The 110208-nt window shown below is 58.7% G+C and carries 125 protein-coding genes and 1 tRNA gene (1 of these 126 running past the window's edge); 91 read left to right on the plus strand and 35 right to left on the minus strand.

From position 1 onward, the window contains the following. The 29 genes from BJF91_RS25590 to BJF91_RS19025 all read left to right on the plus strand — a co-directional run. Positions 1-120: EF-Tu C-terminal domain-related protein (locus BJF91_RS25590; RefSeq protein WP_139310797.1), on the plus strand; the 120-nt coding region annotated here is incomplete at its 5' end. Between the two features lie 401 nt (positions 121-521). Then, complete coding sequence (gene rpsJ, locus BJF91_RS18890) at positions 522-830, plus strand: 30S ribosomal protein S10 (RefSeq protein WP_009109911.1); 309 nt, start codon at positions 522-524, stop codon at positions 828-830. Between the two features lie 171 nt (positions 831-1001). Further along, entirely contained in the window at positions 1002-1643 is a 642-nt protein-coding gene (gene rplC, locus BJF91_RS18895; protein WP_075616111.1) for a 50S ribosomal protein L3, read from the plus strand. Between the two features lie 12 nt (positions 1644-1655). Continuing rightward, positions 1656-2276: a 50S ribosomal protein L4 gene (rplD, locus tag BJF91_RS18900; RefSeq protein WP_075616112.1), complete on the plus strand. Its 621-nt coding sequence runs from the start codon at positions 1656-1658 to the stop codon at positions 2274-2276. After that, the gene (locus tag BJF91_RS18905; protein WP_015915740.1) at positions 2273-2566 is read left to right on the plus strand and encodes a 50S ribosomal protein L23; all 294 of its coding nucleotides are present in this window, start codon (positions 2273-2275) and stop codon (positions 2564-2566) included. The genes rplD and BJF91_RS18905 overlap by 4 nt, the downstream gene beginning before the upstream one ends. A gap of 11 nt (positions 2567-2577) precedes the next feature. Next, positions 2578-3414, plus strand: a complete 837-nt coding sequence (gene rplB / locus BJF91_RS18910) for a 50S ribosomal protein L2 (protein WP_075616113.1) — start codon at positions 2578-2580, stop codon at positions 3412-3414. A 15-nt stretch (positions 3415-3429) separates the two neighbouring features. Beyond that, positions 3430-3708 carry a 30S ribosomal protein S19 gene (gene rpsS / locus BJF91_RS18915; RefSeq protein ID WP_015915742.1) on the plus strand — a complete coding sequence of 93 codons (279 nt, stop codon included), beginning with the start codon at positions 3430-3432 and terminating at the stop codon, positions 3706-3708. A gap of 2 nt (positions 3709-3710) precedes the next feature. Further along, positions 3711-4100 (plus strand): 50S ribosomal protein L22, encoded by a 390-nt coding sequence (gene rplV, locus BJF91_RS18920; RefSeq protein WP_075616114.1) that lies wholly within the window; start codon positions 3711-3713, stop codon positions 4098-4100. Beyond that, a complete protein-coding gene (gene rpsC, locus BJF91_RS18925) occupies positions 4100-4813 on the plus strand; it encodes a 30S ribosomal protein S3 (RefSeq protein WP_075616115.1) in 714 nt (237 codons plus the stop codon). The genes rplV and rpsC overlap by 1 nt, the downstream gene beginning before the upstream one ends. Positions 4814-4850: 37 nt before the next feature. Further along, positions 4851-5264 carry a 50S ribosomal protein L16 gene (rplP, locus tag BJF91_RS18930; protein WP_015915745.1) on the plus strand — a complete coding sequence of 138 codons (414 nt, stop codon included), beginning with the start codon at positions 4851-4853 and terminating at the stop codon, positions 5262-5264. Positions 5265-5274: 10 nt separating this feature from the next. Next, positions 5275-5475 carry a 50S ribosomal protein L29 gene (gene rpmC, locus BJF91_RS18935; RefSeq protein WP_075616116.1) on the plus strand — a complete coding sequence of 67 codons (201 nt, stop codon included), beginning with the start codon at positions 5275-5277 and terminating at the stop codon, positions 5473-5475. 15 nt (positions 5476-5490) lie between these two features. After that, the gene (gene rpsQ, locus BJF91_RS18940; RefSeq protein ID WP_075616117.1) at positions 5491-5727 is read left to right on the plus strand and encodes a 30S ribosomal protein S17; all 237 of its coding nucleotides are present in this window, start codon (positions 5491-5493) and stop codon (positions 5725-5727) included. Positions 5728-5958: 231 nt separating this feature from the next. Continuing rightward, positions 5959-6327, plus strand: coding sequence for a 50S ribosomal protein L14 (rplN, locus tag BJF91_RS18945; RefSeq protein ID WP_015915748.1), 369 nt, complete (start codon positions 5959-5961; stop codon positions 6325-6327). A gap of 15 nt (positions 6328-6342) precedes the next feature. Beyond that, entirely contained in the window at positions 6343-6651 is a 309-nt protein-coding gene (rplX, locus tag BJF91_RS18950; protein WP_075616118.1) for a 50S ribosomal protein L24, read from the plus strand. After that, complete coding sequence (rplE, locus tag BJF91_RS18955; RefSeq protein ID WP_075616119.1) at positions 6644-7201, plus strand: 50S ribosomal protein L5; 558 nt, start codon at positions 6644-6646, stop codon at positions 7199-7201. Before rplX ends, rplE begins: the two co-directional genes overlap by 8 nt. Before the next feature lie 33 nt (positions 7202-7234). After that, positions 7235-7540, plus strand: coding sequence for a 30S ribosomal protein S14 (gene rpsN / locus BJF91_RS18960; protein ID WP_075616120.1), 306 nt, complete (start codon positions 7235-7237; stop codon positions 7538-7540). Positions 7541-7552: 12 nt separating this feature from the next. Then, a complete protein-coding gene (gene rpsH, locus BJF91_RS18965; RefSeq protein WP_015915752.1) occupies positions 7553-7951 on the plus strand; it encodes a 30S ribosomal protein S8 in 399 nt (132 codons plus the stop codon). Between the two features lie 42 nt (positions 7952-7993). Then, positions 7994-8527: a 50S ribosomal protein L6 gene (gene rplF / locus BJF91_RS18970; RefSeq protein ID WP_075616121.1), complete on the plus strand. Its 534-nt coding sequence runs from the start codon at positions 7994-7996 to the stop codon at positions 8525-8527. A 12-nt stretch (positions 8528-8539) separates the two neighbouring features. Next, positions 8540-8902, plus strand: a complete 363-nt coding sequence (rplR, locus tag BJF91_RS18975; RefSeq protein ID WP_015915754.1) for a 50S ribosomal protein L18 — start codon at positions 8540-8542, stop codon at positions 8900-8902. A 161-nt stretch (positions 8903-9063) separates the two neighbouring features. Next, positions 9064-9633 carry a 30S ribosomal protein S5 gene (gene rpsE / locus BJF91_RS18980; RefSeq protein WP_075616122.1) on the plus strand — a complete coding sequence of 190 codons (570 nt, stop codon included), beginning with the start codon at positions 9064-9066 and terminating at the stop codon, positions 9631-9633. Positions 9634-9644: 11 nt separating this feature from the next. Further along, complete coding sequence (gene rpmD / locus BJF91_RS18985) at positions 9645-9848, plus strand: 50S ribosomal protein L30 (RefSeq protein WP_075616123.1); 204 nt, start codon at positions 9645-9647, stop codon at positions 9846-9848. 16 nt (positions 9849-9864) lie between these two features. Then, positions 9865-10344 (plus strand): 50S ribosomal protein L15, encoded by a 480-nt coding sequence (gene rplO / locus BJF91_RS18990; RefSeq protein ID WP_075616124.1) that lies wholly within the window; start codon positions 9865-9867, stop codon positions 10342-10344. A gap of 232 nt (positions 10345-10576) precedes the next feature. After that, complete coding sequence (secY, locus tag BJF91_RS18995; RefSeq protein ID WP_075616125.1) at positions 10577-11917, plus strand: preprotein translocase subunit SecY; 1341 nt, start codon at positions 10577-10579, stop codon at positions 11915-11917. Beyond that, positions 11914-12498 carry an adenylate kinase gene (locus BJF91_RS19000; RefSeq protein WP_075616126.1) on the plus strand — a complete coding sequence of 195 codons (585 nt, stop codon included), beginning with the start codon at positions 11914-11916 and terminating at the stop codon, positions 12496-12498. The genes secY and BJF91_RS19000 overlap by 4 nt, the downstream gene beginning before the upstream one ends. A gap of 243 nt (positions 12499-12741) precedes the next feature. After that, the gene (rpsM, locus tag BJF91_RS19005) at positions 12742-13110 is read left to right on the plus strand and encodes a 30S ribosomal protein S13 (RefSeq protein ID WP_060715700.1); all 369 of its coding nucleotides are present in this window, start codon (positions 12742-12744) and stop codon (positions 13108-13110) included. Positions 13111-13243: 133 nt separating this feature from the next. Further along, entirely contained in the window at positions 13244-13633 is a 390-nt protein-coding gene (gene rpsK, locus BJF91_RS19010) for a 30S ribosomal protein S11 (protein WP_015915761.1), read from the plus strand. Positions 13634-13730: 97 nt separating this feature from the next. Beyond that, a complete protein-coding gene (locus BJF91_RS19015) occupies positions 13731-14741 on the plus strand; it encodes a DNA-directed RNA polymerase subunit alpha (RefSeq protein ID WP_075616127.1) in 1011 nt (336 codons plus the stop codon). Between the two features lie 116 nt (positions 14742-14857). Beyond that, on the plus strand, positions 14858-15283 hold the full coding sequence (gene rplQ / locus BJF91_RS19020; RefSeq protein ID WP_075616128.1) for a 50S ribosomal protein L17: 426 nt from the start codon (positions 14858-14860) through the stop codon (positions 15281-15283). A gap of 228 nt (positions 15284-15511) precedes the next feature. Further along, entirely contained in the window at positions 15512-16576 is a 1065-nt protein-coding gene (locus tag BJF91_RS19025; protein WP_083943386.1) for a purine-nucleoside phosphorylase, read from the plus strand. A gap of 41 nt (positions 16577-16617) precedes the next feature. Here BJF91_RS19025 and BJF91_RS19030 read toward each other — a convergent pair whose 3' ends face one another. Beyond that, a complete protein-coding gene (locus BJF91_RS19030) occupies positions 16618-17031 on the minus strand; it encodes a ribosomal maturation YjgA family protein (protein WP_139310772.1) in 414 nt (137 codons plus the stop codon). 72 nt (positions 17032-17103) lie between these two features. Here BJF91_RS19030 and BJF91_RS19035 point away from each other — a divergent pair, with 72 nt between their 5' ends. Beyond that, positions 17104-18015 carry a DUF817 domain-containing protein gene (locus BJF91_RS19035; protein ID WP_083943387.1) on the plus strand — a complete coding sequence of 304 codons (912 nt, stop codon included), beginning with the start codon at positions 17104-17106 and terminating at the stop codon, positions 18013-18015. A 77-nt stretch (positions 18016-18092) separates the two neighbouring features. Here the strand turns inward: BJF91_RS19035 and sseA are convergent, their stop codons facing one another. The 9 genes from sseA to bcp all read right to left on the minus strand — a co-directional run bounded on the left by sseA (position 18093) and on the right by bcp (position 26701). After that, positions 18093-19529 carry a 3-mercaptopyruvate sulfurtransferase gene (sseA, locus tag BJF91_RS19040; RefSeq protein WP_075616129.1) on the minus strand — a complete coding sequence of 479 codons (1437 nt, stop codon included), beginning with the start codon at positions 19527-19529 and terminating at the stop codon, positions 18093-18095. A 17-nt stretch (positions 19530-19546) separates the two neighbouring features. Next, positions 19547-20296 carry an alanyl-tRNA editing protein gene (locus BJF91_RS19045; protein WP_075616130.1) on the minus strand — a complete coding sequence of 250 codons (750 nt, stop codon included), beginning with the start codon at positions 20294-20296 and terminating at the stop codon, positions 19547-19549. Positions 20297-20316: 20 nt separating this feature from the next. Beyond that, on the minus strand, positions 20317-21354 hold the full coding sequence (locus BJF91_RS19050; protein WP_075616131.1) for a cysteine synthase A: 1038 nt from the start codon (positions 21352-21354) through the stop codon (positions 20317-20319). A 137-nt stretch (positions 21355-21491) separates the two neighbouring features. Beyond that, positions 21492-22943: a cryptochrome/photolyase family protein gene (locus BJF91_RS19055; protein WP_075616132.1), complete on the minus strand. Its 1452-nt coding sequence runs from the start codon at positions 22941-22943 to the stop codon at positions 21492-21494. A 59-nt stretch (positions 22944-23002) separates the two neighbouring features. Continuing rightward, positions 23003-23506 carry an MgtC/SapB family protein gene (locus BJF91_RS19060; RefSeq protein WP_083943410.1) on the minus strand — a complete coding sequence of 168 codons (504 nt, stop codon included), beginning with the start codon at positions 23504-23506 and terminating at the stop codon, positions 23003-23005. Between the two features lie 60 nt (positions 23507-23566). Next, entirely contained in the window at positions 23567-23791 is a 225-nt protein-coding gene (locus tag BJF91_RS19065) for a hypothetical protein (protein ID WP_075616134.1), read from the minus strand. Positions 23792-23934: 143 nt separating this feature from the next. Continuing rightward, positions 23935-25221 carry a M23 family metallopeptidase gene (locus BJF91_RS19070; protein ID WP_075616135.1) on the minus strand — a complete coding sequence of 429 codons (1287 nt, stop codon included), beginning with the start codon at positions 25219-25221 and terminating at the stop codon, positions 23935-23937. Positions 25222-25347: 126 nt separating this feature from the next. Then, a complete protein-coding gene (locus BJF91_RS19075) occupies positions 25348-26172 on the minus strand; it encodes a ferritin-like domain-containing protein (RefSeq protein WP_075616136.1) in 825 nt (274 codons plus the stop codon). A 46-nt stretch (positions 26173-26218) separates the two neighbouring features. Next, entirely contained in the window at positions 26219-26701 is a 483-nt protein-coding gene (bcp, locus tag BJF91_RS19080) for a thioredoxin-dependent thiol peroxidase (RefSeq protein ID WP_075616137.1), read from the minus strand. 340 nt (positions 26702-27041) lie between these two features. Here bcp and BJF91_RS19085 point away from each other — a divergent pair, with 340 nt between their 5' ends. Further along, positions 27042-30344 (plus strand): DUF3971 domain-containing protein, encoded by a 3303-nt coding sequence (locus BJF91_RS19085; RefSeq protein WP_162843887.1) that lies wholly within the window; start codon positions 27042-27044, stop codon positions 30342-30344. Between the two features lie 77 nt (positions 30345-30421). Here the strand turns inward: BJF91_RS19085 and BJF91_RS19090 are convergent, their stop codons facing one another. Then, positions 30422-31558, minus strand: a complete 1137-nt coding sequence (locus tag BJF91_RS19090) for a DUF2865 domain-containing protein (RefSeq protein ID WP_075616139.1) — start codon at positions 31556-31558, stop codon at positions 30422-30424. Between the two features lie 207 nt (positions 31559-31765). Continuing rightward, positions 31766-34072, minus strand: coding sequence for an NADP-dependent malic enzyme (locus BJF91_RS19095; RefSeq protein ID WP_075616414.1), 2307 nt, complete (start codon positions 34070-34072; stop codon positions 31766-31768). Positions 34073-34254: 182 nt separating this feature from the next. Between BJF91_RS19095 and BJF91_RS19100 the strand changes: the two genes are divergently transcribed. The 5 genes from BJF91_RS19100 to BJF91_RS19120 all read left to right on the plus strand — a co-directional run bounded on the left by BJF91_RS19100 (position 34255) and on the right by BJF91_RS19120 (position 39340). Beyond that, positions 34255-35112 carry a UDP-2,3-diacylglucosamine diphosphatase gene (locus tag BJF91_RS19100; protein WP_075616140.1) on the plus strand — a complete coding sequence of 286 codons (858 nt, stop codon included), beginning with the start codon at positions 34255-34257 and terminating at the stop codon, positions 35110-35112. A gap of 173 nt (positions 35113-35285) precedes the next feature. After that, positions 35286-36449, plus strand: a complete 1164-nt coding sequence (locus tag BJF91_RS19105) for an ABC transporter permease (RefSeq protein ID WP_075616141.1) — start codon at positions 35286-35288, stop codon at positions 36447-36449. A 9-nt stretch (positions 36450-36458) separates the two neighbouring features. After that, entirely contained in the window at positions 36459-37322 is an 864-nt protein-coding gene (locus tag BJF91_RS19110; RefSeq protein WP_234801673.1) for an ABC transporter ATP-binding protein, read from the plus strand. Positions 37323-37328: 6 nt separating this feature from the next. Continuing rightward, positions 37329-38696 (plus strand): MlaD family protein, encoded by a 1368-nt coding sequence (locus BJF91_RS19115; protein ID WP_075616142.1) that lies wholly within the window; start codon positions 37329-37331, stop codon positions 38694-38696. Positions 38697-38725: 29 nt separating this feature from the next. After that, a complete protein-coding gene (locus BJF91_RS19120) occupies positions 38726-39340 on the plus strand; it encodes an ABC-type transport auxiliary lipoprotein family protein (RefSeq protein ID WP_083943411.1) in 615 nt (204 codons plus the stop codon). Between the two features lie 21 nt (positions 39341-39361). Here the strand turns inward: BJF91_RS19120 and BJF91_RS19125 are convergent, their stop codons facing one another. Beyond that, positions 39362-40786 (minus strand): aminotransferase-like domain-containing protein, encoded by a 1425-nt coding sequence (locus BJF91_RS19125; protein ID WP_075616143.1) that lies wholly within the window; start codon positions 40784-40786, stop codon positions 39362-39364. A 229-nt stretch (positions 40787-41015) separates the two neighbouring features. Between BJF91_RS19125 and BJF91_RS25060 the strand changes: the two genes are divergently transcribed. Next, the gene (locus tag BJF91_RS25060; RefSeq protein WP_162843888.1) at positions 41016-41156 is read left to right on the plus strand and encodes a DUF1127 domain-containing protein; all 141 of its coding nucleotides are present in this window, start codon (positions 41016-41018) and stop codon (positions 41154-41156) included. Positions 41157-41239: 83 nt separating this feature from the next. Here BJF91_RS25060 and BJF91_RS19135 read toward each other — a convergent pair whose 3' ends face one another. From BJF91_RS19135 to BJF91_RS19160, 6 genes are all read right to left on the minus strand, one after another. After that, positions 41240-41803 (minus strand): acyloxyacyl hydrolase, encoded by a 564-nt coding sequence (locus BJF91_RS19135; protein ID WP_075616144.1) that lies wholly within the window; start codon positions 41801-41803, stop codon positions 41240-41242. Positions 41804-41926: 123 nt separating this feature from the next. Further along, positions 41927-42313: a hypothetical protein gene (locus BJF91_RS19140; protein ID WP_075616145.1), complete on the minus strand. Its 387-nt coding sequence runs from the start codon at positions 42311-42313 to the stop codon at positions 41927-41929. Between the two features lie 46 nt (positions 42314-42359). Further along, a complete protein-coding gene (purQ, locus tag BJF91_RS19145) occupies positions 42360-43034 on the minus strand; it encodes a phosphoribosylformylglycinamidine synthase subunit PurQ (RefSeq protein ID WP_075616146.1) in 675 nt (224 codons plus the stop codon). A 26-nt stretch (positions 43035-43060) separates the two neighbouring features. Then, complete coding sequence (gene purS, locus BJF91_RS19150) at positions 43061-43303, minus strand: phosphoribosylformylglycinamidine synthase subunit PurS (RefSeq protein ID WP_075616147.1); 243 nt, start codon at positions 43301-43303, stop codon at positions 43061-43063. 15 nt (positions 43304-43318) lie between these two features. Next, entirely contained in the window at positions 43319-44083 is a 765-nt protein-coding gene (purC, locus tag BJF91_RS19155) for a phosphoribosylaminoimidazolesuccinocarboxamide synthase (RefSeq protein ID WP_075616148.1), read from the minus strand. Positions 44084-44390: 307 nt separating this feature from the next. Then, entirely contained in the window at positions 44391-44972 is a 582-nt protein-coding gene (locus tag BJF91_RS19160; protein ID WP_075616149.1) for an RBBP9/YdeN family alpha/beta hydrolase, read from the minus strand. A 156-nt stretch (positions 44973-45128) separates the two neighbouring features. Between BJF91_RS19160 and BJF91_RS19165 the strand changes: the two genes are divergently transcribed. Then, positions 45129-46790: a tannase/feruloyl esterase family alpha/beta hydrolase gene (locus tag BJF91_RS19165; protein WP_075616150.1), complete on the plus strand. Its 1662-nt coding sequence runs from the start codon at positions 45129-45131 to the stop codon at positions 46788-46790. Positions 46791-47332: 542 nt separating this feature from the next. After that, on the plus strand, positions 47333-48508 hold the full coding sequence (locus BJF91_RS19170) for a GGDEF domain-containing protein (RefSeq protein WP_162843889.1): 1176 nt from the start codon (positions 47333-47335) through the stop codon (positions 48506-48508). 75 nt (positions 48509-48583) lie between these two features. On the opposite strand, the gene BJF91_RS19175 is transcribed toward BJF91_RS19170, so the two are convergent. Together BJF91_RS19175 and BJF91_RS19180 are read right to left on the minus strand one after the other, a co-directional pair. Beyond that, positions 48584-49213, minus strand: a complete 630-nt coding sequence (locus tag BJF91_RS19175) for a glutathione S-transferase family protein (protein ID WP_075616152.1) — start codon at positions 49211-49213, stop codon at positions 48584-48586. Between the two features lie 150 nt (positions 49214-49363). Continuing rightward, positions 49364-50005 (minus strand): TetR/AcrR family transcriptional regulator, encoded by a 642-nt coding sequence (locus BJF91_RS19180; protein ID WP_139310775.1) that lies wholly within the window; start codon positions 50003-50005, stop codon positions 49364-49366. A gap of 98 nt (positions 50006-50103) precedes the next feature. Between BJF91_RS19180 and BJF91_RS19185 the strand changes: the two genes are divergently transcribed. Beyond that, the gene (locus tag BJF91_RS19185; protein WP_075616154.1) at positions 50104-51345 is read left to right on the plus strand and encodes an FAD-dependent oxidoreductase; all 1242 of its coding nucleotides are present in this window, start codon (positions 50104-50106) and stop codon (positions 51343-51345) included. Between the two features lie 73 nt (positions 51346-51418). Here the strand turns inward: BJF91_RS19185 and BJF91_RS19190 are convergent, their stop codons facing one another. Beyond that, positions 51419-52633: an NADP-dependent isocitrate dehydrogenase gene (locus tag BJF91_RS19190; RefSeq protein WP_075616155.1), complete on the minus strand. Its 1215-nt coding sequence runs from the start codon at positions 52631-52633 to the stop codon at positions 51419-51421. Positions 52634-52835: 202 nt separating this feature from the next. Here BJF91_RS19190 and BJF91_RS19195 point away from each other — a divergent pair, with 202 nt between their 5' ends. Together BJF91_RS19195 and murI are read left to right on the plus strand one after the other, a co-directional pair. Continuing rightward, positions 52836-53690: an RNA methyltransferase gene (locus tag BJF91_RS19195; protein ID WP_075616156.1), complete on the plus strand. Its 855-nt coding sequence runs from the start codon at positions 52836-52838 to the stop codon at positions 53688-53690. Beyond that, positions 53671-54498 (plus strand): glutamate racemase, encoded by an 828-nt coding sequence (gene murI / locus BJF91_RS19200; protein WP_075616157.1) that lies wholly within the window; start codon positions 53671-53673, stop codon positions 54496-54498. Before BJF91_RS19195 ends, murI begins: the two co-directional genes overlap by 20 nt. Positions 54499-54517: 19 nt before the next feature. Here the strand turns inward: murI and BJF91_RS19205 are convergent, their stop codons facing one another. Continuing rightward, the gene (locus tag BJF91_RS19205) at positions 54518-54979 is read right to left on the minus strand and encodes an SRPBCC domain-containing protein (RefSeq protein ID WP_075616158.1); all 462 of its coding nucleotides are present in this window, start codon (positions 54977-54979) and stop codon (positions 54518-54520) included. Between the two features lie 592 nt (positions 54980-55571). On the opposite strand from BJF91_RS19205, the gene BJF91_RS19210 reads away from it, so the two are divergent. From BJF91_RS19210 to BJF91_RS19225, 5 genes are all read left to right on the plus strand, one after another. Next, positions 55572-56864, plus strand: coding sequence for a hemolysin family protein (locus BJF91_RS19210; RefSeq protein WP_075616159.1), 1293 nt, complete (start codon positions 55572-55574; stop codon positions 56862-56864). A 43-nt stretch (positions 56865-56907) separates the two neighbouring features. Continuing rightward, complete coding sequence (locus tag BJF91_RS19215) at positions 56908-57135, plus strand: hypothetical protein (RefSeq protein ID WP_075616160.1); 228 nt, start codon at positions 56908-56910, stop codon at positions 57133-57135. After that, positions 57132-57257 carry a hypothetical protein gene (locus BJF91_RS25445; protein ID WP_267890172.1) on the plus strand — a complete coding sequence of 42 codons (126 nt, stop codon included), beginning with the start codon at positions 57132-57134 and terminating at the stop codon, positions 57255-57257. Before BJF91_RS19215 ends, BJF91_RS25445 begins: the two co-directional genes overlap by 4 nt. A 176-nt stretch (positions 57258-57433) precedes the next feature. Then, positions 57434-58951: an ATP-binding protein gene (locus tag BJF91_RS19220; RefSeq protein ID WP_075616161.1), complete on the plus strand. Its 1518-nt coding sequence runs from the start codon at positions 57434-57436 to the stop codon at positions 58949-58951. Between the two features lie 118 nt (positions 58952-59069). After that, positions 59070-59981: an alpha/beta hydrolase gene (locus BJF91_RS19225; protein ID WP_234801674.1), complete on the plus strand. Its 912-nt coding sequence runs from the start codon at positions 59070-59072 to the stop codon at positions 59979-59981. Positions 59982-60009: 28 nt separating this feature from the next. On the opposite strand, the gene BJF91_RS19230 is transcribed toward BJF91_RS19225, so the two are convergent. Then, positions 60010-60978, minus strand: coding sequence for an alpha/beta hydrolase family protein (locus BJF91_RS19230; RefSeq protein ID WP_075616163.1), 969 nt, complete (start codon positions 60976-60978; stop codon positions 60010-60012). Between the two features lie 133 nt (positions 60979-61111). Here BJF91_RS19230 and BJF91_RS19235 point away from each other — a divergent pair, with 133 nt between their 5' ends. Next, entirely contained in the window at positions 61112-61759 is a 648-nt protein-coding gene (locus BJF91_RS19235; RefSeq protein WP_083943391.1) for a TetR/AcrR family transcriptional regulator, read from the plus strand. Positions 61760-61803: 44 nt separating this feature from the next. On the opposite strand, the gene pepT is transcribed toward BJF91_RS19235, so the two are convergent. Beyond that, the gene (gene pepT, locus BJF91_RS19240) at positions 61804-63036 is read right to left on the minus strand and encodes a peptidase T (protein ID WP_075616164.1); all 1233 of its coding nucleotides are present in this window, start codon (positions 63034-63036) and stop codon (positions 61804-61806) included. 785 nt (positions 63037-63821) lie between these two features. Between pepT and BJF91_RS19245 the strand changes: the two genes are divergently transcribed. Both BJF91_RS19245 and BJF91_RS19250 read left to right on the plus strand, forming a co-directional pair. Beyond that, positions 63822-64526: a carbonic anhydrase gene (locus BJF91_RS19245; protein WP_075616418.1), complete on the plus strand. Its 705-nt coding sequence runs from the start codon at positions 63822-63824 to the stop codon at positions 64524-64526. A 4-nt stretch (positions 64527-64530) separates the two neighbouring features. Further along, on the plus strand, positions 64531-66057 hold the full coding sequence (locus tag BJF91_RS19250; protein WP_075616165.1) for a SulP family inorganic anion transporter: 1527 nt from the start codon (positions 64531-64533) through the stop codon (positions 66055-66057). 70 nt (positions 66058-66127) lie between these two features. On the opposite strand, the gene BJF91_RS19255 is transcribed toward BJF91_RS19250, so the two are convergent. Then, entirely contained in the window at positions 66128-67117 is a 990-nt protein-coding gene (locus tag BJF91_RS19255) for a TerC family protein (RefSeq protein ID WP_075616166.1), read from the minus strand. A 335-nt stretch (positions 67118-67452) separates the two neighbouring features. Between BJF91_RS19255 and rpsD the strand changes: the two genes are divergently transcribed. From rpsD to BJF91_RS19290, 6 genes are all read left to right on the plus strand, one after another. Further along, positions 67453-68070, plus strand: a complete 618-nt coding sequence (rpsD, locus tag BJF91_RS19260; RefSeq protein WP_075616167.1) for a 30S ribosomal protein S4 — start codon at positions 67453-67455, stop codon at positions 68068-68070. 213 nt (positions 68071-68283) lie between these two features. Next, entirely contained in the window at positions 68284-69210 is a 927-nt protein-coding gene (locus tag BJF91_RS19265; protein ID WP_075616168.1) for a glutaminase, read from the plus strand. 275 nt (positions 69211-69485) lie between these two features. Next, the gene (locus BJF91_RS19275; protein ID WP_162843891.1) at positions 69486-70262 is read left to right on the plus strand and encodes a ChbG/HpnK family deacetylase; all 777 of its coding nucleotides are present in this window, start codon (positions 69486-69488) and stop codon (positions 70260-70262) included. Positions 70263-70358: 96 nt separating this feature from the next. Beyond that, a complete protein-coding gene (gene ttcA, locus BJF91_RS19280) occupies positions 70359-71273 on the plus strand; it encodes a tRNA 2-thiocytidine(32) synthetase TtcA (protein ID WP_075616171.1) in 915 nt (304 codons plus the stop codon). A 30-nt stretch (positions 71274-71303) separates the two neighbouring features. Next, positions 71304-72128 carry an inositol monophosphatase family protein gene (locus tag BJF91_RS19285; RefSeq protein WP_075616172.1) on the plus strand — a complete coding sequence of 275 codons (825 nt, stop codon included), beginning with the start codon at positions 71304-71306 and terminating at the stop codon, positions 72126-72128. Between the two features lie 29 nt (positions 72129-72157). Beyond that, the gene (locus tag BJF91_RS19290; protein WP_075616173.1) at positions 72158-72979 is read left to right on the plus strand and encodes an inositol monophosphatase family protein; all 822 of its coding nucleotides are present in this window, start codon (positions 72158-72160) and stop codon (positions 72977-72979) included. Positions 72980-73054: 75 nt separating this feature from the next. Here BJF91_RS19290 and BJF91_RS19295 read toward each other — a convergent pair whose 3' ends face one another. The 5 genes from BJF91_RS19295 to purL all read right to left on the minus strand — a co-directional run bounded on the left by BJF91_RS19295 (position 73055) and on the right by purL (position 77696). After that, entirely contained in the window at positions 73055-74260 is a 1206-nt protein-coding gene (locus BJF91_RS19295; protein ID WP_075616174.1) for a multidrug effflux MFS transporter, read from the minus strand. A gap of 253 nt (positions 74261-74513) precedes the next feature. Beyond that, positions 74514-74849 carry a Grx4 family monothiol glutaredoxin gene (gene grxD / locus BJF91_RS19300; protein ID WP_075616175.1) on the minus strand — a complete coding sequence of 112 codons (336 nt, stop codon included), beginning with the start codon at positions 74847-74849 and terminating at the stop codon, positions 74514-74516. A gap of 134 nt (positions 74850-74983) precedes the next feature. Continuing rightward, a complete protein-coding gene (locus BJF91_RS19305) occupies positions 74984-75184 on the minus strand; it encodes a hypothetical protein (protein WP_075616176.1) in 201 nt (66 codons plus the stop codon). A gap of 15 nt (positions 75185-75199) precedes the next feature. Next, the gene (locus tag BJF91_RS19310) at positions 75200-75436 is read right to left on the minus strand and encodes a BolA/IbaG family iron-sulfur metabolism protein (RefSeq protein WP_015915812.1); all 237 of its coding nucleotides are present in this window, start codon (positions 75434-75436) and stop codon (positions 75200-75202) included. A gap of 22 nt (positions 75437-75458) precedes the next feature. Beyond that, the gene (gene purL / locus BJF91_RS19315) at positions 75459-77696 is read right to left on the minus strand and encodes a phosphoribosylformylglycinamidine synthase subunit PurL (RefSeq protein WP_075616177.1); all 2238 of its coding nucleotides are present in this window, start codon (positions 77694-77696) and stop codon (positions 75459-75461) included. Between the two features lie 270 nt (positions 77697-77966). On the opposite strand from purL, the gene BJF91_RS19320 reads away from it, so the two are divergent. Further along, positions 77967-78626, plus strand: a complete 660-nt coding sequence (locus BJF91_RS19320; protein WP_139310776.1) for a J domain-containing protein — start codon at positions 77967-77969, stop codon at positions 78624-78626. Between the two features lie 730 nt (positions 78627-79356). Then, a complete protein-coding gene (locus tag BJF91_RS19325; RefSeq protein WP_139310777.1) occupies positions 79357-79800 on the plus strand; it encodes a helix-turn-helix domain-containing protein in 444 nt (147 codons plus the stop codon). 91 nt (positions 79801-79891) lie between these two features. Here BJF91_RS19325 and lipB read toward each other — a convergent pair whose 3' ends face one another. After that, positions 79892-80620 (minus strand): lipoyl(octanoyl) transferase LipB, encoded by a 729-nt coding sequence (gene lipB / locus BJF91_RS19330; protein ID WP_075616179.1) that lies wholly within the window; start codon positions 80618-80620, stop codon positions 79892-79894. A gap of 246 nt (positions 80621-80866) precedes the next feature. Between lipB and BJF91_RS19335 the strand changes: the two genes are divergently transcribed. Both BJF91_RS19335 and BJF91_RS19340 read left to right on the plus strand, forming a co-directional pair. Continuing rightward, a tRNA-Leu gene (locus tag BJF91_RS19335) sits at positions 80867-80951 on the plus strand. A gap of 259 nt (positions 80952-81210) precedes the next feature. Further along, the gene (locus BJF91_RS19340; protein ID WP_083943393.1) at positions 81211-82044 is read left to right on the plus strand and encodes an ABC transporter permease; all 834 of its coding nucleotides are present in this window, start codon (positions 81211-81213) and stop codon (positions 82042-82044) included. Between the two features lie 18 nt (positions 82045-82062). Here BJF91_RS19340 and BJF91_RS19345 read toward each other — a convergent pair whose 3' ends face one another. Further along, a complete protein-coding gene (locus BJF91_RS19345; RefSeq protein ID WP_075616180.1) occupies positions 82063-83130 on the minus strand; it encodes a tyrosine-type recombinase/integrase in 1068 nt (355 codons plus the stop codon). 109 nt (positions 83131-83239) lie between these two features. Here BJF91_RS19345 and BJF91_RS24845 point away from each other — a divergent pair, with 109 nt between their 5' ends. After that, complete coding sequence (locus BJF91_RS24845; protein WP_139310778.1) at positions 83240-83695, plus strand: hypothetical protein; 456 nt, start codon at positions 83240-83242, stop codon at positions 83693-83695. Positions 83696-83873: 178 nt separating this feature from the next. On the opposite strand, the gene BJF91_RS19355 is transcribed toward BJF91_RS24845, so the two are convergent. Further along, complete coding sequence (locus BJF91_RS19355) at positions 83874-84674, minus strand: S24 family peptidase (RefSeq protein WP_075616182.1); 801 nt, start codon at positions 84672-84674, stop codon at positions 83874-83876. A gap of 83 nt (positions 84675-84757) precedes the next feature. Here BJF91_RS19355 and BJF91_RS19360 point away from each other — a divergent pair, with 83 nt between their 5' ends. The 7 genes from BJF91_RS19360 (at position 84758) to BJF91_RS24850 (ending at position 90079) form a co-directional block, all read left to right on the plus strand. Beyond that, the gene (locus BJF91_RS19360; protein ID WP_075616183.1) at positions 84758-85006 is read left to right on the plus strand and encodes a transcriptional regulator; all 249 of its coding nucleotides are present in this window, start codon (positions 84758-84760) and stop codon (positions 85004-85006) included. Between the two features lie 174 nt (positions 85007-85180). Then, positions 85181-86776 carry an MT-A70 family methyltransferase gene (locus BJF91_RS19365; protein WP_075616184.1) on the plus strand — a complete coding sequence of 532 codons (1596 nt, stop codon included), beginning with the start codon at positions 85181-85183 and terminating at the stop codon, positions 86774-86776. Then, positions 86773-87330, plus strand: a complete 558-nt coding sequence (locus BJF91_RS19370) for a hypothetical protein (protein WP_075616185.1) — start codon at positions 86773-86775, stop codon at positions 87328-87330. Before BJF91_RS19365 ends, BJF91_RS19370 begins: the two co-directional genes overlap by 4 nt. Then, the gene (locus tag BJF91_RS19375) at positions 87327-87620 is read left to right on the plus strand and encodes a hypothetical protein (protein ID WP_075616186.1); all 294 of its coding nucleotides are present in this window, start codon (positions 87327-87329) and stop codon (positions 87618-87620) included. Before BJF91_RS19370 ends, BJF91_RS19375 begins: the two co-directional genes overlap by 4 nt. After that, positions 87617-88900: a helix-turn-helix domain-containing protein gene (locus tag BJF91_RS19380; protein WP_083943394.1), complete on the plus strand. Its 1284-nt coding sequence runs from the start codon at positions 87617-87619 to the stop codon at positions 88898-88900. The genes BJF91_RS19375 and BJF91_RS19380 overlap by 4 nt, the downstream gene beginning before the upstream one ends. Next, positions 88887-89543 (plus strand): transcription termination/antitermination NusG family protein, encoded by a 657-nt coding sequence (locus BJF91_RS19385; protein WP_075616187.1) that lies wholly within the window; start codon positions 88887-88889, stop codon positions 89541-89543. The genes BJF91_RS19380 and BJF91_RS19385 overlap by 14 nt, the downstream gene beginning before the upstream one ends. 206 nt (positions 89544-89749) lie before the next feature. Then, entirely contained in the window at positions 89750-90079 is a 330-nt protein-coding gene (locus BJF91_RS24850; RefSeq protein WP_075616188.1) for a hypothetical protein, read from the plus strand. A 155-nt stretch (positions 90080-90234) separates the two neighbouring features. Here the strand turns inward: BJF91_RS24850 and BJF91_RS19395 are convergent, their stop codons facing one another. After that, on the minus strand, positions 90235-91203 hold the full coding sequence (locus BJF91_RS19395; protein ID WP_075616189.1) for an HWE histidine kinase domain-containing protein: 969 nt from the start codon (positions 91201-91203) through the stop codon (positions 90235-90237). Positions 91204-91400: 197 nt separating this feature from the next. Between BJF91_RS19395 and BJF91_RS19400 the strand changes: the two genes are divergently transcribed. The 23 genes in view from BJF91_RS19400 to BJF91_RS19510 are tightly spaced (at most 60 nt apart) and all read left to right on the plus strand, a layout consistent with a single transcriptional unit that may run on beyond the window. Next, complete coding sequence (locus BJF91_RS19400; RefSeq protein ID WP_075616190.1) at positions 91401-91868, plus strand: P27 family phage terminase small subunit; 468 nt, start codon at positions 91401-91403, stop codon at positions 91866-91868. Further along, positions 91852-93663, plus strand: a complete 1812-nt coding sequence (locus BJF91_RS19405; RefSeq protein ID WP_075616191.1) for a terminase large subunit — start codon at positions 91852-91854, stop codon at positions 93661-93663. Before BJF91_RS19400 ends, BJF91_RS19405 begins: the two co-directional genes overlap by 17 nt. 15 nt (positions 93664-93678) lie before the next feature. After that, positions 93679-94974, plus strand: a complete 1296-nt coding sequence (locus tag BJF91_RS19410; protein WP_075616192.1) for a phage portal protein — start codon at positions 93679-93681, stop codon at positions 94972-94974. Beyond that, positions 94937-95545 carry an HK97 family phage prohead protease gene (locus BJF91_RS19415; RefSeq protein WP_075616193.1) on the plus strand — a complete coding sequence of 203 codons (609 nt, stop codon included), beginning with the start codon at positions 94937-94939 and terminating at the stop codon, positions 95543-95545. The genes BJF91_RS19410 and BJF91_RS19415 overlap by 38 nt, the downstream gene beginning before the upstream one ends. A gap of 40 nt (positions 95546-95585) precedes the next feature. Next, a complete protein-coding gene (locus tag BJF91_RS19420; RefSeq protein ID WP_075616194.1) occupies positions 95586-96857 on the plus strand; it encodes a phage major capsid protein in 1272 nt (423 codons plus the stop codon). A 60-nt stretch (positions 96858-96917) separates the two neighbouring features. Next, a complete protein-coding gene (locus BJF91_RS19425) occupies positions 96918-97169 on the plus strand; it encodes a hypothetical protein (RefSeq protein WP_075616195.1) in 252 nt (83 codons plus the stop codon). Continuing rightward, on the plus strand, positions 97166-97714 hold the full coding sequence (locus BJF91_RS19430; RefSeq protein ID WP_075616196.1) for a head-tail connector protein: 549 nt from the start codon (positions 97166-97168) through the stop codon (positions 97712-97714). The genes BJF91_RS19425 and BJF91_RS19430 overlap by 4 nt, the downstream gene beginning before the upstream one ends. A gap of 14 nt (positions 97715-97728) precedes the next feature. Then, positions 97729-97911, plus strand: coding sequence for a hypothetical protein (locus BJF91_RS19435; RefSeq protein ID WP_139310779.1), 183 nt, complete (start codon positions 97729-97731; stop codon positions 97909-97911). Further along, on the plus strand, positions 97886-98248 hold the full coding sequence (locus BJF91_RS19440) for a head-tail adaptor protein (RefSeq protein ID WP_075616198.1): 363 nt from the start codon (positions 97886-97888) through the stop codon (positions 98246-98248). Before BJF91_RS19435 ends, BJF91_RS19440 begins: the two co-directional genes overlap by 26 nt. Then, positions 98245-98706, plus strand: a complete 462-nt coding sequence (locus BJF91_RS19445) for an HK97 gp10 family phage protein (RefSeq protein WP_075616199.1) — start codon at positions 98245-98247, stop codon at positions 98704-98706. The genes BJF91_RS19440 and BJF91_RS19445 overlap by 4 nt, the downstream gene beginning before the upstream one ends. Further along, a complete protein-coding gene (locus BJF91_RS19450; RefSeq protein WP_075616200.1) occupies positions 98703-99110 on the plus strand; it encodes a DUF3168 domain-containing protein in 408 nt (135 codons plus the stop codon). Before BJF91_RS19445 ends, BJF91_RS19450 begins: the two co-directional genes overlap by 4 nt. Positions 99111-99136: 26 nt before the next feature. Continuing rightward, the gene (locus tag BJF91_RS19455) at positions 99137-99580 is read left to right on the plus strand and encodes a phage tail tube protein (RefSeq protein ID WP_075616201.1); all 444 of its coding nucleotides are present in this window, start codon (positions 99137-99139) and stop codon (positions 99578-99580) included. Positions 99581-99594: 14 nt separating this feature from the next. Next, entirely contained in the window at positions 99595-99960 is a 366-nt protein-coding gene (locus tag BJF91_RS19460) for a gene transfer agent family protein (protein ID WP_234801675.1), read from the plus strand. Beyond that, entirely contained in the window at positions 99957-100142 is a 186-nt protein-coding gene (locus BJF91_RS19465) for a hypothetical protein (RefSeq protein WP_075616203.1), read from the plus strand. The genes BJF91_RS19460 and BJF91_RS19465 overlap by 4 nt, the downstream gene beginning before the upstream one ends. Before the next feature lie 23 nt (positions 100143-100165). Then, on the plus strand, positions 100166-102904 hold the full coding sequence (locus tag BJF91_RS19470; RefSeq protein ID WP_075616204.1) for a tape measure protein: 2739 nt from the start codon (positions 100166-100168) through the stop codon (positions 102902-102904). Beyond that, the gene (locus tag BJF91_RS19475; protein WP_075616205.1) at positions 102901-103527 is read left to right on the plus strand and encodes a hypothetical protein; all 627 of its coding nucleotides are present in this window, start codon (positions 102901-102903) and stop codon (positions 103525-103527) included. Before BJF91_RS19470 ends, BJF91_RS19475 begins: the two co-directional genes overlap by 4 nt. Then, on the plus strand, positions 103527-104213 hold the full coding sequence (locus BJF91_RS19480) for a hypothetical protein (protein ID WP_075616206.1): 687 nt from the start codon (positions 103527-103529) through the stop codon (positions 104211-104213). Before BJF91_RS19475 ends, BJF91_RS19480 begins: the two co-directional genes overlap by 1 nt. Continuing rightward, positions 104206-104637 carry a GNAT family N-acetyltransferase gene (locus BJF91_RS19485; RefSeq protein ID WP_075616207.1) on the plus strand — a complete coding sequence of 144 codons (432 nt, stop codon included), beginning with the start codon at positions 104206-104208 and terminating at the stop codon, positions 104635-104637. Before BJF91_RS19480 ends, BJF91_RS19485 begins: the two co-directional genes overlap by 8 nt. Before the next feature lie 13 nt (positions 104638-104650). After that, positions 104651-107422, plus strand: a complete 2772-nt coding sequence (locus tag BJF91_RS19490) for a phage tail protein (RefSeq protein ID WP_075616208.1) — start codon at positions 104651-104653, stop codon at positions 107420-107422. Next, complete coding sequence (locus BJF91_RS19495) at positions 107419-108915, plus strand: hypothetical protein (protein WP_075616209.1); 1497 nt, start codon at positions 107419-107421, stop codon at positions 108913-108915. The genes BJF91_RS19490 and BJF91_RS19495 overlap by 4 nt, the downstream gene beginning before the upstream one ends. Before the next feature lie 47 nt (positions 108916-108962). Next, positions 108963-109154 (plus strand): hypothetical protein, encoded by a 192-nt coding sequence (locus BJF91_RS19500; RefSeq protein ID WP_139310780.1) that lies wholly within the window; start codon positions 108963-108965, stop codon positions 109152-109154. Continuing rightward, on the plus strand, positions 109138-110205 hold the full coding sequence (locus tag BJF91_RS19505) for a gp53-like domain-containing protein (RefSeq protein WP_075616211.1): 1068 nt from the start codon (positions 109138-109140) through the stop codon (positions 110203-110205). Before BJF91_RS19500 ends, BJF91_RS19505 begins: the two co-directional genes overlap by 17 nt. A gap of 1 nt (position 110206) precedes the next feature. Next, a protein-coding gene (locus BJF91_RS19510) for a hypothetical protein (RefSeq protein WP_075616212.1) crosses the window boundary here: on the plus strand, positions 110207-110208 show a 2-nt sliver of it. 502 nt of this gene lie beyond the right edge of the window; just 2 of its 504 coding nucleotides fall inside the window; its start codon straddles the right edge of the window (only 2 of its three bases are visible, at positions 110207-110208); the stop codon falls past the right edge of the window.

The following is a 110208-nucleotide window of genomic DNA, read 5'->3' on the forward strand; positions in this document are numbered from 1 at the left end:
AACGTCACGGTTCAGGTTGAGCTGATCGTTCCGATCGCGATGGAAGAAAAGCTGCGCTTCGCTATCCGCGAAGGCGGCCGTACCGTCGGCGCCGGCATCGTAGCGTCGATCATCGAGTAATGATCGATGCGTCGGTAGCGAAAGCTGCCGACGCTCGCTGAGAGGTCCGGACGGTGCCAAGGTACGGTTCGGACATGGCGACTTTGACGTCCTGCACAGATAAAGGGCGCGGCACAACTGCCGCGCCTCTTTATTTTCGGGAATCAGTTGACGAAAAGACGGGGACGTTGTATGCCCCCGCCACGAACAAGGAAGCGCGGCGCATCGCCACCCTTTCCTTTGGCTCTGCTGAATATGCCGGTCCTGTCTGGGCCGCGCTGGTAGGGCCCCTGATGCAGTAAGGTGACAGAGACAGACCATTGGTCTCTGTGATTTTTGACAATACGGGGCCGGCCAGAAATTGGTAATTCACTGTCTTTGCGCGAGCAAGACGTTAAGAAAAACGAATAAGGACAAGTCGAATGAACGGCCAGAATATCCGTATCCGCCTGAAGGCGTTTGATCACCGGGTTCTCGATGCCTCCACGCGCGAAATCGTGCAGACGGCAAAGCGTACCGGTGCAAGCGTCCGCGGCCCGGTTCCGCTCCCGACCCGTATTGAAAAATTCACCGTCAACCGTTCGCCTCACGTCGACAAGAAGAGCCGCGAACAGTTTGAAATGCGCACCCACAAGCGTCTGCTGGACATCGTTGATCCGACCCCGCAGACCGTCGACGCTCTTATGAAGCTCGACCTGGCTGCCGGCGTAGACGTCGAAATCAAGCTTTAAAAACCAATTCCGGCGAGAGCCGAAATAACAAGGAAGGTACGTGGCAAGACCTGCCAACGACTTCTCGAAACGGGAAACCTAAAGGTCCGGAAGGGCTGGAATGGAATCCTTAAACAAAGAGGCGGGCAAGTGCTGCAAAGCACTTGTTTTACTCTCAAGAGGAATGAACCGATGCGTTCAGGTGTGATTGCACAGAAAGTGGGAATGACCCGGGTCTATAATGACGCCGGCGAGCATGTCCCGGTAACAGTACTACGCTTGGATAACTGCCAGGTCCTGGCTCAGCGGACTGTCGACAAGCACGGCTACACTGCCGTTCAGCTCGGCGCCGGCCAGGCCAAGGTCAAGAACACGTCCAAGGCTATGCGCGGCAATTTCGCCGCTGCAAACGTCGAGCCCAAGGCTAAGCTCGTCGAATTTCGCGTTTCCGAAGATCAGCTGATGGATGTCGGCTCCGAGCTGAAGGCTGGCCATTTTGCTGCCGGCCAGCTGGTCGACGTTACCGGTACCACGATCGGTAAGGGTTTCGCCGGTGCCATGAAGCGTCATAACTTCGGTGGTCTGCGTGCAACCCACGGCGTGTCCGTTTCGCACCGTTCGCACGGTTCGACCGGCTCCAACCAGGATCCTGGTAAGGTCTGGAAGGGCAAGCGCATGGCTGGTCACATGGGCCAGACCCGCGTCACCACCCAGAATCTGGAAGTCGTTTCGACCGATGAAGATCGCGGTCTGATCCTTGTGAAGGGCGCTGTGCCCGGTTCCAAGGGTTCCTGGATCATCGTGCGCGACGCCGTCAAGTCGGCAGCGAAGTAAGGGAGCCAAACCATGGAACTCAACGTCAAGACCCTCGAGGGGAAGGATGCCGGTAAGGTTTCCCTGTCCGACGCCATCTTCGGCCTCGAACCCCGTGAAGATATCATTGCTCGCATGATTCGTTGGCAGCTCGCCAAGAAGCAGCAGGGCACCCACAAGACCAAGACCCGTGCCGAAGTATCGCGCACCGGTGCCAAGATGTACAAGCAGAAGGGTACGGGCCGCGCTCGTCACCATTCGGCTCGCGCTCCGCAGTTCCGCGGCGGCGGCAAGGCCCACGGCCCAGTCGTTCGCAGCCATGAGCATGACCTTCCCAAGAAGGTTCGCGCGCTGGCTCTGCGTCACGCTCTCTCGGCAAAGTTCAAGGCTGACGAACTGATCATCGTCGATCAGCTGGTCGCTTCCGAAGCCAAGACCAAGGGCGCCATCGGCGTGTTCGAAGCTCTCGGGCTGGTGAATGCGCTGGTTATCGGTGGTGCCGAACTCGACACCAATTTCAAGCTCGCTGCCCAGAACGTCCCGAATATCGATGTTCTTCCGGTTCAGGGCATCAACGTTTACGACATCCTGCGTCGCGGCAAGCTCGTGCTTTCCAAGGCTGCGGTTGAAGCTCTGGAGGAGCGGTTCAAATGACTGATCTTCGCCACTACGACGTGATCGTCTCCCCGTCGATCACTGAAAAGTCCACGCTGGTTTCCGATTTCAACCAGGTGGTCTTCAACGTCGCCCGCACCGCTTCCAAGCCTGAAATCAAGGCTGCTGTCGAAGCGCTGTTCGGTGTCAAGGTCACGGCCGTGAACACGCTGCTCCGCAAGGGCAAGACTAAGCGTTTCCGCGGTTTCGCCGGTAAGCAGAAGGACGTGAAGAAGGCGATCGTTACGCTCGCCGAGGGTCAGTCCATCGACGTCTCCACCGGTCTCTGAGGAACAGAAAAATGGCATTGAAAAGTTTCAATCCGACGACCCCGAGCCAGCGCCAGCTGGTCATCGTTGACCGGTCGGGCCTCTACAAGGGCAAGCCTGTCAAGTCGCTGACCGAGGGTCTGTCTTCGAAGGGCGGCCGCAACAACCTCGGCCGTATCACCGTTCGCTTTCAGGGCGGCGGTCACAAGCGCACCTATCGTCTGGTGGATTTCAAGCGTCGCAAGTTCGACGTAGAAGGCACTGTCGAGCGTCTGGAATACGACCCGAACCGCACCGCGTTCATCGCGTTGATCACCTATGCCGATGGCGAGCAGGCCTATATCCTGGCACCGCAGCGTCTTGCTGCTGGTGACAAGGTCATCGCTTCCAGCAAGGCCGTCGACGTAAAGCCCGGCAACGCTATGCCGCTGCAGTACGTTCCGGTTGGTTCGATCGTTCACAATGTCGAGCTGAAGCCCGGTAAGGGCGGTCAGGTCGCTCGTTCGGCTGGTGCTTACGTTCAGCTGGTCGGCCGTGATGCCGGCATGGCGATCCTGCGTCTTAGCTCTGGCGAACAGCGCCTGGTGCACGGCTCGTGCCTTGCAACGGTTGGCGCCGTATCCAACGCCGATCACGGCAACATCAACGACGGCAAGGCCGGTCGTTCTCGCTGGCGTGGTAAGAAGCCGCATGTTCGCGGTGTCGTCATGAACCCTGTTGACCACCCGCACGGCGGTGGTGAAGGCCGCACTTCCGGTGGCCGTCACCCGGTTTCCCCTTGGGGCAAGCCGACCAAGGGCAAGCGCACGCGTTCGAACAAGTCTACCGACAAGTTCATCATGCGCTCCCGCCACCAGAAGAAGAAGTAAGAGAGGTAGTCAGAGATGGCTCGTTCAGTATGGAAAGGCCCCTTCGTTGACGGCTACCTTCTTAAGAAGGCTGAGAAGGTTCGCGAAAGCGGTCGTAGCGAAGTGATCAAGATGTGGACCCGCCGGTCCACCATCTTGCCGCAGTTTGTCGGTTTGACGTTCGGCGTCTACAACGGCAGCAAGCATATCCCGGTCAGCGTCAACGAAGACATGGTTGGCCATAAATTCGGTGAATTCGCTCCCACCCGGACCTATTACGGTCACGGTGCGGACAAGAAGGCGAAGAGGAAGTAACGATGGGCAAGGCAAAAGCCGAACGCCGGCTGAAGGATAACGAGGCGCAGGCCGTTGCGCGCACGCTCCGCGTCAGCCCTCAGAAGCTCAACCTGGTTGCAGCTTTGATCCGTGGCAAGAAGGTCGACCGCGCTCTGGCCGACCTGACCTTCTCGCGCAAGCGCATCGCCGATACCGTCAAGAAGACGCTGGAATCTGCAATCGCTAACGCCGAGAACAACCACGACCTCGACGTCGATCAGCTGATCGTCGCTGAGGCCTATGTTGGCAAGTCGATCACCATGAAGCGTTTCCACGCTCGTGGCCGCGGCCGCGCATCGCGCATCGAAAAGCCGTTCTCGCACCTCACGATCGTCGTGCGCGAAGTCGAAGCCAATGGGGAGGCCGCATAATGGGTCAGAAAATCAATCCAATCGGTTTCCGCCTGGGCATTAACAGGACTTGGGATAGCCGTTGGTTCGCCGACAACGCCGAATACAGTCAGCTTCTTCATGAAGACCTGAAGATTCGTGCCTATCTGATGACCGAGCTGAAGCAGGCTGGCATCGCTAAGGTGGTCATCGAGCGTCCGCACAAGAAGTGCCGCGTCACGATCCACTCGGCTCGTCCGGGCCTGATCATCGGCAAGAAGGGTGCGGACATCGAAAAGCTTCGCAAGAAGCTTTCCGAAATGACCAATTCCGAAACGCACCTCAACATTGTTGAAGTGCGCAAGCCGGAAGTTGACGCCACGCTGGTTGCTCAGGGCATTGCCCAGCAGCTCGAGCGCCGTATCGCTTTCCGCCGCGCCATGAAGCGTGCCGTTCAGTCTGCCATGCGTCTGGGTGCCGAAGGCATCAAGATCACCTGCGCAGGCCGTCTCGGCGGTGCTGAAATTGCCCGTACGGAATGGTACCGCGAAGGTCGCGTGCCGCTTCACACCCTGCGTGCTGATATCGATTACGGTACGGCCGAAGCCGAAACCGCTTACGGTATCTGCGGCATCAAGGTTTGGATCTTCAAGGGCGAAATCCTTGAGCACGATCCGATGGCCTCGGAACGCCGGGCGCTGGAAAGTGACGCACAGGGCGGCAACAACAACAACCGTCGTCGCGAGAACGCCTGATTAGGCGCGCTCGGAGAAAAGTTCGGAGAATAGATAAATGTTGCAGCCAAAGCGTACCAAGTACCGCAAGCAGTTCAAGGGTCGCATCAAGGGTGTGGCCAAGGGCGGTTTCGACCTGGCTTTCGGCGAGTTCGGCTTGAAGGCTCTCGAGCCTAACCGCGTCAATGCACGCGAGATCGAAGCGGCCCGCCGCGCGATCACGCGCTACATGAAGCGCGCAGGTCGCGTGTGGATCCGGGTATTCCCTGATGTGCCGGTCACGGCAAAGCCTACCGAAGTCCGTATGGGTAAGGGTAAGGGCTCTGTTGAATACTGGGCATGCAAGGTCAAGCCCGGCCGTATGATGTTCGAGATCGACGGTGTGTCCGAGGAAATCGCCCGCGAGGCGCTGCGTCTCGGCTCGGCCAAGCTCTCGGTAAAAACGCGCTTCGTACAGCGCATTGCAGAGTGAGGATCAAGCCATGAAAGCCGCAGATATCCGCGCCATGAGCGCTGATCAGTTGAAGGACGAGTTGGGCAGCCTGAAGAAGGAGCAGTTTAACCTGCGCTTCCAGAAGGCAACTGGCCAGCTTGAAAAGTCCTCGCGCATCAACGAAGTCCGCAAGGACATCGCCCGCGTGAAAACCATTGCCCGCCAGAAGGCGGCAGAAGCCAAGGCCTAAAGGACCAGAAGAATAATGCCGAAACGCATTCTGCAGGGCGTCGTGGTCAGCGACAAGAACGAGAAGACGATTGTGGTCCGGGTTGAGCGTCGATTCGCTCACCCGCTGCTCCAGAAGACCGTTCGTCGTTCGAAGAAGTACAAGGCTCACGACGAGAACAATCAATACAAGGTCGGCGATGTCGTTTCCATCGAGGAATGCGCACCGATCTCCAAGGACAAGTGCTGGACGGTTATCACCGCCCAGGCTTAATTTGCAGAGAATTGGGCAAGGCCACTTGCGCCTTTCCCAAAAATCTGTAGAAGCACCGCAACGGCGCAGGAACGCTCCTTCGAGAGCGTTCTTTTGCTTTGAGCGCAGGGAAGGTCCTTTTGAGGAAACCACCTTTGCAAGATCCTCCTCCGCTCGACATTGATAAAGATCCATAAGCCGGAATAGGGGGCGTAGCCCAACCGTTCCGGTATAACGAGAAGGCGACCTGACATGATTCAGATGCAGACTAACCTCGACGTTGCCGATAATTCCGGCGCGCGTCGTGTCATGTGCATCAAAGTGCTGGGCGGTTCTAAGCGCAAGTATGCTTCGGTCGGCGACATTATCGTCGTTTCGATCAAGGAAGCTATTCCGCGCGGCCGCGTGAAGAAGGGTGATGTGATGAAGGCCGTGGTGGTTCGTACCGCCAAGGACATCCGTCGCGCCGACGGCAGCGTCATCCGCTTCGATAACAACGCAGCAGTTCTTATCGACAATAAGAAAGAGCCAATCGGCAGCCGTATCTTCGGACCGGTTCCGCGCGAACTTCGCGCCAAGAACCACATGAAGATCATCTCGCTGGCTCCTGAAGTTCTTTAAGGGGAGCGATTCATTATGCAAAAGATTCGTAAGGGCGACAAGGTTGTCGTACTCACCGGTAAGGACAAGGGCCAGGCTGGCGAAGTTCTCCAGGTTATGCCGAAGGAAGACCGTGCGGTCGTTCGGGGCATCAACGTCGTGAAGCGCCATCAGCGTCAGACGCAGACCCAGGAAGCTGGCATCATCAGCAAGGAAGCTTCGATCCATTTGTCCAACCTCTCGATCATCGACGCAGACGGCAAGCCGACTCGCGTTGGTTTCAAGGTTGTGGATGGCAAGAAGGTTCGTTTCGCCAAGCGTTCGGGAGATGTGATCGATGGCTGAGTCCAAGTATGAGCCACGGCTCAAGACCGAATATGTAAACCGCATTCGTCAGGCACTGCGCGAGCAGTTTTCCTACGCCAACGAAATGCAGATCCCGAAGCTCGAGAAGATCGTCATCAACATGGGCGTGGGTGAGGCAACTGCCGACTCCAAGAAGCCCACCGTTGCTGCTGCCGATCTCGCTGCGATCGCTGGCCAGAAGCCGGTTATCACTCGTGCTCGTAACTCCATCGCCGGCTTCAAGGTCCGCGAAGGCATGCCGATCGGCGCAAAGGTTACCCTGCGCGGCGCTCGCATGTATGAGTTCCTGGATCGTCTTATCCATATCGCGCTTCCGCGCGTTCGCGACTTCCGGGGCCTGAACCCGAAGAGCTTTGACGGCCGTGGCAACTTCGCCATGGGCATCAAGGAGCACATTGTGTTCCCTGAGATCAACTACGATAAGGTTGATCAGATGTGGGGCATGGACATCATCGTTTGCACGACGGCACCAACGGATGACGAAGCACGCGCTCTTTTGAAAGAGTTCAGCTTCCCCTTCCGTCAATAACCGTAACGACGAGCGTAGAAGAGGAACTTCCATATGGCGAAGACCAGCGCAGTTGAAAAGAACAAGCGCCGCCGAAAGACAGTTGCCCAGCAGTCGGCCAAGCGCGCCGAGCTGAAGGCAATCATCATGAACCAGTCCATGTCCATCGAGGACCGGTTCAAGGCAACCCTGAAGCTGGCAGAAATGCCGCGCGATGGCTCCAAGACCCGCATTCGCAACCGTTGCGAAGTCACCGGCCGTCCGCGCGCTTTCTATCGCAAGCTCAAGATGTCGCGTATCGCGCTTCGTGAGCTGGGCAATTCCGGCAAGGTGCCGGGCATTGTTAAGTCGAGCTGGTAAGGAGACGGGCAAATGACGATGACTGATCCGTTGGGCGATATGCTCACCCGTATCCGGAATGGCGCTGCCCGCCGCAAGGCTTCGGTAGTTACTCCGGCTTCCAAGCTGCGCGCACGCGTTCTGGATGTCCTGCAGGCTGAAGGCTACATCCGTGGCTATTCGGAAATCGATCATGGGAACGGCAAGGCCGAGATCACGATCGAGCTGAAATATTACGAAGGCGCGTCGGTGATCCGTGAGATCGGCCGCGTGTCCAAGCCGGGCCGCCGAGTTTATGTCTCGGTTAAGTCCATTCCGCAGGTCGCGAACGGCCTCGGCATTACCATCCTTTCGACTCCGAAGGGCGTAATGGCCGATCACCAGGCTCGCGAACAGAATGTTGGTGGCGAGGTTCTCTGCTCTGTCTTCTAAGACAGCGCAGAGATCTCCCTAGCGAACAGACAGGATAATCACATGTCTCGTATCGGTAAAAAGCCCGTTCAGGTTCCTGCAGGGATTACGGCCTCGGTTGATGGCCAAAAAGTAACTGCCAAGGGCCCTAAGGGCGAACTTTTCTTCGTCGCCAATGACGAAATCTCTGTCGCGCTTGAAGACAACGCTATTGTCGTCAAGCCGGCAAACAACTCCAAGGATGCTCGTTCGAAGTGGGGCATGTCCCGCACGATGATCGAAAACATCCTGAAGGGTGTTAAGGACGGCTACGAGCGCAAGCTCGAAATCAACGGCGTTGGTTACCGCGCGTCGCTGCAGGGCAAGAACCTGCAGCTGGCTCTCGGCTTCTCCCACGACGTTGTGTATGAGCCGCCGCAGGGCATCACTATCGCCGTTCCGAAGCCGACGGAAATCGTGGTTTCCGGGATCAACAAGCAGCAGGTCGGTCAGGTCGCTGCCGAGATCCGCGAATACCGCGGCCCCGAGCCCTACAAGGGCAAGGGCGTCAAGTATGCCGAAGAGCGGATCGTCCGCAAAGAAGGCAAGAAGAAGTAAGGAACGCGCGAAATGGCAAGCAGAAAAGAAGCACTTGTACGTCGTGCCAACCGCGTACGACGTCAGATCAAGGCGGTGGCCAATGGCCGTCCGCGTCTGTCGGTACATCGCTCTTCGAAGAACATCTACGTCCAGGTCATCGACGACGTGGCCGGCCGCACACTGGCCGCCGCTTCGACGCTGGACGGCAGCCTGCGCTCTTCCCTGAAGACCGGCGCCGACACCGCAGCAGCTGCTGCGGTTGGCAAGCTGGTCGCCGAGCGCGCCGTTGCCGCTGGTGTCAAGGAAGTCGTGTTCGACCGTGGCGCCTTTATCTATCATGGCCGCATCAAGGCCCTGGCAGAAGCAGCCCGCGAAGGCGGTCTGTCCTTCTAATGAAATAGCCGCCCGGATGCGCAAGCGCCGGGCGGTTTCGCGGCTTTGCCGCACATGCCGGAAACGCTTTACCCTTGAGGGCATGACCCTTGAAGGGGCGGGGCGTTATTCAAGATTGTAATCTGCCGATTGCACCCGGAAAAGAAAAAAGGAAAAGGACAATGGCACAAGAAAAGCGTGGTTCGCGGGATGACCGTCAGAACCGTGAAGAACGTGATAGCGAATTTGTCGACAAGCTGGTCGCCATCAATCGCGTTGCAAAAGTCGTCAAGGGCGGCCGTCGTTTCGGCTTCGCTGCTCTCGTCGTCGTCGGCGACCAGAAGGGCCGCGTTGGCTTTGGTCACGGCAAGGCACGTGAAGTGCCGGAAGCAATCCGCAAGGCCACTGAATCTGCCAAGCGCGACCTGATCTTCGTACCGCTGCGCGACGGCCGTACGCTGCATCACGACGTGCACGGCCGCCACGGCGCCGGCAAGGTTCTGCTGCGCTCCGCCAAGGCTGGTACCGGCATCATCGCCGGTGGCCCGATGCGCGCTGTTTTCGAAACGCTCGGCATGCATGACGTTGTTGCCAAGTCGACCGGCTCCTCGAACCCTTACAACATGGTTCGTGCGACCTTCGACGCGCTGAAGCACCAGGTTCATCCTAAGGACATCGCTGCACAGCGTGGCCTGAAGTATGCGACCTTGCAGGCCCGTCGTGCCGCGTCCGGCAACGGTACTGAAGAGTAAGGAGCTGCACGATGGCCAAGAACACTGAAGCCAAGAAGACGATCACGGTCGAGCAGATCGGTTCGCCTATTCGCCGCCCGGCTGTACAGCGCCAGACGCTTGTCGGCCTGGGTCTCAACAAGATGCATCGGGTCCGCACGTTGGAAGATACGCCTTCGGTTCGTGGCATGATCCGTGCTGTCCAGCATCTCGTTCGCGTCGTCGACGAGAAGTGAGACGGAGGAAACTGTCATGAAACTGAATGAAATCAAAGACAACGAAGGCGCCACCAAGGACCGTATCCGCGTTGGTCGCGGTATTGGTTCCGGCAAGGGCAAGACCGGTGGTCGCGGCGTCAAGGGTCAGAAGGCTCGTTCGGGCGTTGCTATCAACGGCTTCGAAGGCGGCCAGATGCCGATCTATCGTCGCCTGCCGAAGCGCGGCTTCAACAACATCTTCGCTTCTGAATTCACGACCGTATCGGTCGGCCGGATCCAGATTGCGATCGATGCTGGCAAGCTCGACGCTTCCGCAACGATCGATGCAGCGGCTCTGAAGGCTGCTGGCGTGATTCGCCGCCTGAAGGATGGTGTACGCGTCCTCAGCGATGGCGATCTGAAGGCCAAGCTGACGCTCGAAGTTGCCGGCGCTTCCAAGGCTGCCGTCGAAAAGATCGAAAAGGCTGGCGGCTCGATCAAGCAGCTGTCTGCTGCGGCTGAAAAGTCGGAATAATCGATTAAATTAATCGCCCGGGGTGCTTCACACCGGGCGATTTTTCTACCATATGTGTGCCTCGCGACCCATGGGCGGTTAATCCGTCGTCCGGGAGTTTCGGAAACAGAGGGAGAGGCATCTGGTTGCAATGCAATCGCTCCGCCCCCGGTTTTCTGCGAGAGAGAACGAATTTTACCTTCGGCAGGCCATTCATTCTTGAGCCGCCGTATGGGGTGACGCGGAGAATTTTATGGCTTCTGCAGCGGAACAATTGGCCTCGAACCTGAATTTTTCAACCTTTGCCAAGGCAGAGGATCTGAAAAAGCGTATCTGGTTCACGCTGGCCGCCCTTCTTGTCTATCGCTTGGGCACTCATATTCCGCTGCCCGGCCTCAACCCCGAAGCGTACGCGGCAGCCTTCAAGGGCCAGTCCGGCGGCATTCTCGGGCTGTTCAACATGTTTTCCGGTGGTGCCGTGCAGCGCATGGCGATCTTCGCCCTCGGCATCATGCCCTACATTTCGGCATCCATCATCGTTCAGCTGATGACCTCGGTTGTTCCCTCGCTTGAGAACCTCAAGAAAGAAGGCGAACAGGGCCGCAAGATCATCAACCAGTATACGCGCTACGGCACCGTTCTGTTGGGCACGTTGCAGGCCTATGGCATTGCCGTCGGCCTCGAGCATGGCAGCGGTCTGGTCACTGACCCTGGCCTGTTCTTCCGCCTGTCGACTGTCGTGACCCTACTGGGTGGCACGATGTTCCTGATGTGGCTCGGTGAGCAGATCACCTCGCGCGGCATCGGTAACGGTATTTCTCTGATCATTTTCGCCGGTATTGCCGCCGGTCTGCCGACAGCTTTGGCGGGTACGCTGGAACTCGGCCGTACGGGTGCACTCTCGACAGCCCTCATCCTGACAGTGCTCGTCGTTGCCATTGGTGTCATCGCGCTGATCGTGTTCTTTGAGCGGGCGCAGCGCCGACTGCTGATCCAGTATCCGAAACGCCAGGTCGGCAATCGGATGTTCCAGGGCGATACGTCGCATCTGCCGCTGAAGCTGAACACGTCAGGCGTTATTCCTGCGATCTTTGCGTCGTCGCTGCTTCTCTTGCCGGCAACGGCGGCTGGCTTTACCGGTACGTCGACTTTGCCTGCCTGGGCGACGACCATCATCAGCTCGCTCGGCCATGGCCAGCCAGCCTATATGGTGCTCTATGCACTGCTGATCGGTTTCTTTGCCTTCTTCTACACGGCGATCGTCTTCAACCCGAAGGATACAGCCGATAATCTGAAGAAGCATGGCGGCTTCATTCCAGGTATTCGCCCTGGTGATCGCACGGCGGAATATATCGATTACGTCCTGACCCGCATTACCGTGGTCGGCGCTATTTACCTTGTCTTCGTCTGTATCCTTCCCGAAATTTTGGTTTCCCAGACCGGGGTGCCCTTATCCCTTGGTGGTACTTCGCTTTTGATTGTTGTCAGCGTTACCCTGGATACGGTAGCACAGATACAGGGTCATCTGATTGCTCAGCAGTACGAGGGGCTGATCAAGAAATCAAAGTTGCGTGGAGGAAAGAGGGGAAGATGAGAATCATACTTTTGGGACCGCCCGGGGCGGGCAAGGGAACCCAAGCCAAGCGCCTGACGGATAAATACGGTATTCCCCAGCTCTCCACAGGCGATATGCTGCGGGCGGCTGTGACTGCCGGCACTGACATCGGTAAGCGCGCTAAGGCGCTGATGGACGCTGGCGAACTGGTTTCCGACGACGTCGTCAACCAGATCGTTGCGGAACGCATCCAGGCGCCTGACTGTGCCAAGGGATTCATTCTCGATGGCTATCCGCGCACGGTGCCTCAGGCCATTGCTCTTGCTGAAAATATGAGCAGAGCTGGAATCGTTCTAGACGCTGTTATCGAACTCAAAGTCGACGAAGAAGCCTTGATTGGCCGAATCGAGCGGCGGGCTGCAGAGACCGTTGCTGCCGGCGGTACCGTTCGGTCTGACGACAACCCCGAGTCGTTCCGCAAGCGGATCGGAGAATACCGGGAAAAGACGGCACCTTTGTCTGCGCACTATGCGGCCAAGGGGCAGTTGGTTGTGCTTGACGGTATGGCTGACATGGATTCGGTGACGGAAGCGATCGGTTCGGTCCTCGAAAAGGCCTGAACCACCGGCGCAGCCGGAATGTTGTCATCAAGAATCTCGATGGGGCCGGTTGCTTTTGTCAGCCGATTCCGCTAAAGACCGCGCCAACTCGCAACATTGAAGCGACCGGCGCGATCTTCCAATGCTGGAAGACGGGTTCGGTCTTTTGACTGTTGAGAACTCGTTTTTGTAATTGCGGCTCTTTGGGGCCGTGTAACGACACACCACTTGCCGGATGGCAACTGGAACGCAAGGAGAATAGGCGTGGCACGTATCGCTGGCGTCAACATCCCAACGGCAAAGCGCGTTGTTATCGCGCTGACCTATATTCATGGGATCGGTCCGAAGTTCGCACAGGAAATCATGGAGAAGGTCGGTCTTGCTGCCGACCGTCGCGTTCATCAGCTGACGGACGCTGAAGTCCTGGCGATCCGCGAAACCATCGACCGCGATTACCAGGTCGAAGGTGACCTGCGTCGCGACACCGCAATGAACATCAAGCGTCTGATGGACTTGGGCTGCTACCGCGGTCTGCGTCATCGTCGTGGCTTGCCTGTTCGCGGTCAGCGCACGCATACCAATGCCCGTACCCGTAAGGGCCCGGCAAAGGCTATCGCAGGCAAGAAGAAGTAAGTTTCGCTTTATTGCGAAACAAAGGCTGGCACGTCAGTGCCGGCCTTGTTGCAGTTTTGGAGAGGGTGTTTTCGCCCTTTCCGGTGGAGCCGCTGGTGTTACGGCGGTGTCGAGATCAATGAAAGGACATTGAATGGCCAAGGAAGCCACACGCGTTCGTCGTAGAGAGCGCAAGAATATTTCGTCGGGTGTTGCTCACGTAAACTCGACTTTCAATAACACGATGATCACCATCACGGATGCACAGGGCAACGCTATTGCCTGGTCGTCTGCTGGTGCCAAGGGCTTCAAGGGTTCGCGTAAGTCGACCCCGTTTGCCGCTCAGATTGCTGCCGAAGATTGCGCCAAGAAGGCTCAGGAACATGGCATGAAGTCGCTCGAAGTCGAAGTTTGCGGTCCGGGTTCCGGCCGTGAGTCGGCTCTGCGCGCTCTGCAGGCTGCTGGCTTCATGATTACGTCGATCCGCGATGTGACCCCGATCCCGCACAACGGTTGCCGTCCTCGCAAGAAGCGCCGCGTCTGATCATTCTTCATCCGGCCGGGATTGTATTTGACGATCCCGGTTCTTCTCATGCTCGGTCGTCACGATTGAATGGTGGCGACGAACGGAAGGTAAACATATGATTCAGAAGAATTGGCAGGAACTGATCAAGCCGAACAAGGTTGAGTTCTCCTCCAGCGGCCGTACCAAGGCCACCCTGGTTGCTGAACCGCTTGAGCGTGGCTTCGGCCTGACGCTGGGCAACGCCCTTCGTCGCGTGCTTCTGTCGTCCCTGCGCGGTGCAGCTGTTACGGCTGTCCAGATCGATGGCGTTCTGCATGAATTCTCGTCGATCCCTGGCGTTCGCGAAGATGTCACCGACATCGTCCTGAACATCAAGGAAATCGCCATCAAGATGGACGGCGATGACGCAAAGCGCATGGTTGTTCGCAAGCAGGGTCCGGGCATCGTCACTGCTGGCGATATCCAGACTGTTGGCGATATCGAGATCCTCAATCCGCACCACGTCATCTGCACGTTGGATGAAGGTGCTGAGATCCGGATGGAATTCACGGTCAACAACGGCAAGGGCTACGTCCCGGCCGATCGTAACCGTGCGGAAGATGCTCCGATCGGCCTCATCCCGGTCGACAGCCTGTATTCGCCGGTCAAGAAAGTGTCCTACAAGGTGGAAAACACCCGTGAAGGCCAGGTTCTCGACTACGACAAGCTGACCATGACCATCGAGACCGATGGGTCTGTTTCGGGTGAAGACGCTGTGGCTTTCGCCGCTCGCATTCTCCAGGACCAGCTCTCCGTCTTTGTCAACTTCGACGAGCCGCAGCGCGAAGCCGAGGAAGAAGCCGTCACCGAACTGGCTTTCAACCCGGCTCTGCTCAAGAAGGTCGACGAACTCGAGCTTTCGGTCCGTTCGGCCAACTGCCTGAAGAACGACAATATCGTGTATATTGGCGATCTCATTCAGAAGACCGAAGCCGAAATGCTGCGCACGCCGAACTTCGGTCGCAAGTCGCTGAACGAAATCAAGGAAGTTCTCGCTTCCATGGGCCTGCACCTCGGTATGGAAGTACCGGCATGGCCGCCTGAGAACATCGAAGATCTCGCGAAGCGTTACGAAGATCAGTATTAATAACAGTGAAGGCAGCCTCTAAACCTGCCTTTCCCCGTCAAACTGCGGGCGCATGCCCGTATGTGTCAGGAAACGGCAGCCTCTGAGACAGAGCCTGCACTTAAAGGAGAATAGCAATGCGCCACCAGAAAGCCGGCCGCAAGCTGAACCGTACCGCCAGCCACCGTAAGTCAATGTTCGCCAACATGGCTGCTTCGCTCATCCTGCATGAGCAGATCGTCACCACCCTGCCGAAGGCGAAGGAAATTCGCCCGATCGTTGAAAAGCTCGTCACGCTCGGCAAGCGTGGCGATCTGCATGCTCGCCGTCAGGCGATCTCGCAGATCCGCGACGTTGCCGTCGTTGCCAAGCTGTTCGACGCCATCGCAACGCGCTACGCCACCCGCAACGGCGGCTACCTGCGCATCATGAAGGCCGGTTTCCGCCAGGGCGACAATGCTGCCATGGCCGTCATCGAATTCGTTGAACGCGACGTCGATGCCAAGGGCGCAGCTGACAAGGCTCGCGTTGCAGCTGAAGCCGAAGTTGCCGAAGCCGCATAAGTCATAGACGACTTCGGTCGTTTTGTTTGAAGGCCGGATGGGAAACCATCCGGCCTTTTTGCATGTCTGGCGCGTAGTAGGGAAGGGGCACGTTATCTGTGGTTCTGGTGCCGGCAAGGTTTGCTTGGATTGACGCGATCCCACCGATTTTGGCCAGCCAAAGTGATTGCGGATGCCGTCATCAGATGGTCTAAAGGCGTAAAAGCTGCCTTTGAAAGAGATCCGCCCATGACATCGAGATTGCCTGTTTTCGCCGTTGCCTTTGGCCTTGCTGTGTCCGTGGTAGCGCTGACCGCTGGTGCAGCGACGAGCCATGCCGCCGAGCCTGCGTCGCGTCGCGCTGTCAAGAAGATCGCACCAAAGGTACTCGTCATCACCATGTTTGGCGAAGAGACCAAGCCCTGGCTTGCTGGGCGCAAGTTCACCACCAAGGTTAAGGTGCCTGGCCTGTCTGCCGAGTATCCCGAGGTCGCCTGCGATAGCCAGGGTCTCTGTGTGATGACCACGGCGATGGGCTATGCCAATGCGGCAAGCTCATCCATGGCCGTTGCCTTCGACCGTCGGTTCGATCTGCGCAAGACCTATGTGCTGATCGCGGGCATTGCCGGCGTCAATCCAAAAGAAGGCACGCTTGGCTCGGCGCTCTGGGCGCGTTATGTCGTTGATGGCGGGCTGCGTCACGATATCGACGCCCGCCAAATCGAGAAGGATTGGCCAGACGGGCAGGTGCCGCTGGGCGCCGCAAGCCCGACCGAGAAACCCAAATGGGCTGCAGGCACCGAAGTCTATGCTCTAAACGATGCGTTGGTTCAGAAAGCCTATGACCTGACGCAGTCGGTAGAGCTGCTCGACGGCGACGTCGCCAAAGCCTATCGGGCCGCTTATGCGAGCCCAGCTGCCAAGGCCGCGCCTTCCGTGAAAATCTGCGATACGGTCTCAGCTGATACCTATTGGCACGGCGCCAAGGAGGCCGAGGCGACCGAGCGCTTTGCCAGCCTGGTCACCGATGGCAAGGCGCATTACTGCACAACGCAAATGGAAGACAATGCCACTCTGACGGCGCTGAAGCGGGCCTCAACGGCGGGTCTTGTGGATTTCAATCGCGTGCTGGTGCTGCGGACCGCCTCCAACTTCGATCGCGAACCTTTCGGCCGGACCGCGATCGAATCGCTCACCGGCAAGTCCGGCGGCTTCCTGCCTGCGGTCACCAATGCCTACCGGGTCGGCGGCCGGTTCGCGGATGTGGTGATTGGCGATTGGAAGACCTGGAAGGACGGCCTTGGCGGAAAATAGGACTTTGGCCACAGCCCCCGCGGAGCAAACGGCGGTTTATCTCAGCTGTGTCCAACTTTGCCGTCCGCCGCTTGACTGTCTGTGCTTTTCCGCTTGAGAAGCAGGATATGGTCGATGATCAAGGCGGCGGCGATGCCGAGTCCATAGGCGAGAATATTCCAGGGTGAAAAGATACGGCCAAGTAGCAACGCGCCGGCAAGGGTCAATCGAAAGGCGTCGAGGGCCGGCGTATGTATGAGTCGCGACAACTCCACGGCGACCGCCAAGGCAAAGGATGCTGCGGCGACAGGCCACGGTCGGATCTTGGAGAGGGCTGATGCGACCAGCCCATAGACCATCGCTCCCCAAAGGAGAGAGCCGCCATATTTGACACAAAAGAATGGTAGCCCAATCCGGTAGCCATAGACCCTCAACAGAAGACCTGCGACAATCACGGCTGCTGTCGCACACAGCATCTGCCATCTCCTGCCGCGCGCCAAACCTTGCGCGCCGCCCGTTCCAAACGCCAAAGCAAATGTCCTCCAGATATGATCGACAGCAGCAATTCCACGACTGGATCCGTAGAGCAAGCGGATCATGACGCATCGCAAGGACCTTGGCTGCTGCGCCTCGATCACTATCTCATTTCGGGCCGTCCGCTTAAAAGCATATCCGGCTTTTTCCGCTTTGTTGTCGAGTTCATCTATTTTGGGGTGAAGGAGGCGCGGGCCTGTGTGTTTGTCGGCCTGTTTTTCCTCGCCGTTTTCCTCGTGCCGCGCGCGGGCATGTTCGGCATTGCGCGCTACGACCTCTTGTTTGTCATTGCCATTACCATCCAGCTCGCCATGCTGTTCGGCAAGCTCGAAACCTGGGACGAAGCCAAGGCGATCGTGCTCTTCCATGTGCTGGGCTTCGCGCTTGAAGTCTTCAAGACCTCAGGCAGCATCCAGTCGTGGTCCTATCCTGATCCTGGCTATAGCAAGCTATTTGGCGTGCCGCTATTTTCGGGCTTCATGTATGCTGCCATCGGCTCTTATATCATTCAGGCCTGGCGCTTGCTGGATCTGAGGATCCGCCATCATCCGCCTTACTGGATGGCAGCCATCGTCGCCCTGGCAATCTACGCGAACTTCTTCACCAATCACTTCATCGGCGATTATCGTTGGTACATCGCTGCCTGCACCCTCGGTCTTTACGCCCGCACCACCGTCGTCTTCCGTCCCTATGACAAGGACAGGTGGATGCCACTGTTGCTGGCCTTCATCCTGATCGGCTTCTTCATCTGGTTGGCCGAAAACATAAGCACCTTCTTTGGGATCTGGCGCTATCCAAACCAATTGACCATTTGGTCCATGGTCCATCTCGGCAAATGGAGCTCTTGGTCGCTGATGGTGATCATGTCCTTCGTGCTCGTCACCCAGCTCAAGCATATCAAGGCGCGGATCCACATTCCTCAATAGGAATCAGAAACGGACAACGCCGCGTCTGATGAGCAGACGCGGCGTTTCGTTTTTGGCTATTAGGTTTTAAAGTTGCCTTAGCTGGTTATTCCATAGTCCTTGCGGACGATGTCGAGCAGTTCCTGATCAGACAGCGGAACCACCAGCTCGTTCCAGGTCTCGACAGGCGAAAACCCGAATTGCTGGTAGAGCTGCAGGGCGCGGGGATGGTCGAGCGTGTTGGTCATAACCGTTACCCTGGTGGGGCTGGTTGCCCAGGCCGCGTAGAGCGCCTGGAGCAGGAACCATTTGCCGATGCCGAGGCCAAGAGCGTGTTCGAACAGACCGAAATAGGAGAGCTCGACGCTGCCGTCAGTCTGCTGGGTCAGCTCGAAGAAGCCGGCCGGCGCGCCGTTGACGTAGAGAACACAGATCGACACATCGGAATTGTGGATCGTTGCCTTCAGCTCCTCATCGCTAATCTGCAGGCGCTTGTACCAGTGCCAGCGGCTGCCCACCTGGCGGTAGAGGAAACGGTAATAGGGCAGGGGCATTTCGGTAGCGCGGATGATCGCCGTCTGGATATTGACCGGCACCGGCAGGCTCGATTTCGGCGGCGAAGTCATTTCCAGCTTGGTGACATGGGCGGTCAAGGGTGATGGCAAATCGCCTTTGATCGGCTCTGCCGGGCCGGTGACCACGGGCGTGTCCTTGCGCGAGCCCCATTCCGACCAGGAGCCGTCATAGACCGTGTTGTCGTGATGACCAAGGGATTGCAGCGCTAGCGTCACGACCGCAGCCGTCACGCCGGAACCGCAGCTGGTGACGATCGGCTGAGTCAGGTCGACGCCGGCGTCCGTAAAGATCTGGCGCAGGGTTGAGAGGTCTTTCAGCCGGCCGTTTTCGCCGAGGATCGAGGCGGGCACGGAGCGGGCGCCGGGCATATGGCCCGAGCGCATGCCGGCGCGCGGCTCTGCTTCTTCGCCGGTGAAGCGGCCAGCCGGGCGAGCGTCAGTGATCTGGCGGGAGCCGGTCTCGACGATATCCTTCATCTCCTCGAAGGGCGTGACCAGGCTTTCCTTGAAGTTGGTATTGAATTCCGCAGGCGCGGGCTCCGGCAGATCGGTCTGCACCGGCCGTCCTTCCTGTTTCCAGCCATCGAGGCCGCCGTCGAGCAGGAACACGTTCGGCGCGCCCATCACCCGGAACATCCACCAGACGCGCGGCGCGGAAAACAGGCCTGGACCATCGTAAACCACGATGGTGTCGGTCTCGGAAATGCCGAGTTTGCCGACGGCTTCGGCAAATCGTTCGGGCGACGGAAGTGTGTGCGGCAGGCTGGTGGAAAGATCGGCGATCTGGTCTTGGTCGAAAAAGACAGCGCCAGGGATGTGGCCGGCGGCATATTCCGCAGCGCCATTGCGATTATGGGCGGGCAGATACCAGGAGGCGTCTACTAACTTGAACTGGGGCGCCCCCAGCTGCTTTTGAACCCATTCGGCCGAAACCACAAAACGGCTTTTCTCCGCAGACATGCTTCTCTCCGTGCTTGTCAGGCAGAGGCGTCCAGCGTGCCGAAGCGAATACGGAAGCGCCGGTTCTCCTTGCCCTTCTTCTCGATTTTGGCGATATGAATCGCACCGACTTCCTGGGTCTCCGAGACATGTGTGCCGCCACAGGGCTGGCTGTCAACGGATGAATTCTCCCCGATGCAAACAAGGCTAACACGGCCCAAACCGGCGGGCGGGCGCACATTCTTGGATTTGACGATGCCGGGATTGGCCGCCAGCTGCTCATCGGTGATCCATTCCAGATAAACCGGATGATTTTCGCCGACCAGCTGCATCAGATCGGCCGTGACAGCTTCCCTGTCGATCGTCTCCGTCATGTCGAAATCCACCCGGCTCTCATCCTCGCCCACGGCAGCGCCAGTGATGGGGAACTGGCAGACGACGGAGAGAAGATGGCAGGCGGTGTGCATGCGCATCAGCTTATAGCGCCTTGGCCAGTCGACATGCAGCACCAGCTTTTCGCCGACTTCAGGGAGAGCCTCGCCGTCGAGCGGCCGGTGCAGGATCACACTCTTGTCAGCGCCGTGGCGGGTGTCGCCGAGCTTGATGATTGATCCATCCGCCCGCTCCAACAAACCTGTATCGCCGGGCTGGCCGCCCGACGTGGCGTAAAAACAGGTCTGGTCGAGCTCGATGGCGCCGTCTTCATGCACTGACGTCACGACCGCCTCCGCCGTCGAAAGATAAAAATCGTCACGAAACAGCGGCAGAGTCGGCGGATGATCGGTCATGCTGGTCCTCGAATGAGCGCTCAGATTGGCTCGTAGGGGATGGAAAGATCGAGCTTTTGCCCCAGCCATGTCGGCTGCGGCAGGCCCTTTTCCTTCAGGAAGGCGGTATTGTAGAGCTTGGACTGGTAGCGATTGCCATAGTCGCACAGGATCGTCACGATCGTGTGGCCGGGCCCGAGATCACGCGCAAGCCTGATAGCGCCGGCGATATTGATGCCGGAGGAGCCACCGAGGCACAGGCCCTCGTGCTCGACCAGATCGAAAATGATCGGCAGCGCCTCGCTGTCGGGGATCTGATAGGCGTAATCAGGCGTAAAACCTTCGAGATTGGCAGTGATCCGGCCCTGGCCGATGCCCTCGCTGATCGAGGAGCCCGAGGATTTCAGCTCGCTATTGGTATAGAATTCATAGAGCGCAGCACCTTCTGGATCAGCAAGGCCGATCTTGACCGAGGGCTTCATGTTGCGCAGCCCGATGCCCGTACCGGCCAATGTGCCGCCCGAGCCGACGGCGCAGATGAAGCCGTCGACCGATCCGCCGGTCGCGTCGAAGATCTCCCGCGCCGTGGTTTCAATATGGGCATCGCGATTGGCGGTGTTGTCGAACTGATTGGCCCAGATCGCACCGTTTGGCTCGCTTTTGGCAAGCTGGGCCGCAAGCCGCCCGGAGAGCTTCACGTAATTGTTGGGGTTCTTGTAAGGCACCGCCGGCACCTCGACCAGTTCGGCACCGAGCAGCCGTAGCGCATCCTTCTTTTCCTGGCTTTGAGTTTCCGGAATGACGATCACGGTCCGGTACCCGAGCGCCTTGGCGACCAGCGTCAGACCGATGCCGGTATTACCAGCCGTTCCCTCGACAATCACGCCGCCCGGACGCAGCAGGCCACGCCGCTCGGCATCTCTGATGATGTAGAGCGCGGCGCGATCCTTCACGGATTGGCCTGGGTTTAGAAACTCGGCCTTGCCAAGAATGGTGCAGCCGGTGGCCTGAGATGCGGCCTTCAGCCGGATCAGTGGCGTGTTGCCGATTGCGTCGAGAACGGAGGGGTGGAATGCCATGATTGCGCTTTCTGTTTCCCGCAAGGTAGAGCCGCTGTTTTCGGTCTACAAGCCTCAGCTTGCAAGAAATGCATTTTCGCGCGACAGCACCCTGCCGAAAAACCTTGCTTTGTCCCGGGATCTCACACGGTCGGGAATCAGCCTTTGCCGCCCATGTGCTTGAATGCTTCAAGCGCCAGATTACGTGCCTTGGCATGGTCGACCACCGGCTTGGGATAGGTCTTGCCCAACGTAATTCCAGCCGCCGTCAGGACGTCCGAGGGAGCATCGAACGGACGATGGATCAGCTTGTTCGGCAGCTTTGCCAGTTCCGGCACGAATTTCCGCACATAAGCGCCTTCAGGATCGAATTTCTCGCCTTGGGTGATTGGGTTGAAAATCCGGAAGAAAGGCGAAGCATCGGCGCCGGAGCCCGCCACCCATTGCCAGCTCGCCGCGTTTGAGGCCGGATCGGCATCGACGAGCGTGTCGCGAAACCAGGCCTCGCCTTCACGCCAGTCGATCATCAGGTCCTTGATCAGGAAGGAGGCGGTAATCATCCGTACCCGGTTGTGCATTACGCCATGGCGCCAGAGTTGGCGCATACCTGCATCGACAATGGGATAACCGGTTTCACCGCGCTGCCAGGCTGTGAGGGAGGCACTGTCCGTTTTCCAGGGAAAGCTATCGAAGCGGGCATTCCAGTTGCGGCTGGAAAGGTTGGGGAAATGGTAGAGCAGGTGGTAAGAAAATTCGCGCCAGACCAACTCTTTTCGAAAATGCACATAGTCGTCCGTTCCGACATCATCTCCAAGGCCGATCGTGGCGTGCCAGATGCGGGCAGGGGAGATTTCGCCAAGCGCCAGATGCGGTGACAGACCTGACGTGTGGGGTAGGGACGGAAAGTCGCGCTGCGATTTGTAGTTCCTGATGCCACGGTCGATGAACTGCTTCAGCCGCTGATGCGCACTGGTTTCCCCGGGTGTCCAGACGCTGTCAAATTCGACGGCCCAGTTCGGCTTGGTCGGCAAATAGTGCCAGTCTGCCAGCCGCTCGCTCTTCGGCCATTGCGTGGGATTGTGCCAATGTTTCGGGGCGTCGACAGGCGGCGGTGGGTCGCCCTGCTTTTCGAGTGCCCTCCAGAACGGCGTATAGACCCGGAACGGTCCGCCGGCTCCCGTCTCGACTTTCGAGGGCTCGTGCAGCAGGAAACCGGCATGGCTGACGGCCTGCAGACCATCGGCGCGCAGTGCGGCCTTGATCTCCTTGTCAATGGCCATGCCTGCTGGGTCGTAGCGCCGGTTCCAATGCACGGCGTCGGCGCCCGTTTCTTCAATCAACGCCCGCAACACCTTTTCGGCAGCGCCTTGGCGCAGGATCAACCGGCTGCCTAGCTTTTCCAAAGCCTTGGAAAGGTTTGCCAGCGAATAGTGCAGCCACCAAGCCTGGGCGGCGCCAAGCGGGCCGGTTCCGGCGTCTTCCAGCTCGCGGATGTAGACGGGAATGACGGGATTGCCACGGTCCAGAGCAGCCTGCAGCGCGTGGTTATCGTCAAGGCGCAGGTCCTTGCGAAACCAGAGGAGCGTTGCGGCGGGCGTGGAAACGGGCATGGTGGTCTCGCTAATTCATCTGCATCTACGGGAGGTTACGCATGGCGCTTGCGTCTGGATCAGCCATCCTTGTCATGACGCTTTGTCTCGCGGCGCCGATCATGATCTTCAAGTTTGCGGATCAACCCGAGGACGACGGCGCAACAGATGGCGGTCATCGTTGCGATCATCCAGAAACCGAAGCCGATTGCGAGGCCGACAGCGCCGGCAAGCCACATGCCGGCACCAGTCGTTAGCCCGCGCACGCGGCCCCTGGAAAACACGATCATGCCGGCGGCCAGAAAGGCGACACCGGAGGTCACGGCTTCGACTACGCGCAGCGGATCGGCCCGGGCGGAGCTTGTGGCGAGCATCGGCAGATGGGCGGCTTCGAGGGCGACGATGGCAAAGACGCAAGCCGATAGCGAGATCAGCACATGGGTGCGTAGCCCCGCCGCCTTCTCATGCGCTTCCCTTTCAAAGCCGATCAACGCGCCGAGCAGCAGGGCGCCCACGATTCGCATCGCGACGACAGGATAGGCAATTTGGTGGGCGGGAAAGAATTCGTTGAGCACTGCGTCCATGCAGCTCGAAATGAACCGGACAGGCATTGGTTCCGGTGCCATGGACGGCGCAGATTGGCGTCAGGCTCCGACGAGCCTGCCTGCCTGCCGTTGCTGTTCCTGACGGATCATCTGCATGATCTGTGTAGCGCTCTCGCGCACATAGACGCGGTGTAGCTTTTCCGCCACCGGCGCCGTTGTCAGCAGGCAGGTATAACCCTCGCGCTCATACCACCGGAAATCGACAACATTGCTCATGTTGACGAAGAAGGGAAAACCATCGCCGTCATGCAGTTCAAGCCACATAATCCTTGTAAACTCCGTATGTTAGGGCTGCCCACGGCTGCGCCCGATCCCCGAATTTATCTGTCCCCACCGCAAAACTAGCAGCCAAAGGTGAATAACGGGTTGCCCAGCGTTAAGGCTGGCCTTCGGAACGATTGAAAGCCCTACTGGATAACGGATTGCAGCGTCAGGCCAGCGGCGAGAAAGCCGGTGGGATTGATCGGAACCCCGTTCTTGCGGATTTCGTAATGCAGGTGCGGCCCTGTGGAGCGGCCTGTGGAACCGGACAGGCCTACGACTTGGCCGGGATCGACTTTCTCACCAGCCTGCACCAGGATCTTCGACATATGGCCATAGCGGGTCGTGACCCCTTGGCCGTGATCGATCTCGACCATGTTGCCATAGCCACCTGTCGGACCGGCGGTGACGACGGTACCGGCACCTGCACTCTTGACCGGCGACCCATTGCTTGCCCGAAAATCGATACCGGTGTGCATGGCAAGCCGGCCCAGCAGCGGATCGGGCCGGTTGCCGAACGGGCTGGTGATCTCATGGCTGGCGGCTGGATTTGCAAAGGGCATATCCTTTGCCGTCTCGCGTGCAGCTTCCAGGCGGTTCAGCGCGCCATCAAGGGCATCAAGGCTCGTGTCGAGACCAAGCTTCGGGTCCGCTTCAACGAGAGGGCCGCCCATGGCATCCTTCCCGGCTGCCTCCGTGTCGACGCGAATGCCATTGTTGGTTAGCACGGATTCGATCGCGCTCGCCTTGTCGCTCGCCTCGGCGGTCAGGTTCAGAATGTTGGACTTCTGCTGCTGTTCAATGGTTTTCAGCGACAATGTGACATTGCGGAACACTCTGTCGGCGCGATCTGCGCCGCTCTCGCGCACCGGCGCGAACCCCAGGGCAGAGCCTTCGCTTTCAGCACTGTCGGCCGTGGCGCCGTCGAGCATTCGGCTGAGCACGGGCAGGCCCTTGGTCTTGCCCGATGGCTCGAGAGCGGCTGCCTTATCGGGAGCGCTCGCGGCTTCATGCGGCATCAGGCCGGAATCTTCCGCCCTGTCCAGCAGCGTTCCCAGCTTGCCGGAGCGCGCCGATAGCGCCATCTGCTTTTCAAGCAGGGTCTGGAGTTTTTCTTCCACCACCTGCTGATCAAGCAACTGCCTTGATGTTACGCGATCGACCTGAGCGCGCAGGGCTGAAATCCGGTCTTCGTACTCGTGTTGCAGCATGGCCTGCCGAGCCATGGAGGCGCCGATCAAGTTGTCACGCATGACGAGATACGACGTTGCGCCGAGATAGCCTGTGATTGCGGCCGCGACCAAGCCGAGCGCCGCACCCGCCATCCACGGCCGCAGCGTCATATGGCGGATTGTGTCTCCAGACGCGAGGATGAGCACATGCGGCTGGCGCTGGCGCCTGCTGAAGCCTTTCCGGCTGCCTGTCTTCGTCATGCCGCCTCGCTCACCGCTCAGGAAAACCACTTGGATCGGGGGGCAATGGACATTGAGATCCGCAATCTGCACCCGATTCTATCGGGACCGATTACAGCTTGTTAAGGTTAACAAACGGTTGCCATTTCAGGCATGGCTGATTGAAGACAGCGCTCGATAGAAGGAGGGTGTCAGGCCGGCCTCGGCTCGGGCGACATCGTTGAACGGTGCCTTCAGGGCGCCGCGAAAATTGGCCCGGACCAGTTGCTGGAAGGTCTTTGCTGGATCGCGCCGTTCGCGCGCGCAGAGAAAGCGAAACCATTTGGCGCCGACGGCGACATGGCCCTTTTCGTCTTCGTAGATCACCTTCAGCACATCTGCGCTTTCGATGTCGCCGGTCTCGCGCATTTTCTCCTGTAGCGAAGGCGTCACGTCCAGGCCGCGGGCCTCGAGGATGAGGGGGACGACCGCAAGCCGTGCCGTCAGGTCGTCGCGGGTGCTGTGGGCGGCTTGCCAAAGCCCATCATGGGCCGGCATGTCGCCATAATCAGCTCCAAGGGCGCGCAACCGGTCACGCACCATGCCGAAATGCTTGGCCTCCTCGAAGGCGACCTGCATCCAGCCGTCAAAAAACGAATTCGGCACGGGCTCACTGGCAAACCGGGCCACGATGTCGAGCGCGAGATCCACGGCATTGAGTTCGATATGCGCCAGCGAATGCAGCATGGCGATCCGGCCCTTCAGCGTGTGCAGGGAGCGCTTTTCCGTAGCTTTCGGCGGCACCAACACAGGTTTCTCCGGCCGGCCAGGTCGGTCTGGTAAAGGCGGATCGAGCGGTGACCGCAAAGATAGCGATCGACCATGCCAACGGCGGGCCGTCTCCTGGGCAAGGCTGATTTTCAAATCGAGATCGGGTGCGACGATTGCCATCGTCGCACCCGCCCGCAAGGTTTTGATCGCTTTGGTAGACATGCGGCGCTTCTACAGCATAAATCCGAAACGATCCATTCCGCAAAAACTACGCGGCGGCGGCAGACCGTTCCTGCACAGCCTTCAGCACCGCCTCGACATGGCCGGCAACTTTCACTTTCGGCCAGACGGCGGCAATGCGCCCGTCGGCGTCGATCAGGAATGTGCTGCGCTCGACCCCCATATAGGTCTTGCCGTACATGCTCTTTTCCTTCCACACGCCATAGGCTTCCAGCGTGGTTTTTTCCTCGTCGGAGCCGAGCACGACGGACAAGCCGTGCTTAGCCACGAATTTATCGTGGCTTTTCACTGAATCCGGCGAAACGCCGATCACGACTGCACCGGCCTTTTCGAATTCAGGCAGCAGCGCGGTAAAGGAGGTGGCCTCGGTCGTGCAGCCGCTCGTATCGTCCTTCGGATAGAAATAAAGAACCACCTGTTTGCCCTTCAGGGAGGAGAGGCTTACCGTGGCGCCGCCGTCTCGCGGCAGGGTAAAATCCGGGGCGGCATCCCCAATCGACAATTCAGCCATGCTGGTACCTTTCTTTTGCCTGTTTTGTGGAAATATAGGCCGGGGGCGGATATATAGCGCAGACGATGCGCGTCCAGTGCAAGGGATTTCGACGGGAAACGCGGGCGGCCTCATCGTCGCACCACCTGTCGCAAGCCGTTGAGTTCATTGGAATCAAAAGGTTGCCAGAGCGGTCACAGTCCGTCGAGCTGCAAAAAACGGAGATGCGAGCCAAGGCATGGGAGAAATCCGGGGCGAGAAGATTCGTTTTCGCAAAAGCGACATTGTTTCCCTGGAGACGCTCCCGTCTTCGCAGGCTGAAGATCCTTTGATCGTGCATTGCCCGCGCCGACGCGGGTTTGTGACCCGGATATTGCGGTTTTTCGCCTATCTCTTGCTGTCCCTTATGGCAATGCTAGGGGCGGCGGCCATTGCCATCGAAACGGGCACCGTAGACCAGGCGCTGTCCACTGGTGCGCGGGCTGCTTTTCAGTCCGCGATCGGTGACGATCTCAAGGCCGATATCGACAAGACTTCTATTCGCCTTTCGCAAAATCTGCATTTGGCGGTCGCTGCCGAGAATGTGACGCTGACCGATCCCAAGACGGGCCAAGTGGTGTCGAAAGCCGGCGACGTGAAGCTGGTCATCGACCCTCTATCGCTGATCATGGGCAAGGTTTCCGTTACGGAAATCGACGTCACCGGTATCGATTTCGATACGTCACGGGTACTGGCAGGCGGCGATACGGATCTGTCGACGCTGCGAATCGACCGTTTTCCGCCCTTCATGGAAACCTTGTTTTCCAATCTCGATGACGTGCGTGGCTTCATCGTGCGCGGGGGGCTGGATCGGCTTCGGCTTGGTGGCATCACCATTCCCGCAAAGGACGGGATAGGAAAGCCGGTCGATGTTCAGGTGGAGGACCTGATCATGACCCGCCGCAAGGACGGTTCACTGGCGATCCAAGGCACGACATCGATTAACGGCAAAGTCAGTACGATTGCTGCCGAGGCCTCGGCCAATGGCACCCGCACCACCTCGCTGACCGCGACGGTCACCGACCTGATTGCCACACCCTTCCTGATCAAGCGCACGCCAACCGGCGTTTGGCGCGACGGCGCCGATACGGCGATCAATATCGATTTCTATGCGGTGCGGCAGTCTGAAACCCAGAAGCCTGCCTTGTCGGCGCGACTGCGCACCGAAAACGGACTGCTGTATATCGACGGAGATCAGCAGGAACTGACACGGGCGGATATCAACCTCGCTTATGACTTTGACAAGCTGACGGCTGAAATTCGACCTTCTGAACTGGACTTCGGTCCAACCCACATTCCGCTGACGGGTGGTTTCGTTGATCTCGATCGACTTCAGTCTGCAACGCCCGGGGCGCAAGGCATCGGCATCGATCTGCTGATCGATCGCGGTACAGCTTCGGTGGAAGCAGCGGGCGAAGAGGCTTTTCCTTTTTCTGTCAAGGCGTTCGGCGAGTTTATTCCCAGCAAGCGTCATCTCGGGGTGCGAGAATTGACGGTGTCGACTCCGCACGGCACGATGCAATCGACCGTCGATGTCCAGTTTGGCGACGCCTCGCCGGAAATCCGGTTTAGCGGCAAGCTTTTCGAGATGCGGACCGCGATGGTCAAACAGCTCTGGCCTTATTGGATGGCCTCCAAGCCGCGCGCCTGGGTGCTGGCCAATCTGTTCGGCGGCACGCTCAGCAATGCCTCCATCGATGTCTTGATTCCGGCTGGGCGAATGAAAGCCATTCCGCAGCCGCTCAACCTGAATGCCGACGAGTTGAAGATCGCTTTCGATATTTCGGGAGCGCGGATGAACGTGACCGGCGATCTGCCGCCGATCCGCGATCTTAACGGCCATTTTGATCTGAGTGGCCAGGACATGGAAGTGAGGATCGACGGCGGCACCTCCTATTTCCCGTCCGGCCGCAAAGTCAGGGTCGAAAAGGGATCGTTCGGCGTCGCGAATACCTATGCCAAACCTCTTATGGCCAATATCGCCGTGACGGTCAGCGGTGCCGCCGATGCCATGGCGGAGTTGGCAACTTTCAAGCCGATGCAGGCGCTGCAGCGGACGGAATTCGTGCCGGAAGATTTTTCGGGCCAGATCAAGGCAGACGTTCAGCTCTACGGCGGCATCATTGCCGATCAGAAGCCGCCGCCAGAAGTTTGGAAGGCTTCGCTGGACCTGAGCGGTGTTGCCCTCAAGCGACCTTACCTCGATCGCAAGATTACCGATTTTGATGGCACACTCACCGTCGACCCTATGAATGCCATCCTGCATGGTAACGGCGAAATCGACGGCGTGCCGGCGCAGATCGATCTGACCCAGCCCGTCGAGCGCAATACGACGCGCCCGCCGTCCTGGACGGTAAAGGCCCAGTTGAACGACAGCCAACGCGCCAAGATGGTACCAGGACTTGGCGATATCGTCACCGGAACCATCGACCTCGAAATATCGCGCCTCGATGAAAACAGACAATCAGTGAAAAGCGACCTGTCTCGCGCGACATTGACTCTGCCTGTGATCGGCTGGAGCAAAGGGGCCGGCATTCCTGCCAAGGTGTCGATGGAACTGCAGGACAAGAATGGCGTGTCCTCGCTGGATAAATTCGTACTCGATGGCGACGGTTTCGGAGCATCCGGAAAGCTGGTGGTATCGAAGGCGAACGGATTGGTCGAAGCGGATCTCGATCACATGAAGCTCGCCGCTGCGGACGACTTCGGTCTTTCGGTCCAGGTGAACAAGGGCGTGATAAATGCCAAGATCCGTGGCAGCAGCCTGGATGGCCGCGCGTTCCTGAAGAAGCTTAAAGGTGGCGGTGCCGGATCGGCAGGTTCAGGTGGTGCGGAAGGCAAGAGCAGTTCGACGGATGTCGATATCAATATCGATGTCGACAAACTGGTCGGCTTCAACGACGAGGCGCTATCCGGCGTCAAGCTTCTCTATGGCTCCCGTGCCGGGGCGATTACGGCGTTAAAGCTAAGCGCGCTGACAGACACGGGACAGGCGGTGGTCGTCCAGTCTTCCAAGGCGTCCTATGGCAATGATGTCTCGTTGATCTCAAGCGACGCTGGCACGCTTGCCCGCTTCGTCGACCTCTACAGCCATATGCGTGGCGGCATGCTGGACGTGAAGATCCGCGGCGATATCGGCAAGAACTGGATGGGCAATGTCGACCTGCGCAATTTCCGGGTCGAAAATGAGGATCGTCTGCAAAAGATCGTCACGACACCGGCGACCGATGACGGCCGTAGTCTGAACACGGCCGTAAAGCGCGACCTCGATGTCAGTTCGGAAAAATTCCAGCGCGCCTTTGCCCGGTTGATCTATCAGGATGGTGTACTGCGTACGGACAATGGTATCGTGCGCGGTGAGCAGGTCGGGGCCTCATTCCAGGGCTTGATCAAGGATGCCCGTGGCCAGATGGAAATGACCGGCACGTTCATGCCGGCCTACGGCCTGAACCGGTTGTTTGCAGAAGTGCCGATCATCGGCAGCATTCTCGGCAATGGTCGCGATCGAGGTCTTCTTGGAATCACCTTCAAATTGAAGGGTCCCGTCGATGCGCCGCATCTGATCGTCAATCCATTGTCGATCATCGCACCCGGCATGTTCCGACAGATTTTCGAGTTTCAGTAGACGGCGCAGCATGACGCTCAAATGCGGGCGTCACGGTTTTTCAACGCGCAAACCGCGCTCGAGTGTCCTGCGACACTCTATTCCTGCACGGGTTGAGCGCCTTGTAGGGCCGGATGCACAAGGTCGATCTGGGTGCTACTCGAGGGCAGGAAGGTCGGCCCAACCTTACGAACGCTCTGCCTGCCTGCATCATAGGGCTGGCTTTCTGACGCTGGCTTGGAGCCGTCGGGTTGCGCCATCGTGTTGAGAGGGGACTTGTCGGCAGCGCCCGGGGCTATCAGGGGTGAGGACGGTGCCGGCGTCGTTTTTCCTGAGGTGATCGAGATGATCGAAGATCCGCTAGTCGATGCCTGCACGGCATTGGCAGGTGCGCTTTCCGGACCCGCATGGGTACAGCTGCACTGGCCGGTGGCACCTGGCGCACGGCTGAGATAGGCGAAGGCATTTGGCATGTCGCGATAGGGTTGACCAGTGATTGTCGAGACCATGTCCTTGGCCTCTTCCGTCAGGCGCGAATAGTAGAGTTCGGTTTCTGTGCCGGGACAGAGCCTACTGCAGGTCTCGGCATCACGGCCGAAATCGCGCGGCGCCGTGCTTGGCGAAATCGGGAAAAAGCCCCCGTCGCAAGTGCGCACGCACAGCGTCCTGTAACCGCCCGAGCCAGATGGCAGCATCATGCCTTGCGAAGAGCCTGCGACCGGTGCTTCGCTACGAAGCGGATAGTCAGGATATACAGGCGCTTCGTAAGGGCGTGGTGTCGATTGCTCGTCCTCGGGCTCCGTCGTGACGGCGGCCTCGACCGCGTCGCAGCCGTTGGCCGACAGTTCCGTCAGGATCTCCTGCCGGCGGGGATTGACGCCGCCCTTCATGCTGACGGCGTTGCGCTCATCCAGCAGTTGTCGCTTGTTTGCTTCCATGGCGGCAAGGCTGTCCTGCAGCGGTGCGCAGATGTCTCGGCCATTGGCATCGAGCACGGCGATACTGGAAGAGCAGCCAGCCTGCTGCATGCTGCGCTGCAATTTGCGGATCTCGAAATCCTGGCGCGTCACCGCGCCTGAAAAGGCACGGACACCTTGGGCATTGCCGATTACGATAGGGGTTTGCGCCAGTTCGGCCCGCAGCGCCTCGCAACTTGCCGCCGCCCATGCTGGCTCGGCTGTCAGGAGGCCGATGCAGCAGGATGAGGCCAGAACAAGGGAAGCGATAGCGCGCATGCTGCTCCATGAATAAAAGGGCGAAAAATACGGTGTTTCTGACGTCAACATAGGGTAGGGGCGTTCAAACGCCAAGCGGCGTCCTTCGCAACAGCAATATTCGAGGTGGCGTGAATGAGTGCGTGTGGCAAAGTCGCATGAAAAAGGCCCCGGCTCTGATCAGAACCGGGACCTTTTTGTCGCTATATCGGTGGAGATGGATCAGCCTTAGGCCTGCTGATTTGCCTCAACCACTGCCAGCGCCGCCATGTTGACGACACCGCGCGACGTCACCGAACTGGAAAGCACATGTGCCGGCTGAGCCGCGCCGAGCAGGATCGGGCCGACATGCAGCGCGTCTGTCATCATGCGCACCAGACCGAGCGAGATATTGGCCGAATCGAGGTTGGGGAAGACCAGCAGATTGGCTTCGCCTGACAGCGTGCTGTCCGGAATAGCGCGACGGCGCAGGACTTCCGACAGGGCCGAGCCGCCCTGCATTTCGCCGTCTACTTCCAGATCAGGCGCTTCATGGCGCAGGATTTCCAGCGCGGCGCGCATCTTGCGGCCGCTTTCGCATTTGCGCGAGCCGAAGTTGGAATGCGACAGCAGCGCTGCCTTCGGCGTAATCCCGAACTGACGAATGGTCTGGGCCGCCAGAATGGTCATTTCGGCAATTTCCTCGGCAGACGGGTTTTCCGTAACGAACGTATCCGTCATGAAAAACGCGCCGCGCTGGGAAATCAGCAGGCTGAGGCCGGAGAAATCACGCACATTCGGCTTCTTGCCAAGGATCTGCCCTACGTCGTGGACGTGGCGGTCGAAACGACCTTCGACACCGCAGATCAGCGCATCGGCTTCACCACGTTTGACCGACAGCGCGCCGATTACGGTGGTATTGGTGCGCACGATGGTGCGGGCAGCCTCGGGATTGACGCCCGAACGCCCGACCAGCGCGACATAGTCTTCCACATATTCGCGGTAGCGGGGATCGTCTTCCGGATTGACGATGGCGAAATCGGTGCCGGGACGGATGCGAAGGCCAAACCGCTTCAGGCGGGTTTCAATGATCTGCGGACGGCCGATCAGGATAGGTTCGCCAATACCGTCTTCCAGCAGGACCTGGGCGGCGCGCAGCACGCGCTCGTCTTCACCTTCGGCAAAGATGACCCGCTTCTTGGCGGCATCCTTGGCATTGGCGAAGATCGGCTTCATCACGAAGCCGGAGCGGAATACGAACCGGCTCAGCGTATCGTGGTAGCTGTCGTAATCGGCGATCGGCCGGCGGGCGACGCCGGATTCCTCGGCGGCCTTGGCAACGGCAGGCGCAATGCGCAGGATAAGGCGCGGGTCGAAAGGCGAGGGGATCAGGTATTCCGGCCCGAAGGTCGGCGAGTCGCCGCTATAGGCCTTGGCGGCCACTTCCGAGATTTCTTCGCGCGCGAGGGCGGCAATCGCCTTGACGGCGGCCATCTTCATTTCTTCGTTGATCGTGGTCGCGCCGCAATCCAATGCACCGCGGAAGATATAGGGGAAGCACAGGACGTTGTTTACCTGGTTCGGATAATCGGAGCGGCCGGTGCAGATCATTGCGTCCGGACGTGCGGCGCGAGCCTCTTCCGGCATGATTTCAGGCTTTGGATTGGCAAGCGCCATGATCAGCGGGCTTGGCGCCATCTGCTCGAGCAGTTCCTGCTTCAAAACGCCGGCAGCCGACAGGCCGAGAAAGACGTCGGCGCCGCCGATGCTCTCGGCCAGCACGCGCTTGTCGCTGTCTTGCGCATAGATCTCTTTCCAGGGATCCATCAGCTCGTTGCGGCCCTTGTAGACCAGGCCTTCGATATCGTGAACCCAGATGTTCTCGCGCTTGGCGCCCAATGCAACCAGAAGGTTCAAGCAGGCCAGCGCCGCAGCACCGGCGCCCGAAGCGACGATCTTGACGTTACCAATGTCTTTTCCGGCCAGTTCCAGGCCATTCAGGATAGCGGCGGCAACGATGATCGCAGTGCCGTGCTGATCGTCATGGAAGACAGGAATATTCATCTTTTCGCGCAGCTGGCGCTCGATTTCAAAGCATTCCGGCGCCTTGATATCCTCGAGATTGATGCCGCCGAAGGTCGGCTCCAGCGACGCGACGGTGGAGACCATGCCCTCGACCGTCATGGCGTCGACTTCGATGTCGAACACGTCGATGCCGGCGAATTTCTTGAACAGGACAGCCTTGCCTTCCATGACTGGCTTGGAGGCAAGTGGACCGATATTGCCGAGGCCCAGCACGGCGGTGCCGTTGGAAATCACCGCGACCAGATTGGCTCGGGCGGTGTAGTCATCGGCAGCCTGCGGATTGTCGCGAATGGCAAGGCAAGGCGCAGCGACGCCGGGCGAATAGGCAAGCGCCAGGTCGCGCTGGTTACCAAGCGGCTTGGTCGCCTGTATCTCCAGTTTACCGGGGCGCGGATGCAGATGGTAGAACAGGGCCTGTTCGTCGAGATCGCCAGAGGCGGGCGCATTTGTCTTTGTCTTGTCGTCGGTCATGCTTCTTGCCGGTTCGTCGTTCATCTCTTCCCCCCTCATACAACAAATCGTTCCATGGACCAGAACATATTTCTGTGTGCGGTGGCAATCGCGCTCGCGGCGCGTGTCCCGGATGTCATCATCCTGAAACACGAGTCTGATTTTGAGGACAAGGAAACGCAGACCGTAAAAGGATCATTCCCGTGAGTGACGACACCGAAACACGGCATGTGAGAACCCTGTTCATCTCCGATGTGCATCTCGGCTCAAAAGCCGCGAAAACCGACTTTTTGCTCGATTTTTTGCGGGTTTATGACGCCGACACCATCATCTTGGTCGGCGATATCGTCGATGGATGGAGGTTGAAACGCAGTTGGTACTGGCCGCAGGGCTGCAATGACGTGGTGCAGAAGCTGCTGCGCAAGGCCCGCAAGGGTACGCGGATCGTCTATATCCCTGGCAATCACGACGAATTCCTACGGGGTTTTCCTGGGACCCATTTCGGTGGCATCGAAGTGCTCGACCGCATGATCCACGAGACCGCCGATAATAAGCGCTACCTTGTGTTGCATGGCGACCAGTTTGACGTGGTCGTGCGCAACGCCCGCCTGCTCGCCTATATGGGTGACTGGGCCTATGACATGGCCATCGCCGTCAATGTCGTGCTGGCCGCTGTGCGCCGCCGCCTCGGCATGCCCTACTGGTCCTTTTCCGCCTGGGCAAAGCTGCAGGTGAAGCACGCCGTCAATTTCATCGGCGAGTTTCAGAAAGTCGTTGCCGAGGAAGCACGGCGCAACGAAGTCGACGGCGTTATCTGCGGCCATATTCATCACGCCGTAATGGAAGACGTCGGTGGCATTCATTATATCAATACCGGCGATTGGGTCGAAAGCTGCACGGCCATTGCCGAGCATCATGATGGCACCTTCGAACTGATCGAATGGGGCACGCGCTATGATGCCGCCGCCCAGCCGCGCCAGTTGGCGCTACCGGAACCGATTCGCATGTTTCCTGTGGATAGCCCGGCAACCGAGACCAAGGCTGCCCGACTGGGAGTGTGAATTGGTTATCACGGATAAAAGTCTGTGAATCGAAGTGTTGCCGCGCGGTGACTCAACACTTTTCCCTGTAGGGATCGGTAGAATTGTCGCGTAGGAAAGATATATAGTCATCGTCAGCAAGCCAATGAAGGCTTGGCCTCTCCGTGAGTGATGGCTTTGAAAGTGTGTATGCTTTGAGTTCCGGTCAAATGGACAATGCCGCTGTCGATGCTGAACAGCTGGAGGGGCAGGCCGGAGAACGCTTCCGGCTGAGCGGCCCGTGGCGCAATACCACGCTTGATACAGTCATGCCCAAGCTTCTGAAGATGCGCGACGACTTCGAAAGCCGCGATCCTTCGGGCGGCTGCGTCGAAATCGACATTTCAGGCATTTCCACGCTCGATACGTCGGGCGCCTGGATCATCCGGCGCATGCAGCTCGGTGCCGGTGAGAAGAACGAAGTACGCATCGTCGGCGGTACGGACGCCATGCGCGAGCTGATTTCAGCTCTGCCGGAACAGCCGCCGCTACCAGATAAGATCGTGGTGCGCCGGCCACTGATGCAAAAGATTTTCGATCCGCTTGGCCACATGAGCGTCAATCTCATGCAGGACGTCCTGGCGATGAGCTATGTGCTCGGCTCGGCCGTGCGCGGCGCTCAATCCAAGGAAAAGCGTGGTGGACGCGCCTCGATTGCCTCGATCGTCAATCAACTCGATCACATGGGGGTGAGGGCCGTCCCGATCATCCTGCTGATGTCCTTCCTGATCGGCGCGATTATTGCCCAGCAGGGCGCTTTCCAGCTTCGCTATTTCGGCGCGGAAGTGTTCGTGGTCGACTTGGTCGGCATTCTGCAATTGCGCGAAATCGGCGTGCTCTTGACCGCAATCATGATTGCCGGCCGATCCGGCAGTGCGATCACCGCCGAAATCGGCTCGATGAAGATGCGCGAGGAAGTGGATGCGCTAAAGGTCATCGGCCTTAATCCTGTCGGTGTTCTGGTTCTGCCGCGCATTATCGCGCTGGTTATTGCTTTGCCGCTTTTGTCGATCATCGCCAATTTCGCAGCACTTTACGGTGCGGCTGTCGTGTCGCTCGCCTATTCCGGCATCACCTTCCAGGTGTTCGTCACCCGCCTGCATGACGCGGTGGACTATGCCACCTTCGCTGCCGGTCTGATCAAGGCGCCGTTTATGGCCGTCGTCATCGGCATCGTTGCAGCTGTCGAAGGCATGAAGGTTGGCGGAAGCGCAGAATCGCTTGGCCAGCATGTGACGGCATCGGTGGTGAAGTCGATTTTCGTCGTCATCCTGATGGACGGGCTGTTTGCCGTGTTCTACGCCGCGATCAATTTTTAAGGGGCTGCCGTGGAACCGCAACACGAGGACAACAACCCGACGATCGAGCCGCTCGAAGGCAGCAATGGCCGCGAGGCCGTGCTGTCCGTGCGCGGCCTGACCGTTGGATTTGGCGACAAGCTGGTACTCGATAATCTCGACCTCGATGTCTACAGAGGTGAAATTCTTGGCTTCGTCGGCGCCTCCGGCGCTGGAAAGTCGGTGCTGATGCGCACAGTGCTGCGGCTGTTGCCGCGCCGTTCCGGCCAGATCCATATTCTCGGCGCCGATTACGATGCGGTCAGTGCTGAGGAACGCTCCAATCTCGACACGCGGCTTGGCGTGCTCTTCCAGCACGGCGCGCTATTTTCGGCGCTGACGGTCAAGGAAAACATCCAGCTGCCGATGCGGGAATATCTGAAGCTGCCGAAGGTCCTGATGGACGAGCTTGCCTATCTGAAAATCCAGATGGTCGGCCTGCCCGCCGACGCCGGCGACAAATATCCATCGGAACTATCTGGCGGCATGATCAAGCGTGCGGCCCTGGCGCGCGCGCTAGCCCTCGATCCGGACCTTGTGTTCCTCGATGAGCCGACCTCAGGCCTCGATCCGATCGGGGCCGCCGAATTCGACGACCTGATCGCCCGGCTGCGTGATACGCTGGGCCTCACGGTGTATATGGTTACCCATGACCTCGACAGCCTGTTTTCGGTCTGCGACCGCATCGCCGTGCTTGGCCAGAAACGAGTCTTGGTTGAAGGACCGTTAACGGATATGCTGGCCTGCGACGATGCCTGGGTCAAATCCTACTTCCGGGGCAAGCGGGCGCGCTCCATTCCCAAACATCAGGACACGACGCGCGGTTCAAGCGCCAATGCCCGGACGAGTGATTGAGATCCTATGGAAACCAAAGCAAACTATACCATCGTCGGTTTTTTCACGCTTCTCGTGATCCTTGCGGCCTTTGGTTTCGTCTACTGGATGGCCGAATACGGCCGTGGCGGCCCGACCTATCCGCTGACCATCCGCATTCCCGGCTCCGCCAATGGCTTGAGCGTCGGCTCGCCGGTGCGGTTCAACGGTATTCAGATCGGTTCCGTCGTGGGCCTCAGCATCGACCGTGACGATCCGGCCTTCTCCATTGCCCAGACCGAAGTGCAGCAGGATGCGCCGATTCGTTCGAACACCAAGGCGGCGCTTGAAGTTCAGGGCCTGACGGGTGCGGCCTATGTGGAAATGTCCGGCGGGGTCGGCGGGGAAGATCTGTTGAAAAAGGCTCAGGACACCGGCAAGCAGGCGGTGCTTGTTGCTGATCAATCCAGCCTGACCAATCTTCTCGCCACGGCCGACAAGATCATGAAGCGCGCTGACGATGCGATCGGCAACGTTCAGGGCTTCGTTGCCGATGCACGTGGACCTCTGACCAATACGATGCGCAATGCCGAGACCTTTTCCAAGGCGCTGGCCGACAATGCGGACGGGATCGACAAATTCCTGAAGAGCGTCAGCGCTCTGTCGGATACGGTCACAGGGCTGTCCGGCCGGCTGGATTCAACGCTCGCTGCTGCCGAAGATCTGCTGAAGGCCGTCGACCGCAACAAGGTCAACCAGATCCTGACCAATGCCGAGACCTTTACTGGCAAGATCGCCGATGCCTCCGACAAGGTCGGCGTTGCCGTCGATAACTTCTCGGCAACGGCCAAGACCTTCAACGATTTTGGCGTCAAGGCTGAAGGTACGCTCGACCAAGTCAACAGACTGGTCGCTGCCATTGATACGCAGAAGGTCTCTCGTGTTGTCGATGACGTGTCCGTTGCTGTCGCCAGCGCACGGGAAGCGGCGGCAGATGTCCAGTCGGTGACGCAGACCTTCAAGGAACGTCGCCCTGATATCGACCAGGCGATCAGCGATTTCACGCAGCTCTCCAACCGCCTCAACAATGCATCGACCCGTGTCGATGGCATTCTTGCCAAGGTCGATGCGTTGCTCGGCTCCGACGACACCAATTCGCTGTCGGCCGAAGCCAAGCGCACGCTGCAGTCGATCCGAGCGGTGGCTGATAATCTCAACCAGAAGATCGGTCCGATTGCCGATAACCTGTCGAAGTTCTCCAGCACAGGCCTGAAGAACATCGAGTCGCTGGTCAACGACACGCGCAGCACGGTGAAGAACCTGGACGACACGATCAGTAATTTTGACCGCGATCCGCAGCGGCTGATCTTCGGCGGCGACAATGTGAAGCAATATGATGGGCGGACGAGACGGTGACCGGTATCTCGGCAGAAAAGGGACAGATGATGGGGTATTCTTTAGCGGTTCTGCGTCCTGTGGCAGCCTTGCGCGCCGCTTGCGCCCTGTCGATCGTCGGCGCAATTCTCGTTGGTTGCGGCACGACGCCCAACGACACCTATGACCTCGCCAGCATCAAGGCGGTGACGACCACTCAGGCTGCCCAGAAGCGTCAGGTGCTGGTTGCTGATCCGACGGCTTTGAAAGTGCTCGACAGCGACATGATAGTCGTGCGGGTATCAGGCACGGAAATGCAGTATCTGGCCAAGTCGCAGTGGAGTGACAAGCTGCCGCGCATGGTACAGTCGAAACTGGTCGAGGCCTTCGAAAATACCGGCAAGCTCGGCGGCGTCGGCAAGCCCGGGCAGGGGCTGGCGATCGACTACCAGTTGATCTCAGACATCAGAACCTTCGAAGTTGAAGCTGCCGGCGGCCGTCGCGCCAATGTTGAGATCTCGGTCAAGCTGCTCAACGACCGCAACGGCACCGTCATCGCGCAGAAGGTATTTTCCGCCAGCGTTCCGGCGCGCGGCGGCGATAACCAGGCCCTGATCAACGCCTTGTCGCAGGCTTTCGCCAAGGTCAGCGGCGATATCGTCAACTGGACGCTGACGGTTATCTGACATCAGCTGTGTCAAGCATCGTCACAATGTGGCGGTGCTGCCGACCGGTGTCTGGTCGAGAATTCTGCGGAGTGTGATCAACCCTGCCTCGGCGATGCTACGGTCACGGCCCTCGCTGAAGCCGGCGCGGATGTGGTGGAACACACGCGACGAACGAGCTGGCTTGAATTCGTCTTCGTCATCGACAAGCACGCCATTATCCAGCGCCGCCTGCTTGAAGGTGCCCGACAGCCACGGTTCCGGCAGTTTCAGCCAGAAGTAGGGCAGACGCGGATGCGACCGGAACTCGAACCCTGCAAAGAGTTGCCGCACGATCTGTTCCCGCGCCGCCAATTCCTCCAGAACCTTGAGACGTATCTCGTCGGCAGCGCCTGACAGCACCAGCCGTGCCGACAACTCTGCCAACAGGAAGGGCAGGCCGCCGCAGACCATTTTCTGAGTGACGCGCACCCGCTGGCTCATATGATCAGGGCAAGCAACCCAGCCGCCGCGCACGCCGGCCGCGACCGATTTCGACAGGCTGTTGAGAAGAAAGGTCCGGTCGGGTGCCAATTGCGCCAGGAGCGGAATGCCATCGCCGACCATGCCGCCATAGATATAATCTTCGATCAGCCAGACATTGTAGCGCCGGGCGATGTCAACGATCTCCTGGCGGCGCGAGAGAGGCAGGCAGGATAGCGTCGGATTCTGTCCTGATGACATGATGAAGGCGGCCTTGGGATGTTCGCGGGCACAGACCCGCTCGAAATCCTCAGGCAGGATACCGTCATGGTCCGATTCCACCAGCGCGATCTGCCGCCCCATCAGCATGCCGCTGCGGGCGATCTGTGAATAGGTCAGGTGCTCACACACGATCCGGTCGCCGGTGCCGCTGATCGCAGCAATCACCGCGTTCACACCGGCATGCACACCCATCTGTGGAACGATATTGGCAGGCTCCGGGCTCCAGTCGCCATTGGACAGCCAACGACGGCCGGCCTCCAGCCAGTTCGGCAGCAGCGTGCGGGTATAGCTGGCAATTTCGTCCGGCTGATCGCGGGCGATGTCGGTCATCAGTCTGCCGATCATGTCAGCCTGCCCAACATCGATCGCTGCAGTCGTGTCAAAGCGCAGCTTCCCTGGAGGCGGCGATAGTGTCCGTGTGCCGCCATAGGTGAGGGTCACGTGATCGCGGTGGACGTCAGCCGTGCCATCGTTGAGACCGGCTTGAACATATGTTCCGCGCCCAACTTCGCCCGTCACCAGCCCGCGCTCTCGTAAAAGAGCATAGGCGCGGGTAATTGTCCCGATTGTCACCTTCAAGTCATAGGCCAGATCCCGCTGCGGTGGTAATTTTGCCCCTGAAGTCAGGCGGCCGGCTTTGATATCCGCTTCAGCCTTGTCGGCGATCCGGATATAGAGCGGTCCCTCTGCGGTCGACAGGTCGGGCACCCAATGTGTTACCATGACAATTATCCTTATTGTCAGTATTCTCTACCCAATTGTATCTATCTATATGCGGATGACAACCCCGCAATAGGGAATTTTGGGCAGCCTGACGGTGATTGAAATGGTGACAATAGATACAATTCCGGCGCGGTCGGAAAGCAGCAGCGGGCGTGGCATCTCAGGTGGAGCAGGCACGCAGTGGGTTCGGGCAAGTTCGAGCAGACCGATTCGAGCAATCGGTGTACTGATGTCCGAGCTCGCACTCTGGTACCGTAAGCGCTGCTCCCGTCGGGCTCTCGCGGAACTCGACGATCATCTGCTGCGCGATGTTGGTATCACACAGCACGAAGCGCGCAGGGAACTGCGTAAGTCGATCTATCTCTTCTGATCGAGAATGATCGAGGCGACCGTGGTCCGGTCGGCTATATAGAGGCAGAGGAGGCGAAATGTTATTCGCTCTCGCCTTGTCTTTTAGAATTTGTAGCCGACCATGACACCAGCACGGGTCATTCCATCATTCGGATCGCAAAGATCGGCATTTGAAGCGTGTTCGATCTGGCCCATCACGCTCCACGTCTGGTTGATCCGGTAACCGACTGCGGCATATTCGCGGAAAAGAACCCGGCAGCCGAGATCAGGGCCGTTGCGATGACGATCGTCGATCGCCCCGTCGTGGATGACGCCGCCGAAGCCAGCTTCGATGAAGGCCTTTGAGGAAAACAGATTGGCTGTCCAACTCAAGCCGGCATAGGCTTGGTTGTTGATGTTGTCGGCACCGATTTCCCCACCGACATGGACCCTGGGGCGCGACAGGCTGTCGAGAAAGCCGGTGGCGGCATCATGGCCGAAGGGATCGAAAAACAGCGTCACTTCGCCGGCCGCACCATGCTCATGGCCCTGGATGGAACTGACCGCACCAAAGCGAAGTTCGTCGAAAAGGTGCTCGTCGGCAAGGGCTGCCTGGGCGGTGAAAACAGAGGCCAAAAGCCCGGCCATAATAGATGTCTTCACAGCAGACAGCGCAATCATTTGCATAAAAAATCCTCATCCGAATCACTATGATTCGTCCGGGATCAATCTGCCAATTTTCGCTGGAAAACACAGTGACGAAATGGTCACTAACACCGTTAATCGCTAGGGGTCAAACCGCAGAGGGTCTCAATGGCAGGCGGAGGAGCCGTTGGCCCAACGTTTGACGTCGGCGGAGACCCGGCCCGCAAGCGGCTCGTCCATCATAGGACCAAAGGCCTGCAGCTTTGCCGGAGAGCCCTGTGCCATGACGACCAGATGCGGTCGGATATCGCCCGTGCCCTTACGCACAAGCAGGATGCGCGGCTGGCCGGAATAGGATGTCAGCTCTGCATCCATCCGGTAGGCCTTAAACGCAGGATCGCCCGAGCGGAACCAGCAGGACGAGGCATTGACCATCACCCGTTCCATGACGTCAAGAGCGGATTGCGGCCTGACGGAGGCGGGCGGAGTTGGCTTGCACGCGCCAAGCGCGGCGAGGCCGGCAAGGGCAATCAGCATCAGAGGTTTGCGCATCAAAAGGACCGGATCTGCTTGGGGGCGAAGTATCAACAGCCGGATCTCAGGCCGCGGCGATAACGTCGAGGGCGGATGCGAACAGGCCGCGTCCATCATTGCCGCCATGCGCGGCCTCGATCAGGTTTTCTGGATGCGGCATCATGCCAAGTACATTGCCCTTGGTATTGATGACGCCGGCAATATCGTTGAGCGAGCCGTTCGGATTGGTGCCCTCGGCATAGCGGAACACCACCTGTCCATTGCCTTCGATGGCAGCCAGTGTCTCGGCGTCGGCAAAATAATTGCCGTCGTGATGAGCGACCGGGCAGCGAATAATCTGGCCCTTGGCATAGGCGCGGGTGAAGTCCGTCTCGTCATTGGCGACTTCGAGCTTGATCTCGCGGCAAACGAATTTCAGCGACGCGTTGCGCATCAGCGCGCCCGGCAGCATGCCGGCTTCGAGCAGGATCTGGAAGCCGTTGCAGACGCCGAGAACCTTTACGCCCTGTTCGGCCTTGGCCTTGATCGCCTGCATGACGGGCATGCGTGCAGCAATGGCGCCGCAACGCAGGTAATCGCCGTAGGAGAAGCCGCCGGGAATGACGATAAGGTCGACATCCGGGATCTCGGTTTCCGTCTGCCAGACGGTAATCGGAGCCGTGCCTGAAATCTTGGTCAGCGCCGCGATCATGTCGCGGTCGCGGTTCAGGCCAGGCAGTTGGACGACGGCGGATTTCATGGCGGCGGCTCCCAGGTCTCTTTGGTTCAGGCGATCGAGATCGCGTAGTTTTCGATCACCGTATTGGCCAGCAGCTTCTCGCACATGGCCTTCAGGGACTCTTCTGCGGCAGCCTTGTCAGTGCCGTCGAGCGTCAGGTCGAAGACCTTGCCCTGGCGGATCTGGTTGACGCCGTCGAAGCCGAGTGCGCCAAGCGCACCTTCGATGGCCTTGCCTTGCGGGTCCAGAACGCCATTTTTCAACGTAACGGTGACGCGAGCCTTAATCACGATATGTCTCCAGAACTACTTGACCAGAACCGGCCCGGTGCCGCGAACGGGTTCGTTTTCATTGATGATGCCGAGGCGGCGCGCCACTTCCTGATAGGCTTCCAGCAAGCCGCCCATATCGTGGCGGAAGCGGTCCTTGTCCAGTTTCTCGTGGGTTTCGACGTCCCAAAGGCGGCAGCTGTCGGGCGAAATTTCATCGGCCAGCACGATGCGCATCATGTCGCCTTCATAGAGACGACCGCACTCGATCTTGAAGTCGACGAGCTGGATGCCGATACCAAGGAACAGGCCCGACAGGAAGTCGTTCACGCGGATGGCGAGCGCCATGATGTCGTCAAGCTCGGCGGGATTTGCCCAGCCAAAGGCTGTGATATGCTCTTCCGAGACGATCGGGTCTTCCAGCGCATCCGACTTGTAGTAGAATTCGATGATCGAGCGCGGCAGGACCACGCCTTCTTCGATCCCAAGACGCTTTGACAGCGATCCAGCGGCGACATTGCGCACGACGATCTCAAGCGGAATGATTTCCACTTCCTTGATCAACTGCTCGCGCATGTTGAGGCGGCGGATGAAGTGGGTGGGAATGCCGATCTTGTTCAGGTGCGTGAAGACATATTCGCAAATGCGATTATTCAGCACGCCTTTGCCGTCGATGACGTCATGCTTCTTCTTATTGAAAGCGGTCGCATCGTCCTTGAAAAACTGGATCAGCGTGCCCGGCTCAGGACCCTCATACAGGATCTTGGCCTTGCCTTCGTAAATACGGCGGCGACGGTTCATGACGGTTTGTCTCTATTCTTGGCGTCGCACATAAGACGCTCGGTCTATTGGGGACGCTCTGTCTACTGGTTGAGGCGGTCCATAAAGGAAAACGCGGCTTTTCACAATCCGGCTCTTGCCCCTTCCTTGTTTTTCTAGCCGCACCCGTTTCCGGCTTATGGCGCTGCTGTAGCGGCCGACCTGTTCCCGATCCCATGGTTGGCAAGAATCGCAGGCTTCACGGCACGCCGCTTATTCCTTCTAGCACGCCAGCGCCGTTGCGCGAAATGCGTGGCCTCAGAAAGCCATGGATAAGTCGTGATGGCGCTCAGGGCTGCGGCGACTGGCTTTCGGAGCCGTCGGCTAGTTTGGCAAGAAACTGAGCAAACACCATGGTGCCCTCCGGCCAGGGACCATGGCCGGACTCGGCATTGATATGCCCTGCTTCACCGGCATCGACCAGGAGCGCGCCCCAGTCCCTGGCGATATCGTCGGCGTGTTCATAGGTGCCGAAAGGGTCGTTGCGGCTGGCGACCATCAAGGTCGGAAAGGGCAGGCGCAGACGAGGATAGGGGCCGAAAGTCATCAGGTGTTTCGGCCTGATCTCAGGGTTGGCCACGTCAGGCGGTGCGACCAGGAAGGCACCGGCCACGGGACGACGAAAATGCGGAACGGCGTGGATGACCGTGGGCACGCCAAGCGAATGGGCGACGAGCACGACCGGCTTTTCTGCCCGGTTGACCTCTTCCACCAGCCGGTCGACCCAATCCTCGCGAACGGGTTTGGTCCATTCGGCCTGCTCCACCCGCCGTGCGGTCGACAATTTGCTCTGCCAGCGGCTCTGCCAATGGTCCGGACCGGAATTGGTATAGCCGGGAACGATCAATATTTCTGCTTGAGATGCCTTCATGGCGCCTTATCTGCGATCAGTCGCGCTTGTCGTCAAGAGGCGGCGTCCTGCCTGCAATAACAAAATGGCCTCCAACAACAAAATGGTTTGTGGTGCGTACCAATTGACGAGATTTGCCGACCGGAGTAGCCTGACGGACTATTCTGGGAGGAATGCATGACTATGATATTTTTGAGAGGCGCCGCCTTTGCTGCGCTGTTTTTTCCGTCTTTTGCCTTTGCTGCCGGCACCTGCGCCGATCTCACAAAACCGGAAGCGCATCCGCCGCAATTAACGATCACCGAAGCCAAGCCCGTAGCGGCTGGCCCGGACGCGCCGGTGAGTTACTGCCTGGTCCACGGTGAATTAGGTGACCATAAGGGCGTCGATGGAAAGGCTTATGCGATTCAGTTCGAGATGCGGTTGCCCGACGATTGGAACGGCCGTTTCGTGCATCAATTCAATGGCGGCAATGACGGCAAGGTTATTCCAGCGACAGGCCCGCTTCTTGGTGGCGACAAGACGCAAACTGCCCTTGGCCGCGGCTATGCCGTCGTCTCCAGCGATGCCGGCCATGAGGAGGGTGCGGCTGCCGACAAGGGGCTAGCCGGGCCGGCGGCCTTCGGGTTGGACCCGGTCGCCCGCGAAGATTATGGCTACGGCGCGGTTGCCAAGCTCAATCCGCCGGCAATGGCGCTGGTCGAACAGTATTACGATAAGAAAATTGCCTTCCGCTACGGGATCGGTGGATCGAATGGCGGCCGCCATGGCCTTATGGCCGCGACAAGACTGCCGGAGCAGTTCGACGGCATTCTCGCCGGCTATCCCGGCTTCAACCTGCCGAAGGCCGCCATTCAGCACGCCTGGGACGTTCAGGCCTGGACCAAGGTAGATCCGGATATTGCCAAAGCCTTCTCTCAAGCTGATATGGCGGTGCTGGCCAAGGGCATTCTCTCTGCCTGCGACGTGCTGGATGGCAGGGTGGACGGCCTTGTCGGCGATCCGCAGGCCTGCGAGACGCATTTCAACATTGCCAGCCTCGCCTGTAAGGGTGACAAGCAGCCTGATTGCTTGAGCCAGGCACAGATCACCGCTCTTAAAACCAGCCATGCGGGCCCGAAGAACAGTAAGGGCAAGGCTCTCTACAGCAATTGGGATTGGGATCCCGGCATGGCGTCGGCCAACTGGCGGACCTGGAAACTCCAAAGCCCGATCCCGGCCTGGGGTGGCAAGCCCATCATCGCGGTCATGGGCGCGGGATCGCTGGCGCAGATCTTCACGACACCGCCCACTGCCATCGGCGGTACGCCCGACGATCTTCAAAAGTACCTGCTCGATTTCGATTTCGATCGCGATGCACCGAAAATCTTTGCCAAGTCGGGGCCTTTCACCCAATCGGCGGCCGAATTCATGATACCGCCGGGCTCCGACAACCCGCGTCTCAAAGCCTTTCGCGATGCCGGGCATAAGATGATTGTCTTTCATGGCAATGCCGATCCGGTGTTTTCGGTGCTCGACACGGTGAAGTGGTATCGCAAGCTTGACAGCAACAACGGTGGCAAGGCCGGTAATTTCGTCAAGTTTTATCGTATTCCCGGCATGCCGCACGGCGCCGGCGGCCCATCCTATGACGATTTCGACTTCTTCACGCCCTTGGTTGCCTGGGTGGAGAAGGGGGAGGTGCCCGGCCCGGTTTCTGCCGGCATTTCCAACGGCAATAAGGAAGCCGCAGGGCTTGCACCGGGTCGCACGCTCTATTGCCCGTTTCCACAGATTGCGCGCTATGATGCCAAGATCTCGGCGGCAAGCCCGGACAAGGCGCCGTTCAGGTGTGAATAGGCATCTTCAGGAAAAATGTGCAGCGGTTTGGTAACCCCAACGCGGCCACAAAAAGTTGCACCATCTGCCGGCGCTAGCGTGCGCCGGTATTTTCTTTTGCGGAGGTGATGAGAGCGCGCTTCTGTAAGGCGTTCACAAACAGAAAATACAACTTCAGCGTAATTTTCTTGAATGTACCAAGAAGTCTGCTGCAAATGGAATTCGACCGCCTTTTTACTCTGCCTTTACTGAGCGATGATAATTTCAAGCCATTGAGCTTCCCGATGGCTTTTTCAGTTGAGAGATCGGCTGAACAATCGAAGCTGTAGACCTCTCTCTTGATGCGAGGCGCTGACGACAGTCGAGCGATATTCGTTCAAAGGCGGTCGTTGAGCTGGTCCCTGAGGCTGGCGCGACCGTGCGAGAGAGGCTTATGACCCGGTCTTGTCGGTAGAGCGGGGTTAGCGCAACCATTTTCGGAATATTGTCGATTGTTAGAGCTATTTAATATTCAAACTCTCATGTTGTGCCAGTTGGTCGGCTGGACCCTGGGTGCTGTCCTGATGGCCGTCAGTTGGCTCTCCGATCGCAAATCCACCGAACTTGCCGTCTGGAGCGTCGGCTTTTGCATCGTATCGTTTGGCATCGTGCTGCAGGCGATACGTGGGCAGATTCCTGAGAATTTGGGCATCGGTATCGGCGGTGCACTGGTGCTATTCGGCTCTGGTCTGGTTTGGATCGGTTTTCGGATTTTTGATGGATTTTCGAGGCCTTACTGGTCCGCTTTGGCCATCCCGGCGCTATGGCTTGTCTGTTATCTCGGCATGGATTTTTTCTCTGCCCATCCCAATCACCGCATCATCCTTTATACAACGCTGACGACCATTCAGGTCTATGTCTCGATTGAATCCCTCTGGCGCGGATGGTTGCGTGACCGTCTGCCTGCCCGCATCGTGCTGCTGGTGATGTTGATCTCCTATGGGGCAGTGATGGTTTTCCGGGTGCCGCTGGTCGTCTTCTGGCCGGTCACCGAGATCAACGGCGTGTCGCAGACCGCCTGGTTCGGCCTTGTCACCTTCATTCTCTATGTCAACAGCCTGGGGATCGGGATTGGCATCTTCGCGCTGAACAGCAATCGCAGCCTGATGCAGTATAAACATGCATCGGAAGTCGACATGCTGACCGGCGTGCTCAACCGCCGTGCCTTCTACGAGCGCACTCAGGCATTGATGAGCCAGAAAAGCGGCGTGCTTGCACTAATGGACATCGACTATTTCAAGCGGATCAACGACTTCCATGGCCATGCCGGCGGCGATCTGGCGCTGACAACCTTTGCCGAAACAGTTTCACGACAGCTTGAGCCCGACATGATCTTTGGGCGGCTTGGCGGGGAGGAGTTCGCCCTGTTCATTCCAGGCAGCCAGGGTAGCGATGCGCTTGCCTTTTGCGAGGTGTTGCGCCAGTCAATCGCTACGGAATTGATCCGTTGGAATGACGACTATATTTCCATGACCATCAGCATCGGTCTCTGCGACGTCGCCAAACCTGGCGCCGATCTCGACGCCGTTTTGGCGCGGGCTGACGCTGCTCTCTATCTCGCCAAGGACCAAGGCCGTGACCGCTGCGTGCTGTCTTCCATGGTCGACGCGCTGTTGCAGCGGGTGCCAGGCCAAAGCGGAGCGACAGGCCTGGCAATGCTGAACGCCATGGCCACGGCCATGCCGGAACCCTCTAGATAATAGATCTTTCGCCTGTCGAGCGGATTGCCCGTCCGGGAATGCGTAAAGTCTAGGTCTGGCAAAGCCCGGTTGACCTTAGCCCTTGGAAGCCTGGGCGGCCCTTGCTTCATCGTCGATCGCGCTGGCGCGACGGAAGGCATCGCGATCCGTCATTCGGGCGATGTAATCCGCAAACACCGGTCGTGACCCGACGGAACCGACCCGTGTCGAGAACGACAGGTGCGAGGCGATATAGATGTCGGCAGCGCTGAACGCATCGCCAGCAACGTATGGATTGGCGGTGATGGCCGAGGCGATGATATCCATCATTCTCTGCATATCGACAAAGCCAACCATTGGGCGGCGGTCGTCTGGGACGGTGAAGCCGCAGGCCTGGCTGATGACCGCCGACTCGACCGGGCCAGACGTAAAGAACAGCCAGCGATAATAGTTGCCGCGATCCGCCGGTGCCGGGGCGAGCCCCGCTTGTGGAAAGGCATCGGCGAGATAGGCCAGAATTGCCGGCGTTTCCGTTACGACAGTTGCGCCGTGGCGAATGGCCGGCACTTTGCCGAGCGGATTGATGGCAGTGAAATCGGCCGATTTCATCTGCGGGCCGTAGGCCAGCCACTCCGTCTTGTAAGGCTGGCCGATTTCCTCCAGCATCCAGCGCACGATCCGGCCTCGGGACATGGGATTGGTATAAAGTGTGACTTGTTCAGCCATGGTTGTCTCCTCCAGTCATTCAGAACTTGAAACAGAAGATTGAGTTTTGCTATCGGCGCAATTTCATCTCGCTGCCGTTATGGCGCGCAGGTTCTTCTCTTCATCTTGTCGATGATTGTCGTTGTGTGGGCTCAATAGCGGGATCACCACTCAGCTTCGACCTTTGAAATCAGCATCGGCCTGCAAGAGATAGGCAACACACATGTCGCCCAGGAAATCGCAAAATGCGGTCCAGTCGGCGGTTGTCACATCAAAGGCGATGGGGGCGCCGACGATCCTGACCCAAGTGCACGAAAACATCATCCGGAAACACCTGTCGTAGGCATCTTGCCGCGTGTCGCCAAGCGCGGTTTGGAGATAGGTTTCGAATGCCTTGCCCATCTTCATGCAGGATTGTGCGCCGCGCTCGACTGCACGCGGATTGCCTCCATCCAGGCGCGCCAGTGCCACGATTGTTTTTTCATGGTCCGACACGTGCTTGCAAAAACGCATCACAGCGTCTCGGATAACGGCGGCATCGTCCATATTATCAAGACGATGCGTCGGGAACAGCCGCATTGCCTGCGCATCCATGGCCTCAAGAACCCGAGCCTGGAGCGCCAGGTAGATCATCTCTTTCGAGCCAAAACGCTGGTAGATGGAGCCGATCGACACACCAGATTTCACGGATAGCCTGGCGACGGAAAACTCGCTTTCCTCGCCCTGCATCAGCAATTCGACGCCAGCGTTCATCAACTGTTCGAGCGTGTCGCGACTGCGCTTTTGGCGTGGTCTCTTGACGATGTCATCCATGTTGTCCGGGTTATCGCAAACCGCCGTCTTGTTCAAATGCTTCTTGAACTAGAATGTAGATTCTAGTATCTAAAAATTGATAACAGGAGGAGTGCGAAATGAAGCTTTCGTGGAGAGTGGGAAGACGTGTGGCTGTGGTGGGGGCCGGGCCGGGCGGGTTATCGGCAGCGCTGGCTCTGACAGCGAAGGGATACGATGTCAGGATCTTTGAGCGGCATCAGGCGCCTCGCCCCCTGGGAGGTGCAGTTCTACTCAGCGTGCCGGTGTTAGCGATGCTGCGGCAATATGGTGTGGATCTCAGTAATTTCGGCTCCTATACAAGCACCCATTTCCGCAACCAGAAAGGCAAGCTTAGGGCCGCGCTACCCTTCAATGCCAAGGTGGAGGAGCAATTCGGCATCAAGGGCTGGCATTACGGCGTTCTCAGATCCTCGGCATTTTCCGACATGCTGAAGCTGGTCCCTGAGGGAATGATCGTCGGAGGCTATTCGCTGAAATCTTACGATGACAGCGGTAAGGTCATCCGACTGCATTTCGAGGACCAGGAGACCGTCGATGCTGACATGCTTATCGGCGCCGACGGTGTGAATTCTGTTGTATCGAAACAGGCGTTTGGCGATCCTGGCCTTTTTCACGTCGGCATCCGCGTCTGGCTCGCCTGGTGCAATCACTTCGAAGGTGTGCCGGCCAACACCGGATGGATCTCCCATTCACGCCAGCACCAGGCAAGCTTCTTTCCGATGCTGCATGATGGGAAGCCGGGTTTTGAATGGTGGGTGGTGGAGCCGTCGTCACCGACGGCACCCGTGCCCTCTGACCCGAAGGCCCACGTCACCAATATCGTTAGCCAATTTGCCAACCCCATGCCGCGTTTTCCGGCACATACCGATTTCTCGTCTCAGATGTTTCGCTGGGAGGTCTACAATCGCCCGTCTTTGAAGGCGTGGAGCAAAGGCAGGGTCGTTTGTCTAGGCGACGCAGTGCATCCCGTCTCGCCCTATGCGGCCTATGGGATGGGAATGGCGATTGAGGACGGATATTTCATAGCCAAATATCTGGACGGACGGGATCTGTCCGATCTGTCGCAGCTCAAGGGCGCGTTTGCCGAATATGAGGCTCAGCGTGTTGCTTATTGCAACCACCATGTCGAGCTTGCACGGCGTCTCGGGAAGCTGTTCCACCGCCTTCCGGCCCCGCTCGCGGTTCTCCGAGATCTCGTTTATGATAACACGAAACTGCTCGAACGAACGCTCAGCAAGGATTACCTGAAGACTGCGGAAGACTTTTCCATCGCACTCACCGAACTGCATGTGAAGAACGTTCGCGACCAGGCCGCTTAAAATTATCGTCGAAAAAAAAGCCCCGCGTTTTCGCGGGGCCTTCTACTTTTACACGCCGTTACACCTTGAATGATCAGGCGGTCATTGCAGCGCGAAGGTTTTCATCCACCTTGTCGAGGAAAGCGGTGGTCGACAGCCATGGCTGATCGGGGCCAATCAGCAGAGCCAGGTCCTTGGTCATAAAGCCGGCTTCGACGGTGTCGACGCAAACCTTTTCCAGGGTGGATGCGAACTTGGCCAGATCGGCATTGTCGTCCAGCTTGGCGCGGTGGGCAAGGCCACGGGTCCATGCGAAGATCGAGGCGATCGAGTTGGTCGAGGTTTCCTGACCCTTCTGATGCTGGCGGTAGTGGCGCGTCACGGTGCCGTGCGCAGCTTCCGCTTCTACCGTGCGGCCATCGGGCGACAACAGGACCGAGGTCATCAGGCCGAGCGAGCCGAAGCCCTGGGCAACAGTGTCGGACTGAACGTCGCCGTCATAGTTCTTGCACGCCCAGATATAGCCGCCGGACCACTTCAGAGCGGAAGCGACCATGTCGTCGATCAGGCGATGTTCGTAGGTGATGCCGGCAGCGTCGAACTTGGCCTTGAATTCGGCCTGGTAGACTTCTTCAAAGATATCCTTGAAGCGGCCGTCATAGGCCTTCAGGATGGTGTTCTTTGTCGACAGGTAGACCGGCCATTTGCGCATCAGGCCGTAGTTCATCGAAGCGCGGGCAAAGTCGCGAATCGAATCGTCCAAGTTGTACATGGCCATGGCAACGCCAGCAGACGGAGCATCGAACACGTCCTTCTCGATCACCTGGCCGTCTTCGCCGACGAACTTGATGGTCAGCTTGCCCTTGCCGGGGAACTTGAAATCGGTTGCCTTGTACTGGTCGCCGAACGCGTGACGGCCGACGACGATCGGCTGGGTCCAGCCGGGGACGAGACGGGGAACGTTCTTGCAGATGATCGGCTCGCGGAAGATCACGCCGCCGAGGATGTTGCGGATCGTGCCGTTCGGGCTCTTCCACATTTCCTTCAGGTTGAATTCCTTCACGCGGGCTTCGTCCGGCGTGATGGTCGCGCACTTGATACCGACGCCGTGCTTCTTGATGGCATGGGCGGAATCGATCGTGACCTGGTCATTGGTCGCGTCGCGGTTTTCAACCGAGAGGTCGTAGTATTCGATCTCGAGATCGAGGTAGGGCAGGATCAGTTTTTCCTTGATGAACTGCCAGATGATACGGGTCATCTCATCGCCGTCGAGATCGACGACCGGGTTGGCAACCTTGATCTTTTGCATAAATCTTCCTCATCGATAGGGCGGCGTCGAAAGGGCCGCGTCTCTGTCCATAGACCGGTTTTGCCTATAGCATTCTCGACAGCCAAGGCAAACAGGAAGGCGCGGCCTCCGTTCATTTTAGCTTGAGACGACATTGCCGCTGCCTCTTGCCTTTTTACCAATTTTTCCCCAATGCAGACCTGAATTTTGCAGGAAAGGCGCCATGGCAGGCACGAACAGCGAACGCGAACTTATCGCCGAGGGACCGGCAATCATTCTGGTTGAGCCGCAATTGGGCGAGAATATCGGCATGGTAGCACGTGCAATGGCCAATTTCGGCCTGGCAGAACTGCGGCTGGTCAATCCCCGCGACGGTTGGCCCTCGGAAAAAGCCCGGTCTGCCGCCGCCAAGGCCGATCACGTCATCGACGGCGCCAAGCTCTTCGACACACTGGAAGAGGCACTCGCCGATCTCAACTTCGTCTATGCGACGACAGCCCGCCAGCGCGATAATTTCAAGCCGGTCGCGTCGCCGGTGACTGCTGCTGCCAATCTGCGCAGCCGGTTCGTGGCCGGGCAGAAGACCGGAATACTGTTCGGCCGGGAAAAATCCGGGCTTAAAAACGAGGATGTCGCGCTGGCCGACGAGATCGTCACCTTTCCGGTCAATCCGGCCTTCGCCTCGCTCAACATTGCCCAGGCCGTGCTGCTCATGTCCTATGAGTGGATGAAGTCCACGATGGAGGATGTGACGCAGACGCCGTTCCAGGGCGTGGATGAGACGCCGGCCAGCAAGGACGAGGTGATCGGCCTGTTCGATCATATCGAGGAGGCGCTGGATGCTCGCGGCTATTTCCGCCCGGCCCATAAGAAAGAGCGAATGATCGACAATCTACGGGCGGTCCTGACGAGGCGCGCCTTCACCTCGCCGGAAATCCATGTCATGCGCGGCGTTGTGTCTTCGCTCGACCGGTTCTCGCGCCGCAATCCACGCGGGGCTGGTTCTCCGGACGAAGACGTGGTCCGCGACGATGGAGTGGAAGAGGGCGGAGCCGGGCATGACGGACAGGACAACTAACGCAAGACCGGTTCTGGTCTTCGATTCCGGGATCGGCGGTCTGACCGTGCTGCGCGAGGCGAGGGTGCTGATGCCCGAGCGCGGTTTCATCTATATAGCCGATGATGCGGCCTTCCCTTACGGCAACTGGGAGGAAGAGCCGCTGAAACAGCGAATTCTGACGCTGTTTGCCCGGCTGCTGGAAGAATACGATCCCGAGGCGGTGATCGTTGCCTGCAGCACGGCCTTTACTCTGGCGGGTGCGGCGCTACGCCAAGCCTTTCCTGATCGTCGGTTCATCGGCACGGTGCCGGCCATCAAGCCCGCGGCCGAGCGCACCCGTTCCGGATTGATTTCGGTCTTGGCGACACCCGGCACCGTCAAGCGTGCCTATACGCAGGAGCTCATCCAGTCCTTCGCCAGCCAGTGTCAGGTCAATCTGGTCGGCTCGCCCAATCTGGCGCGGCTCGCCGAGGCCTATATTCGCGGTGAGGTCATCGATGACGCCGATGTGCTCGCAGAAATTACCCCTTGTTTCATCGAGAAGGATGGCGCCAGGACAGATATCGCCGTTCTTGCCTGCACCCATTATCCGTTTCTTGCCAACATATTCCGCAAACTTGCTCCCTGGCCCGTCGACTGGCTCGATCCTGCGGAAGCCATTGCCCGCCAGGCACGGCGGCTCGTGCCTCACCTTGCGGAAGGTGAGCTGTGCGAGGAATATGATTTTGCGGTATTCACGTCGGGCCAGCCCGTCTTTTCCACCCATCGGCTCATGCAGGGCTTCGGCCTTCGGATCGAAGCGGGGCTTCACGCCTTCTCGGAATGAGCCGTCATCGCCTGCAATGTCAGATCGACTGTGTCTGCAGGCTGCCGACCATCTGCTCGGTGAGCGCGGCAAGCCTGTCCAGACATTCCTGCCAGGCAAGAGTGATTGCATGCGGGGAAACCGTGGCCGGCAGGTTCGACTGCGTCACGGTAAGTGCGGTGCCTCGTGAGGCTGGGGCGAAATCAATCACTGTCTCTACTCGGGACGTCCAGCCCGGGCTGTCCAGTCGCTCGCAATAGCGGATGCGCTGGTTGACGCTCAGTTCTTCGAACTCTCCGATGATGACATAGGTGAGGTTAACGGATGCGTTGCTGAACTCCAGCCGGAAGATGCCGCCTACTTCAGGGTCAAAAGACAGAGGCTTGCAGGTGTAGTCCTTCCGTTCCATCCAGCGCGAAATGGATTTCCCATCGAGAAATGCGCCGTAGACGCGGCTGACCGGAGCCTGGATGGTTCGATCGATGCGAATGGAATTTGCCATTGCGATACTTTTCCGCTCAAAGGGTCGTAGTTATCCCTGAAAATCAGTAGTTAATTAAAATCGTTTTTTTGATTTTCAGCTGAAATTGACGGTGAATTTGATGAATGATGTGTGTTTATAGTAAGTTTTTCTTCGGTCAACTGACGTAAAATTGCAATCTGTTTCTTTTGTTGTCCTTTAGGTGTGGGACACGCGCTGCTCACTGAGCGTCATGACTAGATGTCGCAGTTGCGAAAGCATGCGACGATACTGTCCCCAATCAGCGCAGGGTGGCAATGCTTCAACCTGAAGCTCAAGATGCCGAGAGATATGAATTAATGTCCACCAACTCAGTGCACCACGATTTCAGCCCACCAGCCATTGTCTTTATTGGGTTTAAATGTGGGACAGAGGAATGCTCCGATTTGCGACATTGATAGCCGTAAGATCGTGGCTTATTTTTTTGGTGAAAACCGAGGGACGGGGGCGAAAATAGGGAGTTAGCCTCATTGCCAGCTGAAAACGCGCTGACCCATTTGGAATGCGGCAAGGACCTGTGCTAGAGAATTGCTTCCGCCGCCCGTGATGCGGTTCCTATGAGATTTGAAACAGCTTGTTAGCCGAAATTGTCACTGTTGTCCTGCTCACCATCTTGAACGGCGTATTGGCAATGTCCGAACTGGCGGTCGTCTCCGCCCGGCCGGCCCGATTGAAGGTCCTGGCTGAAGCCGGGCATCGTGGCGCTGCCGTTGCCATCAGACTGGCGGAAAATCCGGGCCGCTTCCTGTCGACCGTGCAGATCGGTATTACCCTTGTCGGCGTTCTCTCTGGTGCTTTTTCCGGCGCTACTCTCGGCGCTCGTCTTACTCAATGGCTTCTGACCCAGGGCATGAGCGAGGCGCTGTCCAGTACGCTTGGCGTTGGTATCGTCGTTGTCGGCATTACCTACTTGTCGCTGATTGTCGGCGAACTCGTGCCCAAGCAGATCGCGCTGCGCAATCCCGAATTGATCGCATCGCGGATGGCCGGCGCCATGTTGGTGCTTTCCAAGATTTCGCTTCCTTTGGTTTGGTTGCTGGATGGCTCCGGTCGGGCGGTCCTTTCGCTGCTCGGTCAGAAGGGTGCCTCATCGGGCACCGTCACGGACGAGGAAATCAAGACGGTGCTGGCCGAAGCCCAAAGCGCCGGCGTGATCGAATCGGAAGAATCGCAAATGATTTCCGGCGTCATGCGGCTTGCCGACCGCACGGCCCGTGGCCTGATGACCCCGCGCCGTGATGTCGAGGCGATCAGTGTCGACGACACGATCGAGGAAATCCGCGAGACACTGCGCGAGAGCCAGCATTCTCGCCTGCCTGTCAGAAACGGTAATTCCGACGAAATTATCGGCGTGATGCTGGTCAAGAATTTCTACGACGCCCTTGCCAATGGCGGCACGATCGACATCCGCTCCATAACCAGCGAAGTGCCTATTGTCTCCGATCTCGCCGGTGCAATCGACATCATCCAGTCGATCCGCAAGACCGTGCTGCATATGGTTCTGGTCTATGATGAATACGGCCACTTCGAAGGCATCATCACATCCGGCGATATTCTCGAGGCCATTACCGGCGCGTTTCAGGAGGATGGTGAGGAAGAGCCCGCGCTGGTCATGCGCGAAGACGGCTCCTATCTTGTGGCCGGCTGGACTCCCATCGATGAATTCATCGAGCATATCCGCGTGCCTGTTGATGAAGACCCTGACTTTACCACCGTTGCCGGCTTCGTGCTGGACGAGTTGAAGCGTATTCCAGCCTTGGGCGAGAGCTTCATCAAGAATGGCTGGAAATTCGAGGTCGTCGACCTTGATGGCCGGCGCATCGACAAGCTGCTCGTTTCGCCGGTGCCGGCTGACGATCCTGATTGATCGGTGCTGAGTGGATGAGATTGGCTTGGCGAAGGCGTGAAGCATGACGGTTGTTCATAACGAGCGCACCAAGTTTGTTGCCAACGCCTTCGATCGTGCCTCGACATCCTGTCTGACGGTCGGCGTCTTCGCGCCGATCGCCGCCGCACTCTATACGCCCGCGACGGCGGTTGCTCACGTGCTTCCCTTTATTTTATCGGCCATCTGTTGGCTTTTCGCCGCTGCCGTATTACATTTGTCTGGAAGACGTATCCTGCGGAGACTCCAATGAACGAATTGCAGATATTCGCATTCGTGGTTCTGCCGCTCTCGATTGCGGCCGGCGGATGGGCCTATGCCTGGTTCTGGGAGCGGCGTGACCGCAACCGGCATCGCCTGCATCCGGGCGAATAACGGGTTCCAAGCCTTCCATTTATCTCCAGAATTCCATCATCCACAATCGTCTATCCACAGGCGTCTCTATTGCCTGTGGGTTTCGGTAAGAACCTCGCTTCGTCATGATGAATATATGCTAAACACCTTGTCTCTGTCAGGCTGGTAACGGTCTTTTGCTGGAAAGGGTGGTTTGGGTGCAGGTCGGGATCGATATGGGAACCGTGGCGGGCGGGCAGCCTGCCAAGCTCGATATAGAAGAGCTGCTGGCGACCCGGCTTCTGGTCCAGGGCAATTCAGGCTCCGGCAAGTCGCATCTGCTGCGGCGTCTGCTGGAGCAGTCTGCTCCATGGGTGCAGCAGGTCATCATTGATCCCGAAGGCGATTTTGTTACGCTGTCAGACAAATACGGCCATCTCGTCGTCGATGGTGAACGCAGCGATGCCGAACTGATCGGCATTGCCAACCGCATTCGCCAGCACCGGGTGTCCTGTGTGCTGACGCTCGAAGGCCTCGATATCGAGCAGCAGATGCGCGCCGCCGGTGTCTTCCTGAACGGCTTGTTCGATGCCGAACGGGATTTCTGGTATCCGGTTCTGGTCGTGGTCGACGAAGCTCAGATGTTTGCGCCCTCGGTCGGCGGCGATGTCTCGGAAGATGCCCGCAAACTGTCGCTTGGCGCCATGACCAATCTGATGTGCCGTGGCCGTAAGCGTGGTCTTGCCGGTGTCATCGCCACCCAGCGTCTGGCCAAGCTCGCCAAGAACGTCGCCGCCGAAGCCTCCAACTTCCTGATGGGCCGCACCTTCCTCGATATCGACATGGCCCGCGCCGCCGATCTGCTCGGCATGGACCGCCGCCAGGCGGAAATGTTCCGCGACCTGAAGCGCGGCAATTTCGTAGCACTCGGTCCGGCCCTGTCGCGTCGGCCGCTGCCGATCGTGATTGGCGAGGTCGAGACTTCGGCGCGTTCGTCCAGCCCGAAGCTGATGCCGCTTCCCAACGCGCCGCAGGATGTCGAAGACCTGATCTTCACGCCAGATCCGGAAGAGTTCAACCGGCCGCTGGTGCGCCGCGCCCCGCCGGCACCGCGCCCGACCACCGATATCCTGGCCGAACTCGCCCGGGCGACGCCTGTGGCAAACGACGATCCGGCGCAGTCGCCGCGTCCTTCCCAGGCGGAGATTTCGCCGGAAGAGCGCGAGGAGCGGATGGCGGCGGTTCTCAACGAAATCCTCGACGATCCCCAGGCCGCCTATCGCACCGATGCCGTCCTCTATCAGGAATTCCTGGTGCGCGCCCGTATGCGCAGGGTCGGCGGCCCGCCAATGGCAATGGGCGAATTTCGTCGCCGTGTCGCGGTGGCGAGAGCCGATATTGATGAGGAAACTGCGGCCTCCGACTCCTGGCAATCAGCGCTGTCTTTGTCGATGCGCGTCTCCGACGATCTTCAGGGCGTGTTCCTGCTGATGGCCAAGGCGGCAATCCGCAACGAGCCTTGCCCCTCGGATCTCCGGATTGCCCGGGCCTATGGCACACACTCTGCCCGCCGCGCCCGCCGGTTGCTCGGCTATTTCGAGGAGCAGGGCATGGTCGTGGTCCACACGGATTTTTCCGGCAAGCGCATCGTCGCTTTTCCCGATCTGGAAGCCGAGACCCAGCCTGGTGATCCCAATGCCGCCGACCTGCCGGAAAGCCGGACGGCTGCGGAGTAACGGGGGTTAACCCTCACCCTCTGGGCTCACCACCCGTCAGCGACGAAGTTGTGCCGCATTGGCTGGCCATGCTGGTGCTATGACCCAAACCGTATCGACCCTCAACCGGAGGCAGATCGTGACCCTTGCCGCGCTGTCGCTGCTAGGCTTTGCAGACAAGAGCAGGGCGACGACCGTCGCTGCCGGGGAGATGCTGCTCTGGCCGGGCCGTGCGCCGGGCGGCGGCGGTCCAAGGCTTGGCCGGCGCATCATTCACAAGGGTGCGCTTTTGAGGATCGCCACGCCGACGCTGCGGATGGTGCGCCCGGACAAGCCCAACGGCACGGTGGTGCTGATTGCTCCAGGCGGCGGCTATCGTTTTGTCGAGGAGCACAAGGAAGGCGAGGCCGCAGCGGTTTGGCTCGCCGCCCGCGGCATTACAGCCTTCATCCTGACCTATCGCCTGCCGGGCGAGGGTTGGTTCCTCGGTCCCTTCGCCCCCTTGCAGGATGCCCAGCGGGCTTTGCGGTTGATTCGTGCGCAAGGCGAGGCCCTCGGGCTCGATCCGGCCAAGATCGGCTGCATGGGCTTTTCCGCCGGCGGTCACCTGATGGGCATGCTTTCGACCCGCTTTGCCGAGCCGGTCTATCAGGCGGTGGACGAGGCAGACACGCACTCCGCCCGACCGGATTTCACCTTGCTGGCCTATCCCGTCATCACCTTGAAGCCGCCATCGGAGCACACCTGGACACGGGTTGAAATGGTCGGAAAACATCCGACTGATGCAGCTCTGGCGGCTTGGTCCGTGGAAACGCATGTTGGTCCGACCTGTCCTCCGGTTTTCATCGCCCATGCTAAGGACGATCCGGTCGCGCCGATCGGCAATGCGCGGATCATGCAGGCGGCTTGCGAAAAGGCAGGCGTGCCCGTCAATCTCGTAGAGCTGGAGACCGGCGGGCACGGCTTTGCTATGGGGGATGCGGCCAACCATAAGGTGGTCTGGACGCCGGCGCTTGAAACCTGGATGCGAGATCGAGGTCTGTTGGCTTGAAGGTCGCGTCCGCCAGTTGGGCGTTCCCCTACTTGCGGGTGACAGTGCCGATCGCGTTTGCATGGGTCGCCAGGGATTGGCAGGCATTGTCCCAGGCGGGGTCGCCATTATAAAGCGCTGAGCGCAGATAGGCCCAGGTCATCCGCCGGGTGACTTCAAGCCGATCCGGATCTTCGTCGTCGGTTTCTTTGGCATCGTAGCCGGCTATGCCGCCCAACCCGTGCTTGGCGCCAAGTAGAGTGAGAATGGCATCCGCGCCGGGGCTCAGATGATAGGCATCGGCATGCCAGTCCGGTCCGCGCACCGTAATATGCGGGCTGTCATCGGCATCGCCGCAGACCACCAAGGTGCGACTGGTCAGCGTAGAGAAGTCAGGATTAAGAGCGGAATAGTGCTGGGCCGCATAAGCGCTGAGATCCGCGCCGCCCTTGCCCGGGGCCGCCAGAAGCACGCCGACTTTGACGCGTGGCTCAATCAGCCTGATGTCACGCGCCGTCTCATCCAACGGATCGTTCAGCCCGGCACCCAGCAACATGCCGACCGTCTGTCCGCCCAGGGAGTGCCCGACCGCAGCAATTTTGTCGCGGTCGAGACGACCCGCGATCCACGGCGCCTGCGCCTCGATTTCGTCCAGTCGGTCGAGGATCATCACCATGTCCTCAACGCGTGAACGCCAGAACAGTGGGCCGCCTGGTGCATCGGCCGCAAGACCGGCGACCTTGGAATTCAAATGCGTCGGCTGGATAACGACGAAGCCTTGTTCCGCATAGAAATTAGCGAGCGGACCATAGCCGTCCTTGGACGGGATATAGAGTGAGGGGCCATGGCCGTGCGACAGGAGAATGATCGGCAGCGAGCCGCCGTGCGTTGGTGCGGTGATCCGCATGTCGAGCGGTCGACCGCGCGCCGGTGCCGGGAGCGTAATGGAGTTGATCGAAAGCGTCGTCTGCGGAGCGCTGACGGGAATAAGGCGCGAGGCGCCAATGAGATTGTTCATTTCTGGAGAATCCTCTTGTCGACAAATTGCTCGATCGTCGAGCTTGTGATAAAACGGAACCGTGTTCCGATTTTTTATATACGGAACATTGTTCCGTTTATCAAGGGGCCTTATTGGCCAATGGTGCCGTTCGATGACCACGCAGAGGGATGAGGATGTGAATGCCGTTCAGGCAGACGATGTAACAGTGGCGTCGGAGGCTCCGACGAAACGTCGTCTTCGCGCTGATGCGGTGCGCAGCGAGGATGCGTTGCTGGAGGCTGCAAAGCTTGCGTTTGTCGAACTTGGTGTCGATGTGCCGGTGCGCGATATCGCGATGCGAGCTGGCGTCGGTGTTGGCACACTCTATCGCCGCTTTCCCACCCGCGCCGATCTGGTGACAGCAGTTTTTCGCCATGAGGTGGATGCTTGCACGGCCGAGGCGGCGGTTTTGGCCAAAACCTGCCCGCCGTTCGAGGCGCTGGCAGCGTGGCTGAAACGTTATACGGTATTTCTTGCCGCCAAGAAGGGGCTTGCCGCAGCACTGCATTCGGGCGATCCGGCCTATCAAGGCCTGCCGGATTATTTCCGGGGAAATTTCGAGCCGGCTTTGACCAGCCTTTTAGCCAGTGCGGCTGATGCTGGCACGGTCCGCAGCGACATCGTGCCTTATGATCTGCTGAAGCTTGTCGGCAGCATGTCGGCCTCTGCCCTTGGAGACGAAGCATTCGTCATGCGCATGCTCGATCTGATCATCGACGGGCTGCGCTTTGGAGCGGACACGAAAGATGGGGCACCCTGAACGTCGGTGGAGCATGTTCAGGTTGCCGCTTTCGCGGGCGGATGTCAGGCCCGCTCTTCCCAGACCTTGACCAGCTCGACGATGGTCTTTGCCGATGTCTCCATGTCCTGGACGCTCACCCATTCGAGAGGTGAGTGATAGGCGTGACCGCCGGTATAGATATTGGGGCAGGGCAGGCCCATGAAGGAGAGGCGTGAGCCGTCGGTACCGCCACGGATGCTGTGCAGCTTCGGCTCCAGTCCGATCCGCCGCACGGCTTCGGCGAGATTGTCCATCACCTCGGGATGCTGGTCGAGCACGATCTTCATGTTGCGATACTGTTCGCGCACGGTGAAGCGGTAGGTCGAGCCGGGATAGTTGGCCATGACCTGTTTGACGACCTTTTCGAGCAGCTGCTCTTTGGCTTTCAGGCCTTCGCCCTCGAAATCGCGGATGATCAGGCTGATTTCGGCCTTTTCCATCGCGCCGCTAATATCGGTTGGATGAATAAAGCCCTGCCGCCCTTCGGTGGTTTCAGGTGCCTGATCCTTCGGCAGCCGGGCAACGATCTCGCTGGCGATGCGGATGGCATTTTCCATCTTACCCTTGGCGGTGCCGGGGTGGATGGCAACACCTGATATTTCAATCTCGACGCCATCGGCGGAAAAGGTCTCGTTTTCAATCTCGCCAACCGTGCTGCCATCCAATGTGTAGCCGAACTTCGCGCCGAGTTTGGCGATATCGACCTTGTCGGCGCCGCGGCCGATTTCCTCGTCGGTGGTGAACAGGATCTTTACGGTGCCGTGCTTGACCTGCGGGTTGTCGATCAGGAACTGCGCGGCCGTCATGATTTCGGCAATCCCGGCCTTGTCGTCGGCGCCGAGCAGCGTCGTGCCGTCTGTCGTGACGATGTCATGGCCGATCTGCTGGGCAAGTTCGGGATTATTAGCCACCCGGATCACCTGGTTCGGGTCACCGGGCAGCGCGATATCGCCGCCCTGGTAATTGCGCAGCACCTGCGGCTTGACGCCGGTGCCGGAGAAGTCAGGAGCGGTGTCCATATGCGAACAGAAGCAGATGACCGGCACCGGCTTGTCGACATTGGCGGGCAGGGTGGCATAGACATTGCCGTGCTCGTCGAGATGCGCGTCCGACAAGCCCATGGCCAGCAATTCGGCGACCAGAATGCGCCCGAGATTCTTCTGCTTTTCCGTCGATGGCTGGCTGTTTGATTCGGGGTCAGATTGGGTATCGATGACGACATAGCGCAGGAAACGGTCGAGAATCGTGTCAGGCATGGGAAAAGTCCATCAGGTTGGGCCGCTCGTGGGGCTTCGATAGAGGCGATACAGGACGCCGGTCGGGGCAAGCTAAGAGGCAAACGCGACAGCGTGAAATCCTGCATAATTTTCATATTCTATTTGCGACTAATGCGTCGCAAATAGAAGTATCAAGGTGCAAGCGTTTCACAAGATGCGTCTTTGCTCAAGCCGCTTTGTAAAAGTCGCCCAGCTTTATCATGATCACGATCAGGCTCAGGTTTGGCTTGCCGCGATATCTCGCAGCAGAAGGCTTCGTCAGGATTTTTTACATACACGAACGGGAATGTCTTCCGCTTTTTTGCATAAAATAAATATGAATTTCACTATTATTTATGCATCCATAGGATGTGTACGGGAGGTGATGAGCATCTCTCAAGAATTCTTCGAAAATTTGCTGATGTCGCATTTCGCATCTCAATCTCTTAAAATGACTTTTATCAAGTTTCAAATTTAAGAGACTGTTTTGTATCCGTAAAACTACATTGTAGCCTTCGTGATAAAGCGGACCTGAAATTTTCAATCACGAAAAAGTGATGAAATCCAATGCTGCATTGCGAGAGGCATCACATTTCAGTCCCTGGGGTGAATTACTTTTGGTTGTGTGATTTTGCGGCAAAACGATGCCGCCGGATCCGATGCGGCGCGGTCGATGTCCGCAGGACAATCTGCGGCCCGCCTGCCGTGCTGCTCCCGCCGCCGTGGACCGGACGGTCTCCATGGCGGCTCTTCAGCCAGGTCGTTTTTCACGGAGGATTTATGCGATGAGTGATTTTTTGAAACGGGTTTCCAATTTTCGGGAAGAGATTTTCCCCAGTCATTCCGGTCTTTATCGAAAGCTTGCCCGCGAAGGGCAGCAGCCGCAGGCGTTGATGATTTCCTGCGCCGATAGCCGGGTCATGCCTGAGGTCATTACTCAATCGGGACCTGGCGAGCTCTTCGTCTGCCGCAATGCCGGCAATATCGTGCCACCGTTTTCGACCATGAACGGCGGCGTTTCCTCTGCCATCGAATACGCCGTCGTGGCGCTGGGTGTGCGTGACATCGTCGTCTGCGGCCATTCCGATTGCGGCGCGATGAAAGGACTTTGCAATCACGAACTGCTCGCGCCTATGCCCAATGTCGCGGCCTGGCTGCGCCATAGCCAAGCGGCCTATTCCATCGTCTGCGAGGCCTATCCAGAGGAACTCTCAAGCCAGGACAAGGTCCGGGCCGTTGCCATGGAAAATGTGGTAATTCAGCTCGATCACTTGCGCACTCATCCTTCCGTGGCGGCCAAGCTCGCCACCAACGATATTAGTTTGCATGGTTGGTTCTTCGATATCGAAACGGGCGAGGTGCAGGTCTATGACGGAGCGGAGAAGCGCTTTTTGGTAATCGAAGGCGAAAAGCCGTTGCCGGTTGCCGTATCCGGCCGGCCGACGCCGCATATCATGGACGATCCGTTCATGGCGCTGGCGGCGGAGTGAGGCGATGGAAAGCACCAATTCCACACTGACCCGTGATGTCGCTTCGTCGATCGTCGTCTTTCTCGTTGCCATTCCACTCTGCCTCGGCATTGCCATCGCCTCCGGCGTGCCTGTGGCCATGGGCCTCGTCTCCGGCATTGTCGGCGGTATCGTCATCGGCTCCATCGCCGGATCGCCGCTGCAGGTCTCGGGGCCGGCTGCGGGCCTTGCCGTCATCGTTTTCGGCTTTGTCGAGGAATACGGTCTTGTTCTCCTCGGCCCTGTCCTGATCGTCGCCGGCGCTTTGCAGATCCTGGCCGGCTATCTCAAGCTCGGCTCCTGGTTTCGCGCCATTTCGCCGGCGGTCGTGCATGGTATGCTGGCCGGGATTGGCATACTGATCGTACTCGGCCAGGTGCATGTACTGATGGATGCCAAGCCAGCCGCCGGCGGCGTCGACAATGTCGCCGCCATGGATGAAACCATCGGCAAAGTGCTCGGCGGCGGCCTCAGCAATCACAGCATGGCGCTAGCCGTCGGCCTGTTTTCGCTGCTTGCCATGGTCGGCTGGGAAAAGCTGCGGCCCGCTCGGTTGCGGTTGGTGCCGGGCGCGTTGATCGGCGTTGCTGGCGGTACGCTTCTGGCCGTGATGCTCGACCTGCCGATTGCCCGCGTCCAGGTGCCAGCCACGCTTCTCGAAGGTATCCGTCTGCCAACTGTCGAGAGTTTTGCCGGACTTGCCCAGCCGGGCGTGATCGCCACCGTGCTGATTATTGCGGTTATCGCCAGCGCAGAGACACTACTGTCGGCCGCCGCCGTCGACCGTATGCATGACGGTGAGCGCACCCGGTTCAACAAGGAACTGGTAGCCCAGGGCGTCGGCAACAGCATATGCGGCTTTCTCGGCGCTTTGCCGGTCACAGGCGTGATCGTCCGCTCTTCGGCCAATATCCAGGCCGGGGCGGCCACGCGGCGCTCCACCATTTTGCATGGTGTGTGGATCCTCGCGCTGGTGGCGCTGCTGCCGCAATTGCTCGGCGTGGTGCCACTGACGGCGCTGGCGGCCGTGCTGCTGGTCACCGGCTGGCGGCTTGTCAGCCTTCAGCATGTCCGTCATCTCTTCGATCATCACGGCTGGGTACCTGTCGCGATCTGGGGCGCAACGGTCAGCCTCGTCGTCGTGCAGGATTTGCTGGTGGGCGTTGCGGTCGGGCTTGCTTTGTCGATCGCCGAGATCATCCCGTTCCTGCGGCGCAAGCTGCATATCGATCATCAGGAAGATGCCCAAGCCATCCGGCTGCAATTGAACGGCGTCGGTACCTGCCGTGACGTTCCGGCGCTGCTCAGCACGCTGGAAGGGTTGCCAGACGGCAAGAAGGTGCTGATTGCGCCGTCGGGTCTGCGCTATGTCGACCACACCTGCGCCGAGACACTGACCGAGTGGGTGACGCGTGAGCGGCGGGCTGGCCGGCCGCTGGAAGTGCATGGCGCCCATCACATGGCGCCAAAGGTCGCCTCGCTGGTGCAGAGGCTCGGTGCCGTTCCTGCCTGATGGAGTTGAAGCGGTAATACAAAAGAAAAAGGGGCGGCTTATCAGGCCGCCCCTTTTTTGCTCTTCACTGTTAGCCGTCGATAACCTCGGGCTTTTCAGCTTTTCGCGTTGCCCAGAGCGAGCCGACAATACCAGCCGCGAGAATGGCAAGCGTGATGGTCAGCGAGATCAGCGGCGGGATCTTGGCGATACCCAGCATATCCGCGAGGAAGATCTTCGAACCGATGAAGATCAGCACCACCGATAGCGAATATTTTAGATAGACGAAGCGGTGGATCAGGGCGGATAGCGCGAAATAGAGGGCGCGCAGACCAAGGATGGCGAAGATATTCGAGGTGTAGACGATATAGGGATCCGTCGTGATGGCGAAGATCGCCGGGATGGAGTCGACGGCAAACACCAGGTCGACGAATTCCACCATGATCAGCGCCAGCAGCAGTGGCGTCATATAGGTCTTAAGCTTGCCGGTGGTCTCGTCGGTCTTGCGCACCACGAAGTGGTCACCTTCCAGCTTGTCGGTAACAGGCAGGAAGCGCCGCGCCAGTTTCAGCGCCGGATTGTTGGCGACGTCGTACTGGCTATCGCCGGCGAGCAGCATCTTCACGCCGGTAAAGACAAGGAAGGCGGCGAAGAAATAAAGAACCCAGTGATAATTTTCGACAATGGCGGCACCCGCCGCGATCATGATGCCGCGCAGCACGATCACACCGAGGATACCGTAGAGCAGCACGCGGTGCTGATAGGCCCGGGGAATGGCGAAATAGCCGAATATCATCGCGATAACGAAGATATTGTCCATCGCCAGGCTTTTTTCGATGACGAAGCCTGTCAGATATTCAAGTCCGGCCTGGGGACCTGATTGCCACCAGATCCAGCCGCCGAACAGGACGCCCAGCGTGATATAGAAAGCCGAAAAGGCAAAGCTTTCGGCCATGCCGATCTCCTTGCTGTTCTTATGCAGAACGCCGAGATCGAGAACGAGAAGAAAAAGAACGATTGCGATAAAGAAAAGCCACATCCAAGTGGGCTTGCCCATAAAATCAACCCAAAGAAAATCCATCGAGGGTTTCCTTTGCCGGAGGGGTTTTTGTTGCAGTTCCGACATCACGGGTATCCGGCACTCGCGTCAGAGGGGCCCGGAACTGCTGATATCTGGGTAAATGTGGCGGGCTTTGCCCATGTTCAAGCCCTGCGCTTGACATTTATGACACCTGCGCTTAGAGACCCCAGCCAACGCCGGGCGTAAATGCCCGGTGTTTTTATGACATGTCCCGTGGAGGCTCCGCTGTTTCAGGGTGAGCCGCCTGTCAGGAAAGCCGAAAGGCGATCCAGAGGAGGGCGTGTTTCCTCGAAAAACGAGCCTGCAAGGGCCGCCAAGAACAAGAAGGAAATGCGATGAGCAAGCGCGCTGCATCGAAGTACAAAATTGATCGCCGCATGGGCGAAAATATCTGGGGTCGTCCGAAGTCCCCGGTTAACCGCCGCGAATACGGCCCGGGCCAGCACGGCCAGCGCCGCAAGGGCAAGCTTTCCGACTTCGGCGTGCAGCTGCGCGCCAAGCAGAAGCTGAAGGGCTACTACGGCGATCTGCGTGAAAAGCAGTTCCGCGCCACCTACGACGAAGCTAACCGTCGCAAGGGCGATACCTCGGAAAACCTGATCGGTCTTCTGGAATCGCGTCTGGACGCCATCGTCTACCGCGCCAAGTTCGTACCGACCGTGTTTGCTGCTCGTCAGTTCGTCAACCACGGCCACGTTACTGTCAACGGCGTCAAGGTCAACATCGGTTCGTACCGTTGTAAGGCTGGCGACGTGATCGAAGTGCGTCAGAAGTCCAAGCAGCTTGCTATCGTTCTCGAAGCAAGCCAGCTCGCTGAACGCGACGTTCCTGACTATATCGAAGTCGACCACAACAAGATGGTTGCCACTTTCGTTCGTATTCCTGCTCTGTCGGACGTCCCGTACGCCGTCATCATGGAACCGCAGCTGGTCGTCGAATTCTATTCGCGTTGATCTCTGTGTGAAATTCAGGAAAGCCGCCCCAAGGGCGGCTTTTTCTGTTTGCAGCGCAATAAAATTGGGATGATGATGCGGCGTGTCAGCGTTGCGCACTTCAAATCTGTCGGGTTCAGATTGATCCAGGCAGACCTTTGCATTTCTTCAGTGCGTTTGTCCGTTCGGGAAAATCGGTCTTCACTTTTCCCTGCCAAATTCTAAGGGCGGTTTATGGATCTGCAGGCAATTGTTGACGGAATCGTTGCCGAGATGCAGCCCCGATTCGGGGAAGGCAAAGTAGCCGATTATATTCCCGAACTGGCGCGGATCGATCCCAATCAATTCGGCATCGCCATCACCACTGTCGACGGCCAGACCTATACCGCCGGGCATGCGGATGTGCCGTTTTCCATCCAGAGCATCTCCAAAGTGTTCATGCTGACGCTAGCGCTGGGTAAGGCGGGTGAGGGCGTGTGGAAGCGGGTAGGGCGCGAGCCCTCAGGCTCATCGTTCAACTCGATCGTTCAGCTGGAGCATGAGCACGGCATCCCGCGCAATCCCTTCATCAATGCCGGTGCCATTGTGGTGACGGATATGGTTCTGTCCGGCTACAAGCCGCGGGAGGCGATCGGTGAATTCCTGCGGTTCATGCGCTTTCTCGCAGACGATGACAGCATCACCATCGACCACAAGGTCGCCGGCTCCGAACAGACGACCGGCTACCGCAATTTCGCACTTGCCAATTTCATGCGCGGCTTCGGCAATCTTGAGCATAATGTGGAGATGGTTCTGGGCGTTTATTTCCATCAATGTGCGTTGGCGATGAACTGTGTGCAACTCTCCCATGCGGGTCTGTATCTTGCCAACAGGGGTACAAATCCGCTTAGTGGCTTTTCAGTTGTCTCGCCCAAGCGGGCACGGCGCATCAACGCCTTGATGCTCACCTGCGGCCATTACGACGGCTCCGGGGATTTTGCCTATCGTGTCGGATTGCCCGGCAAGAGCGGCGTAGGCGGCGGCATCCTGGCGATAGCGCCAGGCAAGGCCTCTATTGCAGTATGGTCTCCGGGATTGAATAAAGTCGGCAATTCAGCGCTTGGATCGGAAGCGCTCGAACTGCTGGCAAGCCGGACCGGCTGGTCCGTCTTTGGAAATTGAGTGGCGCTCCGATTCGTGGCGGGATGGGCCGGGCTGAACGACCGGCTTGGAATGGAATGGGGTCGCGCGAAAGCAGTGGGCGTCGCGCTGTTAGAAAAACCCCGGAAGATGGCGATGCGCTTTACAGACTATGATATCGGATGCTCGCTGAAAGTGGTTTCGAGTCGTTCGATCATACGGTAAAAGTTCGGTGCGCATTCTTGCCCCGGCTATGATATAGCAGGCAAATGGCCTGCAGGAGTGGGACAGTCTTGAACGTGATCTCGGATATTAAAGTGAATACGACGCCCTTGTGCATCGTTGCTGACGGCTATGGCCTGTCGCCGGGTGTCAATGAAGCGATTCGAACGCTGCTCAGCGAAGGCAAGGTCCGTGGCACCGGCTGCATGACCCTGTTTGCCGACTGGCGCGACGAGGCCGCGCTGCTGATGCCCGTCATCGAGCGTTGCGGCGGTGCCGTCGGTCTGCACCTGACACTAACCAATTTTCTGCCTTTGAGCGGCGTCCAGCCGATGTGCTCTTTCCGCCGTCGCCTGACGCAGTCCTTCATGGGCGGCGTCGACAAGGGAAAGCTGCAGCGCGAATTGGATGCGCAGCTCAACTCCTTCATCGACGTGATCGGCCGGGCGCCCGACTATATCGACGGCCATCAGCATGTGCATTTCCTGCCTGTCGTGCGCGAATGGTTGGTGGCGCGCCGCGATTTGCTGATCAGCCCGCGCGGCAATAGCCCGTGGCTGCGTGGTGAGCCGGATGCGCGTCTGGCGACAAGTCTTGCCCAGCGCGCCAAGATCAGTCTGGTGCAGCGCATGGCTCGCGGCTTCAACACCGAGATGCAGGCCGCCGGCTATACGATCAAAGGCCCGCTGACCGGCTTTTACGAGCGCAGCAAACCGAACGGTTTCGCCGACGCTCTGAACTATTTCCGTCGTCACGCGCCGCGCGATGCTGTCGTCATGTGTCATCCCGGCCATTGCGACGCTATTCTGAAGGGCCGCGACCGGCTTATCATGGCCCGCGAGGTTGAATTTGCCGAGCTGATGCGCCAGTAAAGGGCTGGCCTTTGACGCCGGTCATTCCGGTGCGAAGGCAAAACAAAGAGCATCAATGCCGGCAGCCGGCACTTCCGGGAACAGGATCGTTTGATCATGAATATCGCCTTTTCAGGACAGACGGCCGAAGGCGCGGAGCGCGACGACGCCGTCGAGACCGAGGAAGGCGCGGTCCATCCGATTTTCGCCTCTGCTCCCCGATCTGTTTCCTTCAACAAGCTGCGCAAACGGTTGCTGCGTCATGTCCGTCAGGCGATTGATGACTTCGGCATGCTCAACGGCCAGAAGCGCTGGCTGATCGGTCTATCAGGCGGCAAGGACAGCTATGGCCTGCTGGCGCTGCTGATGGATCTCAAATGGCGCGGGCTTCTGCCCGTCGAGCTGATCGCCTGCAATCTCGATCAGGGTCAGCCGAATTTCCCCAAGCATGTTCTGCCGGATTATCTGACATCCATCGGCATCACGCATCGCATCGAGTATCGGGACACCTATTCCATCGTCAAGGAGAAGGTCCCCGCCGGCGGCACCTATTGTTCGCTCTGTTCGCGGCTGCGGCGAGGCAATCTTTACCGGATTGCCCGCGAGGAAGGCTGCGATGCGCTGGTGCTCGGCCATCACCGCGAAGACATCCTCGAAACTTTCTTCATGAATTTCTTCCACGGCGGCCGTTTGGCGGCGATGCCGGCAAAACTGCTGAACGACGAAGGCGACCTGTTCGTGATGCGGCCGCTGGCCTATGCCGCCGAAGACGATCTCGCCAAATTCGCTGCCGCCATGCAATTCCCGATCATTCCCTGCGATCTTTGCGGTTCGCAGGACGGTTTGCAACGCAACGCCATGAAGGACATGCTGGCAGGGATAGAGGCGAAAATGCCGGGCCGCAAGGATGCCATGCTGCGGGCGCTGGCGCATGTGAACCCATCGCACTTGCTCGATCCTAAACTTTTCGATTTTTCCGGGCTCAATGTCACGAAGCCGTCACAGGAAGCAGGCAACGAAGAGAGCGAATAATAATACACTCTGTTTGTAGAAAGCCTCCCCATGTTCCATGATCGCGATCTTGATAGCGTGCTGACGATTGTCAAACACGCAGCTTCCCTTGAAATCCGGCCGCGGTTTCGCCGTCTCATTGAAGGTGAGGTCGAGGAGAAGAAGTCCAGCATCGATCTCGTGACCCAGGCCGATCTCCTGTCGGAAAAGCACATGACCGAAGCGCTGCAGGCGCGTTGGCCGCATGCGCTTGTCGTTGGCGAAGAAGCCGCCGAGACTGATCGCAGCCTGATCGACAAGCTGAAGCAGGCGGACCTCGCCTTTGTTATCGATCCCGTGGACGGCACGTTCAATTTCCAGGCCGGCCTGCCGATCTACGGAACCAACATGGCCGTGGTGGTTAAAGGCGAGACTGTCGCGGGCATCATTCACGACTCGGTCCTGGGTGATACGCTCGTGGCTTCCAAGGGCAGCGGCGCTCGATTCTTGCGCGAGGATGGTACGGTCAATCCGATTGCGGTCGCAGCCCCTGCCGATCTGTCGATGATGGTCGGTACCATCTCGATCAACGATCTTGCCTACGAGGAAAGACGACGGGTGGCCGGTAATCTCGCCAAGACGAAAATGGCCTTTGCCTATAATTGCTCTGCCTACGAGTATTGGCTGGTGGCGACGGGCAAGGTACATTTCATCGGCCACTACAAGCTATATCCCTGGGACCATCTGGCCGGCGTGCTGATCCACCAGGAAGCCGGCGGCTTTACGGCGCGCTTCGATGGCAGCCCTTACAAACCCGGCGATCTCACCGGCGGCATTCTCTCGGCGCCGGACCGTGACAGTTGGGAACAGGTGCTGCGCGAGATCGTGCACGCATAACAAATCGACCGAAATTAAGAGGAACAGACATGGCAGACATCGACATCGCAGCGCTCGCCAATCTTCTGCAGGAAGCGGCCATCAAGGAAATCCTGCCCCGCTTCCGCAATCTCGGCGAGGGCGATGTGCGGATGAAGACCGAAGCCATCGATCTGGTAACTGAGGCGGACGAGGCGGCCGAACGACTGATCCGCGCTGGAATAGAGCAGATCATGCCGGATGCGGTCTTCATCGGCGAAGAGGCGGTGGCGGCTGATCCGGATCTCCTCGGCAAGCTTGGCGATGCTGATCTTGCCGTCGTGGTCGATCCGATCGATGGCACTTTCAACTTTGCTGCAGGTTTGCCGCTGTACGGTGTCATGCTGTCAGTGGTCAGCAAGGGCGAGACGGTTGCCGGCCTGATTTATGATCCCATGGGCAATGATTGGGCGATCGTTGAAAAGGGCAGTGGCAGCTGGCTGTGTAAAGCTGACGGTACCCAGGAAAAGATGGAGATGCGGCCTGCACCTGAACTCTCGCAGATGATCGGCATTGCTAATGTCGGCTTTTTCGAAGGTGAACTGCGCCGCACCATCCTGCTTAATCTGGCCGAGGTGCGGTTGTTCACCAGCTATCGCTGCGCTGCCCACGAATACCGCATCCTTTGCCAGGGTCACATTCACTTCGCGATGTATAACAAGCTGATGCCCTGGGACCATCTCGCGGGTACGCTGATGAGCCAGGAAGCTGGCGCCTACGCTGCGCGGTTCGATGGTTCGCCTTATCTGCCGCATCACACCTCGGGTGGGCTGCTGATCGCGCCTGATATCGACAGCTGGCGCGAACTGCGGGAGAAAGTCTTTACCGTCTGACTTGCAACGGATGTTAAAACAAAAAGGCCACGGCGGAGCGATCCGCGGTGGCCTTTGTCATTTTTGCTTCCGGCGTCAGACCTTCGGATTATGCGCCGTAAACAGCTTGCCTTTTTCGGCAATCATTACCAGCACGAGGCCGATCAGGCCGAGCACAAAGTAACCCGTGACCAGCGGCCGTGCGGTGCCATCGAAAGCCTGGCCGAGGATAGCGCCGATGATCGAGCCGCCGACGGTGGAGATAAAGCCGAGGACGGAAGAGGCCGTTCCCGCGACATGGCCAAGCGGTTCGATGGCCAGCGTCTGGAAATTGCCGCCGATCCACCCGAACTGGAACATCGAGAGTCCGAAGAACATCATGAACAGCGCAAAGGGCAGTGGTTGCGGCCCAAACGTTTCCGCCAGGAGCCACAGCCCGTTGATGACGATGAAGCCGAACAGCGCGCCGTGCGAAAGCCGCCGCATGCCGACCCGCCCGACCAGTCTGGAATTGACGAAGGCGGAGACTGCCATGAACAATGCCACCCCGGCAAAGGCGAAAGGCGACCAGACACCCAGCTGGTAGATGTCCATATAGATCTGCTGGGCCGAGTTGATAAACCCGAACATGGCGCCAAAAATGAATGTGCTTGCCAGTGTGTAGAACAGCGCGGTGCGGTTCGACAAAACGATCTTGAAGCCGTCAAAGATAACGGCAGGGGTAAATTCCCTGCGATTTTCCGGTGCAAGCGTTTCAGGCAGTCTTGCCTTCATCCATAAACTTGTCAGGACGCCGCCGACCGCGATGAGCAGGAAGATCAGGCGCCAGTTGCCAAACAGCATGATCAACTGGCCCGTACCTGGCGCAATGACAGGCACGATCATGAATACCATCATGATCAGAGACATGATCTCTGCCATCTGGCGACCACCGTAGACGTCGCGCACAATGGAAATGGTGATGACACGGGTGCCGGCCGAACCAGCGCCTTGAATGAATCGCAGGATTAGCAGTGCCGTAAAACTCGGCACGACGGTGATGGCAAGAGCCGCGAGAATGTAGACAATAAGCCCGATCAGAATCGGATTGCGCCGGCCGAAACGGTCCGACAGCGGTCCATAGATCAACTGTGCGCAGCCAAAGCCGATCAGATAGGACGTTACGACATACTGCCGATGATTTTCATTGGCGACATGGAGAGCTTCACCAATCTGCTGCAAGGCAGGCAGCATGATGTCGATGGCAAGCGCGTTCATTGCCATCAACGCGGCGCAGAGAAAGACGAATTCCAGCTTGCTCATGCCCCTGAGGGCAGCTGGAACGGTACGAAGGGGAGCCGTCATAAGAGATATGTCCTGGAAAACCGAAAAGGCGCCGCGAGGCGACGCCTTGATCACGAACCACACATGTCCTTAATGACAACCCTTTACAGATTTGTGCAGCCCTTACGATTGTTATAACCACACTTTTGCAGAAAATGTGGCACTACAACCATGATGTCACGCATCCGTGAAGTTGCAAGCCCGTGAATAACAACGGGCTTTGCATGCTGGATCAGGCTGCACCGCGAACGGCGATGCCTTTTTCCTCGAGATGCGACTGCAACTCGCCCGCCTGGAACATCTCACGCACGATGTCGCAACCGCCGATGAATTCGCCCTTTACGTAGAGCTGCGGAATGGTCGGCCAATTGGAATAGGCCTTTATGCCCTCACGGATTTCCTGATCGGCGAGCACATTAATGCCCTTATAATCCACACCGAGATAGTCCAGCATCTGGACGACCTGACCCGAAAAACCGCATTGCGGAAACTGGGGCGTGCCCTTCATGAAAAGTACGACATCAGTGCTTTTCACAGCATTATCGATGAACTCGTTTACACCGCTCATGGAATTGTCCTTTCACAATGCGGGTCAAGGCCGCAATCTTCCGTGGCCTTATATAGGCCTGTTGTTCCAAAATTTCAAAAGCCAAAAGCCGACGGAAGCAGTCCGAAAGCCCGCAGCCCGCTGGCGTTTGAGGCTCAGCCCCGATTGCGCGTCACGCGGCGGGCCTGGCGGGCTGCCTTGCTGCGGTTGTTCGCCCGGGTAGGTTCGACCTTCTTGTCGACCACGGGGGCGTTCAGCCGGTGCAGCCGGGTCTGTTTATGCTTGCGGCGATCGGCGAATTCCGCCTTCACCGACTGGATCAGGGAGGAAAAGAACGAGGTGATCGGATTGCTCATGGTGATGTGATACCGTCAGGCTTCGGGGATGGAGGTTTGGAGCGCAAGGGCATGCAAGACGCCGCCCATATTGCCCTTCAGAGCGTCATAGACCATCTGATGCTGCTGCACGCGGCTCTTGCCGCGAAAGGCTTCGGCCACGACTTCCGCAGCGTAATGATCGCCGTCGCCGGCCAGGTCGCGGATCACGACCTTGGCCCCGGGAATGCCCGCTTTAATCATGTCTTCGATATCGCCGGGCTTCATAGCCATGGTTCTGCTCCCATTCTTATTTTTACTCTGCGGCGGCCAGGCTGACAGCCTTGGCCTCCATGAAATCAGGGAACCACGATTCATGGGCCTTGCGCAATTCCTCAACCGAAATTGTGCACACACCGTCGATTGCAAGCGCATTGCCGCCGACCCTGCCGAGACGACGGAAGGGCACGCCGGCGCCTTCCGCGTTGGCGCAGATGAACTGAGCGAGGTCCGCTGGCACGGTCAGGACATACCGAGCCTGATCTTCGCCAAACAGAAGGCCGTGCATAGGGCCACGGCTTTCCGACAGGTCTATGGCAAGGCCCTTGTCCGAAGACATAGCCATTTCGGCAAGCGCAATTGCCAGCCCGCCCGAAGAAATATCGTGGCAGGCGGTGACCTGACCATTGCGGATGGCCGAGCGGACGAAATCGCCATTGCGACGTTCAGCATGCAGGTCGACGTCCGGAGCCGGACCATCGGTGCGGTCTAGGAGGTCGCGCAGATAAACCGAGCTGCCGAGATGGCCGCCGTCAGTACCGATCAGAATGACATGATCGCCCTCATTGGCCGTGCCGATCTTCGCCATGCGGCTCCAGTCCGGCAGCAGGCCAACGCCGGCAATGGTCGGTGTCGGCAGGATGGCGACGCCATTGGTTTCATTGTAGAGCGAGACATTACCCGAGACGATCGGGAAATCCAGCGCCCGGCAGGCCTCGCCGATGCCCTTGATGGCTTCGACGAGCTGCCCCATGATTTCTGGCTTCTCAGGATTGCCGAAGTTCAGATTGTCGGTAGAGGCGAGCGGCTCGGCGCCGGTGGCCGTGATATTGCGCCAGCACTCAGCGACCGCCTGCTTGCCACCTTCAAACGGGTCGGCCTCGACATAGCGCGGCGTGACGTCTGACGAGAAGGCGAGCGCCTTGGTGGCGTGGCCTTCCACGCGCACGACGCCGGCGTCACCGCCCGGAATTTGCAGCGAATTGCCCTGGATCAGAGTATCATATTGCTCGTAGACCCAGCGCCGGCTGGACTGATTGGCCGAGCCTACCAGCGAGATGATCGCGGCGCGATAATCGGCTGGCTCATCGACCAGATTGGCGGGCAGGGGTGCGCGGCGATCGGGCTGCCGCCAAGGGCGGTCATATTCCGGTGCCTGGTCGCCGAGATCCTTGATCGGCAGATTGGCGACTTCTTCGCCCTGATGAATGATGCGGAAGCGCAGGTCGTCGGTGGTCTTGCCGACGATGGCGAAATCCAGCCCCCATTTGACGAAGATCGCCTTGGCGACTTCTTCCTTGGACGGCTCCAGCACCATCAACATGCGCTCCTGGCTTTCCGAGAGCATCATTTCATAGGCGGTCATGTTTTCTTCGCGCACCGGCACCTTGTCGAGTTCGAGCTCGATACCAAGATCGCCCTTGGCGCCCATTTCCACCGCCGAACAGGTCAGGCCAGCCGCACCCATGTCCTGGATGGCAATAACGGCGCCGGTCTTCATCAGCTCGAGGCAGGCTTCCAGCAGGCATTTTTCGGTGAAGGGATCGCCGACCTGCACGGTCGGACGCTTTTCCTCAATCGACTCGTCAAATTCTGCGGATGCCATGGTGGCGCCGCCGACGCCGTCGCGACCGGTTTTGGCGCCGAGATAGACGACCGGTAGGCCGACGCCCTTGGCTTCCGACAGGAAGATCGCATCCGACTTGGCAAGGCCCGCCGCAAAAGCGTTGACCAGGATATTGCCATTATAGCGTTCGTCGAATTCCACTTCGCCGCCGACGGTCGGCACGCCGAAGGAATTGCCGTAGCCGCCGACGCCGGCAACCACACCTGCCACCAGATGCCGGGTCTTCGGATGATCCGGCGCGCCGAAGCGCAGCGCGTTCATGGCCGCAATTGGCCGTGCACCCATGGTGAAGACGTCGCGCAGAATGCCGCCGACACCTGTCGCCGCACCCTGATAGGGCTCGATATAAGAGGGGTGGTTGTGGCTCTCCATCTTGAAGACGACGCAGTCGCCATCGTCGATATCGACCACGCCGGCATTTTCACCAGGGCCCTGAATGACGCGCGGACCCTTGGTCGGCAGCGTGCGGAGCCATTTCTTTGACGATTTGTAGGAGCAGTGCTCGTTCCACATGGCCGAGAAAATGCCGAGCTCGGTAAATGTCGGCTCCCGGCCGATCAATTGCAGGATCCGGTCATATTCCTCGGGCTTCAGGCCGTGGGAGGCAACCAGTTCCGGAGTGATCGGTATGGAATTCGGGATCGTCATGGCTCTCTCTTGCAATGGGAGTGCGAATTTTGCCGGTCTTTTATAACAGGCATCGCGTTTGCGCGACTGGAAAATGCGGTGCAGCGCGCTAAAAAGCCGCCTTTCCAAGGTTTCTGCGTCGCGGCCGTCCGATCCGAAGATCGCAGCGCGCGGCGATGCCTTGCACTGGGAAAAGTCAATCTGTTTGGGGATAGCGAATTTCTTTTCACATTTTCGCCCCGGCCTGCGGTAAACTTATGCGCGACATGCGCCGGTAAGCGAACCGGCAAAATGGCCGACCGTGATTACGGCGGTCCCGTAATTCTAGACAGGTGCCTCGTGATCGATCCCTATGTCATGCTTGGTTTGGAGCGCGATGCCGATGAGGCCGCCATCAAGGCTGCCTATCGCCGCAAAGCCAAAAGCGCCCATCCCGATGCTGGCGGCGATCCCGACGAATTCGGCCGGATCACCACGTCTTATGATCTGTTGAAGGACCCGGTGCGCCGAAGGGTCTATGACGATACAGGCTATGATCCGCAACTGGCCGATGTTGCCGACCTGAAGGGGCTAATGGTGCTGGAATCGCTGATCAACGACATGATTCTCGACGAGCGTGAGCCCGGCAGCTTCGATCCCGTCGCGGGTCTGCGCCGAAAGCTGACTGACGATATTCTCAAAGCCCGCTTTCATATTCTGGAACTGGAGCGCCACCGCACCCGCATCCGCAAACATGTGGACCGCATCGGTCGGCGCCCTGAAACCGACGTACTTGGTTCGATGCTGCGCGCCCGCACCCAGTCGATTGCCGAGGCGATAAAGAGCGCGGAAACCCAGATCGACGCGATCGAGCGGGCTTATTCCATGCTTGAAGGCTATTCCTATGAGCTGGAACCACTCTCCGAGGCGCTTGCTGATCCGGTGCCTGACCTGCCCAAGGCGGCAGAATAGGGTCCCGCACATCCGTCATATCTTCCTGATTATAATGAGCGATCAGGGCGTCTCACGCTGATGGCGATGTCTCGCCCATCTCTCGACGTAGCGTCGAAAACGTGGCGTTGCGTGATTCTTGCGGCGTGCCAAGTTGGTGCAGATCCTCGAAGGCGGACGACTGTGTTGTGGCTTTATGAGGCATTTTCCGCGCAGGTGTTTAGCCGGTTTTAAGCGATTTCGTTGATGGCCTGATGTGTTCAGCAACCTCAATGCGTGCCGCTTGCGAAGCTTTAAAATCCATCAAAATATTGAAAATAAACAGATATATTCTAAAATTTTGCAATTGGTACGCCGATTTTGCGGCTGCCGACTGTGTTCTTCCGCACCCCAGCCCTTTTGAAAACAAATTTTCCGATTAAGCTTCATTGCGGCACAAGTGCAATTTTCGTAATCTATGAATATTAGCATTCGCAAAGGGATGTAACGGTGACTTCAAGAGAATGACGGTCGCTGGCCTGAGATATCAGTACCATCCTGACGTTAGGATTTTTTTGTGAGGGAAGGAACCAATTCACGCGATGCTCGTTATCGGCATGGTTTTAACCGGTCCAGCGGGCAGATCATCTGATTAAGCAGTAAAGCATGCGCCATCGTTCATTGCTCGGTTTTCATCCATTTTGGAAGGGCTCGAACGGGGTGGGTTAAGAGGTTGTTTTGGCGTGGGTGTCTTACAACCGGGATCAGGGGAATGTTGGGTGGCTGGGCATCATCGGCATTTTTTCACGGAGATCGTATTATGGGGCTTTACGATATAAACCGGCTGCTCGACGTCAATGACGATACGCTCGGCGGACGTTTGGCCACGGCGCGCGACTGCGCTGGCCTCGGTCTTGCAGACTTGGCCACTTTGGTCGGCATTCCTGTCGCGAAGTTGCGCTCCTGGGAAGCTGACCGGTGCGAAGCCGACTCTAAAAGCATAGGAATTGTTGCCGACAGCTTGGGCGTTTGCCCGCGCTGGCTCATGACTGGCAATGGCCGCGGTCCGGACGAAGACGATGATTTCGAAGACGAGATGCTTCAGGTTATGCGTCGTGAACTCGATCGGCTCACGCAAATGCACCAGCAAACCGGCAGCATGATCGAAACCCTCAACCGTCGGATCGGGGATCTCGAGCAGCGCTCGGTAAGATAGAGTTTAGCGGAGTCTTGCGCGCAAGCTTAATTGGTCAATAGAGCCTTCCGTTTCCTTTGGATCCGGAAGGCTCTTGTCGTTTGTGGGTGGATCAGCTTGCTGAGCTTGGACAGATCGCGGTTTCGCCGAACACCTGTTCAAAACTCTGTCGCAAGTGGATATCGACATCGGCCATGGTGACCGGCAGGCCGAGATCCACCAGGCTGGTAACGCCATAGGCGGAAATTCCGCAGGGGACTATGCCGCTGAAATGGCCAAGATCCGGCTCAACGTTGAGCGACAGGCCATGAAAGCTCACCCAGCGCCGAAGGCGTATGCCGAGCGCGGCAATCTTGTCTTCGGTCATGGTGCCGTCGGCAAGCAGTGGCTTTTCCGGACGACGCACCCAAACGCCGACCCGTTCTTCGCGCCGCTCTCCGCGCACGTTCATCGCGTCGAGCGTTCGGATTATGACGTCTTCGAGTGCGGCAACATAGGCGCGCACGTCCTGACGGCGCCGCTTCAGATCCAGCATCACATAGACGACCCGCTGGCCCGGCCCATGATAGGTATATTCGCCGCCGCGGCCGGTGGCGAAAACCGGGAAGCGCTGTTTGTCGATCAGGTCCTTTGGATCGGCGCTGGTGCCGGCCGTATAGATCGGCGGATGCTCTACCAGCCACACCAACTCGTCCGCCTCGCCATCGGCAATCGCTGCGACTTCCGTCTCCATAGTGGCCAAGGCCTCTTCATAAGCCGTCAGCCCCTCGCTCACCCGCCAGCGAACCGGAGGTGAGCCCGGCGTGGCAAGCATGGTCTTGTCGAGATCGGTGCGAAGCATGGCAATGTCCTGGAAGCAATTTGGTACAACACTCGGGCGACCGGCTGACGATCGCTCGGCACCGTTGCTAACCTTGCATGTATGCTCCCGCTGCCGGATTTGCAATCCACATGACTATAGGCGAGTTTTCAACAATTATTTCAATAACCTGCGCCGATTTCATAAAAATGTTGCATGCTGCCCTTGTGCACCCCCAACGCATTTGCTAATTGCAGCCCGTCGACGCAAGTCGACATCTACCACGATGCGGTCGTGGCGGAATTGGTAGACGCGCAGCGTTGAGGTCGCTGTGGGGCAACCCGTGGAAGTTCGAGTCTTCTCGACCGCACCAAAGAACCCGGCTTTAGGCCGGGTTTTCTTTTTTCTACAAGGGCTTAAGTTTTGATGTGTCCCACGTCAAACCCCTGCGTGGGACATATTGGGCCGTTACGTTCCCCGTTGCCCCAGCCTCAAACGCTTGTTGACTACATCGCCTTTATTTGTTTTTGCTTCCGAGCGGCCGTGTTACATTGTCGGTGCTCGGTAAGCGGAACTCAAAAAGGCCAATTTTTTGACGTTTCTTCCAGCCCAGTGAGAATCGGGATAGTGCCGTGACAAATGTTAACGATCGCGCCGTAAACGGGAAGAGCACCGAATTACAGAGTAGCGTAAGCTACGCTTTGCAGCAAAAATTGAACGTGATGCACGCGGTTATCTTGCGCGACATCCGAAGCCGTTATTTCAATCACGGGCTGGGCTTTTTGATAGTTCCGCTGTTTCCAGTGGCGCATATTCTTTTGCTTCTTCTTATTTATCGCGTAACGGGGAAAAACTCGGAATTTGGTGACGATCTTCAGCAGTTCTTTGCTACAGGCCTCTTGCCTGTTATGACGTTCATGTATGTCTCGAGATTTATGTCGATATCACTGTTGGCAAATAAATCGATGATGATGTTTCCCGTAGTGCAGTTGCTTGATATTGTATTAGCGCGTGCATTTTTGGAATTTATTGGAATAGTTATTGCGTTTATAATTATCTGCTTTTATCTCCTCGCGATGGGTTCCAATCCCGTACCGGTCGATCCTTCCGAAGCTTTAGTCGCGTTTTTCTTTACGGTTATTTTGTCGATTGGATTTGGAATCACGGCTAGCGTAATATCTGCAGTCGCCCCTATTTTCCCGATGGCTTACGGGTTGTCGATGGTGATATTTTATCTTTCTTCAGGCGCGCCCATCTACCTGCATACATTTCCAGAGCAGGCTTTGTATGCCTGTTCGTGGAACCCTGTTTTTCAGGCGGTCGAGTGGGTGAGGTCTGCATATTATCTAGGATATCCGACTCAATATCTAGACAAGGAATATTTCATCGGATTTTCGATAGGCAGCGTATGCTTCGGCTTGGTGCTCGAACGCGTGGTGCGTCGGCTCGCACTACAAGGCTCTTAATAGAAATATTGCGTCTGCTCACTGCCAAGCCTTTGACATATCGAGTCGGTCCATTGCCTGCTGAGCAAGCTTCCAGCGTTCTACGCGGCGTGTATAAACTTCGCTTGTTTTTGCCTCCGAGTGGCCCAGAATTGCCATAATTTCATATTGGCTGCAGCCTTGCTCTGCCAATAATTCGGCAAGACCCTTGCGCACCCCATGGGCCGAGAGGTGGTCCAGGCCGGCGTCAATGCACCACCTCTTGAACATAGCAGACATGGAATCACCGCTGGCAAAGGGCCTGTTGCCACGTGCGACGAGGTAGGTTTCAGCTATTGTGCCCTGGCTATGGATCGCCGCTTTCAACGGCTTGAGCAAGGGTATGGTCACTTCGGAAGATCCCTTCTTAGCGGGCATCCACCGCAGCGCCTCCAACCCGTCAAGAGTGCACTCGTGCCTTGGACCGAGGAATGTCAGGTCTTCAATGCGGCATCCTGTCCAGAGCAGGATGGACATGGCAATAAAGGGTTTCGAGCCCGGCCTATGCTGGGCAAAAAAGCGTTTCACATCTGCCGATTTCCAAGGCGTTGCGCCGTCGCCCTTTTTGTAGATCCGGTCAATTTCCTTGGCTGGATTGGCTTTGAGATGGCCGCGTTTGATTGCCCATTCGTACATGACGCTGATAGCTTCTATAAGGGCATCCGCCTGGGCAGGGGTGGCGGCCATTTTATCCTGCATTTCGATCAGCTTTGTTTGCGGGATAAGCATTACTCTGTCTGGATCCTCGATAAGGCGGGCCAGCAGGTTGCGTTTCTTTTTTAACGTCTTGGCACTGGTGAGCCGAGCTTTCACTCTTTGCTCCATGTATTCAAAATAACTATGCACCAGCCAGCCAATGGATCGGGGTTTGACCACCTCTGATGCCTTCTTCAAAGGCGCCGGCTGCTCTCCATAGCGGGCAAGGGTGTATTGGCGGCTGAAATCTTCGTCGCCCGGCAGGCAGAAGATGCGAATGCGCTGTTTGGGGTTGCCAATGACCCTGACGCGGTAACGGACCGTGCCTGAAGGCAGTTCTTCCTTGATCAGGCCGGGATAGCTGACTTTCATGGCGGCTCACCATTCCTTGAGGTCAAGAGAGGTAGGCTCGGCATCACTTTCAACGCTGCCGGCAAATCGTATCTCAACCGTGCCATCCTGAATAAGCAGGCGATCTACCATGAGACCGGCGCGTCTGGCGGCTTTTAGGGCGGCGGCCATGGCATGTTCGCTGGCACGCTTTCTGGTGGGGGATGCCCCTCCGGTCTTTGCAGCGTTCCGCATTTTATTTCTCCCGTCTTTGTGGCCCGGTATGTTTGCAATCCAGTATTCTGCGACGTTTTTGCTCCTGAGCGATCATTTCCACATGCGCAGTAACATGCGGCACGGTTATCAAGGCGCCTTGCTTGGTTCGCATTTGAAAACGCGGGATAGTCTTGGCGGTGCCTCGACTGGGGAGGGGGGGATGATTCAGCTTGCGGCGTCTCGAGCCACTGCCGGCTATGTCAGTTCGGCCTGGTTGCCTTTTGCTCATGCGTTTTCCTTTCCACCGGCGATTAGGCGCGGATTGTCGATCACGGTTCTGCCGAACCGCGTTGTCTGTTGGATGTTTGGAATCAAATGGGGAGAAAGCTAATTCCCAATCAGATGAAAGCATAACTTTCGATCTTGCGCAAGCGATATGAAAGCAGTGCTTTCATAATGGTGCGAGTGGAGATCGAGCCGTGACAAACGCCGTCTTTTTGGCCGGCCGTGAGGGCACAAAAAAGGCCCCGTTTCGGGGCCATTATGTTAGACGGATATCACCGGCTGAGCTATTTTCGCGAGATGTGCCCGCACACCCGACCGATGACTGTTAGGCGATTCAGTTCCACCGTAAAGGTCTCAAGCGCAGGGTTGTCAGAAATAATTCTGACCTCCGTGGGGTTGGAGAACGGCACTCGCTGCAATCTCTTAATCTGTGGCTCTGCAAAACCGTCGCTGATTGCATATACGGCATCAACCGAGAATTGGTTTTGCGAAAGGTCTATGAGCACTCGGTCGCCAGGGTGAAAGGACGGCTGCATGCTATCCCCAATAATCTCGAATATGACCGTGTGAGAGGGGGACGCTTTCGCCTCGTGCCGCAGGTAGTCTTCGGGTAGCAGCCACTCCGCGATGATTCTGTGAGCAGAAATGGTACCATTTGCGAAGGGCACGCTGATTAGTTCTCCGATGGTTCCGTTGCCCGCGCCGAGACGCACATCCAGCTCTGGTATTGCGCCGTCAACTTGAGGGGTCCAGCTTTCGCGGGCGTAGCTTTCCGCATCGCAATCGATTGGTTCGTGTTGTTGGTCTGGATCAAATGAGGAAATTAGGCTTCCTGCTTTGGGCGCACGGTTAAATGCTAGCCAGTCCAGATCCACGTTTGCGATTTGACAGATTGCCTTGAGGCTTTCGATTCCGACCTCCGCGCCACGCTCCCAATTGCCAACCGCGCCACGCGTCACCGGGCGCCCATGCTTACTGAGAAGCTGCGCGAACTCTTCCTGTGAGCGAAGTTTTAGGACATTGGTTCGCACATCTTTGATGCGTTGGCCACGTTCTTCGTCGACTTTTCGTGAGATCATCATCATGCTTCGAATATGCCTCATGAAAGGGAAACTTTCATCGAAAGAAATGCTTGCACTTTTATGAAAGATATGCTTTCCATCGAAAAATGGAAGAAGTTTGTAGAAGAGCTATAGCGGCGGGTGGTGGTCCGACACTTCTTGCACAGTCGTTGGGAGACATTAGTCCTCAGGCGGTTTCTCAATGGCGGCGAGTTCCGGCAACACGTGTCCTGTTGGTGGAGAAAATGACTCGAATAAGCCGGCATGAGCTGCGGCCTGATATTTATGGCCCGCTTCCTGAACTCGGCGCGATGATAGAGGGCAAGTCGCCACCGTACGCATGCGGGCCTCCCTGAACAGCTAACGGCCCATTCCTCACATTTTCAATCCATTCCCATCACGGGGAAAAACGCCGGACATTTCCCGGCGCGGGAAAGGTATTGCCGTATGAAATTACGCGCTTGTTTTCATCATATTAAAGTTGTCCGGCGTTGCCTTCGGATCGGTGGAAATACTGGAGGGGCGCATTGATGGCCAATTATGCGCCGATCAAGTTTCCCAAGCCCGGTTCTGCCGGGCTTTCCCTTATTCTCACGGCAATCCGCGATGGTGAAGTCTATACCAGTGAAACGTCGCAAGTGATCGCCGCGAACAGGGTGGCGTCCGAGGATCGTGGCTATCTGATCCGCGACCAGAAAGACGGCAATCGCTGGTATCCGACCGAGCGCGCGCGCGAAATGCTGGCCGTGCTGGGGTTGGCTGAGGTCGCGCCCGCCATCCAGCCGAAAACCAAAGTGGCGACGGAACGGCGGATCGACAGCATCCGCGCCGAGAACCGGCTGCGCAATCTCGATGAAAAGACCGTCCTGGCGCTGATGGACAACATCCGCGACTACGGCCTGGAAACGCCGATCACTGTCTACGGCGGTGTTGGCGATGCGCAAGTGGATCTCGGCGCGGGCGGTCACCGCCTGGAGGCCTGCAAGCGGCTCGGTTGGGATTTCATCCTGTGCTTTCACAAGCGTGGCAACGATCTCGACCGGCAGCTCTGCGAGATTGACGAAAATCTCATCCGCGCCGACCTCACGCCATCCGACCGGGCGCTGTTTCTGCATCGCCGCAAGGAAATCTATCTGGTCAAGTTTCCCGATACGGCAAATGGTGCTGTTGGCAATGGCCGAACGAAGCTTCGCCAAATTGGCGAAGCTACTGAGGCCAAGCGCTTCACGGCGGCCACAGCCGAGGCGACAGGGCAGAAAGAACGGACTATTCAGCGCGATGTCGAGCGCGGCGAGAAGATTTCCCGCACGGCATTGCAGATGTTGCGCGGCACCCGGCACGACAAGGGCGTGACCCTTGACCAGTTGAAGCGGCTGGAAACGGCGGAGGCGCAAGAGCGCTTTGCGCGCGATCTGATCGCGGCGGATAAGGCAATTGCGGCCGAGTCAAAGGCGATCCGGACCACCAACCAGAAACACAGCCGTGACATGCGGCTGCATCTGGTGAGCGCCATTGCCGAGCATGGCCGGCGCAAGAGCGGCGAGGGGCCGTGCGGCGTTTATGCCATCGGCTATGCTGATCCGCCCTGGCAGCAAGAGGCCTGGAGCGAGGAAACTGGCCAGGACAAGGGCCTGAAATATCCCGCCATGCCGGTGGACGAGATCAAGGCCCTTTGCACCGGCGAGAAATCGCCCTTTACTCCTGATGCGCTGCTTTTCCTCTGGGTCACTGCCAATCGGTTGCCCGATGGGATCGACGTGCTGCGCGCCTGGGGCTTTGAGTATGTTACCTGCATGGCCTGGGACAAGGTGCATATCGGCATGGGCCGCTGGGTGCGTGACCGCCATGAACTGCTGCTGATCGGCAAGCGCGGCAAGATATCGCTGGCGCCCTTGCCCGGCACCCAACCCGAGAGCCTCTATGCCGAGGCAAAGACCGAACATAGCCGCAAGCCTGTGTGGTTTGCCGAGCAGATCGACCGGCTTTGGCCGCAACTGCCCAAACTGGAGCTGTTCCAGCGCAAGGAAAGCCTGTGCGCTGGCGACGTGCGCCTGGCCGGCAACTGGGACTTTTGGGGCTTTGAGGCCTCGCTGACCTCGCAGGTCCTGGAAGGGGGTGAGGCATGACGGCCGATACCTTGCAAAGACGGCAGAGAGAAGCGGCTGCCGTGAACCGGCTTCGCGGATCGGCCGAGCGGCTGTGCCGGGATGACTGGACGCTGGAAGCGACGCGGGACGGTCTGCGTCTGATCGTCCAGCGGCGGGATGGTGAGCTTGCGCATATCGCCACCATCCATGGCAATGCCCTGCATGATGAGCGGGATCTGCTGTGTGGCGCGCTCGATCATATCAGGATGTTTCTGCAATTGTTCGACCGTGCGGCTGTCGCGGTGCGCGATCTGCGTGACGAGCTGGCTGTGCAAAGCCAGGCACCGGCCCGCAAGATGCCGAACCACTCGGCGCAAGCCTCCATTCTGCTGTCGCACGCGGCCTTTCACCGGTTTTTGAGCGAGACCGGCGGCGGCGCGGTTGACGATAAAGATAGCGCTGACGCGGCTTTGAAGGGCCGCCTTGGCATTACCAGCAAAAAACAGATCAATGAGGATGACCGTGTCAGAGCGGCCTGGCTCTCGCTGTTTGGCGAGTACGAGGCGTGGCTGCGCGGCGGGGGTGAAGCATGAGCGGGCTACTTCCAATCGTAGAGCAGCTTGAAGACTGCCAGACGGACGCGGAGCGGGCTGAGTGGCTGTTGCGGGTGCCGATGGGCGTGATTTACCGCGACCAGGCCGAAATTCGCCTGGTATTGCGCACCGCCGGTTTTTTGGCCGGCGTCAGTTATCTCGATGTCGAGTTTGCGGCGATCAATTCCACGCGCAGCGGGCAGGGCTGCTGGCGCGATGGTGTGCTGCTGACTGTAGGGGCGGCCAGGGCAGCGATGCTCGACGTGGCGCGCAATGACGGTGCGGCATGATGGAGCCTGATCATGGAGCAACGTCGCGGGCATGGTCCTGGCGCCATGCCGTTGCCAAATCCGGCCTGCCGCCGATCACGCGGCTGGTGCTGCATACGCTCGGCCTGAAGATGGATGCCACGGGCGGCTCTTGCTATCCGCCTGTTTCCGAACTGGTGGAGCTATCCGGCCTGGATAAGAAAACAATCCTGAAGCATCTCGACGTTGCCGAACAGGCGGGTTGGATAGAGGTGACACAGCACGGGTTTCGAGGGCAAAAATGGAAGCGCAACGAGTATATCGCACGCTGGCCCGGCCGCGATCTGACGGGCACTGCCGCCGCCGCTTCTGTCGCAAATTCGCAAGGTGGTGGAGGAGATACACCACCTTGTGAGGGCGAGATTTTGGCCGAAGGTGGTGGAGCAGTTCCACCGCCTTGCGCTGAAAAGGTGGTGGAAATGGCGCCCGAAGGTGGTGGAAATGGTTCCACAAAGGTGGTGGAGCAGCTCCACCAAGATAAGATTCTTCCAGCTAACTCTCCAAACAACTCTCCCACCGCAGGCGCGGGGCGGGGGGATTTTTCGAGAGAGGAATTGCGAAAGATCGATCTCGCCTTCAAGCGCTGGTATCCGTCGTGGCCGAACTACGACAAGAGCAGCGACACGGCTGCGAGGAAGGCCTGGTTCGCCCTGACGGCTGATCAGCGAGCGGCCTGCATCGAGAAAACACCGGCCTACGTCCAGTGGATCGGCAAGGGCACGTTCACCTTCGCAGCTGTCTATCTCCGGGACCGGGCTTGGGAGAAAATGCCTGAGGTTTCCCAGGCTGCTCAAACGCATGCCGTTGCCAAGGTCTGCGGTAAACTCTGGATGGGCAGGCGTTTTGAGGCGCTGCTATCCGAGCCGACCGGCCAGTTCGTCATGACCACATTCGATGAGCGGCGGATTGCCTCCGGCGCGATCAGCCGGGAAGCGCTGGTCTGGGAAAAGCGCCGTGATCATGGTTGGCCGCTGGTCAGCAAGATGCGCGACTTCGCCAGCCGCAACGAGCCGTTCGTGACCTCGATCGATCTCCTGCCGCTGGTGTCCGGTTTTGAGAAGGTCGAGCGCGGCAGCAGCCTGTTTGCCGCTTGGCGACGGCTGCATGAGCGCCGCGGCTGGATGTTTGTCGATGGCTTGCGCGACTGGAACTATTTCCCGGCTATCGACCCGGATCAGCCCGATCTCGACGCAGCAGTCGAGGCAGCACTTGAGCAATTCAAAAACAGCCTTAGCGAGGGACGCATCCATGTTGCAGCATAACGGTAATTTTCTGGATGGTGTGTCGGACGAGGGGCTTTCGCGGCTGGCTTACGTCAACGCGCTGGAAGCCAAGCGGCAGCGGCAGGTTGCCATGGCCCGTCGCGACCGGCCGGGCTTCGATGGGCTGGCCAAGTGGGTGGTGGCGAGCTGCAGGAGTGGCATGGAACAGGCGATCCGCGATTCGCTCGAACAGCAGGGAATCGAATGCTGGTGCCCGTGCGAGCGCCTGAAATTGCCACCTCGGCGCGGTAAGCAAGCTGTGGAAATCCAGCGGGCGGTGTTTCGCGGATACCTGTTTGTGCGGGTCGTTCCGGACAATGAGGCCTTCGTCGGATTGATGCTTGCTTCCAAGCTTCAGAGCCTGATGGGCAGGGACGGCAAGCCCTATCTGATGCCGGAAACACTGATGCGTCAGCTGATGTTGGCAGCCAAGAAAGCAGAGCGAAAACATACGGATGCAGGTGACGTTCCTGTTATGCCCGACGTGCTGGGCAAGCAGGTGACGATCCGCTCAGGTCCGTTTGCCGACTTCGTGGTAACGGTGCGCAAGGTGCTGTCGAAGCGCGGCCAGGTGGTCGTTGACGTGCCGATGTTTGGTGGCATGAGCGAAATCACAATGGGTGTTGACTTCATTTCCGGTTGAGGTTAGCTCTTGAAACGTGGAGAGGCGAACAGCGCCTTTCCCGACGAGATGACCGGGGCGTATGATGCTCCCAAGGGATTGATGTTCTCCCCCGGCCTCGCTCTGATCCAAGCCAATAGGCGATGCGATTCAGGGCCAGTGCGTAAGCTATGACCAGACGACAGATGATGAGGCGGCCGATGGGTCGCCTTTTTGCGTTCTAGGATATGGCGACAGATCAGAGATCAGACGAGGCCAAGGGCTGGCGCTCTTGGTACTTCACTGCGCGATGGCGAGCGATCCGGTCGCTGCAGCTGAAGCGGGAACCGTATTGCCGAATGTGCCGGCAGCAAGGGAAGCTGAAGAAAGGTTTCATCTGCGATCACATCGAACGTCATCGCGGCAACGCCGAGAGGTTCTGGAACGGTCCTTTCCAGACCCTGTGCAAGCAGCACCACGACGCGACCAAGCAACGGGAAGAGCATCGCGGCTTCTCGACGGCGATGGGCGCGGATGGCTGGCCCACCGACCCCAGGCACCCGGCGAATCGGACGTGACCCCCTCGACCATCGGTCGGGGCAGGCCAGGGGGGTGGGTCAGCCTTTAAAGCGATCCGGCCCCCGCACCGGCGTCAGTCATTCGTGTGCAGCGAGTGGAAATTGGAGGGAAAAAGCCACAGGAGGGCAGTAGCACATTACGAAACAGCGGCCGATTAACCCTCAGCCAGGAATCTAAGAGGGGCATTCAGGCTGAAAGTCACACCCGTGGGCAGATAGTCCACTCTAACCTCACCTCTCACATACGCTTCCAATGCCCGTTCAATCATCCGTGAGCCGAAGCCTTTTTTTTCGGGTTGCTTTACGATTGGCCCGCCGCGTTCAACCCATTGAAGGCTAAGTCTTTCCTCGTCGCTATTCGCCACTTCCCACGTAATAGAAACCGTTCCATGTTGGTTGGAGAGAGCACCATATTTGATTGCGTTCGTCGTTAACTCATGAAACGCAAGGGCAATCGCCAATCCGCTCTTTGGTGAAAGAGTTATAAGCGGGCCATCAATAAAGATACGGCCCATAAGTTGGTCTTCGACGACCGTCTTCGCCACTGCTTCTAGCGTTGTGGCGGTCTGGTTTGGTTGTATCAGAATATCGTGTGCGCGACCGAGGGCGGCAAGTCTTGCTAGGAAGGCAGGCTTTGCGACTGCCATCTCGGCATCATCTCTAAGTGTTTGGCGCGCGATCGATTGCACCAAGGCAAGAAGATTTTTCATGCGGTGCGAGAGCTCACCCCGCAACAAGATTTGCTCGTCTTCGAAATTCTTGACGGTCGTGATGTCTCTCGATACCGATAAGATGCTTTCAACGGAACCGTCTTCGGCAAGTATTGGCGAAACTTTCACATCCCAGAAACGGCGTGACCCCTTCAGGGTGTTGGCAAAACCGGTAAAGCGAACCGTCCTTCCCTGCAGTGCTGCATCGACAGCCGCACGAGCATCAATGTTACCTTGATCCTGCCAAAAGTCAGGCCATGGACAACCTTTGATCACTTCAAAATCATCAACCTCCATGACGCGCTTTCCGCCTTCGCTCATATACTGCAGTGAACCGTCCAAACCGATCACTTTTATGCAGTCGTCAGAAGCAGCTAATGCCGCCTCAACGAAACGCTCGGAACTGATCGACATTTTTGCAATCCCATTGCGTTGGTTGTGAAGTGTAACAGCGACTTATATTTAAAGTTTTATTTCAAAGTTCAATGCCTTAACGCTGTATAAGTCAGGGACGACTACGTCAATTAGTGTTTAAGGGCAGGCGGAAATAAAGCAGCTCATCAGGTTGTTGGGCGGCTGGAAGTGACCTCCAAATCAATCAGGACCGTTTCATGAAAGGCCGCAAGCCCACTTCCGAAAATGTGGTCCCACTCAAACCCGAAGATAGCCCAGGCGCGAACTTCGAAGCGCGGGCGGCGGCCAAGGCGCGGGAGCTTAGGCCGGACGATCTGCCGTTTGAGGTGCGCGCCATCTGGGACCGGATCGCGCCGCCGCTGTGTGATCCCCGCAAGAACCGGCTGAACGAGGCCAACGTCTTCATGTTCGAGCAGCTGTGCTGGACGATAGCCCGGCATGAGCGGTTGCGGCTCGATGTGCGGGAAGGCGGGGAGACCTACGAGAGCGAGACCCGCAACGGAAAGCAGCAGAAGAGCCGCCCGGAAGTCAGCCAGTTGAACGAAACATGGCGGCAGGTTCGGGCGCTGGCGAGTGATTTTGGCATGACGCCCTCGGCCGAACGCGGCCTGCAGGCAACCGGCCAGCTTGGATTTGAGTTCCCGACCGATGATGGATTCGATTGATGTCGAGATCCCGGATGTCAGCTATGACGACGATCCGGTGACCGCATGGGCGGCGGATGTGGCGCGTGGCAACATTGTTGCCGGTCCCCATGTTCGCAATGCCTGCCGCCGTCATCTGCGCGATCTGGTCGAAGGCCCGACGCGCGGCCTGGTTTGGGATCTGGACACCTCGAACAAGCGCATTAAGTGGTTTGGCGAGAAGCTGCGGCTGAACGGTGGTCAGTTCGAGGGGCGGCGGTTTCGGCTGCATCCCAGCCAGGCCTTCCGGGTCGGCTCGCTGTTCGGCTGGAAATGGGCCGATACCGGCTTGCGGCGGTTCCGTCGCTTCTATGACGAGGAAGGCAAGGGCAACGGCAAATCACCGCTTCTGGCCGGCATCGGCATCTGCATGATGGTGGCCGATGGCGAACCCCGCGCCGAGATCTATGCGGCAGCCGCCAAGAAAGACCAGGCGCAAGTGCTGTTTCGTGATGCGGTTGCCATGCGCGACCAGTCGCCGGAATTGATGCGGCGGATCTCGACCTCTGGAGAAAACCCGGTCTGGCAGCTTACCTATATCAGCAAGGGCGGTGACAAGCGGTTCTTCAAGCCGATCTCGGCCGATAAGGCGCAATCGGGTCCGCGTCCATCCTGCGCGCTTTGTGACGAGGTGCATGAACATCCCAACCGCGATGTCATCGAAATGCTGGAACGCGGCTTTAAATTCCGCAAGCAGCCGCTCCTGGTCATGGCGACGAACTCTGGTTCCGACCGCAAATCGATCTGTTGGGAAGAGCATCAGCATGCCGTCAACGTCGCGGCCGGTATCATCCAGGACGATACGACCTTCGCCTTTGTCTGTTCGCTGGATGAGGGCGACGATTGGGAGAATGATCCGTCCTGCTGGGTGAAGGCAAACCCGCTCCTCGATGTCACGATCACCACGGAATATCTGAAAGGCGTGGTCGATCAGGCGCGGATGATGCCGGGAAAGCGCAACGGCATCGCTCGCCTGCATTTTTGCGAATGGACGCAATCGGTCAATGCGGCGATCAAGCGTGAAGCCTGGATGGCCTGCCAGAAGGTTCTGGATCTCGACTGGCTGATCGAACAGGGCTTTCCCTGCTATGGCGGTCTCGATCTGTCACGCACCCGCGACTTTACCGCGCTGACTCTGATCTGGGTTCTCGACGGCACAAAGGATGCCGAGCGGTTCGCGTCAAAGACCTGGTTCTGGACGCCGGCCGATACGCTGGATGATCGGGCCAGCACTGACCAGGCGCCCTATGATCTCTGGCGCGACCAGGGCTTTATTGAAGCAGTGCCCGGCCAGCGGCTCAAATATCCCTGGCTGGCCTCGGCACTGGCCGAGATCTGCGCACGGTTCGAGCCGATTGAGATCGGGGCCGACCAGTATGGCCTGGAGCAATTGTCCGAGCATCTGGACGATCAGGGTGTTTCCCTGCCGTTGACCATCCACCCGCAAGGCTTCCAGCGCCGTGTGCTGGAGCGCGATCCTGATGCGCCCGATGGCGAGCAGGAAATTTACCTCTGGATGCCGCATAGCATCAACAAGCTCGAACACGCGCTTTATGAGGCGCGTATCGAGATCGACCCAAACCCGATGCTGGACAGCTGCGCTGCCAGCACCGTCTTTGCAGAAAACCGCACCGGTCACCGGATGTTCGACAAGGAACATGCCTTTGGCCGCATCGACGGCATGGTGTCTCTCGCCATGTCGATGGGCATGGCCATGTGTCGTGTCCGCGCGCCAGAGGCATCCCCCTGGGATGACCCGGATTTTTCCATGAACTGATAAAGGGGTGGCCCGATGGCTTCCAAGAAGGGCAAGGCCGAGCGGCGTTCAACGTCGCTCGAAAGCGAAACCGTGCCTGTGAGCGCTGACAATTTTATGGAGTTCTTCGGGCTCGGCGGCGGCGCGTTGCTGACCGTCAGTATCGAAACGGCGCTGAAGGTGCCGGCGGTCCAGGCGGCGGTGTCCTTCCTGTCGCGGACGTTGGCGACCTTGCCGCTGCATGTCTACAAGACGACGGATCAGGGGCCGGAACGGCTTGGCGGCAAGCTTGCCGTGGTGCTCGAAGAAAACCCGAACGAGGAAATGGATACGTCCAAGTTCCGGCGCTTCTTCTGGGAACAGGTGTTTACCGGCGGACGGGGCCTTGCCTGGATCGAGCGCAAGGGGGCCGGTGTCGAGGCGCTCTGGCCGATTGATCCCGGCAGTTGTTCGATCCGCCGTCGCGGCGGCCGGCTGTTTTACAGCTTCGAGGGCCGGGAGTATCCAGCCACCGATGTCATCGACATTCCCTATATGCTGAAGCGCAATCTGGTCCAGCATCGCGGGCCGATTGCCATGGCGGAAAAGGCGATCCAGCTGGCGCTGGCCATGAACGACTATGCCTCGAACTTCTTTGCCGGTGGCGGCGTGCCGCCCTTGGCACTGGAGGGACCAATGCCGGCCGGCGGCAAGGCGATGCAGCGGGCGCGAGAAGACATTCATCGGGCCGTCCGGCAAGCACAAAAGGACAATCTGCCGGTCATTCATCTACCTCCTGGCTATAAGCTGACCCAAGTCGGCTACGATCCGGCCAAGGGGCAGATGACCGAGGCGCGGCTCTACCAGGTGCAAGAGATTGCCCGTGCCTATCAGATCCCGCCGAACTTCCTCCAGGACTTGAGCCGAGCGACCTTCTCCAATGTCGAGCAGAACGACCTCTATCTGGTCAAGCATCTCGTCAGCCAATGGGCGACGGCGCTCGAAGGGGAAATGAACCTCAAGATTTTTGGGCGCATGAACACCCGCCGTTATGTCCGTCATAACCTCGACGGCCTGATGCGCGGCGACTTCAAGAGCCGGCTTGAGGCCTTGGCGACCGGCGTCAACTCGGCGCTGCTCACCCCGAACGAGGGCCGGGAGATCGAGGGCCGGCCGCGCGATCCGAACCCGGCCGCCGACCGGCTGTATATCCAGGGCGCGACCGTTGCCATCGGCACCAGCAGCGCCATCGGCCACAACGGCGGCCCGCCGCTGGATGACGCACCCCCCGACGACAATCAAAAACAGGTGAGTGATGACAGCGACACAGACCCCGAAACCGAAACCGGGTGAGCGTGAGCGCCGCTCGTTGGTGCTGCCGGTTGAGAGCCGGGCCGATGGCGAGCGCATGACAGTGGCCGGCTACGCCGCCAATTTTGGCGATGTCACCACCATCGCCGGTGTGTTCGAAGAGTGCATTGCGCCGGGCGCCTTTGCCCGCTCGCTGCGATCCGACGATATCAGGGCCTTTTATGACCATGACACGGCACATGTGCTGGGACGCAACCGGGCCGGCACGCTGCGGATATCGGAAGATGCCAAGGGCCTCGCCGTCGAAATCGACCTGCCCGACACGACGGTCGGGCGCGATGTCCGCACCTTGATTGCCCGTGGCGACGTGTCGGGCATGTCTTTCGGGTTCGAGGCTATTGGCGAGGAATGGGATTTTTCCCGCGCCATGCCGCGCCGGACTCTTACCGACCTCAACCTGTTCGAGGTCTCCATTGTTTCCATCCCGGCCTATGCCGGCACCTCCATCGCCCTACGGTCGCTCGCAAGCGCTCGTGGAACCGAAACCCGTTCTCATGGGCTGATCACACGCCTGCGCATGAAGATCGGCCTCGACCTGACGCGGCGCTCATAAGGCCCGCGTCCCAACTTTCCCCACCATCAGGAGCATGATTATGTCGCAGAAACTCAAAGAATTGCGTGAAAAGCAGGCGCGTCTCGTAAGCGAGGCCCGCGAACGGCTGGAGGCGATCACGCCTGACACAGACGAGGTCCGGTCCAAGGAACTGGAAAGCGCCCATGACAAAGCGATGGCCGAATATGACCGGCTGCAGGGCATTCTGGAGCGCGAAGAAAAGCTGCTCGAGCTGGAAAAGCGGGATGAAGAGCGCCGCGCCAAACAACGCCCGCTGCGTGATACGCCGGAAACACGCGGGGAAGATCTGCCGGAAGCCGGCAAGGTCGAATATCGCAGCGTTTTTGCCAAAGTGGTCTGCGGCGTCAGCCCTGCCGATCTATCATCCGAAGAGCGCTCGGTCCTTCAGCGCGGCCTTGCCAGTTTCGAGACCCGCGACCAGGTGACCTCAAGCGCCGTTGCCGGTGGCTATACCGTGCCGGTCGAACTGGAGGCCACCATCATCCAGGCGATGAAGGCCTGGGGGCCGCTCTACGACGAAGCCATCTGCACGGTCATCTCGACCTCCAAGGGCAATGAGATGCTGGTGCCGACCGTTGACGATACCGACAATGAGGCCGATCCGCTGGCCGAAGCCGCCGATCTCCTAGAAGACGGCAGCGGCGATGTCGAGTTCGGGCAGAAGGTGCTCAACGCCTATGTCTACGCCACGCCCTTTATCAAATGGTCGTTTGAATTGGACGCGGATTCGCTGTTCAACATGGAAAGCCTGCTTGGCGGCATGATCGGCGAACGGCTTGGGCGGATCGGCAATCGCAAGCTGACCTTGGGGACAGGCCAGAACCAGCCGAATGGCGTGGTCAATGCCGCCGGTCTCGGTCACACCACGGCGGCCAAGAATGCCTTCACGTTCGACGATATCCTGGACCTGGAGCATTCGGTCGACCCTGCCTATCGTGGCTCACCAAAATGCCGTTACATGTTCCACGACAATTTCCTGAAGGCAACGCGCAAGCTGAAGGACGGCAACGGCAATTATCTCTGGCAGCAGGGCGATGTGCAGAAGGGCGCACCCGCCAGCTTCAACGGCCGGGCCTATTCAATCAACCAGCATATGGATGATATCGAGGCTGACAAGCGTATCGCGCTGTTTGGTGACTTCTCCAAATACTATGTCCGCAAGGTCGGCTCGCCCGTGATCGGCGTGCTGCGCGAGCGCTTCTGGCCGAAGGTCGGCATTGCCGGCCTGATCCGCTTCGACGGTGAGCTCGGCGATTCCAACGCCATCAAAGCGATGAAGACCGCTGCCTGAGCGGCCACGGCAACGGCCGGCGCACTGAGCGCCGGCCTGTTTCCAGATGGAGAGGATCCCATGAAAATCAAAATGCTGACCGGCGTTGCCGGAACCGACTTTGTTTTGAACAAGGGCGACGTAACCGACCGTTACGAGATCCCGGACGCGCGTCGGCTAATCGAAGCCGGGCTTGCCGAGCTTGTGATCGACCCTGAGGGCGACGAGCTTGCCAAGCTGCGCGCCGAACACATGATGTTGCGCAACCGCCATGCCAAGATTGTCGCAGCGCTGGCAGCGGCAACCAGGCCCGTGCCGGACGGCCGCGCATGAGCTGGTATGGCGCGACAGTCACAGCGAAAGCGGCCGATCTGCCGGTTTCCGTCCAGACCGTCAAAGAGCGCTGCGGCATCGACACGGCTCATGATGACGCGATCCTGCACATGATGCTTGAGGAAGTCGTCGCTGTTGTCGAGCAGACCTGTAATCTGTCGGTCTTTCCGAAAACCCTTGTCGCGCAATGCGATGGCTGGGCCGATCTGGAGCGCTTGCCGGATGGGCCGGTGAAACCGGGAAGTAAGCCGGTAATCACCTATACATCGCAAGATGGTGGGGAAATTGTTCTCGATCCCTCGCTGTATCGGCTCAAATCCGATGGGCTGACGTTCGGTCTGGTTCCGGTCCGATTCTGGCCGCTGGCGCATCGCGGCGCGCCTGTGACCGTCACCTATGAGGTCGGCTTTGTCGAGCTGCCATTCGATCTTCGCCTCGGCATCATTATGCGCGTGGCTGAGATTTACGGACGCCCGGAAAACGGCGCGGCGGATGCGGTGACCGACTTCGACCGGTTGCTGGTCAATTGGCGGCGAGGTGCGTGATGCGGGTGCGGTTCTTGGAAGCCTTTGACTTCAAATCCACCCGCGCGACGACGATCGCTTACCAGGCCGGCATGGAAATGACCGTGCCAAAACGCTGCGGCGACTGGGCCGTGGCGGCCGGCAAGGCGGTGGCGCTGCCCAAGCCGCCACGCCGAATCGAGGGAGAAGCCGATGGCGCGGAAGAGATCGACGGGTGACCTGAAGCGCCGGATTGTCTTTGAGCAGCGCGAAGAGGTCGACCGGGGCGATGGCGTCACCGTTGCCTCCTGGATCGAACGCTACAGGTGCCGTGCCGGCTTTGTCCATCTTCGCGGTGGTGAGACTGTCATGGCGGATCGGCTGCAAGGCGAGCATTCGCAGGTGATCTTTGTGCGCGATTGCATTGAGGCGCGGGATGTCGAAACTGACTGGCGCATTCGTGACCTCGATACAGAGCGCCTCTTTAATATCCGAGACGTGACTGCCGGCGAATGGACCGACAGCGACCGACGCTGGATCGACTTCCTCTGCCAGAGCGGCGGGGTGGCCGGATGAGCAAGATCCTCAATCTCGTCAAACTGGACAGGAAGCTGAAGCGCTTGCCAGACATGGCCAAGGCAGAAATCAAGGCCGGGATGGAAGCGGCGGCCGATGGCGTCGTTGCCATGATGAAGAGCCTGGTCGCGGTCGAAGACGGTACGCTTCGCGATAGCATCGGCTGGACCTGGGGCAAGGTGCCGAAAGGGGCTGGGATCGTTGCGGCCGTGAAATCCCAGATGGGCAATGATCTTTCGATCACGATCTATGCCGGCAGCACCGAGGCTTATTATGCCCGCTGGGTGGAATATGGCACGGCACCCCATAAGAACGGCGGCAAGTTTGCCGGATCGGAAAACCCCGGCACCAATGCGCGGCCGTTCTTCTACGTGTCCTGGCGCGCCAGCAGAAAGTCGGCCAGGCGGGCGGTGCGAAAGGCGGTTCGCACGGCTGCCAGAAAGGTGGCGGCCTCATGAGCGAAGACGCTGCCCACGAATTGCAGGTGGCCATCGTCACCGCCCTGAAATCCGATCCTGATGTGACGGCATTGATTGCCGGCCGCGTCTATGACCGGGTGCCGCAAGGGGTCACCCTGCCTTACGTTTCTTTCGGCCCCACCCAGGAACTGCCTGAAGATGCCGATGGGCTGGACCTTTCCGACCTGGTCATTCAACTCAGCGTCTGGTCGGAAGATCCGGGATTTGCCGAGGGGCGGCGGATCGCCAAGGCAGTCGTTAAGGCACTGTCCGGCGACACGCTGTCCCTTACTGACAACGCGCTCACCTTTCTCGAACTGGATAGCCGGCGCGATCTGCGCGACCCGGACGGATTGACCACGCATATTGCGCTGACTTTCCGCGCCGGCATCGAAAACCACTGACATTCTCTCAACATCTGGAGGCCATCATGGCGCAAGCAACCACCATCCGTGGCGGGAAAATCCGTGTTCTCCTCGGTAATACCGCCACCCCTATCGTTTATTCCTCGCCCTGCGGCTTTACGCAGCGCTCGGTCTCGCTCGACAAGGGGCTGGAAGAAAGCCAGATTCCCGACTGCGATGATCCTGATGCCGTCGATTGGGTCGGCCGCGATGCGTCGTCGCTGTCCATGTCGATCTCAGGCGAGGGCGTGTTGGCGCAGGAGAGTGTCGAAACCTGGCTTGATGCCTGGGAAAACATCGACAGCATCCCGGTCAAGGTTGAATGGGAGTTTCCCGCCAAAACCATCACCTGGACCGGCCACATGCATGTCGAGAAGTTTGAAAGTGCCGGCGACAATGGCAAGCGCGCCACCGCCAGCATCTCGATGCAAAGCGACGGCAAGATGGTCCGCGTGGTCACCCCGAAATGAGGAATGCCGAGCTGATGATGCCTTGGGCGGATGGTGATTACACCTTCCGCCTCGGTTGGGGTGAGCTGGAAGGATTGCAAGAGGCCTGCGATGCCGGGCCTTACGTGATCCTCGACCGTCTCCAGACCAGCACCTGGCGCGTGGGCGATATAGCCCATGTGATCCGCTTCGGCCTGATCGGCGGCGGCAAGACGCCGGTCGAGGCGCTCGGCCTGGTACGCATATGGGTCGAGGCCCGCCCGCCCGCCGAAAACCTGCTGTTCGCGCAAGCCATCCTCACGGCCGGTATCATCGGTGCCCCGGATGAAAAGCCGGGGGAGGAAGACGCGGCAAATCAGGAGGGGGCGATGCCCTCGACGACCTTCCCAACGGAAAGTTGAGATTTGCCGCCATCTACGGCAATGGCGCGGCCATGGGGTTTAGCCCACAAGCCGTCCGCGCCATGTCCATGTTCCAGTTCTTCGCGGCGGTAGACGGCTGGATGAAGGCCAATGTGCCGGAGGAGGAAAACGCGCTGTCGGAGAGAGAGCGTGATGATCTCTGGGAATTCATCAACCGCTGATCTCTCAACACATTGAGGCACTTATGGCAACCGATCTCGAAAAGCTCGTTGTGCAGCTTTCGGCCGACATTAAAGGCTATCAGCGCGAGATGCAGAAGGCTGCGAGTGTGACCAGTTCACAGGCTCGCGCCATCGAGAACCGTCTGAAGCAGATGGATGGCCGGTTCTCAGCACTCGGCACGTCGATGGCGCGCGGACTGATCGCCCCGCTGGCCGGAATCTCGGCGGCGCTGACGGTGGATTCCGTTATTCACTATGCCGATGCCTGGACGAGTGCGAAGAACAGCCTAGCCTTGGCCGGTGTGGTCGGCGTCAGCCAGGTCGCAGTTCTCGACCAGATCTATAACTCTGCCCAGCGCAATGCCGCACCGATCGGTGCCATGGCCGATTTGTTCGGCAAGGCGGCACAATCCGGCGATGCGCTGGGGGCTTCGCAGGCGGATCTTCTCAAATTCACCGATGGCGTCGGCACGGCGCTGAAGATCGAAGGCAAGTCTGCCACGGAAGCGCAGGGCGCGCTGACCCAGCTCGGCCAGTTGCTGGGCTCCACCCGCGTCCAGGCAGAAGAGTTTAACTCGGTCAACGAAGGGGCGCGGCCGATCCTGATTGCGGTTGCCAATGGACTGGATGCGGCCGGTGGCTCTGTCAGCAAGCTGAAGCAGTTGGTGAATGACGGCAAGGTGTCCAACCGGGACTTTTTCCAGTCGTTCCTGAAGGGGCTGCCGACCATCCAAGGCATGGCCGCCAATGCGACCCAGACTATAGAGCAGGGCGTCACGAAGGTCAGCAACGCCTTCACCAAATTCATCGGTCAAACCGACGAAGGTCTCGGCGCATCACAGCGCCTGGTGGTTGGATTGAACGCCTTGGCCGATAACTTCGAGCAGACTGCAGATGTCGTGCTGAAGCTCGCTTCTGTCATCGCGGCGGCTCTCGTCGGCCGGTCCATCGCCCTCATGATTGCCAATCTTGGCTTGGCGACAACGGCGGTCACGCGTCTGATTGCAGCATTGCGGGCGGCATCCTCCATGGCCGGCATTGCTACGGCCATCAGTGGCATCGGTGCGGCGGCGGGTCCGCTTGGCCTGATCATCGGCGGCACTGTCGTTGGCGCTCTGGCGTTGTTCTCGTCGTCATCAGCTGAAGCCAGTCAAGCGGCCAAGACCTATGCCCAGGCGCTCGCCACGGTGCAGGAAAGCGCCAAGGCAACCGCGACCAGCGTGGAAGGGGCTGCTAATTCGATCAGCGAACGCACACGCAACGCGCTGTCGGGTGGCGTCGAAGAGGGCAAAGCCCAGATCGATGCGGCCAAGGCCGCCGTCGTCGATCTCTTCACCCAGATCATCGACAATGCCCCGCGCCGGCTGATTACCGACGATCAACTCAAGTCGCTATCGGATCTACGTGACGGTCTAAAGGAGGGCAAGGTCAGCGCGGCCAGCGCCAGCGATGCACTCTACGCCTTGGCCAATTCCAACCCCAAATTCCAGAAGCTGGCCGATCAGCTGGCGCCGCTGCTCGATAAGCTGAAGGAAGCGGTGGCGGCAACCGCATTGCTACAAAAGCAGCTTGGCGATGTTTCGACAACAGATCCCAAGGTCGTGGCCGGCTATGGTCAATATGCGCAGTCTCGCCAGCAGGGCGAAGAGATGCTGCGGCTTGGCAAGGCCTATGCCGATGAAGCCCAGCGGCAAAACACGCTGTCGAAGGATCAGCTCGCTGTCGAGAAAGAGATCGCCAGGATCAAGGCGGATCTGCAAAAGAACGGCGCCTATCTGCCCGAAGATCAGATCCGCGCCCTGGCAAAGGCCAATGTCGCGGCGGATAGTAAGCGCTCCGATTCCGGCAAAAAGACCAAGGTGCCGAGGGCGACGGCAGACGACCGGCTGGATATGGATATCCAGTCGATCCGGGATCGCACGGCGGCACTGGTCGAAGAACAGTCAGTCGTCGGGAAATCCTACCGTGAGCAGGAGGCGCGTCGCATGGCGCTCGACCTCGAACAGCAAGCCCTCCAGGATGTTCGAGAAGAGGCGCGACGCAACAATGATGAGAACTGGCGCACGGTCGAGCTCACGCCCGACCAGATCGCCAAGATAAAAGGGACGTCTGAAGCCTATGCCGAGCAGGCCGATATCCTGCGCAAGGTCGAGGACGCCCAGCAGCGGTCGCAGCAGGCTGCGCAAGAGTTTTACGATACCGCCAAATCGGCCTTCTCCGATGTCATCACGGGAGCCGAAAGCTTTAGCGATGCGCTGTCCGGTGTTCTCAAAAAGCTTGGCGAGCTGGCGTTGAACAGTGCCTTTGATGGCCTGTTCGGCGGATCGTCCGCGACTAGCAGCGGCGGCTGGCTGACCAATGTCTTTAAAAGCATTGGGTTTGCGTCCGGCGGCTATACCGGGGCAGGGGGCAAGTATGAGCCTGCTGGCGTGGTCCATAAGGGCGAATATGTCTTCGACCAGGATGCCGTTCGCAAGGCCGGTGGCCCGGCTGCGCTTGATGCCATGCGCAAGCGTTTGAAGGGCTATGCCAGCGGCGGCTATGTCGGACCAAACGTGCCGCGCATGCCTGATCTGTCCAGAGTTGCGGCCAGCAAAGCCAGTGCAGTCCAGGTCAGCATCAATCCGGTGATCGACAATCGAGGCGCCTCTGTCGAGGCGGTGGCGCGGCAAGAGCAGGCCATGGCAAAGCTGCAGAAGACATTGCCAGCCCAGATTATCACAGCGGTGCGCGATGCCAGGGCGAGGGGGGTAAAAATATGACCATCACCTATCCCCTTGACCTGCTCGCGGATTTTCCGGGCTGGTCGACCAAGTTCGAGCCGCTGTTTCGCCAAGAGCAATCGCGCACCGCAGGTGGCGTCACCTACATCAAGGATCTCGGGTCGCCGCTGTGGTCGGCGGCCTATCAGACTAAGCAGCTCAAACCGAACGAACTCGACGCCTGGCGTGCCCGGATCGAGGCGCTGGAAGGCGGGTTGCAGTATTTCCGGGGCTATAGCCTGTCGCGTACCCGGCCGATAGCCTATCCGGCCGGAAAACCGGTTCCTGAGAGCGGCGCGTCACTTTCTGCCATCGGCGCCGACAATAAGAGCGTGACACTGTCAGGTCTTGGTGCCGGCTATGTAGTCTCGCTCGGCGATATGATCCAGATATCAGGCAGCGGGCTTTACCGCGTGGTCGAGCCTGTCATTGCCAATGCGGCCGGCATTGCCGGGCCGTTCGAGCTTCGGCCGCATCTGTGGCCGGGCACTGCTGCCGGATCGGCTGTCACGCTGATCCGGCCATCCTGCACAATGATGATTGTGCCGGGGTCGATTTCCTCCGAAGCCGATGTGTCCAGCGGGCGCGGCTTCCTTTCATTTCAGGCTATCGAGGTGCGCTGATGCGCTTGCTTCCCTCTGCGATCACCAACGCGCTTGCGGCGCGGCAATTGGTGGCGCGCGATTTTCTCTGGATCATCGCGCGCGACCGCTCAACCCGCAACCCGGCTGCTGTCGGCTTCTGGTCCGATGTCGGCAATGTCTCGGCCGAGGTCGTGCATCCTGACACGGGCAATGCCGACACCAGGCAGTTCTACGGCTCCGGCACCCTGATCAGCATCACGGAAATCCCGCTGGTATCGACGCTGGAGGCGCAAAGCGTCACCATCACAATGTCCCAGATTGACGAGATGGTGGCCGAGGCCGTGCGGCTCTATGATTGCAAGCAGGCCCGCGTGGAAATCTATCGCGGCCTGTTTTCGCCGCAGACCCGCAAGCTGGTCTCGCCAGCCGAACTGCGGTTCCTGGGCTTTGTCGACACGATAGAGATCAAGACGCCCGCCGAGAATGATGCCGGCGCGGTTACGCTTTCCTGTGCCTCGCATATGCAGGAAATCACTCGCTCGAATCCTGACACGCGCTCCGATGCCAGCCAGAAGCTTCGCGACTCCGACGACAATTTCTACCAGGATGCAGCGGTCGTCGGTGATTGGGAGCTGTTCTGGGGGCAGACTAACGGCAAGATCGCCACGACGAAGGCAACCAGCATGGCGGATTTCCTCAAAAACGCGCTGGCCAAGAATGGTTAGGCCCGGCACCTCAGCCGACCGCTTTGCTGTGATCGATCTCTTGCGGCAAAGCCATGCGGCGGCGGGCTATAGCTTCCGGTTCGAGGCTGCCCGGGCCGATGCGCTCTACCGGCTCCATTTGGAAAGCCCGGCCGCTTGCGCGCTGCTGCTGGAGCGCGACGGCATTGTCTGCGGACTGCTGCTCGCCTCAGCCTTCAATCATCCGTTCGGCGCTGGCCTGATGGCCAAGGAAACGGTGTGGTTTATCGCACCATCGGCGCGCGGGCGATCTGCCCTTGTCATGCTCGATGCCTATGAGGCTTGGGCAAAATCCATTGGCTGTGTCGCCATCGGTATGGCGACGCTCGCCACCAATGATGTGTCCAGGCTTTACATCAGGCGCGGCTATGCGCCGGCCGAGACGCATTTTATCAAACCTCTCTAAGGGGTCCTCCTTCATGGCTATCTTTTCGGGCATCGCCGCCATTGTCAGCGGCGTGGCGTCGGCTATTGGCGCGGTCTCGTCCTTTATCGGCGGTCTCGGTGTCATTGGCTCGACGCTGTTGAAGGCCGCCGTTGGTGTCGGCTTGAACTATCTGGCGTCCGCCGTCGCTGGTAAAAACAAGGCCTCGACCGCAAGCTTTGCCGTCAATGGACAATTGCAGTCCGGTGGCACCGTGCCGCGCTCGATCATCTTTGGGATGACGGCAACGGCCGGCTCCCTTGTCTATGCTAATACCTGGGGCAATGCGGGCAAGACACCGAACGCCTATGTCACCCAGGTCATTGCCGTGGCCGATGCGCCGATCAAATCGCTGCTGGTCGCGGTCGTCAATGGTGTGGCCTGTGAGATCGATTTCGATCATCCGCATGCCGAATACGGCTGGCCGGTTCTCGATTATCGCAAAGGTACGACCGATTACCTGTGGCTAAAGTTCTATGACGGTAAGCAGACGCAAGCGGATAGCTTCCTGGTCAACCGCGTCTCGTCGGCGGCACGTCCGTACGAGAATACCCGCGTCGGGCATGGCGTTGCCTATGTCATTGCCACCTCGCGTGTGAACCAGGAACTGTTTTCCGGCTTTCCGTCCTTCAAGTTCGTGCTTGACGGCATGCGGCTTTACGATCCGTCGAAGGATAGTTCTGTCGGTGGCAATGGCAATCAGCGCTGGAGCGACGCCTCGACCTGGGGCGGCGATGGCGACCGGTTGCCTGTCGTGCAGCTCTATAACCTGATGCGCGGTATCCGCTGGAATGGCCAATGGCTTTATGGCTTGCAGACCGTCACTGATCGACGCTTGCCGTCTGGTCACTGGATTGCCCAGATCGGCAAATGTCGCACCCTGATCCAGGGCAAGGATGGCCTGGAGCCGATCTATCGTTCGGGTGCCGAGGTGCAGGTGAGTGCCGCCATCCAGGACGCGGCGCAAGCCATGCTGACAGCCTGCAATGGTCGGCTGGCAGAAATCGGCGGCACCTACAAGCCCTTCATCGGCGTGTCTGACGAACCTGTCATGACCTTCATCGATGCCGATATTCTATCGACGGAAGAGCAGAGCTTTACCCCGTTCTTCGGCCTGTCTGACACGGTCAACGGCATCTCCGCCTCTTATCCTTCGCAGGACGACGCCTGGAACATGGCGGAAGCGCCGCCGATCTATAACAGCGATTATGAGGTGGAAGACGGCAACCGGCGTCTGCTGTCGGATGTCAGCCTGGATTTTGTGCCCTATGCCGAACAGGTGCAGCGCCTGATGCAGGCGGCGCTGAAGGAAGCCCGCCGCGCTCGCCGTCACACCTTCTCGATGCCGCCGATGTTCTGGCAGTTGGAGCCGGGCGATATCATCGCATGGTCCAGCAACCGCAACGGCTATCAGGAAAAGCGGTTTCGGGTCGACGGCGTTCTCGACCAGCCGAACCTCGATGCCGTGCTGGATCTGACGGAAGTCGATCCGGCTGACTACAGCTGGAATACCGGCACAGATTATCGGTCTCCGGTGACCGGCAGTGTGTCGTCTGGTCTGGCGGCAACGCAACCGATGTACGGTTGGCAGGCGCTGCCGGCGACGATCTACGACGCCAATGGCAAGGCACGGCGGCCGTCGATCAAGGTGAGCTGCGATCCCGGTCAGGATGACGTTGCAAACGTCTGGGTGCGGGTTCGCCTGAAGGCGAGCAAGATGGTCGTGTTCGATAGCAGCGCCACGGCCTATGCCGCGCCGTTCGAATGGGTGTTGAACGGCACCTTCCTGCCGGCAACGCTCTACCAGGCGCAGGGCCGGTTCGTGCCCTATTCCAACCGCGCCACGGAATGGGGCGACTGGATCGATGTGCTGACGCCCGATGTGCGGTTTCTGGCTGGTGTGGATTTCGATCCTTACGATGGTACGATCGGTCTTTCTGGGTTGGGTGACGATCTCGCCAACTATCAGGACTGGATCGGCTCCGGCCTACGCAATGTGCAATCGACACTGGAAGAGCTGGACGCGCGCATTGCTGGTCTCGATCTCGGCAACGCATACGCCCGCCAGCAATTGCGCCAGCAGATCAGGGTGGTTGCCGATGGCGTAACGGCGGACTGGAGCCTTGCCGTTGATGTGGTCGCCTCGGCCAATGCGGCGACGGCAAGCCGGGTGGAGACACTGACAGCCAGCTTTAACAGCGTTACAGCGGGCTTTACCTCTCGGATTAATGCGCTTGCGGCAACTGATGTGGCGATCTCAAACCGTGTCGACACGCTGACCGCGTCCCTGACCGACACCAAGACTGGGCTGCAGAACACGTCCAGCGCGGTTTCTACGCTCCAGGCCAGCGTCAACACCACCAACGGCAACGTCGCGGCGGTCGCCAACGCCCTGACCTCGCTCTCGGCAGCCAGTGCCTCGGGCGATGTCGCCTCGGCAAACTTTCGCATGACGGCGATGGGCGGCCCGACTGGCTATGCTCGCATTGGTGCCGAGGCAAGGCAGGGCGGCAATGGCAACTGGCGCAGTGCGGCCTGGTATCTCGATGTCCCAAACGACGCCAGCCTGCCCAGCCGCTTTGTGGTCGAGGCCGGCCAGTTCGTGGTGGTGGCCGGCGGCAATCTCAACAACCCGTTCGTGGTCGATGGCAATGCTGTGCGCATGAATGTCGCCAATATCGGGATCGTCACGGCCGGCGAGATCCGCAGCTCGAACGGTAAAATGGCCATTTCTCTAAATTCTGGCACGATTGTGATATCGTCATGACCAAAACTTTGATCGGTCTCGATTACACCGGCACAGCCTGCATCAAGATTACCAAGGGCAGTTTCGACCCGGCGACCACCTCGGATGCCGAGATATCGAAGTTCTACTATTCGTCTAAATGGGCCGCAGACTGTAAGGTCAATGGCATCCGCACCGGGGCAAGCGGCACCACGCCACGCGGCTACTATCCCTCGGCGTCCTCCTGGACCTGGTGGAGTTCGGGCAATGGCGATGGCGGCTACCAGGACATCTATAAGAAGTCCTATTTTCCCGGCCTGCTCTATGACCTGCCGCTGTTTGACCGCAAGCGCGTTAATGCCAATGGCTTCTATACTCATATGCAGATCCTGGAGATGTATTTCGGGAGCAATGACCGCACACAGGTCTGGAAGCTTGGCGATGGCGGGACATACCTGATGGGCTGGGTGGCGGCCAACGCCACCTATAGCTTTTCCGGGTATTTTGGAGCGACCATCAAGCCCACGGAAAGCTCAATCTGGCTATCGGGCACCGACAAACTGATCGTCTGGCAACTGCCGGGCGATGAGACGGCGATCCAGAATGGCAGCCCACAGGCGACAGTCTCAGGCCAGCCGCAGATCATCATTGGTTCGACGGATCTGCGCGTCAGCAAGCCCGGCTTTGATGTGAACACGGCAAGCGGTAGTCAGCTGGCCTTCAGTTCCTCCCAGATCCCGGCCAAGGTGATTGCTGCCGCCGATATCCTGGTGCCGAACGGAACGAGCTATTTCGACTGTGGCATGCCGTTGCCGGTCGACACGATCATCGAATGCCATTTCTATGCATCTGGCCAGCCGATCTATTTTCCCTGCCATCCGAACAGGGGACCGTTTGGCGCGACCTTCCGGGCAAATGGCAACACTGTCGAATTTGCCAATCCAAACGGAGCTTGCCGGGCGCGGCTCATGGTCTTTGCCGAGGCACCGGCCAGCACGACCAGCGGCGCAAACAACGTGCTGCGTCAGTTCGATCAGAACGGCCAGCAAGTCGTGCAATTCCTGAGACCCGGGGCAGGGGCATCGCCTGGCTTTGGCGATATCGTCATCGATAGCCGCTGGCCTGCTCTTCAGATCGTCAAGGAAGGCTATCTTCCGATCACCACTGGCGGCCAGGTCAACACAATCAACTACAATGCCAGTGGCATGTTCACCTTCATCAAATGGTGCACGGTCCATGGCTCTGGCACGGTCGAAGGTGGCTCGCTTGCCATCAACACCACCAAGTTTGTGCGCCCGCCTCGGCTTGGCCAATACCGGACCTATAACGATAGCTGGAGTTCACCGGTCTTCACCGGCGACAGTAGCTATGTCCAGTACAGCGATACCGGTGCCACCTTCTACACCTTCCGGGGCAATCCGCTTTACGTCGCCTATTACAATCAAAGCGGCGGCGGGGTGCGCACCGAGACCGTCAACGACGTCTCTCCGATTATTGGTCTTCGTTACTACGTGTTCGGGGTAGCATTGCCATGAGCCCGGCCCGTCTTTCCATGTCTTCCATTCCGACCAAAAGGCTCTTCATGACCATGAACATCCATCCTGATGTCGCCTATCGCGAGCTGTCTGCCCAGGCTGAGTTTCTGAAGCAACGTAATCTGGCGCTCGCCCAAACACTGGCCGAGATCACCGCCGAGCGCGACCAACTGCAAGCCGAGCTGAAGGCTTTGACTGCCACAAATGAGCATGAGGCACCCGATGACGTTACGCAGTGATTACACGGCAGGCACAATCTCAATTGCCGCAGGGGCAACCGCCGTCACTGGCTCCGGCACGGCTTGGTCCACGGCCGGCTTTGCCGAAGGGGATCTGCTGTTTGCGGATGGATACTTCGGGATCGTCGGATCGGTCACCAGCGACACAGCGCTGACGCTGGCCCAGCCTTGGCGGGGCGGAACGCTGAATGGCATGGGCTATCGGCTGCGCTACCAGGGCGATGGCTCGCGGATCTCGGCCCAGGCCCGGCAGCTGATCGACCTTCTGGGCAACTCTGGCAATCTCGAAGCGCTTGGCGGCTTACAGGGTGTTGCGAACCGGCTCAGCTATTTCACCGGGTCGGGGCAAATGGGGCTAACGACCCTAACGTCCTTCGCGCGGTCGCTGCTCGATGATGCAGATGCAGCGACCGCGCGCGCAACGTTAGGCGCTGTTCAACAGAGCGGAGGAACTGGCCAAGGCCCCAACCTGGTCAGGCTCGGTTGGGCCAACGATGGCTCTGGATTGTTGGCACAGGTCGATGCCACGCCCATGGGCGCCCTTTGGACGAATGCTTACGTTGAGGCCGATCCTGCTGCCAGGCGAGCCAAGCTAGGAGCTCAGGCCAATCTCGGATTTACCCCAGTCCAGCAGGGTGGTGGAACAGGGCAAGGTGTCAACAAAATCTTCTTGGGCTGGGATAACACCTCGCTGCGGGGGCAAGTCGATTATGTCGACATCGGCCGGATCTGGTCGGATTTTGGATCGGGGCGACAGATGGCGGCGACTGGCTATCAACGGATACCCGGCGGTCCGTTGATCCAGTGGGGATCATCCACAAACAGCAACTACAGCGACTATTACCAGCCGCTCCCGGTTGCCTTCACATCGGCATGTTGGGCGGTGGCACCGGTAGCCGACAACATCATGCCGGCAGCGAACGCTCTTTCGATCACTGTCTCGCAGCTCACCAAGAACGGGTTTGATATCCGCTCACGGGTTCTATCGGCGGGTGGCGCGCTAACCGGCCACCTCGGCACTTTGGTTCATTGGATAGCGATAGGGGATTGATAT

This window comes from Gillisella taibaishanensis (genome assembly GCF_001938985.1).
Taxonomy (GTDB): domain Bacteria; phylum Pseudomonadota; class Alphaproteobacteria; order Rhizobiales; family Rhizobiaceae; genus Allorhizobium; species Allorhizobium taibaishanense.

Coding starts and splice junctions, on each gene's coding strand:
- rpsJ (WP_009109911.1), top strand. CDS start 522: ATGAACGGCCAGAATATCCGTATCCGCCTGAAGGCGTTTGATCACCGG.
- rplC (WP_075616111.1), top strand. CDS start 1,002: ATGCGTTCAGGTGTGATTGCACAGAAAGTGGGAATGACCCGGGTCTAT.
- rplD (WP_075616112.1), top strand. CDS start 1,656: ATGGAACTCAACGTCAAGACCCTCGAGGGGAAGGATGCCGGTAAGGTT.
- BJF91_RS18905 (WP_015915740.1), top strand. CDS start 2,273: ATGACTGATCTTCGCCACTACGACGTGATCGTCTCCCCGTCGATCACT.
- rplB (WP_075616113.1), top strand. CDS start 2,578: ATGGCATTGAAAAGTTTCAATCCGACGACCCCGAGCCAGCGCCAGCTG.
- rpsS (WP_015915742.1), top strand. CDS start 3,430: ATGGCTCGTTCAGTATGGAAAGGCCCCTTCGTTGACGGCTACCTTCTT.
- rplV (WP_075616114.1), top strand. CDS start 3,711: ATGGGCAAGGCAAAAGCCGAACGCCGGCTGAAGGATAACGAGGCGCAG.
- rpsC (WP_075616115.1), top strand. CDS start 4,100: ATGGGTCAGAAAATCAATCCAATCGGTTTCCGCCTGGGCATTAACAGG.
- rplP (WP_015915745.1), top strand. CDS start 4,851: ATGTTGCAGCCAAAGCGTACCAAGTACCGCAAGCAGTTCAAGGGTCGC.
- rpmC (WP_075616116.1), top strand. CDS start 5,275: ATGAAAGCCGCAGATATCCGCGCCATGAGCGCTGATCAGTTGAAGGAC.
- rpsQ (WP_075616117.1), top strand. CDS start 5,491: ATGCCGAAACGCATTCTGCAGGGCGTCGTGGTCAGCGACAAGAACGAG.
- rplN (WP_015915748.1), top strand. CDS start 5,959: ATGATTCAGATGCAGACTAACCTCGACGTTGCCGATAATTCCGGCGCG.
- rplX (WP_075616118.1), top strand. CDS start 6,343: ATGCAAAAGATTCGTAAGGGCGACAAGGTTGTCGTACTCACCGGTAAG.
- rplE (WP_075616119.1), top strand. CDS start 6,644: ATGGCTGAGTCCAAGTATGAGCCACGGCTCAAGACCGAATATGTAAAC.
- rpsN (WP_075616120.1), top strand. CDS start 7,235: ATGGCGAAGACCAGCGCAGTTGAAAAGAACAAGCGCCGCCGAAAGACA.
- rpsH (WP_015915752.1), top strand. CDS start 7,553: ATGACGATGACTGATCCGTTGGGCGATATGCTCACCCGTATCCGGAAT.
- rplF (WP_075616121.1), top strand. CDS start 7,994: ATGTCTCGTATCGGTAAAAAGCCCGTTCAGGTTCCTGCAGGGATTACG.
- rplR (WP_015915754.1), top strand. CDS start 8,540: ATGGCAAGCAGAAAAGAAGCACTTGTACGTCGTGCCAACCGCGTACGA.
- rpsE (WP_075616122.1), top strand. CDS start 9,064: ATGGCACAAGAAAAGCGTGGTTCGCGGGATGACCGTCAGAACCGTGAA.
- rpmD (WP_075616123.1), top strand. CDS start 9,645: ATGGCCAAGAACACTGAAGCCAAGAAGACGATCACGGTCGAGCAGATC.
- rplO (WP_075616124.1), top strand. CDS start 9,865: ATGAAACTGAATGAAATCAAAGACAACGAAGGCGCCACCAAGGACCGT.
- secY (WP_075616125.1), top strand. CDS start 10,577: ATGGCTTCTGCAGCGGAACAATTGGCCTCGAACCTGAATTTTTCAACC.
- BJF91_RS19000 (WP_075616126.1), top strand. CDS start 11,914: ATGAGAATCATACTTTTGGGACCGCCCGGGGCGGGCAAGGGAACCCAA.
- rpsK (WP_015915761.1), top strand. CDS start 13,244: ATGGCCAAGGAAGCCACACGCGTTCGTCGTAGAGAGCGCAAGAATATT.
- BJF91_RS19015 (WP_075616127.1), top strand. CDS start 13,731: ATGATTCAGAAGAATTGGCAGGAACTGATCAAGCCGAACAAGGTTGAG.
- rplQ (WP_075616128.1), top strand. CDS start 14,858: ATGCGCCACCAGAAAGCCGGCCGCAAGCTGAACCGTACCGCCAGCCAC.
- BJF91_RS19025 (WP_083943386.1), top strand. CDS start 15,512: ATGACATCGAGATTGCCTGTTTTCGCCGTTGCCTTTGGCCTTGCTGTG.
- BJF91_RS19030 (WP_139310772.1), bottom strand. CDS start 17,031: ATGCTGTGTGCGACAGCAGCCGTGATTGTCGCAGGTCTTCTGTTGAGG.
- BJF91_RS19035 (WP_083943387.1), top strand. CDS start 17,104: ATGATCGACAGCAGCAATTCCACGACTGGATCCGTAGAGCAAGCGGAT.
- sseA (WP_075616129.1), bottom strand. CDS start 19,529: ATGTCTGCGGAGAAAAGCCGTTTTGTGGTTTCGGCCGAATGGGTTCAA.
- BJF91_RS19045 (WP_075616130.1), bottom strand. CDS start 20,296: ATGACCGATCATCCGCCGACTCTGCCGCTGTTTCGTGACGATTTTTAT.
- BJF91_RS19050 (WP_075616131.1), bottom strand. CDS start 21,354: ATGGCATTCCACCCCTCCGTTCTCGACGCAATCGGCAACACGCCACTG.
- BJF91_RS19055 (WP_075616132.1), bottom strand. CDS start 22,943: ATGCCCGTTTCCACGCCCGCCGCAACGCTCCTCTGGTTTCGCAAGGAC.
- BJF91_RS19060 (WP_083943410.1), bottom strand. CDS start 23,506: ATGGACGCAGTGCTCAACGAATTCTTTCCCGCCCACCAAATTGCCTAT.
- BJF91_RS19065 (WP_075616134.1), bottom strand. CDS start 23,791: ATGTGGCTTGAACTGCATGACGGCGATGGTTTTCCCTTCTTCGTCAAC.
- BJF91_RS19070 (WP_075616135.1), bottom strand. CDS start 25,221: ATGACGAAGACAGGCAGCCGGAAAGGCTTCAGCAGGCGCCAGCGCCAG.
- BJF91_RS19075 (WP_075616136.1), bottom strand. CDS start 26,172: ATGTCTACCAAAGCGATCAAAACCTTGCGGGCGGGTGCGACGATGGCA.
- bcp (WP_075616137.1), bottom strand. CDS start 26,701: ATGGCTGAATTGTCGATTGGGGATGCCGCCCCGGATTTTACCCTGCCG.
- BJF91_RS19090 (WP_075616139.1), bottom strand. CDS start 31,558: ATGCGCGCTATCGCTTCCCTTGTTCTGGCCTCATCCTGCTGCATCGGC.
- BJF91_RS19095 (WP_075616414.1), bottom strand. CDS start 34,072: ATGACCGACGACAAGACAAAGACAAATGCGCCCGCCTCTGGCGATCTC.
- BJF91_RS19115 (WP_075616142.1), top strand. CDS start 37,329: ATGGAAACCAAAGCAAACTATACCATCGTCGGTTTTTTCACGCTTCTC.
- BJF91_RS19120 (WP_083943411.1), top strand. CDS start 38,726: ATGGGGTATTCTTTAGCGGTTCTGCGTCCTGTGGCAGCCTTGCGCGCC.
- BJF91_RS19125 (WP_075616143.1), bottom strand. CDS start 40,786: ATGGTAACACATTGGGTGCCCGACCTGTCGACCGCAGAGGGACCGCTC.
- BJF91_RS25060 (WP_162843888.1), top strand. CDS start 41,016: ATGTCCGAGCTCGCACTCTGGTACCGTAAGCGCTGCTCCCGTCGGGCT.
- BJF91_RS19135 (WP_075616144.1), bottom strand. CDS start 41,803: ATGCAAATGATTGCGCTGTCTGCTGTGAAGACATCTATTATGGCCGGG.
- BJF91_RS19140 (WP_075616145.1), bottom strand. CDS start 42,313: ATGCGCAAACCTCTGATGCTGATTGCCCTTGCCGGCCTCGCCGCGCTT.
- purQ (WP_075616146.1), bottom strand. CDS start 43,034: ATGAAATCCGCCGTCGTCCAACTGCCTGGCCTGAACCGCGACCGCGAC.
- purC (WP_075616148.1), bottom strand. CDS start 44,083: ATGAACCGTCGCCGCCGTATTTACGAAGGCAAGGCCAAGATCCTGTAT.
- BJF91_RS19160 (WP_075616149.1), bottom strand. CDS start 44,972: ATGAAGGCATCTCAAGCAGAAATATTGATCGTTCCCGGCTATACCAAT.
- BJF91_RS19165 (WP_075616150.1), top strand. CDS start 45,129: ATGACTATGATATTTTTGAGAGGCGCCGCCTTTGCTGCGCTGTTTTTT.
- BJF91_RS19170 (WP_162843889.1), top strand. CDS start 47,333: ATGGCCGTCAGTTGGCTCTCCGATCGCAAATCCACCGAACTTGCCGTC.
- BJF91_RS19175 (WP_075616152.1), bottom strand. CDS start 49,213: ATGGCTGAACAAGTCACACTTTATACCAATCCCATGTCCCGAGGCCGG.
- BJF91_RS19180 (WP_139310775.1), bottom strand. CDS start 50,005: ATGGATGACATCGTCAAGAGACCACGCCAAAAGCGCAGTCGCGACACG.
- BJF91_RS19185 (WP_075616154.1), top strand. CDS start 50,104: ATGAAGCTTTCGTGGAGAGTGGGAAGACGTGTGGCTGTGGTGGGGGCC.
- BJF91_RS19190 (WP_075616155.1), bottom strand. CDS start 52,633: ATGCAAAAGATCAAGGTTGCCAACCCGGTCGTCGATCTCGACGGCGAT.
- BJF91_RS19195 (WP_075616156.1), top strand. CDS start 52,836: ATGGCAGGCACGAACAGCGAACGCGAACTTATCGCCGAGGGACCGGCA.
- murI (WP_075616157.1), top strand. CDS start 53,671: ATGACGGACAGGACAACTAACGCAAGACCGGTTCTGGTCTTCGATTCC.
- BJF91_RS19205 (WP_075616158.1), bottom strand. CDS start 54,979: ATGGCAAATTCCATTCGCATCGATCGAACCATCCAGGCTCCGGTCAGC.
- BJF91_RS19215 (WP_075616160.1), top strand. CDS start 56,908: ATGACGGTTGTTCATAACGAGCGCACCAAGTTTGTTGCCAACGCCTTC.
- BJF91_RS25445 (WP_267890172.1), top strand. CDS start 57,132: ATGAACGAATTGCAGATATTCGCATTCGTGGTTCTGCCGCTCTCGATT.
- BJF91_RS19230 (WP_075616163.1), bottom strand. CDS start 60,978: ATGAACAATCTCATTGGCGCCTCGCGCCTTATTCCCGTCAGCGCTCCG.
- BJF91_RS19235 (WP_083943391.1), top strand. CDS start 61,112: ATGACCACGCAGAGGGATGAGGATGTGAATGCCGTTCAGGCAGACGAT.
- pepT (WP_075616164.1), bottom strand. CDS start 63,036: ATGCCTGACACGATTCTCGACCGTTTCCTGCGCTATGTCGTCATCGAT.
- BJF91_RS19245 (WP_075616418.1), top strand. CDS start 63,822: ATGAGTGATTTTTTGAAACGGGTTTCCAATTTTCGGGAAGAGATTTTC.
- BJF91_RS19250 (WP_075616165.1), top strand. CDS start 64,531: ATGGAAAGCACCAATTCCACACTGACCCGTGATGTCGCTTCGTCGATC.
- BJF91_RS19255 (WP_075616166.1), bottom strand. CDS start 67,117: ATGGATTTTCTTTGGGTTGATTTTATGGGCAAGCCCACTTGGATGTGG.
- rpsD (WP_075616167.1), top strand. CDS start 67,453: ATGAGCAAGCGCGCTGCATCGAAGTACAAAATTGATCGCCGCATGGGC.
- BJF91_RS19265 (WP_075616168.1), top strand. CDS start 68,284: ATGGATCTGCAGGCAATTGTTGACGGAATCGTTGCCGAGATGCAGCCC.
- ttcA (WP_075616171.1), top strand. CDS start 70,359: ATGAATATCGCCTTTTCAGGACAGACGGCCGAAGGCGCGGAGCGCGAC.
- BJF91_RS19285 (WP_075616172.1), top strand. CDS start 71,304: ATGTTCCATGATCGCGATCTTGATAGCGTGCTGACGATTGTCAAACAC.
- BJF91_RS19290 (WP_075616173.1), top strand. CDS start 72,158: ATGGCAGACATCGACATCGCAGCGCTCGCCAATCTTCTGCAGGAAGCG.
- BJF91_RS19295 (WP_075616174.1), bottom strand. CDS start 74,260: ATGAGCAAGCTGGAATTCGTCTTTCTCTGCGCCGCGTTGATGGCAATG.
- grxD (WP_075616175.1), bottom strand. CDS start 74,849: ATGAGCGGTGTAAACGAGTTCATCGATAATGCTGTGAAAAGCACTGAT.
- BJF91_RS19305 (WP_075616176.1), bottom strand. CDS start 75,184: ATGAGCAATCCGATCACCTCGTTCTTTTCCTCCCTGATCCAGTCGGTG.
- BJF91_RS19310 (WP_015915812.1), bottom strand. CDS start 75,436: ATGGCTATGAAGCCCGGCGATATCGAAGACATGATTAAAGCGGGCATT.
- purL (WP_075616177.1), bottom strand. CDS start 77,696: ATGACGATCCCGAATTCCATACCGATCACTCCGGAACTGGTTGCCTCC.
- BJF91_RS19320 (WP_139310776.1), top strand. CDS start 77,967: ATGGCCGACCGTGATTACGGCGGTCCCGTAATTCTAGACAGGTGCCTC.
- BJF91_RS19325 (WP_139310777.1), top strand. CDS start 79,357: ATGTTGGGTGGCTGGGCATCATCGGCATTTTTTCACGGAGATCGTATT.
- lipB (WP_075616179.1), bottom strand. CDS start 80,620: ATGCTTCGCACCGATCTCGACAAGACCATGCTTGCCACGCCGGGCTCA.
- BJF91_RS19345 (WP_075616180.1), bottom strand. CDS start 83,130: ATGAAAGTCAGCTATCCCGGCCTGATCAAGGAAGAACTGCCTTCAGGC.
- BJF91_RS24845 (WP_139310778.1), top strand. CDS start 83,240: ATGAGACCGGCGCGTCTGGCGGCTTTTAGGGCGGCGGCCATGGCATGT.
- BJF91_RS19355 (WP_075616182.1), bottom strand. CDS start 84,674: ATGATGATGATCTCACGAAAAGTCGACGAAGAACGTGGCCAACGCATC.
- BJF91_RS19360 (WP_075616183.1), top strand. CDS start 84,758: ATGGAAGAAGTTTGTAGAAGAGCTATAGCGGCGGGTGGTGGTCCGACA.
- BJF91_RS19365 (WP_075616184.1), top strand. CDS start 85,181: ATGGCCAATTATGCGCCGATCAAGTTTCCCAAGCCCGGTTCTGCCGGG.
- BJF91_RS19370 (WP_075616185.1), top strand. CDS start 86,773: ATGACGGCCGATACCTTGCAAAGACGGCAGAGAGAAGCGGCTGCCGTG.
- BJF91_RS19375 (WP_075616186.1), top strand. CDS start 87,327: ATGAGCGGGCTACTTCCAATCGTAGAGCAGCTTGAAGACTGCCAGACG.
- BJF91_RS19380 (WP_083943394.1), top strand. CDS start 87,617: ATGATGGAGCCTGATCATGGAGCAACGTCGCGGGCATGGTCCTGGCGC.
- BJF91_RS19385 (WP_075616187.1), top strand. CDS start 88,887: ATGTTGCAGCATAACGGTAATTTTCTGGATGGTGTGTCGGACGAGGGG.
- BJF91_RS24850 (WP_075616188.1), top strand. CDS start 89,750: ATGGCGACAGATCAGAGATCAGACGAGGCCAAGGGCTGGCGCTCTTGG.
- BJF91_RS19395 (WP_075616189.1), bottom strand. CDS start 91,203: ATGTCGATCAGTTCCGAGCGTTTCGTTGAGGCGGCATTAGCTGCTTCT.
- BJF91_RS19400 (WP_075616190.1), top strand. CDS start 91,401: ATGAAAGGCCGCAAGCCCACTTCCGAAAATGTGGTCCCACTCAAACCC.
- BJF91_RS19405 (WP_075616191.1), top strand. CDS start 91,852: ATGATGGATTCGATTGATGTCGAGATCCCGGATGTCAGCTATGACGAC.
- BJF91_RS19410 (WP_075616192.1), top strand. CDS start 93,679: ATGGCTTCCAAGAAGGGCAAGGCCGAGCGGCGTTCAACGTCGCTCGAA.
- BJF91_RS19415 (WP_075616193.1), top strand. CDS start 94,937: ATGACAGCGACACAGACCCCGAAACCGAAACCGGGTGAGCGTGAGCGC.
- BJF91_RS19420 (WP_075616194.1), top strand. CDS start 95,586: ATGTCGCAGAAACTCAAAGAATTGCGTGAAAAGCAGGCGCGTCTCGTA.
- BJF91_RS19425 (WP_075616195.1), top strand. CDS start 96,918: ATGAAAATCAAAATGCTGACCGGCGTTGCCGGAACCGACTTTGTTTTG.
- BJF91_RS19430 (WP_075616196.1), top strand. CDS start 97,166: ATGAGCTGGTATGGCGCGACAGTCACAGCGAAAGCGGCCGATCTGCCG.
- BJF91_RS19440 (WP_075616198.1), top strand. CDS start 97,886: ATGGCGCGGAAGAGATCGACGGGTGACCTGAAGCGCCGGATTGTCTTT.
- BJF91_RS19445 (WP_075616199.1), top strand. CDS start 98,245: ATGAGCAAGATCCTCAATCTCGTCAAACTGGACAGGAAGCTGAAGCGC.
- BJF91_RS19450 (WP_075616200.1), top strand. CDS start 98,703: ATGAGCGAAGACGCTGCCCACGAATTGCAGGTGGCCATCGTCACCGCC.
- BJF91_RS19455 (WP_075616201.1), top strand. CDS start 99,137: ATGGCGCAAGCAACCACCATCCGTGGCGGGAAAATCCGTGTTCTCCTC.
- BJF91_RS19460 (WP_234801675.1), top strand. CDS start 99,595: ATGATGCCTTGGGCGGATGGTGATTACACCTTCCGCCTCGGTTGGGGT.
- BJF91_RS19470 (WP_075616204.1), top strand. CDS start 100,166: ATGGCAACCGATCTCGAAAAGCTCGTTGTGCAGCTTTCGGCCGACATT.
- BJF91_RS19475 (WP_075616205.1), top strand. CDS start 102,901: ATGACCATCACCTATCCCCTTGACCTGCTCGCGGATTTTCCGGGCTGG.
- BJF91_RS19480 (WP_075616206.1), top strand. CDS start 103,527: ATGCGCTTGCTTCCCTCTGCGATCACCAACGCGCTTGCGGCGCGGCAA.
- BJF91_RS19485 (WP_075616207.1), top strand. CDS start 104,206: ATGGTTAGGCCCGGCACCTCAGCCGACCGCTTTGCTGTGATCGATCTC.
- BJF91_RS19490 (WP_075616208.1), top strand. CDS start 104,651: ATGGCTATCTTTTCGGGCATCGCCGCCATTGTCAGCGGCGTGGCGTCG.
- BJF91_RS19495 (WP_075616209.1), top strand. CDS start 107,419: ATGACCAAAACTTTGATCGGTCTCGATTACACCGGCACAGCCTGCATC.
- BJF91_RS19500 (WP_139310780.1), top strand. CDS start 108,963: ATGACCATGAACATCCATCCTGATGTCGCCTATCGCGAGCTGTCTGCC.
- BJF91_RS19505 (WP_075616211.1), top strand. CDS start 109,138: ATGACGTTACGCAGTGATTACACGGCAGGCACAATCTCAATTGCCGCA.